108 protein-coding genes, 1 tRNA gene and 2 pseudogenes (2 of these 111 running past the window's edge) are annotated in these 111,714 nt (G+C 72.2%); 57 read left to right on the top strand and 54 right to left on the bottom strand.

Annotated elements, in window-relative coordinates:
• Positions 1–256 carry the 5' end (the start) of a cellulose binding domain-containing protein gene (locus tag ACFYO8_RS09140; protein ID WP_354874002.1) on the bottom strand. It extends 917 nt beyond the left edge of the window, so only the first 256 of its 1,173 coding nucleotides appear in the window; it begins with the start codon at positions 254–256; the stop codon falls past the left edge of the window.
• Between the two features lie 184 nt (positions 257–440).
• Here ACFYO8_RS09140 and ACFYO8_RS09145 point away from each other — a divergent pair, with 184 nt between their 5' ends.
• Together ACFYO8_RS09145 and fmdA are read left to right on the top strand one after the other, a co-directional pair.
• Entirely contained in the window at positions 441–719 is a 279-nt protein-coding gene (locus ACFYO8_RS09145; RefSeq protein ID WP_354874000.1) for an FmdB family zinc ribbon protein, read from the top strand.
• Positions 720–779: 60 nt separating this feature from the next.
• Complete coding sequence (gene fmdA / locus ACFYO8_RS09150) at positions 780–2,033, top strand: formamidase (RefSeq protein WP_354873998.1); 1,254 nt, start codon at positions 780–782, stop codon at positions 2,031–2,033.
• A gap of 39 nt (positions 2,034–2,072) precedes the next feature.
• On the opposite strand, the gene ACFYO8_RS09155 is transcribed toward fmdA, so the two are convergent.
• Positions 2,073–2,945: an AraC family transcriptional regulator gene (locus ACFYO8_RS09155; RefSeq protein WP_354873996.1), complete on the bottom strand. Its 873-nt coding sequence runs from the start codon at positions 2,943–2,945 to the stop codon at positions 2,073–2,075.
• Positions 2,946–3,050: 105 nt separating this feature from the next.
• Here ACFYO8_RS09155 and ACFYO8_RS09160 point away from each other — a divergent pair, with 105 nt between their 5' ends.
• The 6 genes from ACFYO8_RS09160 to ACFYO8_RS09185 all read left to right on the top strand — a co-directional run bounded on the left by ACFYO8_RS09160 (position 3,051) and on the right by ACFYO8_RS09185 (position 8,049).
• The gene (locus ACFYO8_RS09160; protein ID WP_354873994.1) at positions 3,051–4,052 is read left to right on the top strand and encodes an ABC transporter substrate-binding protein; all 1,002 of its coding nucleotides are present in this window, start codon (positions 3,051–3,053) and stop codon (positions 4,050–4,052) included.
• Complete coding sequence (locus tag ACFYO8_RS09165) at positions 4,049–4,864, top strand: siderophore-interacting protein (protein ID WP_354873993.1); 816 nt, start codon at positions 4,049–4,051, stop codon at positions 4,862–4,864. Before ACFYO8_RS09160 ends, ACFYO8_RS09165 begins: the two co-directional genes overlap by 4 nt.
• A complete protein-coding gene (locus ACFYO8_RS09170; protein WP_354873991.1) occupies positions 4,854–5,843 on the top strand; it encodes an iron chelate uptake ABC transporter family permease subunit in 990 nt (329 codons plus the stop codon). Before ACFYO8_RS09165 ends, ACFYO8_RS09170 begins: the two co-directional genes overlap by 11 nt.
• Positions 5,840–6,859, top strand: coding sequence for an iron chelate uptake ABC transporter family permease subunit (locus ACFYO8_RS09175; RefSeq protein ID WP_355015238.1), 1,020 nt, complete (start codon positions 5,840–5,842; stop codon positions 6,857–6,859). The genes ACFYO8_RS09170 and ACFYO8_RS09175 overlap by 4 nt, the downstream gene beginning before the upstream one ends.
• Complete coding sequence (locus ACFYO8_RS09180) at positions 6,856–7,632, top strand: ABC transporter ATP-binding protein (RefSeq protein WP_354873987.1); 777 nt, start codon at positions 6,856–6,858, stop codon at positions 7,630–7,632. The genes ACFYO8_RS09175 and ACFYO8_RS09180 overlap by 4 nt, the downstream gene beginning before the upstream one ends.
• A gap of 87 nt (positions 7,633–7,719) precedes the next feature.
• The gene (locus ACFYO8_RS09185; RefSeq protein ID WP_354873985.1) at positions 7,720–8,049 is read left to right on the top strand and encodes a cupin domain-containing protein; all 330 of its coding nucleotides are present in this window, start codon (positions 7,720–7,722) and stop codon (positions 8,047–8,049) included.
• A 21-nt stretch (positions 8,050–8,070) separates the two neighbouring features.
• On the opposite strand, the pseudogene ACFYO8_RS09190 reads toward ACFYO8_RS09185, so the two are convergent.
• Positions 8,071–8,286: pseudogene (locus ACFYO8_RS09190) on the bottom strand (phospho-N-acetylmuramoyl-pentapeptide-transferase); the annotation flags it as partial.
• Positions 8,287–8,561: 275 nt separating this feature from the next.
• On the opposite strand from ACFYO8_RS09190, the gene ACFYO8_RS09195 reads away from it, so the two are divergent.
• Positions 8,562–9,275 carry a hypothetical protein gene (locus tag ACFYO8_RS09195; RefSeq protein WP_387256909.1) on the top strand — a complete coding sequence of 238 codons (714 nt, stop codon included), beginning with the start codon at positions 8,562–8,564 and terminating at the stop codon, positions 9,273–9,275.
• A gap of 55 nt (positions 9,276–9,330) precedes the next feature.
• Here the strand turns inward: ACFYO8_RS09195 and ACFYO8_RS09200 are convergent, their stop codons facing one another.
• On the bottom strand, positions 9,331–10,551 hold the full coding sequence (locus ACFYO8_RS09200; protein ID WP_355094916.1) for an FAD-dependent monooxygenase: 1,221 nt from the start codon (positions 10,549–10,551) through the stop codon (positions 9,331–9,333).
• Positions 10,552–10,631: 80 nt separating this feature from the next.
• Here ACFYO8_RS09200 and ACFYO8_RS09205 point away from each other — a divergent pair, with 80 nt between their 5' ends.
• On the top strand, positions 10,632–11,210 hold the full coding sequence (locus tag ACFYO8_RS09205; protein ID WP_354873979.1) for a helix-turn-helix domain-containing protein: 579 nt from the start codon (positions 10,632–10,634) through the stop codon (positions 11,208–11,210).
• A 12-nt stretch (positions 11,211–11,222) separates the two neighbouring features.
• On the opposite strand, the gene ACFYO8_RS09210 is transcribed toward ACFYO8_RS09205, so the two are convergent.
• The 3 genes from ACFYO8_RS09210 to ACFYO8_RS09220 form a co-directional block, all read right to left on the bottom strand.
• Positions 11,223–11,819, bottom strand: a complete 597-nt coding sequence (locus ACFYO8_RS09210) for a DUF6368 family protein (protein WP_354873978.1) — start codon at positions 11,817–11,819, stop codon at positions 11,223–11,225.
• A 165-nt stretch (positions 11,820–11,984) separates the two neighbouring features.
• Entirely contained in the window at positions 11,985–12,734 is a 750-nt protein-coding gene (locus tag ACFYO8_RS09215) for an ATP-grasp domain-containing protein (protein ID WP_387256911.1), read from the bottom strand.
• A 193-nt stretch (positions 12,735–12,927) separates the two neighbouring features.
• A complete protein-coding gene (locus ACFYO8_RS09220) occupies positions 12,928–14,001 on the bottom strand; it encodes an XdhC family protein (RefSeq protein WP_354873974.1) in 1,074 nt (357 codons plus the stop codon).
• 116 nt (positions 14,002–14,117) lie between these two features.
• Here ACFYO8_RS09220 and ACFYO8_RS09225 point away from each other — a divergent pair, with 116 nt between their 5' ends.
• Genes ACFYO8_RS09225 through ACFYO8_RS09260 form a run of 8 tightly spaced genes read left to right on the top strand, consistent with a single transcriptional unit; the run spans position 14,118 to position 22,248 of the window.
• Positions 14,118–14,990 (top strand): xanthine dehydrogenase family protein subunit M, encoded by an 873-nt coding sequence (locus ACFYO8_RS09225; RefSeq protein ID WP_354873972.1) that lies wholly within the window; start codon positions 14,118–14,120, stop codon positions 14,988–14,990.
• A gap of 2 nt (positions 14,991–14,992) precedes the next feature.
• Positions 14,993–15,541 (top strand): (2Fe-2S)-binding protein, encoded by a 549-nt coding sequence (locus ACFYO8_RS09230; protein ID WP_354873970.1) that lies wholly within the window; start codon positions 14,993–14,995, stop codon positions 15,539–15,541.
• Entirely contained in the window at positions 15,538–17,928 is a 2,391-nt protein-coding gene (locus ACFYO8_RS09235) for an aerobic carbon-monoxide dehydrogenase large subunit (RefSeq protein WP_354873968.1), read from the top strand. The genes ACFYO8_RS09230 and ACFYO8_RS09235 overlap by 4 nt, the downstream gene beginning before the upstream one ends.
• A 10-nt stretch (positions 17,929–17,938) precedes the next feature.
• Entirely contained in the window at positions 17,939–18,805 is an 867-nt protein-coding gene (locus tag ACFYO8_RS09240; RefSeq protein ID WP_354873966.1) for an XdhC family protein, read from the top strand.
• 8 nt (positions 18,806–18,813) lie between these two features.
• Positions 18,814–19,386 (top strand): nucleotidyltransferase family protein, encoded by a 573-nt coding sequence (locus ACFYO8_RS09245; RefSeq protein WP_354873964.1) that lies wholly within the window; start codon positions 18,814–18,816, stop codon positions 19,384–19,386.
• Positions 19,383–20,252 (top strand): MoxR family ATPase, encoded by an 870-nt coding sequence (locus tag ACFYO8_RS09250; RefSeq protein WP_354873962.1) that lies wholly within the window; start codon positions 19,383–19,385, stop codon positions 20,250–20,252. The genes ACFYO8_RS09245 and ACFYO8_RS09250 overlap by 4 nt, the downstream gene beginning before the upstream one ends.
• Positions 20,249–21,016, top strand: coding sequence for an SRPBCC family protein (locus ACFYO8_RS09255; RefSeq protein ID WP_354873960.1), 768 nt, complete (start codon positions 20,249–20,251; stop codon positions 21,014–21,016). Before ACFYO8_RS09250 ends, ACFYO8_RS09255 begins: the two co-directional genes overlap by 4 nt.
• A complete protein-coding gene (locus ACFYO8_RS09260) occupies positions 21,013–22,248 on the top strand; it encodes a VWA domain-containing protein (RefSeq protein ID WP_354873958.1) in 1,236 nt (411 codons plus the stop codon). Before ACFYO8_RS09255 ends, ACFYO8_RS09260 begins: the two co-directional genes overlap by 4 nt.
• On the opposite strand, the gene ACFYO8_RS09265 is transcribed toward ACFYO8_RS09260, so the two are convergent.
• From ACFYO8_RS09265 to ACFYO8_RS09275, 3 genes are all read right to left on the bottom strand, one after another.
• Positions 22,173–23,129 (bottom strand): LysR family transcriptional regulator, encoded by a 957-nt coding sequence (locus ACFYO8_RS09265; protein ID WP_354873957.1) that lies wholly within the window; start codon positions 23,127–23,129, stop codon positions 22,173–22,175. The genes ACFYO8_RS09260 and ACFYO8_RS09265 overlap by 76 nt on opposite strands.
• Before the next feature lie 289 nt (positions 23,130–23,418).
• Positions 23,419–24,309: a hypothetical protein gene (locus ACFYO8_RS09270; protein ID WP_354873955.1), complete on the bottom strand. Its 891-nt coding sequence runs from the start codon at positions 24,307–24,309 to the stop codon at positions 23,419–23,421.
• Positions 24,306–24,689 (bottom strand): helix-turn-helix transcriptional regulator, encoded by a 384-nt coding sequence (locus ACFYO8_RS09275; protein ID WP_354873953.1) that lies wholly within the window; start codon positions 24,687–24,689, stop codon positions 24,306–24,308. Before ACFYO8_RS09275 ends, ACFYO8_RS09270 begins: the two co-directional genes overlap by 4 nt.
• 100 nt (positions 24,690–24,789) lie before the next feature.
• On the opposite strand from ACFYO8_RS09275, the gene ACFYO8_RS09280 reads away from it, so the two are divergent.
• On the top strand, positions 24,790–26,037 hold the full coding sequence (locus tag ACFYO8_RS09280; RefSeq protein WP_354873951.1) for an NAD(P)/FAD-dependent oxidoreductase: 1,248 nt from the start codon (positions 24,790–24,792) through the stop codon (positions 26,035–26,037).
• A gap of 8 nt (positions 26,038–26,045) precedes the next feature.
• Positions 26,046–26,534 carry a MarR family transcriptional regulator gene (locus tag ACFYO8_RS09285; RefSeq protein WP_354873949.1) on the top strand — a complete coding sequence of 163 codons (489 nt, stop codon included), beginning with the start codon at positions 26,046–26,048 and terminating at the stop codon, positions 26,532–26,534.
• A 25-nt stretch (positions 26,535–26,559) separates the two neighbouring features.
• Here the strand turns inward: ACFYO8_RS09285 and mraY are convergent, their stop codons facing one another.
• Positions 26,560–27,663, bottom strand: a complete 1,104-nt coding sequence (gene mraY / locus ACFYO8_RS09290; protein WP_354873947.1) for a phospho-N-acetylmuramoyl-pentapeptide-transferase — start codon at positions 27,661–27,663, stop codon at positions 26,560–26,562.
• 209 nt (positions 27,664–27,872) lie between these two features.
• On the opposite strand from mraY, the gene ACFYO8_RS09295 reads away from it, so the two are divergent.
• On the top strand, positions 27,873–28,082 hold the full coding sequence (locus ACFYO8_RS09295; RefSeq protein ID WP_354873945.1) for a hypothetical protein: 210 nt from the start codon (positions 27,873–27,875) through the stop codon (positions 28,080–28,082).
• Between the two features lie 89 nt (positions 28,083–28,171).
• A complete protein-coding gene (locus tag ACFYO8_RS09300; protein WP_355095602.1) occupies positions 28,172–28,978 on the top strand; it encodes an aminoglycoside adenylyltransferase domain-containing protein in 807 nt (268 codons plus the stop codon).
• Here ACFYO8_RS09300 and ACFYO8_RS09305 read toward each other — a convergent pair.
• Complete coding sequence (locus ACFYO8_RS09305) at positions 28,975–30,243, bottom strand: MFS transporter (protein ID WP_387256913.1); 1,269 nt, start codon at positions 30,241–30,243, stop codon at positions 28,975–28,977. The two genes, ACFYO8_RS09300 and ACFYO8_RS09305, sit on opposite strands and share 4 nt — an antisense overlap.
• Positions 30,244–30,290: 47 nt before the next feature.
• On the bottom strand, positions 30,291–31,145 hold the full coding sequence (locus ACFYO8_RS09310; protein ID WP_354874894.1) for an aldo/keto reductase: 855 nt from the start codon (positions 31,143–31,145) through the stop codon (positions 30,291–30,293).
• A gap of 96 nt (positions 31,146–31,241) precedes the next feature.
• Here ACFYO8_RS09310 and ACFYO8_RS09315 point away from each other — a divergent pair, with 96 nt between their 5' ends.
• Entirely contained in the window at positions 31,242–31,655 is a 414-nt protein-coding gene (locus ACFYO8_RS09315; RefSeq protein ID WP_354874892.1) for a nuclear transport factor 2 family protein, read from the top strand.
• A gap of 61 nt (positions 31,656–31,716) precedes the next feature.
• On the opposite strand, the gene ACFYO8_RS09320 is transcribed toward ACFYO8_RS09315, so the two are convergent.
• On the bottom strand, positions 31,717–32,694 hold the full coding sequence (locus ACFYO8_RS09320; protein WP_357707035.1) for an aminoglycoside phosphotransferase: 978 nt from the start codon (positions 32,692–32,694) through the stop codon (positions 31,717–31,719).
• 364 nt (positions 32,695–33,058) lie between these two features.
• Between ACFYO8_RS09320 and ACFYO8_RS09325 the strand changes: the two genes are divergently transcribed.
• A complete protein-coding gene (locus ACFYO8_RS09325) occupies positions 33,059–36,157 on the top strand; it encodes a hypothetical protein (RefSeq protein ID WP_354874888.1) in 3,099 nt (1,032 codons plus the stop codon).
• 127 nt (positions 36,158–36,284) lie between these two features.
• On the opposite strand, the gene ACFYO8_RS09330 is transcribed toward ACFYO8_RS09325, so the two are convergent.
• Both ACFYO8_RS09330 and ACFYO8_RS09335 read right to left on the bottom strand, forming a co-directional pair.
• On the bottom strand, positions 36,285–38,756 hold the full coding sequence (locus ACFYO8_RS09330) for an FtsX-like permease family protein (RefSeq protein WP_355095176.1): 2,472 nt from the start codon (positions 38,754–38,756) through the stop codon (positions 36,285–36,287).
• A complete protein-coding gene (locus ACFYO8_RS09335) occupies positions 38,753–39,502 on the bottom strand; it encodes an ABC transporter ATP-binding protein (protein ID WP_354874884.1) in 750 nt (249 codons plus the stop codon). Before ACFYO8_RS09335 ends, ACFYO8_RS09330 begins: the two co-directional genes overlap by 4 nt.
• 118 nt (positions 39,503–39,620) lie before the next feature.
• On the opposite strand from ACFYO8_RS09335, the gene ACFYO8_RS09340 reads away from it, so the two are divergent.
• Positions 39,621–40,022 carry an aldehyde dehydrogenase family protein gene (locus ACFYO8_RS09340; RefSeq protein ID WP_354874882.1) on the top strand — a complete coding sequence of 134 codons (402 nt, stop codon included), beginning with the start codon at positions 39,621–39,623 and terminating at the stop codon, positions 40,020–40,022.
• A 290-nt stretch (positions 40,023–40,312) separates the two neighbouring features.
• Here ACFYO8_RS09340 and ACFYO8_RS09345 read toward each other — a convergent pair whose 3' ends face one another.
• From ACFYO8_RS09345 to ACFYO8_RS09355, 3 genes are all read right to left on the bottom strand, one after another.
• The gene (locus ACFYO8_RS09345) at positions 40,313–40,660 is read right to left on the bottom strand and encodes a hypothetical protein (protein WP_355095178.1); all 348 of its coding nucleotides are present in this window, start codon (positions 40,658–40,660) and stop codon (positions 40,313–40,315) included.
• 333 nt (positions 40,661–40,993) lie between these two features.
• A complete protein-coding gene (locus ACFYO8_RS09350) occupies positions 40,994–41,149 on the bottom strand; it encodes a hypothetical protein (protein WP_355095181.1) in 156 nt (51 codons plus the stop codon).
• A 187-nt stretch (positions 41,150–41,336) separates the two neighbouring features.
• Positions 41,337–41,777, bottom strand: a complete 441-nt coding sequence (locus ACFYO8_RS09355; protein ID WP_355095183.1) for a class III extradiol ring-cleavage dioxygenase — start codon at positions 41,775–41,777, stop codon at positions 41,337–41,339.
• Between the two features lie 261 nt (positions 41,778–42,038).
• On the opposite strand from ACFYO8_RS09355, the gene ACFYO8_RS09360 reads away from it, so the two are divergent.
• A complete protein-coding gene (locus tag ACFYO8_RS09360; protein WP_354874869.1) occupies positions 42,039–43,127 on the top strand; it encodes an epoxide hydrolase family protein in 1,089 nt (362 codons plus the stop codon).
• Positions 43,128–43,395: 268 nt separating this feature from the next.
• Here ACFYO8_RS09360 and ACFYO8_RS09365 read toward each other — a convergent pair whose 3' ends face one another.
• Positions 43,396–43,758: a hypothetical protein gene (locus ACFYO8_RS09365; RefSeq protein WP_357707042.1), complete on the bottom strand. Its 363-nt coding sequence runs from the start codon at positions 43,756–43,758 to the stop codon at positions 43,396–43,398.
• Between the two features lie 481 nt (positions 43,759–44,239).
• On the opposite strand from ACFYO8_RS09365, the gene ACFYO8_RS09370 reads away from it, so the two are divergent.
• From ACFYO8_RS09370 to ACFYO8_RS09380, 3 genes are all read left to right on the top strand, one after another.
• Complete coding sequence (locus ACFYO8_RS09370) at positions 44,240–45,118, top strand: IS5 family transposase (protein ID WP_376700856.1); 879 nt, start codon at positions 44,240–44,242, stop codon at positions 45,116–45,118.
• 561 nt (positions 45,119–45,679) lie between these two features.
• Positions 45,680–46,741 (top strand): SMP-30/gluconolactonase/LRE family protein, encoded by a 1,062-nt coding sequence (locus ACFYO8_RS09375; RefSeq protein ID WP_354875060.1) that lies wholly within the window; start codon positions 45,680–45,682, stop codon positions 46,739–46,741.
• 27 nt (positions 46,742–46,768) lie between these two features.
• Positions 46,769–48,508: a PQQ-dependent sugar dehydrogenase gene (locus ACFYO8_RS09380; protein WP_354875058.1), complete on the top strand. Its 1,740-nt coding sequence runs from the start codon at positions 46,769–46,771 to the stop codon at positions 48,506–48,508.
• Positions 48,509–48,847: 339 nt separating this feature from the next.
• Here the strand turns inward: ACFYO8_RS09380 and ACFYO8_RS09385 are convergent, their stop codons facing one another.
• From ACFYO8_RS09385 to ACFYO8_RS09395, 3 genes are all read right to left on the bottom strand, one after another.
• Positions 48,848–49,756, bottom strand: a complete 909-nt coding sequence (locus tag ACFYO8_RS09385) for a zinc-binding dehydrogenase (protein ID WP_354875056.1) — start codon at positions 49,754–49,756, stop codon at positions 48,848–48,850.
• 355 nt (positions 49,757–50,111) lie between these two features.
• Complete coding sequence (locus ACFYO8_RS09390; RefSeq protein WP_387256916.1) at positions 50,112–51,398, bottom strand: IS256 family transposase; 1,287 nt, start codon at positions 51,396–51,398, stop codon at positions 50,112–50,114.
• A gap of 105 nt (positions 51,399–51,503) precedes the next feature.
• Complete coding sequence (locus ACFYO8_RS09395) at positions 51,504–52,820, bottom strand: ISL3 family transposase (RefSeq protein WP_354875003.1); 1,317 nt, start codon at positions 52,818–52,820, stop codon at positions 51,504–51,506.
• Between the two features lie 206 nt (positions 52,821–53,026).
• Between ACFYO8_RS09395 and ACFYO8_RS09400 the strand changes: the two genes are divergently transcribed.
• A complete protein-coding gene (locus ACFYO8_RS09400) occupies positions 53,027–53,611 on the top strand; it encodes a winged helix-turn-helix domain-containing protein (RefSeq protein WP_354875001.1) in 585 nt (194 codons plus the stop codon).
• 1 nt (position 53,612) lies between these two features.
• Entirely contained in the window at positions 53,613–54,869 is a 1,257-nt protein-coding gene (locus ACFYO8_RS09405) for an MFS transporter (protein WP_354874999.1), read from the top strand.
• Here the strand turns inward: ACFYO8_RS09405 and ACFYO8_RS09410 are convergent.
• On the bottom strand, positions 54,754–55,368 hold the full coding sequence (locus tag ACFYO8_RS09410; protein WP_354875005.1) for a DUF4365 domain-containing protein: 615 nt from the start codon (positions 55,366–55,368) through the stop codon (positions 54,754–54,756). The genes ACFYO8_RS09405 and ACFYO8_RS09410 overlap by 116 nt on opposite strands.
• Before the next feature lie 288 nt (positions 55,369–55,656).
• Here ACFYO8_RS09410 and ACFYO8_RS09415 point away from each other — a divergent pair, with 288 nt between their 5' ends.
• The 3 genes and pseudogenes from ACFYO8_RS09415 to ACFYO8_RS09425 all read left to right on the top strand — a co-directional run bounded on the left by ACFYO8_RS09415 (position 55,657) and on the right by ACFYO8_RS09425 (position 58,031).
• On the top strand, positions 55,657–56,016 hold the full coding sequence (locus ACFYO8_RS09415; protein WP_354874997.1) for a DUF4238 domain-containing protein: 360 nt from the start codon (positions 55,657–55,659) through the stop codon (positions 56,014–56,016).
• Positions 56,017–56,107: 91 nt separating this feature from the next.
• Positions 56,108–57,383, top strand: a pseudogene (locus ACFYO8_RS09420) (IS701 family transposase).
• Positions 57,384–57,635: 252 nt separating this feature from the next.
• The gene (locus ACFYO8_RS09425) at positions 57,636–58,031 is read left to right on the top strand and encodes a PfkB family carbohydrate kinase (RefSeq protein ID WP_387256925.1); all 396 of its coding nucleotides are present in this window, start codon (positions 57,636–57,638) and stop codon (positions 58,029–58,031) included.
• 338 nt (positions 58,032–58,369) lie between these two features.
• Here ACFYO8_RS09425 and ACFYO8_RS09430 read toward each other — a convergent pair.
• Both ACFYO8_RS09430 and ACFYO8_RS09435 read right to left on the bottom strand, forming a co-directional pair.
• Positions 58,370–58,444, bottom strand: a tRNA-Val gene (locus tag ACFYO8_RS09430).
• Positions 58,445–58,494: 50 nt separating this feature from the next.
• Positions 58,495–59,034, bottom strand: coding sequence for a TIGR02611 family protein (locus ACFYO8_RS09435; protein ID WP_355094862.1), 540 nt, complete (start codon positions 59,032–59,034; stop codon positions 58,495–58,497).
• A gap of 273 nt (positions 59,035–59,307) precedes the next feature.
• On the opposite strand from ACFYO8_RS09435, the gene ACFYO8_RS09440 reads away from it, so the two are divergent.
• A complete protein-coding gene (locus ACFYO8_RS09440; protein WP_007457244.1) occupies positions 59,308–59,739 on the top strand; it encodes an SsgA family sporulation/cell division regulator in 432 nt (143 codons plus the stop codon).
• Between the two features lie 73 nt (positions 59,740–59,812).
• On the opposite strand, the gene ACFYO8_RS09445 is transcribed toward ACFYO8_RS09440, so the two are convergent.
• Complete coding sequence (locus ACFYO8_RS09445; protein ID WP_354874751.1) at positions 59,813–60,589, bottom strand: glucose 1-dehydrogenase; 777 nt, start codon at positions 60,587–60,589, stop codon at positions 59,813–59,815.
• Positions 60,590–60,775: 186 nt separating this feature from the next.
• Here ACFYO8_RS09445 and ACFYO8_RS09450 point away from each other — a divergent pair, with 186 nt between their 5' ends.
• The gene (locus tag ACFYO8_RS09450) at positions 60,776–61,693 is read left to right on the top strand and encodes an AraC family transcriptional regulator (RefSeq protein ID WP_354874753.1); all 918 of its coding nucleotides are present in this window, start codon (positions 60,776–60,778) and stop codon (positions 61,691–61,693) included.
• A 7-nt stretch (positions 61,694–61,700) separates the two neighbouring features.
• On the top strand, positions 61,701–62,156 hold the full coding sequence (locus tag ACFYO8_RS09455; RefSeq protein WP_013284925.1) for an Rrf2 family transcriptional regulator: 456 nt from the start codon (positions 61,701–61,703) through the stop codon (positions 62,154–62,156).
• 1 nt (position 62,157) lies between these two features.
• Here ACFYO8_RS09455 and ACFYO8_RS09460 read toward each other — a convergent pair whose 3' ends face one another.
• The 7 genes from ACFYO8_RS09460 to ACFYO8_RS09490 all read right to left on the bottom strand — a co-directional run bounded on the left by ACFYO8_RS09460 (position 62,158) and on the right by ACFYO8_RS09490 (position 67,626).
• The gene (locus ACFYO8_RS09460) at positions 62,158–62,769 is read right to left on the bottom strand and encodes a malonic semialdehyde reductase (RefSeq protein ID WP_354874756.1); all 612 of its coding nucleotides are present in this window, start codon (positions 62,767–62,769) and stop codon (positions 62,158–62,160) included.
• Positions 62,766–63,329 carry a flavin reductase family protein gene (locus ACFYO8_RS09465; RefSeq protein WP_354874758.1) on the bottom strand — a complete coding sequence of 188 codons (564 nt, stop codon included), beginning with the start codon at positions 63,327–63,329 and terminating at the stop codon, positions 62,766–62,768. Before ACFYO8_RS09465 ends, ACFYO8_RS09460 begins: the two co-directional genes overlap by 4 nt.
• On the bottom strand, positions 63,326–64,660 hold the full coding sequence (locus ACFYO8_RS09470) for an LLM class flavin-dependent oxidoreductase (RefSeq protein WP_355094864.1): 1,335 nt from the start codon (positions 64,658–64,660) through the stop codon (positions 63,326–63,328). Before ACFYO8_RS09470 ends, ACFYO8_RS09465 begins: the two co-directional genes overlap by 4 nt.
• Before the next feature lie 11 nt (positions 64,661–64,671).
• Positions 64,672–65,520 (bottom strand): ABC transporter permease, encoded by an 849-nt coding sequence (locus ACFYO8_RS09475; protein WP_357711929.1) that lies wholly within the window; start codon positions 65,518–65,520, stop codon positions 64,672–64,674.
• A complete protein-coding gene (locus ACFYO8_RS09480; RefSeq protein WP_355097164.1) occupies positions 65,513–66,331 on the bottom strand; it encodes an ABC transporter ATP-binding protein in 819 nt (272 codons plus the stop codon). Before ACFYO8_RS09480 ends, ACFYO8_RS09475 begins: the two co-directional genes overlap by 8 nt.
• The gene (locus ACFYO8_RS09485) at positions 66,328–67,350 is read right to left on the bottom strand and encodes an ABC transporter substrate-binding protein (protein ID WP_354874766.1); all 1,023 of its coding nucleotides are present in this window, start codon (positions 67,348–67,350) and stop codon (positions 66,328–66,330) included. Before ACFYO8_RS09485 ends, ACFYO8_RS09480 begins: the two co-directional genes overlap by 4 nt.
• Positions 67,351–67,485: 135 nt before the next feature.
• On the bottom strand, positions 67,486–67,626 hold the full coding sequence (locus ACFYO8_RS09490; RefSeq protein WP_354874767.1) for a putative leader peptide: 141 nt from the start codon (positions 67,624–67,626) through the stop codon (positions 67,486–67,488).
• 200 nt (positions 67,627–67,826) lie between these two features.
• Between ACFYO8_RS09490 and ACFYO8_RS09495 the strand changes: the two genes are divergently transcribed.
• Both ACFYO8_RS09495 and ACFYO8_RS09500 read left to right on the top strand, forming a co-directional pair.
• The gene (locus ACFYO8_RS09495; protein ID WP_064498970.1) at positions 67,827–68,000 is read left to right on the top strand and encodes a DUF4236 domain-containing protein; all 174 of its coding nucleotides are present in this window, start codon (positions 67,827–67,829) and stop codon (positions 67,998–68,000) included.
• 116 nt (positions 68,001–68,116) lie between these two features.
• On the top strand, positions 68,117–68,635 hold the full coding sequence (locus ACFYO8_RS09500) for a potassium channel family protein (protein ID WP_357711606.1): 519 nt from the start codon (positions 68,117–68,119) through the stop codon (positions 68,633–68,635).
• Here ACFYO8_RS09500 and ACFYO8_RS09505 read toward each other — a convergent pair.
• Both ACFYO8_RS09505 and ACFYO8_RS09510 read right to left on the bottom strand, forming a co-directional pair.
• Positions 68,601–69,503, bottom strand: coding sequence for a hypothetical protein (locus ACFYO8_RS09505; protein WP_354874648.1), 903 nt, complete (start codon positions 69,501–69,503; stop codon positions 68,601–68,603). The genes ACFYO8_RS09500 and ACFYO8_RS09505 overlap by 35 nt on opposite strands.
• A 48-nt stretch (positions 69,504–69,551) precedes the next feature.
• Positions 69,552–70,073, bottom strand: a complete 522-nt coding sequence (locus tag ACFYO8_RS09510; protein WP_354874650.1) for a VOC family protein — start codon at positions 70,071–70,073, stop codon at positions 69,552–69,554.
• A 50-nt stretch (positions 70,074–70,123) separates the two neighbouring features.
• Here ACFYO8_RS09510 and ACFYO8_RS09515 point away from each other — a divergent pair, with 50 nt between their 5' ends.
• Together ACFYO8_RS09515 and ACFYO8_RS09520 are read left to right on the top strand one after the other, a co-directional pair.
• Positions 70,124–70,594: a MarR family transcriptional regulator gene (locus ACFYO8_RS09515; protein ID WP_354874652.1), complete on the top strand. Its 471-nt coding sequence runs from the start codon at positions 70,124–70,126 to the stop codon at positions 70,592–70,594.
• Positions 70,595–70,642: 48 nt separating this feature from the next.
• Positions 70,643–72,205, top strand: a complete 1,563-nt coding sequence (locus ACFYO8_RS09520) for a tetratricopeptide repeat protein (protein WP_354874654.1) — start codon at positions 70,643–70,645, stop codon at positions 72,203–72,205.
• A gap of 4 nt (positions 72,206–72,209) precedes the next feature.
• On the opposite strand, the gene ACFYO8_RS09525 is transcribed toward ACFYO8_RS09520, so the two are convergent.
• Entirely contained in the window at positions 72,210–73,613 is a 1,404-nt protein-coding gene (locus ACFYO8_RS09525; protein WP_354874656.1) for a HAMP domain-containing sensor histidine kinase, read from the bottom strand.
• Positions 73,610–74,266: a response regulator transcription factor gene (locus ACFYO8_RS09530; RefSeq protein ID WP_354874658.1), complete on the bottom strand. Its 657-nt coding sequence runs from the start codon at positions 74,264–74,266 to the stop codon at positions 73,610–73,612. The genes ACFYO8_RS09525 and ACFYO8_RS09530 overlap by 4 nt, the downstream gene beginning before the upstream one ends.
• Positions 74,267–74,361: 95 nt before the next feature.
• On the opposite strand from ACFYO8_RS09530, the gene ACFYO8_RS09535 reads away from it, so the two are divergent.
• On the top strand, positions 74,362–75,480 hold the full coding sequence (locus ACFYO8_RS09535) for a sigma-E factor regulatory protein RseB domain-containing protein (protein WP_354874660.1): 1,119 nt from the start codon (positions 74,362–74,364) through the stop codon (positions 75,478–75,480).
• Positions 75,481–75,721: 241 nt separating this feature from the next.
• A complete protein-coding gene (locus ACFYO8_RS09540; RefSeq protein WP_354874716.1) occupies positions 75,722–77,941 on the top strand; it encodes an AAA family ATPase in 2,220 nt (739 codons plus the stop codon).
• Positions 77,942–78,119: 178 nt separating this feature from the next.
• Here ACFYO8_RS09540 and ACFYO8_RS09545 read toward each other — a convergent pair whose 3' ends face one another.
• On the bottom strand, positions 78,120–78,542 hold the full coding sequence (locus ACFYO8_RS09545) for a hypothetical protein (RefSeq protein ID WP_175438907.1): 423 nt from the start codon (positions 78,540–78,542) through the stop codon (positions 78,120–78,122).
• Positions 78,543–78,805: 263 nt separating this feature from the next.
• On the opposite strand from ACFYO8_RS09545, the gene ACFYO8_RS09550 reads away from it, so the two are divergent.
• Positions 78,806–79,180 carry a hypothetical protein gene (locus ACFYO8_RS09550; RefSeq protein ID WP_354874662.1) on the top strand — a complete coding sequence of 125 codons (375 nt, stop codon included), beginning with the start codon at positions 78,806–78,808 and terminating at the stop codon, positions 79,178–79,180.
• Between the two features lie 61 nt (positions 79,181–79,241).
• On the opposite strand, the gene ACFYO8_RS09555 is transcribed toward ACFYO8_RS09550, so the two are convergent.
• The 3 genes from ACFYO8_RS09555 to ACFYO8_RS09565 all read right to left on the bottom strand — a co-directional run bounded on the left by ACFYO8_RS09555 (position 79,242) and on the right by ACFYO8_RS09565 (position 83,154).
• Positions 79,242–80,231, bottom strand: a complete 990-nt coding sequence (locus ACFYO8_RS09555; RefSeq protein ID WP_354874664.1) for a sporulation protein — start codon at positions 80,229–80,231, stop codon at positions 79,242–79,244.
• A 102-nt stretch (positions 80,232–80,333) separates the two neighbouring features.
• Positions 80,334–81,110 carry a DeoR/GlpR family DNA-binding transcription regulator gene (locus tag ACFYO8_RS09560; RefSeq protein ID WP_354874666.1) on the bottom strand — a complete coding sequence of 259 codons (777 nt, stop codon included), beginning with the start codon at positions 81,108–81,110 and terminating at the stop codon, positions 80,334–80,336.
• Between the two features lie 34 nt (positions 81,111–81,144).
• Entirely contained in the window at positions 81,145–83,154 is a 2,010-nt protein-coding gene (locus ACFYO8_RS09565) for a beta-galactosidase (protein WP_354874668.1), read from the bottom strand.
• A gap of 279 nt (positions 83,155–83,433) precedes the next feature.
• On the opposite strand from ACFYO8_RS09565, the gene ACFYO8_RS09570 reads away from it, so the two are divergent.
• The 4 genes from ACFYO8_RS09570 to ACFYO8_RS09585 are packed head-to-tail and all read left to right on the top strand — an operon-like array spanning position 83,434 to position 88,769.
• Positions 83,434–84,756, top strand: coding sequence for an ABC transporter substrate-binding protein (locus tag ACFYO8_RS09570; protein ID WP_354874670.1), 1,323 nt, complete (start codon positions 83,434–83,436; stop codon positions 84,754–84,756).
• Between the two features lie 22 nt (positions 84,757–84,778).
• Complete coding sequence (locus ACFYO8_RS09575) at positions 84,779–85,735, top strand: sugar ABC transporter permease (protein WP_354874672.1); 957 nt, start codon at positions 84,779–84,781, stop codon at positions 85,733–85,735.
• Positions 85,732–86,616 carry a carbohydrate ABC transporter permease gene (locus ACFYO8_RS09580; protein ID WP_354874674.1) on the top strand — a complete coding sequence of 295 codons (885 nt, stop codon included), beginning with the start codon at positions 85,732–85,734 and terminating at the stop codon, positions 86,614–86,616. The genes ACFYO8_RS09575 and ACFYO8_RS09580 overlap by 4 nt, the downstream gene beginning before the upstream one ends.
• Positions 86,613–88,769 carry an alpha-galactosidase gene (locus ACFYO8_RS09585; protein ID WP_354874676.1) on the top strand — a complete coding sequence of 719 codons (2,157 nt, stop codon included), beginning with the start codon at positions 86,613–86,615 and terminating at the stop codon, positions 88,767–88,769. The genes ACFYO8_RS09580 and ACFYO8_RS09585 overlap by 4 nt, the downstream gene beginning before the upstream one ends.
• A 71-nt stretch (positions 88,770–88,840) precedes the next feature.
• Here the strand turns inward: ACFYO8_RS09585 and ACFYO8_RS09590 are convergent, their stop codons facing one another.
• Both ACFYO8_RS09590 and ACFYO8_RS09595 read right to left on the bottom strand, forming a co-directional pair.
• Complete coding sequence (locus tag ACFYO8_RS09590; RefSeq protein WP_355094535.1) at positions 88,841–89,413, bottom strand: hypothetical protein; 573 nt, start codon at positions 89,411–89,413, stop codon at positions 88,841–88,843.
• 167 nt (positions 89,414–89,580) lie between these two features.
• Entirely contained in the window at positions 89,581–90,957 is a 1,377-nt protein-coding gene (locus tag ACFYO8_RS09595) for a cellulase family glycosylhydrolase (protein ID WP_387190758.1), read from the bottom strand.
• Between the two features lie 305 nt (positions 90,958–91,262).
• Here ACFYO8_RS09595 and ACFYO8_RS09600 point away from each other — a divergent pair, with 305 nt between their 5' ends.
• Complete coding sequence (locus ACFYO8_RS09600; RefSeq protein ID WP_354874682.1) at positions 91,263–92,225, top strand: TIGR03557 family F420-dependent LLM class oxidoreductase; 963 nt, start codon at positions 91,263–91,265, stop codon at positions 92,223–92,225.
• Complete coding sequence (locus tag ACFYO8_RS09605) at positions 92,222–92,920, top strand: alpha/beta fold hydrolase (RefSeq protein WP_354874684.1); 699 nt, start codon at positions 92,222–92,224, stop codon at positions 92,918–92,920. Before ACFYO8_RS09600 ends, ACFYO8_RS09605 begins: the two co-directional genes overlap by 4 nt.
• A 384-nt stretch (positions 92,921–93,304) precedes the next feature.
• Here ACFYO8_RS09605 and ACFYO8_RS09610 read toward each other — a convergent pair whose 3' ends face one another.
• The 7 genes from ACFYO8_RS09610 to ACFYO8_RS09640 form a co-directional block, all read right to left on the bottom strand.
• On the bottom strand, positions 93,305–94,102 hold the full coding sequence (locus ACFYO8_RS09610; protein ID WP_354874686.1) for an endonuclease/exonuclease/phosphatase family protein: 798 nt from the start codon (positions 94,100–94,102) through the stop codon (positions 93,305–93,307).
• A 4-nt stretch (positions 94,103–94,106) separates the two neighbouring features.
• Positions 94,107–95,597, bottom strand: coding sequence for a phosphatase PAP2 family protein (locus ACFYO8_RS09615; protein ID WP_354874688.1), 1,491 nt, complete (start codon positions 95,595–95,597; stop codon positions 94,107–94,109).
• Between the two features lie 99 nt (positions 95,598–95,696).
• Entirely contained in the window at positions 95,697–96,698 is a 1,002-nt protein-coding gene (locus ACFYO8_RS09620) for a YihY/virulence factor BrkB family protein (RefSeq protein WP_354874690.1), read from the bottom strand.
• Positions 96,691–97,698, bottom strand: a complete 1,008-nt coding sequence (locus ACFYO8_RS09625) for a diacylglycerol kinase family protein (RefSeq protein WP_354874692.1) — start codon at positions 97,696–97,698, stop codon at positions 96,691–96,693. Before ACFYO8_RS09625 ends, ACFYO8_RS09620 begins: the two co-directional genes overlap by 8 nt.
• 100 nt (positions 97,699–97,798) lie before the next feature.
• Entirely contained in the window at positions 97,799–97,942 is a 144-nt protein-coding gene (locus tag ACFYO8_RS09630) for a hypothetical protein (RefSeq protein WP_354874694.1), read from the bottom strand.
• A gap of 95 nt (positions 97,943–98,037) precedes the next feature.
• A complete protein-coding gene (locus ACFYO8_RS09635) occupies positions 98,038–98,613 on the bottom strand; it encodes a Clp protease N-terminal domain-containing protein (protein WP_355096326.1) in 576 nt (191 codons plus the stop codon).
• Complete coding sequence (locus tag ACFYO8_RS09640; RefSeq protein WP_354874698.1) at positions 98,613–98,849, bottom strand: HTH domain-containing protein; 237 nt, start codon at positions 98,847–98,849, stop codon at positions 98,613–98,615. Before ACFYO8_RS09640 ends, ACFYO8_RS09635 begins: the two co-directional genes overlap by 1 nt.
• 98 nt (positions 98,850–98,947) lie before the next feature.
• Here ACFYO8_RS09640 and ACFYO8_RS09645 point away from each other — a divergent pair, with 98 nt between their 5' ends.
• The 4 genes from ACFYO8_RS09645 to ACFYO8_RS09660 all read left to right on the top strand — a co-directional run bounded on the left by ACFYO8_RS09645 (position 98,948) and on the right by ACFYO8_RS09660 (position 103,957).
• Positions 98,948–99,748 (top strand): PP2C family protein-serine/threonine phosphatase, encoded by an 801-nt coding sequence (locus ACFYO8_RS09645; RefSeq protein ID WP_387256918.1) that lies wholly within the window; start codon positions 98,948–98,950, stop codon positions 99,746–99,748.
• 81 nt (positions 99,749–99,829) lie between these two features.
• Positions 99,830–100,636, top strand: coding sequence for a universal stress protein (locus ACFYO8_RS09650; RefSeq protein ID WP_354874702.1), 807 nt, complete (start codon positions 99,830–99,832; stop codon positions 100,634–100,636).
• A 79-nt stretch (positions 100,637–100,715) separates the two neighbouring features.
• Positions 100,716–103,094, top strand: a complete 2,379-nt coding sequence (locus ACFYO8_RS09655) for a phosphoketolase family protein (RefSeq protein WP_355015236.1) — start codon at positions 100,716–100,718, stop codon at positions 103,092–103,094.
• Positions 103,091–103,957, top strand: coding sequence for a universal stress protein (locus tag ACFYO8_RS09660; RefSeq protein WP_354874704.1), 867 nt, complete (start codon positions 103,091–103,093; stop codon positions 103,955–103,957). Before ACFYO8_RS09655 ends, ACFYO8_RS09660 begins: the two co-directional genes overlap by 4 nt.
• 1 nt (position 103,958) lies before the next feature.
• On the opposite strand, the gene ACFYO8_RS09665 is transcribed toward ACFYO8_RS09660, so the two are convergent.
• Entirely contained in the window at positions 103,959–106,307 is a 2,349-nt protein-coding gene (locus ACFYO8_RS09665; protein ID WP_354874706.1) for a heavy metal translocating P-type ATPase, read from the bottom strand.
• 119 nt (positions 106,308–106,426) lie between these two features.
• Between ACFYO8_RS09665 and ACFYO8_RS09670 the strand changes: the two genes are divergently transcribed.
• Positions 106,427–107,437, top strand: a complete 1,011-nt coding sequence (locus ACFYO8_RS09670; RefSeq protein ID WP_354874708.1) for an Acg family FMN-binding oxidoreductase — start codon at positions 106,427–106,429, stop codon at positions 107,435–107,437.
• Positions 107,438–107,530: 93 nt separating this feature from the next.
• Positions 107,531–109,198 carry a GAF domain-containing sensor histidine kinase gene (locus tag ACFYO8_RS09675; protein WP_387188893.1) on the top strand — a complete coding sequence of 556 codons (1,668 nt, stop codon included), beginning with the start codon at positions 107,531–107,533 and terminating at the stop codon, positions 109,196–109,198.
• A 7-nt stretch (positions 109,199–109,205) separates the two neighbouring features.
• Here ACFYO8_RS09675 and ACFYO8_RS09680 read toward each other — a convergent pair whose 3' ends face one another.
• Positions 109,206–109,844, bottom strand: a complete 639-nt coding sequence (locus ACFYO8_RS09680) for a response regulator transcription factor (protein WP_354874710.1) — start codon at positions 109,842–109,844, stop codon at positions 109,206–109,208.
• Positions 109,845–110,030: 186 nt separating this feature from the next.
• On the opposite strand from ACFYO8_RS09680, the gene ACFYO8_RS09685 reads away from it, so the two are divergent.
• Positions 110,031–111,005: an Acg family FMN-binding oxidoreductase gene (locus ACFYO8_RS09685; RefSeq protein WP_354874712.1), complete on the top strand. Its 975-nt coding sequence runs from the start codon at positions 110,031–110,033 to the stop codon at positions 111,003–111,005.
• A 91-nt stretch (positions 111,006–111,096) separates the two neighbouring features.
• Here ACFYO8_RS09685 and ACFYO8_RS09690 read toward each other — a convergent pair whose 3' ends face one another.
• Positions 111,097–111,714: the 3' portion of an NAD-dependent epimerase/dehydratase family protein gene (locus ACFYO8_RS09690; protein WP_357711587.1), read on the bottom strand. 384 nt of this gene lie beyond the right edge of the window; the window shows 618 of its 1,002 coding nt (coding positions 385–1,002); its start codon lies off the right edge, out of view; it ends in the stop codon at positions 111,097–111,099.

The raw sequence follows: 111,714 nt of genomic DNA on the forward strand, positions 1-111,714 counted from the left end.
GCGCGCTCGGCGGGAACGGCGTGGTGCTGGGTGGGTCGGGCGTCCTGGGCGTCGACGTCGGCGTCGCGGTCCCGGTCGGGTCCGCGACGGGCGCCGCGGCGACGCCGGGCGCCGGAGCGGCAGCGGGGTACGCGGTGCCGGCGCCGGCCGACGGGGCGGCGCTCAGGGTGGTGGCGAGCAACGCGGTGGACAGCGCGACGGCGGCCGGCAGACCCGGCCGCAGGCGGCGCAGAAGCGAGGACGGGGAGACGGCCATGGGTAGACAATGCTCGCCAGGCATCGATGATCGCCAACGTGTCCCACACCTCGGCCGCCGCAGCAACTCCGCCTCATTCGTCGTTTTGCGCCGTTTGTGTCAGAAATCAGCCACAATCGGGGAGACAGGGTGAGCCGCTGCGGAACGGCCACCGCACGCACGAAAGGCTGGACGGGAAGCGGCGATGGCCACCTTCGAGTACCGCTGCCCGCAGGACGGCAGGTTCGACGTCGTGATGCCGGTCGGCACCGCGAGCCCGTCGACGAGCTGCCCCCGGTGCGGGTCGCCGGCGACACGGGTGTTCTCCGCGCCCCGGCTCGCCCGCATGCCGGCGGCGCTGCGCGACGCCATGGACCGGACCGAGCGCAGCGCGGAACAGCCGGAGGTGGTCGGGCGCGTGCCCGGCGGCCGCCCGGCGCGCCACTCGACGAACCCGGCCCACGCCCGTCTGCCCCGCTGGTGACCGAGCTCGGGCAGTCCACCTGACCCGCCGCGGCGGGACGCACGAGAAGGGCTCAACACCGTGCCTGAACTGCTGTTTCCCCTCGACTCCACGAAGAGGTTCACCGACCAGGAGAAGGTCGGGCACAACCGCTGGCATCCCGACATCCCGCCGGTGGCGACGGTACGGCCCGGACAGTCGTTCCGCGTCCACTGCCGTGAGTGGTTCGACGGCGCGATCCACAACGACGACTCCGCCGAGGACATCCGGGACGCTCCGCTGACCCGGGTCCACGCTCTCAGCGGCCCCTTCGCCGTCGAGGGCGCCGAGCCGGGCGACCTGCTCATTGTCGACATCCTCGACATGGGTCCCATCCCGCAGGAGTCCGGTCCGCTGGCCGGTCAGGGCTGGGGCTACACGGGCATCTTCCCCACCGGCAACGGCGGCGGCTTCCTGACCGAGCAGTTCCCCGACGCCTACAAGGCGGTCTGGGACTTCACCGGCCGCAAGGCGACCTCCCGGCACATCCCCGGGGTCTCGTTCACCGGGATCGCCCACCCGGGGCTGATGGGCACCGCCCCGTCCGCGTCGCTGCTGGCCACCTGGAACCAGCGGGAGGGGGCGCTGATCGCCACCGCGCCCGACCGGGTGCCGCCCCTGGCCCTGCCCCCCGAGCCGCAGGACGCGATCCTCGGCCGCCTCACCGGCGCCGACTTCGACCGGGTGGCCGCGGAGGCGGCGCGGACCGCTCCGCCCCGGGAGAACGGCGGGAACCAGGACATCAAGAACTTCACCGTCGGCAGCCGGGTCTTCTACCCGGTGTTCGTGCCGGGCGCCAACCTGTCCCTCGGCGACCTGCACTTCTCCCAGGGCGACGGGGAGATCACCTTCTGCGGCGCCATCGAGATGGGCGGCTTCGCCGACCTGCACGTAGACCTGATCAAGAACGGCATGCAGACGTACGGCGTCGCCGAGAACACGATCTTCATTCCGGGTGACACCCCGCCGCAGTTCAGCCAGTGGCTGGCCTTCTCCGGGCTCTCGGTCACCCTCGACGGCGAACAGCGGTACCTCGACTCACAGCTCGCCTACCAGCGCGCCTGCCTGCACGCCATCGACTACCTGACCCGCTTCGGCTACCAGCCGGAACAGGCGTACCTATTGCTCGGTGCCGCACCCATCGAGGGACGGCTCTCCGGCGTGGTCGACATCCCCAACTCCTGCGCGACGGTCTACCTGCCCACCGAGATCTTCGACTTCGACATCCGCCCCTCGGCCGCCGGTCCGACCCGGATCGACCCGGGCAAGGGCGCCCCGAAGGCCACCATGAGCTGAGCAGGTGACCGCGCCACCGTTTCGGCAGGACCAAGCTGATCACGGGACGGGTGGGTGCCGGAGGCTCCTCGCCGCGCGGGGCGCGGGGATGTCGGCAGTACGCCGCATCGCGGCGGCGCGACCCGGCGTGTAGCCGTACTCCCGGACGAAGGCGGAGATGAACGCGGACGGGCTGGCGTACCCGACGCGGCGGGCGACCTCGCCGACCGGCCGGGTCTCCAGCAGCGCCAGCGACGCACGCAGGCGCAGCTTCGTGCGCCACTGCGAGTACGACATGCCGAACTCGCGGTCGAAGTCACGTTGCAGCGTCTTGACGCTGACGTGCAGGCGGTCCGCCCACTCGGCGAGCCCTGTCGTGTCACCCGGGTCTCGGGCCAGGGCCGTGGCGACCGCCAGCGCGACGCCCGTACCGCCGGCCTGCCGGTCGTCGGGGTCGGATCGGGGGGCGAGCCCGGCCATGATGCGGCTGCGGGCGGCGAGGGCGTCGCGTTCGTCGTAGCCGGCGGTGGTGAGCGCGAGGACGAGCCGAGCGGCCTCGGCGTCGATGGTGGCGACGCCGGCCCCCAGCCCGTCGAGGGCACCAGGCACCTCGCGCAGGCAGATCCGGTAGACCGTCTGCCGGTCCGCCGCGTGCACCTCGTGGGTCACGGCCCGGTGCACCCAGAAGACCTCGTCCGGCCCGAGGAAGGTGGTGTGCCGACCGTGGCGGGCGGAGAGCAGACCGTCGGGTGACCAGTAGAACTGGTGCAGGAAATCCTCCCGGTTCTCGGCGAACGCCAGCCGGGTCACCGACCGGTAGCGCAGGAGGAGGATGCCGTCGGGGCGGCCGAGGCCGTAGCCGAACTCCTCGCAGCTGACCGGATCCGCCGTGATCGGGCCGGTGACCATCACGCTCTGACCTCTCCCCGACATCGGTTGACCTCTCGGCGACATTCTGCCCACAGAAGTAAGGCTAGCCTAAGCTCTGCAGCCCAGTAGGGCTGCACCTCTGTGTTGAGACCCCGAAGGAACTGGCAGATGTCCGTACGACAGCACTGGCGCGTGATCGCCGCCGCCGCGGTGACGCTCACCGTGGTCACCGGTTGCGGATCCGACGGCGGCGACTCCGCCGCGAAGTCCGGCGACGCCGCGACGCGCGTCTTCGCCGCCGACAACGGCGAGATCACGATCCCGGCCGACCCCCAGCGGGTCGTCGCCACCGGCTATGCGGTGCCGGTCCTGATCGAGGCGGACGCCGCACTGGTGGGGATCTCGAGCTGGAAGCGCGGCCTGGCGCTGATGGCCGAGCAGGACCGGGCCACCTACGAACGGCTGCCGAAGGTCGCCGGCGAGGCGGCTGCCGAGACCAACTACGAGGCCGTCGCCGCCGCCAAGCCGGACCTCATCGTGATCGGGGTGCCGAAGCCGGCTCTCGGCAGCATCGACATGAAGCGGCTGGAGAGCATCGCGCCGGTCGTCGCGATCGGCCCCACCACGCCCGCCGCCTGGCGCGAGCTGTCCCGCCGGCAGTCCGACGCCGCCGGTCGCGGCACGAACTTCCAGGCGGCCAAGGAGGCGTACGAGAAGAGGGCCGCGGAACTGAAGGACAAGTACGGCGCCGCCCTCGCGGGCCTGAAGTTCGGGCACGTGGGGAGCTACGGCGAGATCGCCAAGGGCACCTTCCACCGGGAGTTCGCCGGCTCGTGGGGCACCAACATCGCCCAGGACGCGGGCGTGACCTACTACGGCGAGGTCAAGGAGAAGGGTGGCGGCGGGCTCGACGTCACCGAGTACCCAGCGATCGAGGAACTGCCGACGAGCCTCGGCGAGGCCGACGCCATCACGTACACGGTGCAGCCCGACGGCACCCCCGCCGAGGCGGTGAAGCAGGTGCTCGACTCCGCGCTGTGGAAGAACCTGCCCGCGGTCAAGGCCGGCCGGGTGTTCCCGTTGCAGTACACGGAGGCGGCGACGTACGAGTCGGCCCTCCGGACGCTCGACTCCGTCGACAAGGCATTCGCGCCGCTGCTGGCCCGATGACAGTCGACCGTCACGACCCGGCCGGCCGGGTCGCCGCCCACCACCGCGCGGGCAGTGGCACGGTCCGGATCGGCTACCCGATCGGCGTACGCGAGGTCCGGGTCGTCGCCCGGCGGCGGCTGACCCCGCGCATGGTGCGGCTGACCCTCGGCGGCCCGGCCCTCGCCGACTTCCACACCTACCAGGCGGACGACCACGTCAAGCTCGTCTTCCCGGATCCGGACGGCACCCGGCGCGATCCCGTCCCGGACGGGCGGGGCATGCTCGACTGGCCCCGCCCGCTGCCGACCACCCGCAAGTACACGGTGCGCCGCTACGATCCCGCCGCCTGCGAAATCGACCTGGACTTCGTGCTGCACGACGGCGGTGTCGCGTCGGCGTGGGCGGACGCGGCGGCGGTGGGCGACGGGGTGACGATCGCGGGCCCGCCCGGCGCGAAGGCGTTCCCGCACAGCTACGACCACTACGTCTTCGCCGTCGACGCCACCGCCCTGCCGGCCGTCGCCAGGTGGCTGCAGGAGTCCCCGGCCGACGTGTCGGCGCACGTGGTCGCCGAGGTCGACGACCCGGCCGAACAGGACTACCCGCTCACGCACCGCGACGGGGTGGCGGTGACGTGGCTGGTGCGCGCGGCCACCGGGTCCACGCTCGCGCAGCAGGTGGGGTCGCTGCGCCTGCCGGCCGGGCGGGCGTTCCTCTTCGCGGCCGGCGAGGCGAACGACATCAGGCCGCTACGCGCCTGGAGCGCCGGCCGCCTCGACTCACTGATCACCGGGTACTGGAAGCGCGGAGTCGCCGGGCTTGAAGACTGACCTGTCCCGCCGGGCGGCGTTCCTGCTCGTGTCCGCCGCGCTGCTCGTCGTCGCGGCGGGCGCGAGCATGGCCGTGGGCGCGCGACCGGTCGCGCCGGTCGAGGTGTGGCGCGCGCTCACCGACTTCGCGGCCACGACCGACCACCTCGTCGTACGCGACATCCGGCTGCCCCGCACGATCCTCGGCGTCTGCGTCGGCGCCGCCCTCGGCGCGGCCGGGGTGCTGATCCAGACGCTCACCCGCAACCCGCTGGCCGAGCCCGGCATCCTCGGCGTGACAGCCGGGGCCGGCTTCGCCATCAACCTGGGCGTGCTGGCGGGCGTCGCCGGGTCGCAGGCCGGGCAGCTCGTGCTCGCGGTGGCCGGCTCCGCGCTCGCCGCCGTCGCCGTCTACGCCGTCGGGCGGACCTCACCGCTGCGGCTGGTCCTCGCCGGAGTCGCGCTGAGCTGGGTGCTGATGGGCGTCTCGCTCGGGCTGCGGCTGGGCTTCCCGGACGTCTTCGACAGGTACCGGTTCTGGTCAGTCGGGGCGCTGGCCGGCGCCGAGCAGACGCCGCTGGTGCTGCCGGTGCTGGTGACAGTCGCCGCCCTGGCCGCCGCGATGGCCGCGACCCGGCCGTTGAACGCGCTCGCCCTCGGCGAGGACGTCGCCCACTCGCTCGGCGCCCACGTGACCCGGACCCGGGTCACCGTCCTGGTGCTCGTCACGCTGCTCACCGGCGTCGCCACCGCGGTCGCCGGCCCGATCGCGTTCGTCGGGCTGATGGTTCCGCACCTGGCGCGGCGGCTCGCAGTCGACTCGATCCCGTGGATCATGGCGTACTCGATGCTGCTCGGGCCGATCCTGCTGCTCGTCGCGGATGTCGGCTCGCGGGTCCTGCTGCCCACTGGCGAGGTCCCGGTGTCGATCGTCACCGCGTTCCTGGGCGCTCCGGTGCTGATCTGGGCGGTCCGCCGCTACGGGGCGGCGGCGCTGTGAGCACTGTGAGGCTGCGGGCGGGACGGCTCGCGATCGAGGTCGAACGGCGCTCGGCCGTCGCCGCGGCCGGGCTCGTCGCGGCCGCGGCGACCCTCGCGCTGCTGACGCTGAGCCACGGGCCGGAGTGGGCGACACCGGCCGAGGTGTTCGACGCCCTGTTCCGGGGCGGCGACGCGGCCTTCGTGATCCGGGAGTGGCGACTCCCCCGGGTGGCCGCCGCGCTGGTCTTCGGCGCCGCGCTGGGTCTGGCCGGGGCGGTCTTCCAGAACCTGACCCGCAACGCGCTGGGCAGCCCCGACGTGATCGGCCTCGACGCGGGCGCGTACACCGGCGCGCTTGTCGCGATCACCGTGCTGAACGGAACCGCCGGGCAGCTCGCGGCCGGGTCGGTGGCGGGCGGGCTGCTCGCCGCCGCGCTCATCTACCTGCTGTCGCTGGACTCCGGGCTCAGCGGCGTCCGGCTGGTCGTCATCGGCATCGCCGTCAACGCGATGCTGACCGCGCTCAACTCCTGGATCGTGCTGCGGGCCGAGATCGACGTGGCGCTCGCCGCGACCGGCTGGAACGCCGGCTCGCTCAACGGCGTCGACTGGGCCGAGGTGCGGCTCCCGTTCGCCGTCATCGGCCTGTTCGTCCTGCTGCTCGTCGTTATCTCGCACGCCATGCACCAGGCTGCACTGGGCGACGAGATCGCGCGCACCACTGGCGTACGCCTGGGCCGGCTCCGCCTGCTGCTGGTCCTGGCCGGCGTGGGCTGCACCGCGACAGTGACAGCGGTGGCCGGGCCGGTCGTGTTCATCGCGCTCGCCGCGCCCCAGATCGGCCGGCGGCTCGCGCGGGCCGCCGGCGTACCCCTGGTGCCGGCGGCGCTGACCGGCGCGGTGCTGCTGCTCGCCGCGGATCTCGTCGCGCAACTGCTGCTCGCGCCGGTCGCGCTGCCGGTCGGCGTGGTTACCACGGCGATCGGCGGCTGCTATCTCATCTGGCTGCTCGGCATGGAGGTGAAACGACGGTGACCAGCCGCCTGACCGCGGAGGACGTCACGCTCGGCTACAGCGACCGGGTGGTGTCGACGCGGGTGAGCCTGGCCGTGCCGGACGGCGCGTTCACGGCGATCGTCGGCCCCAACGCCTGCGGGAAGTCGACGCTGCTGAAGGCGTTCGTCCGGCTGCTCACACCGGCCTCGGGCGCGGTACGCCTCGACGGCCGGGACGTCGCCGAGCACCGGCCGAAGCCGTTCGCCCGCCAGGTCGGCTTCCTGCCCCAGGGCCTCGTCGCGCCGGAGAACATCATCGTGCGGCGGCTCGTCGCCCGGGGCCGCTACCCGCACCAGTCCCTGCTCGGCGCAGGCGGGGCCGCCGACGAGGAGGCCGTCCGGTCGGCCATGGCGGTTGCCGGCGTCACCGACCTGGCCGAGCGGCCCGTGGAGGAACTCTCCGGCGGGCAGCGGCAACGGGTCTGGATCGCCATGGTGCTGGCGCAGGAGACGCCGTACCTGCTGCTCGACGAGCCCACCACGTTCCTCGACATCACGCACCAGTACGAGCTGCTGGCACTGTTCGCGCGGCTGCGCGACGAGGGACGCACCGTCGTGGCCGTGCTGCACGACATCAACCAGGCCTGCCGGTTCGCCGATCACATCGTGGCGATGAAGGCCGGCCGGGTCGTCGCGCAGGGCCCGCCGGCCGACGTGGTGGACGCCGACCTCATGCGGGAGGTCTTCGGCCTGCCCAGCGTGGTGATGCCGAACCCGGTCACCGGCACCCCGATGGTGGTGCCGACCGTGTAGCAGGAAGCCCTCGTCGGTATGCCAGAGTCGACCTGAGCCGGTTGGGCGGCTCGGGAGCACCGTTACGACGAGAGGACGGGACACCTGATGCAGAAGTCATCCCTGACCGCGCTGGCCCGCGAGCAACTGGAGCGCGCACACACCTCCTCCAGCGGCCGCAGCAGCTCCACCGTCTACGGCGGTCACGAGCACAAGCTCCGCCAGACGGTGATCGCGCTGACCGCCGGCCAGATGCTCAGCGAACACGAGAACCCCGGCGAGGCCACCGTCCACGTCCTGCACGGCCGGGTCCGGCTCGGCGCCGGCGAGACGTCCTGGGACGGCGCACCCGGCGATCTGCTGATCGTGCCGGACCGCCGGCACACGCTGGAGGCGCTCGCAGACTCCGCCGTGCTGCTCACCGTCGTCAAGCGCTGACGACCCCGGCTCCCGGGACCCTCATCCGACGGCCGCCAGGAAGTCCGAGTAGAACAGGCCCAGGCCGGCCGCGACGCAGACGCCGGCCACGATCCAGAACCGCACCACGATGGTGGACTCGCTCCAACCGGCCAGCTCGAAGGGGTGGCGCAACGGCACCATCCGGAAGACACGCCGGCCGGTGGCCCGGTACGAGACGATCTGGATCACCCAGGTCGTGGTGATGATGACCTTCAGCGCGCTGAAGACGCGCACCGCCACCGGCGTGCCGAAAGGGAGATGACGAAGGCGACAGCGGCCGCGACGATGACCGCCCTCATCGGCGGACCCCGGGCTTCCGGACCTGCGCCTGACGTACCGACCCGGGCCCGCCGGGCGGGAGGCCCGTCGCGAAGTCATCGATCACGACACGTGAGCTTGCCATCCGGCGGCGCACGGAGCAGCCCCTGAACCTCACCGCGCCGTACTTCGCCGCCCGCCGAGGCTGGTGCGCACGCCGTAGCGCCGACGGCATGAGGACGGTTGTGGTGTCGCTCGCGGTGGCCCTGGTGGTGGTGTCCGCGCCGAACGGGACGCTGATGCCGTTCCGCTTCGTCGACGCGCTCATCGGCGGCGTGGTGGCACTGGGCGCCAGCCAGCTGATGGCCGCCCGTGACCCGCTGGCGCCACTGGTGGCGCAGGCCCGGCGCAGCTACACCGACCTGGCCGACCTGCTCGACCAGATCAACGCGGCGCTGCGCGGCTGCGACGAGGACGCCGCCCGCGCAGCGCTGGACCGGGCACGGCAGGTGGACGACTGCGTCGCCGAGATGCAGGCCGCGGTGCTCGCCACCGGTGAGACGCTGCGGCAGCTCGACTACGCCGCCCGCAACATCCGCGTGCTGGCCCGCGCCGGCGTGACCCTGACCCGCCGGCACACCGCCACCCCGCCGGAGCTGGCCGCCGCGATCGGCGCGCTGACCTCTGCCGTACGGTCGGCTGGTGAGGCCATGGCCCACGACCTCACCGGCGCCGACGCCGACCGGCACGCGCAGCGAGCGGACGCGGCGGCCCTGGAGGCGGTCCGGATCGCCGCGGGCCTGCTGCGGACCGACCCGCCGCTGCCGGTCACCATGATCGTCGGGCAGATCCGGGCGACCGCTATCGACCTGCTGCGCGGCGTCGGCCACGACGACGTGACGGTGCTGGACCGGGTGGACGAGGCCCTCGGCCTGAGCCAGGCCTGACCCCTGGTCGATCGACGCGGCACACCCGTTCCCGTTGTGCGCTGTTCGACACCGTTCAGCGCGACCGGTCGCTCCTCGCCGGCGGCTCGTCCAACCGGGCCGTCGGGTAGGTAGGGATCTCGATGGCGTTGGCGGCTCTGCGCAGGGGCGCCATCACGGCAACCATCATCCGGTCGCGGCCGGGCAGCCTGGACATCACCCCGAGCATCACCATCGACATCTTGACCTGGTTGGAGCTGCTCAGCACCATCCGCTTGACGTTGGCCGGGCCGAGCTTCTGGTTACGTTCGGCGAACGGACGCATCCGGCTCTCGTAGGCCGCGAACGCGGCCCGGTGGTCGGCGCCGGATGCGGCCAGCTCGCCGGCCAGCAGGTAGGCCCCGACCAGAGCCAGGCTGGTGCCCTGCCCGGAAGCCGGGGACGCGCAGTGCGCCGCGTCGCCGAGCAGCACGACCGGGCCGGCCGACCAGCTGTCCATCCGCACCTGGGCGAGCCGGTCGTAATAGAGGTCGGGCGCGTCGGCCACAGCGTCGAGCAGCCGGGGCACCTCCCAGCCCTGCCCCGCGAAGGCCTCCCGCAGCGCCCGGCGCGGATCGCTCTCGTCGGCCCCGTCCGGCGCGGTGAACAGGAACATCGCCTTGGCGCTGGTCTGGCCGGCGGTGCTGTAGACCAGCGTGGTGCGGCCGGGGCTGACATAGGTCAGCTCCTCGCGGTCGAGGCCCAGATGGTTTGGCACGGTGCAGATGGCGACGCGGTAGCCCATGTCGTGGACGAAGCCGGACTCCGGGCCGAAGGCCAGCTCCCGGGTGCGCGAGTGCACCCCGTCGGCGCCGACGATCAGGTCGAACGTCTCGGTGCGGCCGCTCTCGAAGGTGACCGACGTGCCGTCCAGCGCGGCGATCGCGTCACCGAAGCGATGGTCCACCTCGTCTCGGGTGAGGTCGAACAGCAGCCGGGTGAGGTCGCCACGCAAGATCTCCGCGTCGTGCTCCTCGCGGCCGCCGAAGGTGTCCCCGTTCATGCTGGCGACACGCTTGCCGGTGCGGTCGACCACGGTGCCGCCGCGCACGTCGGTGCGGAGCTGTCGGGCCTGCTCCAGGATCCCGGTGCGGCGCACGACCTCGAGGGCGGCGCCGCGGATGTCCACCTTGTACCCCCCGTCGCGCAGCTCCGCGCTCCGCTCGACGACAGTGGGGGTGAAGCCGTGGCGGCGCAGCCAGTGCGCCAGCGTGAGGCCGGCGATGCCGGCGCCGGAGATCAGGACCGTCTTAGTCATGCTTCGACGATACGCTTGTGTAAGACATTTGTTCAAGACATATGTATTAGTACGATGTCTCAGACGGTTAGGATCGCCCCATGGGAAATCGTGAGGCTCTCCTCGAAGGCGCGAAGCGCTGTCTCTACGAGAAGGGCTACGCCCGCACCACCGCCCGCGACATCGCCACCGCCGCCGGCACCAGCCTGGCCGCGATCGGCTATCACTACCGCTCCACCGAGGCCCTGCTCAACGCCGCCATGATTCAGGTCATGCGGGAGTGGGGTGATGAGATGTCCAGGGCGCTCGCCGCCGACGACCTGGCCGACGCGGGTCCGCTGGAGCGTTTCGAGGCCGTCTGGGTGCGGATCCTCGAATCGTTCCGGGCGAACCCCGGGCTGTGGGCGATGCAGCTTGAGATGGTCACCCAGAGCCAGCACCAGCCCGAGGTCCGTGAGCAGCTCGCCGCCGGACTGCCCGCGGCCCGGCTCGGCCTGGCCGAACTCTTCGACGCCTCGCCCACCACCGCCACGCCGGCCGAGGCGGCATCGTTCGGCGCCTTCCATCAGGCTCTGCTCACCGGCGTCATCACCCAGTGGCTGATCGACCCGGCCCACGCGCCCTCCGCCGCCGACCTCGTCGGGGCCCTGCGCCGGATGGCGGCATCGATCGCCGGCTGAGCCGGGAGCCCGTTACTTCACCATGCGAAAGTCCGGATGCGTCAACCAGGCGGCAAGGAGGTCGGGGTCGACGACGTGGTAGATGGCCGTGGTGCCGCGATCGGTGAGGTAGGGGATCTCCTGCCATGTCCCGCCAAGCATCCTGAGGGTCTCCCGGACCCTGGCCTGCCACTGTGCCATCCCGACCCCGGACTCGACGGCGTCGAGGGCGCGGACGCCGAGCGGAGGTGGCACCGGTAGTTGCCCGGTCAGGTCGATGAGTCCGCCGTAGCGACGGGCGGTCGCGACCGCGAGGTGAGCCAGGAACCGGTGGTCGTCCAGGCCGTTCGTCGCCGCGGCCAGGAGGACCTCGGTCGCGGGTCGGAACCCGACAGCGCGCACCAGGCACGCTTCCTCGTCCTGGTCCTCGGAGGCCCAGTCACCGGGCTCGACCAGCATCGGTCCGGTAGTCGGCGACACGACCTGCCAGCCCAACCGGTACGGCTCTCGCAGCAGCCACCAGTCACCGGTCTCCTTGGTGAGCGCCTGCGCCAACCAGACCCGGAACAGTTCGCCGTGCGACGGGGTCCACGAATCGGGCAGCAGGACGGCAGCACAGGGTCCGCTCACCGTCTGATCATGCGTGTTCGGGGGCGCTCCCACAGGAAGGACCGATGAATGTCGCGGTGAACGATCCACCCCGCGAGCAGGTGTAGAGCCGGGCGTATTCGTATTCCGCCATGTCGCCACCCCAACCACGCGATCACTGGGAGACCGGGCCCCGAGGCGGACCTGTCACAGCGCCGCCACGAACTCCGTGGCGGCGATGCTCGTGGGCCGGTCGCTGACCTGCCCGTCGCCGACCTCGACCACCCGCCAGACACCGTCGGCGCGGGCAACGAGGTCCACTGTCACGAACGGCAGGGCCAGCGCCGCCACCATCGGGGCGATCGTGTCCGGGTCGACCTGCGTCGACGGCCGGTCGTACGGGGTGTCCGGGTGTGGTCCGACCAGCACGCACCGGCCGTCCCGCCACCAGCTTCGCACCTCGCTCCCGGTGAACGACTCGAACTCGCGCAGCACGAATCCACCGGCGAAGTCGTCGTCCCGGAGTTCCCGCAGCCGGCTGGCGACCTTCCACGCCGCGTCACCGTCGGCCACGTCCGGGACGAACGCCGCCTCGGCCCAGTAGTGCTTCATCGACTTGACGTGGTCCCGCAGCACTGCCGGCCCCCGGCCGAAGGCGGACCGGGCGCTGTCGAAGTCCGCGCGGTCCGTTCCGACCGTCCACACCGACCGGGGGGTCACCGCCGCCAACGCCGGATACCAGCCGGGCAACTCGTGCGCTCGCCGATACTGCTCAGCCGTCGTCCGTAGCGCCACGTCCCGGGTCGCGAGCACGTCGGCGAAGCCGGCGTAGCGCCGGCTGCTCAGCATCCAGCCCCGGTACACGGCCACACCGCCACCGGCCGGCACCCGGGACACGGCCCGCTCGACGTCATCACCCCGGGCCAGGGCGTCGTGGTCCACCACGGCGACCGTCATGCCGGCTTCGCGTGCCGCTCGCGCCTCGGCCGCGAAGTGGTCGTCCGGCTGACGCGGGCGCAGGGATCGCCGGGAACCAGGAGCATCACCCCGGAGATGCTGCCCGACCACCGGACGAGCGCCAACCGGTTATCCCGACCTTGACACAGGCGGAACCACTGATCCGACGCGACCGAGGCACGCCGCCGTGCTGTCAGCTGCGGTGGATCGGGGTGTCCAGATCTCGCAGCCGGCGGCCGGAGCCTCCCGCGGCCAGGGCGACGAACTCTGCGGCGATCGCGACGGCGGTCTCCTCCGGCGTCCGTGCCCCCAGGTCGAGCCCGATCGGCGAGGAGAGCCGGGCGAGGGCAGCCTCGTCCACACCCGCCTCGCGCAGGCGGCGCAGCCGGTCGGCGTGGGTGCGGCGGCTGCCCATCGCGCCGATGTAGCGGGCCGGGGTGCGCAGAGCGACCTGGAGCAGCGGGACGTCGAACTTCGGGTCGTGGGTGAGGACGCAGAGCACCGTGCGCTCGTCGACTGCCGTCGACGCCAGGTACGTGTGCGGCCACTGGACGACGAGGTCGTCGGCCTCGGGAAAGCGCTTGCGGGTGGCGAACACCGGACGGGCGTCGCACACCGTGACGTGATAGCCGAGGAAGCGCCCGATCCGGGCCACCGCGACGGCGAAGTCGATCGCGCCGAACACGATCATCCGTGGTGGCGGCAGGTACGACTGGACGAAAACGGACACCTCGTCGTGCCGCTGCTGGCCGTGCGTACCGAGCTGGATGATTCCGGTGGTGCCGAGGGCGAGCATGCCCTCGGCCTGCTGCGTCACCGCGCGGTCCAGGTCGGCGTCGCCGAGGGTACCGGCCACCCGGTCTGGCCAGACCACCATCTGAGCCTTCCCCGCCGACGCCGTCGCCACCGGCGCACCTGCCCGGATCGCGGCGAGCACCGCGTCGGGCTCGGTCAGCACGACGTCCGGCTGGACCAGGACCTCGATCGTGCCACCGCAGGTCAGGCCCACCTCGAAGGCGTCGTCGTCGCCGACACCGTAGGTCTCGGTGCGCGCCTGGCCGGTCCGTATCGCCTCCCGGCAGAGCTCGTACACCGCGCCCTCTACGCATCCTCCCGAGATGCTGCCGACGACCTCGCCGTCGGCGCAGACCGCCATGGCCGCGCCCGGCGGTCTGGGCGCCGACCTCCAGGTCCGCACGACTGTCGCGACGGCGAACCGGACGCCGGCGGCACGCCACGCGGTCAACCCGTCGACGATGTCTCGCATGGCCGCACGATCCGTGAGCAGCCGCGGCACCGTCAACGCCGACCTAAGGACTTGCTTAGGTCGGCGTTGACTTCCGCAGGCGCCGGCACCACATTGACGACTTCCGGAGGTGCGATATGCAGGTGCCGGCCCCGTTCGAGTACGAGCGAGCCACCAGTGTGGACCATGCCATCAGCCTGATGGAACGGCTGGGCAGCACGTCACGGCTGATCGCCGGCGGGCACAGCCTGTTGCCGATGATGAAGCTGCGGCTGGCCAGTTTCGACTACCTCATCGACATCAACGATCTCCACGACGAGCTCGGCTACATCGAGGCGGGCCCCGGCGAGATGCGCATCGGTGCGTTGACCCGGCATCGGGAACTGCTCGAGTCCGCCACCCTGACGGCGACCTTCCCGATCTTCGCCGACGCCGAACGGGTGATCGCCGATCCGGTGGTGCGCAACCGGGGCACACTGGGCGGCTCCCTGTGCCAGGCGGACCCGTCGGAGGACCTGTCAGCGGTCTGCACCGCCCTGGACGCGAGCTGCGTGATCCGGGGGCCGGGCGGCGCCGAACGGGTGGTGTCCATGGAGGAGTTCCACGTCGGGCCGTACGAGACGGCCGTCGGCGACGGGGAGATCCTGGTCGAGATCCGGCTGCCGGTGCGGCCCGGCTGCGGCAGCGCCTACCAGAAGGTCGAACGCCGGGCCGGCGACTGGGCGGTGGTCTCGGCCGGTGCGGCGGTCTGGCTCGACGGCGACGTGATCTCCGACGCCCGGGTCGGGCTGGCCGCGGTGGGCCCCAACACCACGGGCATCCCGGAGATCTCCGCGGCGCTGCGCGGGCAGGAGCCCAGCGAGAGCCTCTTCGAGCAGGCCGGCGCGATCGCCGCGCGTAGCTGCGATCCGACCACCGACCAGCGGGGCAGCGCGGACTACAAGCGGCACCTGGCCGACGAGCTGACCAGACGGACCCTGCGCCGGGCCGTGGAACGGGCGAGGAGCTGAGCATGCAGGTCACCATGACCGTCAACGACGTCGAGGTCACCCGGGAGATCGAAGGTCGCCTGCTGCTGGTGCACTTCCTGCGCGACGTGCTGGACCTGACCGGCACGCACGCGGGCTGCGACACCAGCAACTGCGGCACCTGCGTCGTCTGGCTCGACGGCGAACCGGTGAAGTCGTGCACCGTGCTGGCCGCGATGGCCGGCGGCCACCAGGTCCGTACCGTCGAGGGCTTGGCGAAGGGCGCGGAGCTCGACCCGGTCCAGCAGGGCTTCATCCAGTGCCACGGCCTGCAGTGCGGCTTCTGCACCCCCGGCATGATGATGACGGCCCGCGCACTGCTCAACCGCAACCCGGACCCGACCGAGACGGAGATCCGGGAGGCGATCTCCGGTCAGATCTGCCGTTGTACGGGCTACGCCACCATCGTGCGCTCGGTGCGCTGGGCCGCCGTACACGAGGCGAACGCCGCCGCCGCGGTCACCGAGACCACCGAATCACGCGAAGCCGGCGAGATCGACAACGCCGGCCAGCCCGCCGGGAGCGTCGTATGACGACTGTGCACGAGCGCGTGGACACCTTCCACGACAACGACCAGAAGCCGGTGGGATACGGCCGCATGCTGCGGAAGGAGGATCCGCGATTCGTCCGCGGCCGGGGCCGGTTCGTCGACGACGTCCGGCTGCCCGGCATGCTGCACCTGGCCATCCTCCGCTCGCCGGTGGCCCACGCGCGGATCCTGAGCATCGACACGAGCGCCGCCGAGGCCTCACCCGGCGTCAAGGCGGTCGTGACCGGGGCCATGCTGGCCGAGCAGGGTCTGGCCTGGATGCCGACGCTCTCCAACGACGTGCAGGCCGTGCTCGCCACCGACAAGGTGCGCTTCCAGGGCCAGGAGGTGGCGTTCGTCGTCGCCGAGGACAAGTACGCGGCGCGGGACGCGCTGGAGCTGATCGACGTCGAGTACGACGTCCTCGATCCGGTCGTCGACGCCCGCCGCGCGCTCGAACCGGGCGCCCCGGTGATCCGCGACGACCTCGACGGCAAGACCGACAACCACTGCTTCGACTGGGAGACCGGTGACGAGGCGGCCACCGCCGCGGTGTTCGCCCGGGCGGACGTCGTGGTCAGCCAGGACCTGGTCTATCCGCGGGTGCACCCGGCGCCGATGGAGACCTGTGGGGCGCTCGCCGACTTCGACGCCGTCGACGGCAAGCTGCGCCTCTGGTCCACCACGCAGGCGCCGCACGCGCACCGCACCCTCTACGCCCTGGTGGCGGGCATCCCCGAGCACAAGATCCAGGTGATCTCGCCGGACATCGGCGGTGGCTTCGGCAACAAGGTGCCGATCTATCCGGGGTACGTCTGCGCGATCGTCGCGTCGATCGTCACCGGGAAGCCGGTGAAGTGGATGGAGGACCGCTTCGAGAACCTGATCAGCACCGGCTTCGCCCGCGACTACATCATGCGTGGTGAGATCGCGGCGACCCGCGACGGCCGGATCCTGGCCATCCGCACCAACGTCCTCGCCGACCACGGCGCCTTCAACGGCACCGCCGCGCCGGTGAAGTACCCGGCCGGCTTCTTCGGGGTCTTCACCGGCAGCTACGACATCGAGGCCGCGTACTGCAAGATGACGGCGGTCTTCACCAACAAGGCGCCGGGCGGTGTGGCGTACGCCTGTTCGTTCCGCATCACCGAGGCCGTCTACCTCGTCGAGCGGATCGTCGACTGCCTCGCCGACGAGTTGGGCATGGACCCGGCCGAGCTGCGGCTGAAGAACTTCATCCGGCCGGAGCAGTTCCCGTACACGACGAAGACCGGCTGGGTGTACGACTCCGGCGACTACGAGCCGACCATGCGGCTCGCGATGGAGATGGCCGGCTACGCCGACCTGCGGCGCGAGCAGCAGGAGAAGCGGGCCCGGGGCGAGTTGATGGGCATCGGCATCGCGTTCTTCACCGAGGCCGTCGGCGCCGGCCCGCGCAAGAACATGGACATCCTCGGCCTGGGCATGGCCGACGGCTGTGAGCTGCGCGTGCACCCGACCGGCAAGGCCGTGGTCCGGCTCAGCGTGCAGTCCCAGGGGCAGGGGCACGAGACGACGTTCGCACAGATCGTCGCCGAGGAGATCGGCATCCCGCCGGACGACATCGACGTGGTGCACGGCGACACCGACAACACGCCGTTCGGTCTCGGCACGTACGGCAGCCGGTCCACCCCCGTCTCTGGTGCCGCGGCGGCCCTGGTCGCCCGCAAGGTCCGCGACAAGGCCAAGATCATCGCGTCCGGCATGCTGGAGGTCTCGGTCGCCGACCTGGAGTGGGACAAGGGCTCCTTCCGGGTCAAGGGTGACCCGGGAAAGAGCGTGACCATCCAGGACATCGCCATGCGGGCACACGGCGCAGGCGACCTGCCCGAGGGCATCGAGGGCGGGTTGGAGGCGCAGATTTGCTACAACCCGTCGAACCTGACGTATCCGCACGGGGCGTACATCTGCGTGGTGGACATCGATCCCGGCACCGCGCAGGTCACGGTGCGGCGGTTCATCGCCGTCGACGACTGCGGCACCCGGATCAACCCGATGATCATCGAGGGGCAGGTACACGGCGGGCTGGCCGACGGGGTCGGCATGGCCCTCATGGAGATGATCGCGTTCGACGAGGACGGCAACTGTCTCGGCGCGTCGCTCATGGATTACCTGCTGCCGACCGCGCTCGAGGTGCCCGACTGGGAGACCGGCTTCACCGTCACCCCGTCCCCGCACCACCCGATCGGCGCGAAGGGCGTGGGCGAGTCGGCCACCGTCGGCTCCCCGCCAGCGATCGTCAACGCGATCGTCGACGCCCTCGAACCGTTCGGCGTACGGCATGCCGACATGCCGTTGACGCCGTCGCGCGTCTGGGACGCGATGCGCGGCAACGCCCGCCCGCCGGTCTAGGGAGGTGGCCATGACGACGACCGCCCGCCGTACGCGTGATCTGACCGTCGCGCGCGCGCCGTTCGTGCACGCCACTGTGGTCCGGGCCCAGGACCCGACGTCGGCCCGGCCCGGCGACGACGCGGTGATCCTGCCGGACGGCACCATCGAGGGGTTCGTCGGCGGGGTGTGCGCCGAGAACTCGGTGCGGGCCGCCGCCCTGGACGCCCTCCGGGACGGCAACGCGCTGCTGCTGCGGGTCCTGCCGGACGGCGCGCCCGCCTTCCCCGACACCCCGGGGGCGAAGGTCGTGGTCAACCCGTGCCACTCGGGCGGGGCGCTGGAGATCTTCCTGCGCCCGGTGCTGCCCGTACCCGTGCTGGGTCTGGTGGGCGACACGCCGATCAGCGCGGCGGTGGCCACCCTGGCCGCCTTCCTCGACTTCGAGGTGTCCACGTCCGGTGACCACTCCGGCGCGGCAGCGGTGGTGGTGGCCGGCCTCGGCAAGGGCGAACAGGACGCCATCCGCGCCGCGCTGGATGCCGGAGTGGGCCACATCGCGCTGGTGGCCAGCCGTACCCGCGGCGCGGCCGTGCTCGACGAGCTGGCGCTGACCGACGCCGAGCGCGCCCGCGTCCGGACCCCGGCCGGGTTGGAGATCGGGGCGCGTTCGCCGCAGGAGATCGCGCTGTCGATCATGGCCGAGGTGGTGCGGGCGCTCCGGCTGGACGGCCTCGCCTCCTCCCCCACGCCACCCGTCGCGCTCCCCCAGCAGGCCGTCGACCCGGTGTGCGGGATGACGGTCCTGGTCGGGCCGGACACCCCGCACGTGCGGATCGACGGCACTGATCACTGGTTCTGCTGCCCCGGCTGCCTCGACCGGCACGTGGCGGCGTAGCCGTGTTCGTGACCGGCCTGGTTCTGGCCGCCGGGGCCTCGGTGCGCCTCGGCGAGGCCAAACAACTGCTGCCGTACCGCGGCCGGACGCTGCTCGACGCCACCCTCGACCTGGCCCGCTCGTGCGCCTTCGACCAGGTGCTGGTGACCCTCGGCGGCGCCGCCGACCTGGTCCGCGAGCGGGTGGACCTGACCGGGGTCCAGGTCGTCGAGAACGCCGAGTTCAGCACGGGCTGCGGGTCGTCGATCCGCGCCGCGACGCGGGCGGTGGACCCGCGCGCCGACGGGCTCGTGCTCCTGCTCGGCGACCAGCCCGGCGTGCGGGCCGCCGACGTACGCCGGGTCGCGGCGGCGACCACCCCGCTCGCGGTGTGCCGGTACGCCGACGGCCTGGGTCACCCGTTCTGGTTCGCCAGTGACGTCCTTCCGCAGCTGCGTGTCCTGCACGGCGACAAGGCGGTGTGGAAGCTGCTGCACTCCGGCCGGCACCCCGTCACGGAGATTCCCGTGGACGGGCCGGTGCCGATCGATGTGGACACCCGCGCGGACTACCAGCGGCTGCTCTCGGGCGAGGCGCGGTGAAGGACCCCCTGGCCGTTCGGCGCCGGCTCGATGCCGTCGACTACCTGGCCGACGACGGCATGGCGATGGCCGTCTTCCTCGCGCTGAAGCTGGGCAAGCCGCTGCTGCTCGAGGGCGAGCCCGGCGTCGGTAAGACCGCGGCGGCGAAGGCGCTGGCGCGGGCGCTGGACACGACGCTGATCCGGTTGCAGTGCTACGAGGGCCTGACCCCCGGCGAGGCGCTGTACGAGTGGAACTACCAGCGGCAGTTGCTCGCCATCCGGCTGGCCGAGGCCCGGCACACCTCACTGACCGACGCCGACCTGTTCGCCGCGGAGTTCCTGCAGGAACGGCCGATCCTGCGGGCGGTACGCCACCCGGGACCGGTCCCGCCGGTGCTGCTGATCGACGAGATCGACCGGGCTGACGACGAGTTCGAGGCGCTGCTGTTCGAGTTCCTCGGCGAGTCCGGGATCACCATCCCCGAGCTGGGCACGTTCACCGCGACCACGCCGCCGGTCGTGGTGCTCACCTCCAACCGCAGCCGGGATCTGCACGACGCACTGCGCCGCCGCTGCCTGTACCACTGGATCGACTTCCCGGAGACGGGCCGCGCCACCGAGATCGTCCGACGGGCCGTGCCGGGCGCGACCGAGGGGCTGGTCCGCACGGCGACCGCCTTCGTCGGCGACGTACGCGCCCTCGGCCTGGACAAGGCACCCGGCATGGCCGAGGCCATCGACTGGGTCGCCGCACTGTCCGTGCTCGGCGCCGCCGACCTCGCCGCCGACGACGTCGTCCAGACCATCGGCACCATCGCCAAGACCCCCGACGACCGCGCCGCCGTCGCCGCCGCGCTCGGCGCACACCAGGAGAGGCCGGCATGAAGATCACCAACGAGTTCACCGTCGACATCCCGATCGCGCGGGCGTGGGCGATCCTCACGGACCTGGAGGGCATCGCACCGTGCCTGCCGGGCGCCCAGCTGACCGGCGTCGACGGCGACGTCCACCAGGGCACGGTGAAGGTCAAGGTCGGTCCGGTCGTCTCCGAGTTCGCCGGGACCGCACGTTTCGTCGAGAAGGACGACAGTCGCTATCGGGGGGTGATCGACGCGAAGGGCCGCGACCGGCGGTCGGCGGCCAACGCGTCCGCTCTGGTCACCGCCCAACTGCGGCCGGACGATCAGCGCACCGTCGTCAGCGTGGACACCGATCTGAAGATCTCGGGGCGCTTGGCCCAGTTCGGCAGCGGCATGATCAAGGAGGTGTCCGGCAAGCTGCTCGCCCAGTTCGTCGCCAACCTCGAGGCGAAGCTGGCGGCCGAGGAGACCGGCGACAGCACCCCGCCCCCGGCCACCGCGCCTGATGCATCCGAGCCCGCGACGGCCGTCGCCGCCGCGCCCTCCGCCGCGCCCGCCGGGCCCTCGTCCGCCATACCGCCTGGGACCATCCTGGCCGGCGCCCCCGTGGTCGCGTCGGCGTCCACCGGTCGACCGGCCGCCGGCGCACGCGCCGAACCGGCCGCCGAGGCGCAGACGCTGGACCTGCTCGACATCGCCGGTGGCGCCGTCGTCAAGCGCCTCGTGCCGGTGCTCGTCGGGATCGTCGTCGTCGGCGCGGTGATCGCCTGGCGGGTCGCACGCCGGTGAGCGCCGGTCTGCTGCGCGGCGTCGACCGCGCGGCGTTCGCGACGGCGTTCGCCGGCCGGTTGCGGCGGGCCGGCGTATCCGCCGGGCTCACCGAGGCCGGTGACTTCGTCCGTGCGCTCGGCGTGTGTACACCCGGGGAGACGACCGCGCTCTACTGGGCCGCCCGGATCAGCTTCGTGCGGCGGCACGCCGACCTCGCCGCCTTCGACCGTGTCTTCGCCGCTGTCTTCGTCGACGCGCCGCCGCTACCGCTCACCCGGTTCGCGGCCCCGCCGGGCGCCGGTGACGACGTGCACCTGCCGGTGCCCGCCGACACCGCCGACACCGCCGAGGGTGGTGGGCTGCCGTGGGCGACGTTGCCGGCGCCCGTCGCCGCGGAGGAGCCCTCCGATGCCGGGCTGCGGCTACCCGAGCGACGTCCCAGCGCCGTCGCCGGGCTCGCCGACCGGCCGTTCGAGGACCTCGACAGCACCCAGGTCGAACTGCTCGGCGACGCCCTGCGCGAGGCCGTCGCCCGCTGGCCGTCCCGGCGCACCAGACGGCACGCCGTCGGCCCGGCCGGACGGCGGGTCGCGCTGCGTCCGACGATCGCCCGCGCCCGTCGCACCGCGTGGGAGCCCGTCGAGGTCGTCCGCGAGCGACCGGTACGCCGACCGCGCCGGGTCGTGCTGCTGTGCGACGTCAGCGAGTCGATGCGGGCCCAGGCCCACGCGTACCTGCACCTGCTGCGGGCCTTCGCGGTGGTCGCCGACGCGGAGGTGTTCGCCTTCGCCACGACGCTCACCCGGCTCACCGTCGCGCTGCGGCACACGTCGGCGTCCGCGGCGATCACGCACGCCAGCGCCGCCGTGACCGACCGGTTCGGGGGTACGCGGATCGCGGCGAACCTGCGGGCGCTGCTCGCGTCCCCGCACGGCGAGGCGGTTCGCGGTGCGGTGGTGCTGATCGGCTCGGACGGCTGGGACAGCGACCCGCCGGCCGAGCTCGCCGCCGTGATGGCACGGCTGAGCCGCCGCGCCCACCGGATCGTCTGGCTGAACCCGCGGGCTGGCGCCCCCGGCTTCGCTCCCCTGGTGGCGGGCATGGCCGCGGCCCTGCCGTACTGTGACCGGCTCCTGCCGGCCGCGACGTTCCGGGACCTGCTGGACGCCGCCGATCAGCTCCAGAGCGTCACGTGCACCGAGGGCCGGAAACGGTTCACCGCGACGCCCACGCCGCGCATCATCGCCTGAATCGCCCGGGACGTCGACGCGAAGCGGCACAGCTCGGCTGCCGCGGACGGCGTGCCGGGGGTGACGAGTACCAGCGAATGCCACGTCGCCTCGGCCGTGGCGTGCGGCCCGGACAACGCCACGAGCTGGCCGCCGCGGACGTCCGGCGCGACGGTGAACGACAGCGCAGGTGCGATCCCCCGGCCACGCTGGGCCTCACCCAGCGCTGCCGCGTGGCTCTGGAAGATCTGCTGCCGCTCCTCGGGCACACCGAGCCGGCGCAGCATCGCCGGGACAGCGCCCAGGGCGTTGGTGGCCGACGGCCCGAGCAGCCACGTCTGGTCACGCAACTGCCCCGGTGACGCCGACACACCGGCCAGCGGATGATCCGGGCCGACGACCGTCACGAGCCGGTAGTTCATCATGGGACGGCAGGAGACCGCCGGATCGGCCACCGGCGGCAGCGGCCCCATCGCGATGTCCGCGGCCCGGGTCAGCAGCAGCGACTCGAAGGAGCCGGGGTCACAGACGCTCAGCTCGATGTCGAGGTCGGCGGCGCGTCTGGCGAACAGCTCGATCAGTCTCGGCGCGGCGAACTCGGCGAACTCGCTGGACGCGGCAACCCGCAGCATCCGGCGGCCGTGCGCCGCCGAACTGACCTCCAGGACCGTGCGGTCCTGCAGGCCCAGCATCTCGGCCGCGCGGCTGGCGAGCCGCAGCCCGCCGGGGGTGAAGGCCAGCCCCGCCGCCGTCCGCGTGAACAGCTGATCTCCGAACTCCCTGCGTAGCTGGCCGATCAGCAGCGAGACCGCCGGCTCGGAGACCTCCAGTTGCGCGGCGGCCTGCTTGACCGATCCCAGCCGGACGACAGCGACGTAGGCCCGTAGCTGCGTCGGAGTCATCGACGTCGACCGCCCTTCTGCTGCGCCGTGGGCTGCAGCCGGACAGCCCGCGGGTACTCCGAATCATTCCCCGCCGACTGCCCCCGCCGCCAGCGACAATGCGCATGGAGCGACCTGACCGCCGGGCCGTACGCGGGTCGGCGACTGGCTGACCGCCCTGCCCGACGGACCGACCGGCGGCTACGTCGACGCCGAGGGACTTCTCCCCTGGCAGGAGGAGGGGTGGCGAGCTGTTCCGTCGTCTCCCGCGCGGGCGGTCCGGCCGGGGACCGGACCGCCCGTCCGCCGGTCAGGCGCGGGTGCGCTGCCGCAGTCGGGTCGAGACGACCGCGACGACCGCCATGAGGACCGCGACGACCAGGGACGGCAGGGCGTCGGGCCGGCGCAGCAGTTCCTCCGTCAGCCCGGAGTTGTCGAGCTGGTGGAGCGTGCCCAGCAGGAGCGTGGGGACGACGGCGAGCAGCAGCCGCTGGTCGGCCGTCCCCACCCACAGGAAGGCGGCCACCCCGGCGACCACCATGCCGGCGGCGACGAGCCGCGCGACCGGGTCGACCAGGCGCAAGCCCTCCGCCGGGATCAGGTGCAGGGCCAGGATGCCGGCGGTGACCAGCACGGCGTTACCCCGGGGCGCCGCCGGCACGTCCGCCGGACGCCGCAGGCCCAGAATGATCAGGGGCGCGGCGACAACCGGCGCCCACCACTGCGGCAGGCCGTTGAGGAACAGATTCGGGGAGATCACGGTCGGCACCACCACGGCGGCCACCGAAAGGACGGCGGCGGTACGGGTGCGGCCCGCGGCGAGCGCCACCAGCGCCGCGCTCACCATGAGCGCGTGCACGCCATGGTTCCGCAGGACGTTCAGGGGGTCGGACAGTCCGCCGTACTGGAACGCCTCGACGATGTCGTCCAGGCCGATGAGCACACCCAGCGCCAGCACCGCCATGGCTCCCAGGTGGATGCCCTGCCAGAACAGCACGGCGGTGGGCCGGGCCGCGGTGCTGCCACCGTGCACCCGCAGCCCGCCCCGAATCAGCGAGGCCGCCTGCCTGATGCTGGGCCAGCGACGGGTGGTCGGCTCGTCGCCGATCAACGTGTCGATCAGTTCGTCGGCGCGTTCGCGGCGGTAGCCGGCCGGATAGGCCCGCAGCAGCATGCGGTAACGCTTCTCCAGAACACTCATGCTGGTCTGATCCTCGCGGTAGAAGGTTGACGGGCGCCTGCGTGCGGCGAGATCCCGCGCGGCAGGCGGTCCATGACCACCCGGGCGGCCCGGGCGAGCCGGTCGGCTTCCTCGGCGAGCACGCGGTGGCCCTCGTCGGTGAGCCGGTAGTAGCGGCGGGCACGCCCGTTGACGATCTCCTCACCGTCGGCGGCGACGAGTCCTTCGCCGAGCAGCCGGTCGATCACCGAGTACAGCGAGCCGGCGGCGAGGATCACCCGACCGTCGGACAACTCGGTCACCCGCTTGATCACGGCGTATCCGTGGAGCGGGCCACCGAGCAGAGCAGCAAGGACGAAGTACGAGGGTTCCCGCAGTGCGGGGCGCGAAGCCGATCCCATGAACTGAATATACAACTAGGACGAGTATCTAGCCAGGGTGACTGTGCACAGTGGCTGCCGGAAAGCTTGCCCAAATTATCTTAATGATTAAGGTAATTGGATGAGCAGATCGACCGACTTCTCCGTGGCGATCGCCGGAGCCGGCCTCTCCGGCCTGTGCCTCGCCCAGTACCTGACGCGTGCCGGCATCGACGTGCACGTCTACGAGCGCGACCCGGGCCCCTTCGTCCGGCGGCAGGGCTACCGGATCATCCTCGACCGGTACGGGCTGGCGGCGCTGCGCGAAAGCCTGCCCCGCCCGCTGTACCGGCTGGCGCTGACCACCGGCGACGAGCCCGGCGGGCAGCTGCGCTTCACCGACAGACGGCTGCGGGACGCCTTCACCGTCACCTTCAAGGACGACCCGCACGAGACCCGTCAGGTGGACCGGCTCACCCTGCGGTCGATCCTGCAGTCCGGGCTGGACGGCCGCATCCACTACGGCAAGGCAGCCGTCGCGGTGGACAGCGGCGACCCGGCCGCGCCGCGGCTGCGGTTCTCCGACGGCAGCGCCGTCGCGGCGACGGTCGTGGTGGGCGCGGACGGCGTCGGCTCGGCGCTACGCGCGCAGCTCATGCCGGACGCCGACCCGGCGGAGACCCCGATGGCGGGCATCTACGGCCGGTCACCGCTGTGGCGCGACGGCGCGAGCGTCATCCCGGACGCGCTGCGCACCAGCGGCGTCCTGGCCATCGCCGACCGGCCGGGCAACGCCTTCTTCTTCACCTCCATGCGGTTCGGCGAGAGCCCACGGGAGGCGTTCGCGCGCCTGGCACCGGGCAGCTACGCCCCCACCGGCGACGACTACGTCATGTGGGCGCTGCTGCTCCGGCGGGAGCAACTGCCCGCCGGCGTACGCGGGGATCTGCGGGCGCTGTGGGAGCTGGCGGCCCGGATGAGCGCGGACTTCCACCCGCTCGCCCGGAGGCTGGTCGACACGGCCGAACTGGACGCCACGGTGCTCAACCTCTTCGCCACCGGCCGGCGACCGGTCCGGTGGGCGGTCCCCCGGGCGACGATGACGGGCGACGCCGTGCACGTCATGCCGCCGTTCGGCGCGCACGGCGGCAACACCGCGCTCCGCGACGCCGCCCTGCTCGGACGGCGGCTGGTGGACGCCCGGACCAACGGCACACCCGTGGAGGAGGCGATCGCCGGATACCAGGACGAGATGGTGCCGTACGCCTTCCGCGCCGTCGACACCGCCGGCAAGCTGATGCACCGCCTCACCGGCGGCGCTGCCGCACCGCACTGGGTGCTGACCCGCGTGTTACCTCGGCTGCACCGGGTCACCGTGCCGGAGGCATGATTGCCCGCATGTCCCACGATCCGGCCCGCGCCTCCGCGATCGCCGACCTGATGCGCGCCGGGCGGGAGACGTCGCGGCTGTCCATGGTGTTCCGGTACGCCGTCGCGGAGCGGTTGGGCCTCACCGTGAGCGACCTGGAATGCCTCGACTACCTGGCCGACGTCGCATCCGCCACGGCGGGGCAGATCGCCGAACGGACCAACCTCACCACCGGGGCGGTCACCAGCATGCTCCGCCGGCTCCAGCGGGCCGGCTACGTGACCGCCGAGCGCGACCCGGCGGACCGGCGGCGAGTCGTCGTCACGGTGCGCCCGGAGCGAGTCGCCGACCTGGAGCGGCCGTACGAGCGTTTCGCCGAGCGGGCGGAACGGCTCGTCGAGGGCTACAGCGCCGAGGAGGTCAGGTTGCTGGTCCGGCACCACGACCGCCTCCAGGCGATGTACCTCGCGGAGTTGGACCACCTCCGCGACGGCGACACCGCGCAGTGGTCCGCCTGAGCCGGCGTCTCCTGTCGCTCCGCCGCTATCCCACGGCCGCCAGGAAGTCCGAGTAGAACAGGCCCAGGCCGGCCGCGACGCAGACGCCGGCCACGATCCAGAACCGCACCACGATGGTGGACTCGCTCCATCCGGCCAGCTCGAAGTGGTGGTGCAACGGCACCATCCGGAAGACACGTCGGCCGGTGGTCCGGTACGAGACGATCTGGATCACCCAAGTCGTGGTGATGAGGACGAAGAGCCCGCCGATCAGGATGGAGAGCAGCGTGGTGCGGGTCACCACCGCGAGCCCGCCGATCAGGCCACCCAGCCCGAGCGCGCCCACGTCCCCCATGAAGATCCGCGCCGGGGACGTGTTCCACCACAGGAAGCCCACGCAGGCACCGGCCGCCGCCGCCGCGATCATGGCGATCTCCAGGGGATCGCGGACCTGGTAGCAGTACTCGTTCACGCGGGCGTACCCGTCGTCGGCGCACCAGTGCCGGTACTGCCAGAAGCCGACCAGCGAGTACGCGCCGAGCACCAGGATCGACGCGCCGGTGGCCAGGCCGTCGAGGCCGTCGGTGAGGTTCACACCGTTGGACATCGCCGTGATCACGAAGACGAAGACCAGGACCGCGCCGACCTTGCCGACGTCCAGCCAGCTGATGTCGCGGATGAGCGAGATGTGCTCACTGGCCACGGTCTGGCCGTTCGTGCTCGGCACGTACAGCGCGGCCACCCCGAACCCGCCGCCGACGAGGGCCTGCCCGAGCAGCTTGCCCTTTGCGGACAGCCCGTCGGAGTTGCGCCGGCGCACCTTGAGGAAGTCGTCGAAGAAGCCGACCGCGCCGCAGAAGACGAACAACCCGAGCAGCACCAGGGCCGTCATGGTCGGCCCCTCCTGCGCGATCTGCCGTTCGGGCAGGGTGGTCAGGGCGAGATGCCCGGCGACGTACGCGAGGACCGTCGCCACGATGAAGACGACGCCGCCCATCGTGGGCGTGCCCACCTTGTTCTGGTTGCTGGCCAGCCCGATGGACCGGATCGGCTGACCTGCCCTCAGCGCGCTGAAGACGCGCACCGCCACCGGCGTGCCGAAAAGGGAGATGACGAAGGCGACAGCGGCCGCGACGATGACCGCCCTCACCGGCGGGCCTCCGCGAGATCCGGGTTCCGCACCGCGTCCCCACCACCCTTCCCGACCGGCGCGTGACGTGCCGACCTGAGCCGCCGGCGCGGGCGGCTCTTCGTGACATCATCGATCACGACACCTGAGCTTGCCATCCGGCGGCGGAGGGGGCAGCCCCCCGACCGCCAGCACGCCGAAGCCGGCGCGTATGCCGTAGCGTCGACGGCATGAGAACGATGCTGGTGTCGCTCGCGGTCGTCGTGGTGGCAATGCTGGCACTCGTCGTCTTCGTCGCCCGGCGCGACCGGACGAGGCGCCCGTCGGACGAGGATTCGGCTGCGGTCCGCCGGGCCGGCGCCGACCAGCACCGGCACGATGCACAGCGTCAGGCCGGGGCGGGCATCGCGGAGCGGCACCGCAATTCGCCGAGCGTGTAGGCGCGGCCCGCGGATGATCCGCGCGGCAAAGCGTGCCGGATCGGTTTACTCGGTGGCGGCGCCGGCGGCCCGTGGCACAGGATCGCCTGGTGGTCCCACCCGACATGGTTCTGGCCGACCTCCGCCAGGCGTGGTGCCGTGCGCTTGCCGACCGGCTGCGCGGCCTCTACCTGCACGGCTCGCTCGTGGCAGGGGACTTCGCCGCCGACCGCAGCGACCTCGACCTGCTCGCGGTACTCGCGAGCGACCCGGACGAGAAGCTCCTCGGCGTACTCGCCGGGCTGCACGCCGATCTCGACCGGCGGCACCCGCAGTGGGCGGGCCGGATCGAGGTGGAGTACGTGTCACTGGACGCGGTCCGCGACGTCGGCGGCCGGGACCACCTGATCGCCCGGATCAGCCCCGGGGAGTCGCTGCACCTGCTACCCGCCACCACCCACCGCGTCGTGACCTGGGCCGCCGTACACGACTACGGCCGTACGCTGCTGGGACCCCCTGCCGACGAACTGCTGCCCGCCGTCGAACCCGACCGCGTCCGCTCCGCCCTGCTGGACCACGTCCGCGACTGGCCCACCTGGGTGACCCAGATGACCACGCCCGGAGCCCAGGCGTACGCGGTACTCACCCTCTGCCGCGCCTACCAACGTCTGCGCAACGGCCGGCAACTGTCCAAACGGCAGGCCGCCGACCAGACCGCCACCGCCTGCCCCCGCTGGGCCGACCTCGCCGTCTGGGCCCGCGACTGGTGGTACGACTCCGGCCAGGACACCGACCCCGGCCGGGCCGACGACGTCCGGGACTTCGTGCACGAGGTCAGCGCCGCCATCCTGGCCCCGACCGATGGTGGGCAGTGGCGCGAGACGGACCGCGACGCAGCGCCGAAGCCGCCGGGCTAGCCGGCCACGACCGGGTCCGGACGCGTCCGTTCACCCCATCGGACGACCGCCGGGGCGACCAGACCGACCGCGACGAAGACGGCGCCCATCAGCAGCCAACCGGGGGCGCCCCAGGCGATGCAGAGCAGGCCCAGGACGGATGGGGCAGCGACGTTGGCCAGCCCCGCGCCGAGCCCGGCGACTCCCGTGTACTGCCCCTGCGCGTGTGCGGGCGCGAGGAGGAACTGCAACTCGAGCGAGCCCGCCGTGTGCCACAGCTCGCCCACCGTGTGCGCGGCGACTCCCAGCGTCATCAATGCCACGGCGAGCCATCCGGGCATCGTCGACGTGGCGGCGATCAGGGCCATCCCCACCAGGAACGCCAACCCGGAGCGACGGATGGCCCGCCCGGCCGCCGGACCGGTGTCGATCCCCCTGCTCGCCCTGACCTGGAGCGCCGCCACGAGAGCGGTGTTGACGAGCACGGCCGCCCCGACGAACCAGCGCGGCGCGTCGGTACGCGAGATGATCCACACCGGCAGCGCGAAGACCAGCACCTGGCCCTGAATTCCCATGACCGCGTCGAGCACGGTGACGGCCATGTACGGCTTGTCCTTCAGTGCGATCCAGCGTCCGGTCATGTGGGGTACCGCGATGGGCGGCAGTGAGGGCAGCCGGGTGATGACGGCGGCGCACGCCACGAAGCTGACGGCGTTGCCGACGACCAGGGTCAGGTAGGCGGCGCGGGTGTCCAGTTGCACCGCGGCGCCGGCGACGAGGGCACCGCAGGCTCCGGCGAGGTTGGCGACCGAACGGAGGTAGGCGCGGAACTGGGTCAGGTTCGCGCCGCCGAAGCCGCGCACCAGCGGGCCGCGTGACGCCCCGCCGGCTGACTGGGCGAGCTGGTTGAGGCAGACCAGGACGACGAACGGCCAGAACGTGTGGACGAAGACGAGGGCGGCCGTGGTGGCGGCCCGGACGACAAGCGTCAGCAGGTAGATCTCGCGCGGGCCCCGCCGATCGGCGAGATGCCTCGTCGGGATCCCGGCGAGCATCCCGACGAGCGCCGCGATGCCCATCCCCAGGGCCACCTGCGCGAGGGGAAGCCCGACGGCGCGGGTGAAGAAGAGCACGGCGCTCGTCATGAAGACGCCGATTCCGACCATGTTGACGAAGGTCGCGACGGCCAGGACGCGCCGAGGGCCGCGCTCGGGGACGAGACCTCGGGCCACCAGCCAGGAGCCGCGCGGCGGAGGAGTGGAGTGGGACGTGACCGCTGCCCGCACAGGGTGAGACCTTCCGTCGAAGGGCGTGGACTCCTGGCCGGGTGCCGCTAGTCGAGGCCGGCCAGTTCCCCCGGCGACAGGCGCAGCGCCCCGGCGGCCAGGTTCTCGACCAGATGGTCGGGGTCGCCCGTGCCGGGGATGGCCAGCATGTGGGGCCCGCGGCTGAGGGTCCAGGCGATCCGCACCTGCGCCGGCGTCGCCCCGTGGGCCCGGGCGACGGCCACCACCGCCTCGTTTGTGGCCACGCCGCCGGCCTCCCGTCCGTCGCCGGCGATCGCGAAGAACGGCACGAAGGCGACGCCCTGCTCCCCGCAGGTGCGCACGAACTGGTCGTGCACGCGCCGGGTGTCGACGCCGTACGGGTTCTGCACGCAGACCACCGGGGCGATCGCCTGTGCCTGCGCGAGGTGCTGCGGGCGGATGTTCGACAGGCCGAGATGCCGGATGAGGCCGGCGTCGCGCAGGTCGGCCAGCGCGCCGAAGTGCTCCGCGACCGACTCCAGCCCGTGCTGGCGCAGGTTGACGACATCGAGGTGGTCACGGCCGAGCTGGCGCAGGTTCTCCTCGACCTGTCCGCGCAGTTGGTCGGGCCGGGCCAGCGGCAGCCACTCTCCGGAGGGGTCGCGGCCCGGCCCGACCTTCGTGGTGATGACCAGTTCTTCGGCGTACGGCGAGAGCGCCGTGTTGATGATCTCGTTGGCCGATCGCAGCGGCGAGAAATAGAACGCCGCCGTGTCGATGTGGTTGACCCCGAGTTCGACCGCCCGGCGCAGCACGCCGATGACACGTTCGCGGTCGCTCGCCGCACCGCCCTTGCCGGTCAGGCGCATCGCGCCGAATCCGATCCGATTGACGGTCAGGTCGCCGAGCGTCCAGGTACCTGCGGACGCCGCAGTAATCATGTTGGGCACTGGGCGAAACTAGCCATCCCCGATGACCTGCACAGCCGGTCATCTGCCCGATACCGATTCCCGGAGATCGCTGTTAACTTACTTACAGTGAAGGACGATGGTTTTCCCGTTGGGAACGGCGACGCGGACAGCACCAGGGTCGAGGCGTTACGCGCCGCTGAACGGCGTCTTCAACGCGCCCAGCTGTCCTCCGACGTCGCGGCGTTGGATCGGTTGATCGACGACCGCCTCGTGTTCACCGGGCCTGACGGCCGTCTCTACTCCAAGCAGGACGACCTGCACGCGCACCGGTCCGGCCAGCAGACGATGGTCCGAGTGCACGAGGAGAATCTGGCGGCGCTCGTGGTCGGCGGCACCGGGGTGACATGGTTCCTCGGCACGCTGGAAGGCACCCTTGCCGGCGAGCCGTTCCTCGCCCGGGTCCGCTACACGCGCACATGGATCCTCGACGAGGACGAGGGGTGGCGCCTGCTCGCGGCACACGTCGGTCCGGCCGACTGAGCCGCCCTCGCGCACCGATGACCGGGCGGTGCGTCCCGGGTCCCGTGGTGCCGGGCCGCCGTCAGATCGCGGCGAGCGCCTTGGCGATGTTCCACTCGGCCAGGTCCAGCATCCACTTCCGGTCCGGAAAGTCGGTGTCCGCGACCCGCAGTGGCCCTTCGATCAAGGACAACGTCTGCGCGTACCGGTACAGCTCCAGCCGGTGGGGATCGAGATCGACCGGCCGCAGCGCCGAATATGTCTCGCCGAAGCGCATCTGCGGCCAGGCATGATCCCATTCGACATCGAAATACGTCAGTCCCTCGAAATCGATCATGACGGCCTCACCAGCCGGTGTGACGAGCACGTGATCCGGGCCGAGTTCACCGTGCACCAGCCCGTACTCCTTGCGTGCGGTGACCGCGCTCCTGAGGTGGCGTACGTGGGCGGCGACCCGGTGATGGGCATCGGCCAGCCGGGCGTCGCGGGCCGCGGCCGCGTCGAGGTGGCCGAGCGCGCGGTCGACGATCACGTCCTCCGCGCGTCGAGCCGGGGCCGCCTCACCTCGGGCGACGGCCGCGACCTTGCCGTAGCGCGGACCGAAGGCGGTGTGCATGCGGCGCAGGGCGTCACCGAGCGCGGACAGCGGCGTGGCGGCGGCGGCCGGGTCGTGCTCCAGCAACGCCTCCAGCCGCAGCGTGCCGGCGTCCTCGACGAGCGCGATGTCGGCGTCGAGGTGACGGCCGTTCCGGTCGATCATCAGCAGATGCGGGACGCGCACTCCTGCTGCGGTGAGCGCCGCGTGACCGACGGCGAAGAGATCCGCGCCCGACGCATCGGTGAACGGGTCGTCCGGGACGGCCGGTGACGGTGGCCAGTAGTTCTCGTCCGTGGACCACACGTACAGCATCACGGTTGTCCGGTCGTCCAGCCGGAGCCGGTAGACGCCCTTCTTGGTGCCGCCTGTGAGGCGGTCCAGGGCAGCGAGCCGCCGATCGGAGCCGAACTGTTCCGACACCAGGCAGTGCACGTCATCCGGCTGCAGGAATGTGCGCGTCATGGCCGCCTCTCGTCAGACCGAGGCGGCCAGGCTGCCAGGCCGGGCCGCGGCGCACAACCGAGTTGACGCACCGGACGCGGGGGTCCCCGGACCTCGCCGAACCGGCCACGGCGTCCGGGCAGTCAACCGGCACGCCGTCCCGGTCCACCAGGGGCGCCGGTCCCGGGCGAGGCGGGACGGCGGCACCCACCGGACGGCGGACGGGCGGCGTCCGGCAGGCGCGGGACATCCACCCCTGGCCGGCGGGACGCACGCGGCCACAGGCTGCGCTGTGCGTCCACCGCCCGGTGGCGTGGAGTGATCCGGAGGAATCCCAGTGGGTGTGATGGTGTGGACTCCCCGCCGTCGAGGGCGATGGAGAGCGTTGATCGCCGCGGTCGTGGCGGCGGTGGTGGTCGTGTCCCCGACGCCGGCGGTGGCGGCGGAGACGGTGGACTACGAGGCGGCGAAGTTCCACGACGGGGTGTTCGCCGCATACCTGCGGGCGCACAACGGCGGCGTGGCGGGCCTGAAGAACCTGGTGGTCACCGCGGAGCTGCTCGACTGGCGGGGACGTAACCCCGGCGCGTCCCGCGACGACGTGGTGCGGCATCTGGTCGCCACGCGGCAGGCGGTGAACGCGGCGGGCATCTCCGACACCACCGCCCGCACCACGTACGCCGCGATGATCAAACTGATCGATGCGCTCTCCGGCGTGCCCGGTGTCAGCATCGGAGCGCCGATGGTCAAAGGGCTGCTGGACGCCACAGTCGGCGGCACCATCACCGCCTCGGCCGAGGTCGAGGACGCGGTGACCAGCGCGTACCAGAACTACCGGTGGATGGATGCGCTCTACGCGCAGCAGGAACGCGCATGGGGCCAGCTCACCCGGGCGGCGGCGCAGGACGCCGACCTCGCGGCGGCCTGGGACGGAGAGATCGGCGCGCAGCTCAACCTGCGCTCCACCGCGACCACCGAACAGCTGCTCGCCGATCCGCTGCTCGCCTCCTACGTCAACACCGAGGCGATCCTGGAGCACCTGGGCAACGAGCAGGCATACCTCGCGGAGCTGCGCACCGAGCTGCGCGGCGCGCTGGAGAAGGTCGCCGACCAGAACGCGGAGATCATCAAGAAGCTGGTCGCCGCGGACCTGAAGTATCCGATCGGGCCCGGCCCGAAGCCGACGCCGCAGGACTACACGGCCGCGCTGGCCGAGGCCGCCGGCCGGCAGGTGGCGATCGACGCCGCCGAGTCGGCGGTGACCATCCTGGCCACGCTCGCCGGGTTCGCCGACGAGAAGGCCGGCAAGGAGGTGCTGGCGATCGGCAAGGCTGCGGTCGGCATCGCCACCGCCATCAACAAGTACCTGCCCACGGTGGCCGGTCTCAGCCTCAGCGACGCGATCGGGTCGCTGAGCACAGTGGTGCTGACCGGAAACGTGCTCGGCGCCGTGATGACCCTGCTGCCGATGTTCATGGGCTCCGGCCCGAGCGAGCACGAGCTGGTGATGCAGGAGATCGGCAAGCTGCGCGAGCAGGTCGGCGAGCTGCGTACCGAGATGCACGAGCGGTTCGACCGGGTCGAGGCGATGCTCTCGGCGATCTACGACGACATCATGTCGGTCCTGCTGCGGATGCGGGACGACCTGAGCGGCGTGATCCGCGACATCGACGCGATCAAGCAGCAGATCTACGGCCTGGAGACCAAGGTCGACCAGCTCAGCCTCTCCATGCAGGAGGCGCTGAAGAAGAGCGCGCTCAACGACACCGAGTTCGTCATCAACACCTACGTCGGCTACAAGGCGCGCACCGGGCGTCCCCTCTCCGTGGCCCAGTACGACGAGACGGAGGGCCGGCTGTTCACCACCGCGACCTCCACGGCCGCGGGGGCGCCCTTCGTCCTCACGCCGGCCGAATGGTCGCAGTCGACGGTCGATCCGGTACGGGTGCTCGACGAGAAGACCCCCTACGGCGCGATCGACTACCTGTCCTACCTGGCCCGCACCTGGGACCAGTCGTATCCGGCCACCACGAGGACCCCGCACGCCGGGGTCTGGACGATGTCGACCCGGCCCTTCACCGCCCTGGCGCTGGAGAACCCGGCGCTGGCCGGGGACATGACCGGCGACGACTCCTTCGCCGCCCGGATCGGCCGCTCCGGCCAGCAGATCCTGGACGCCGGCAGCCGGTTCAGCCGGCCCACCCCGGACGGGCACCGCAACGCGCTGTTCACCGGCCTTGTCGACAACTACAAGACGGCGGTCAACGCCCAGTCCGCCGAGCTGCGCAAGCTGCGCGACTCGGTCACCAAGGGTGGCTACAACCCGTGGTACGGGCCGGACCAGATGCCGCCGACCCGGTTGAGCAACACCCGCTCGTACTGGACCGGACAGCAGCCGCGTGCCTACAACGGGAACGGCACGATGGCCGGGTGTGCGCCGTTCAGCCCGCTGCCGGCCGTACGCATCCCCGCCAACGTGCGGCTCGCCGACCTGCCGAGCGCGTTCCAGCTGCTCGCCCACGGCACGAAGGAGCAGTTCGAGCCGCACTTCCGGATCTGCTACGACGCGGAACTCGTCAACCACCGGACCACCACCGGTCCACGCCTCGAGACCACCAGGGCGGACCTCCAGTTGACAGTGCACGCCCAGATGAGCGTCGACAAGGGCAACTTCTGGATGGACGTACGGACGTGGCGCAACACGAAGAGCGCCGGCATCGTCTGCTCGTGGAGCACCCGGGACGACCCGCCCACCGGATACTGCTACGACGAGGTCTACTACATGACCTACGACGACGAGTCGGTGCACCTGCCGGCGTTCGAGACGGGCGCCCGCTCGGCGGACAATCCCGAGCGGCTGACCATCGCCCGCCACCTGGCCGACCGGATGCTGTGGGGGAAGCAGAAGGAGTACTACCAGGTGGTCAACCGGAAGTTCGCGGATCCGACCTCGGATCTCCGCTCGGCCGCGAAGGACGTCACGAAGGCGTTCCGGCTGTTGCAGGCGTACACCAAGCTCGGTTTCCCGGTGGCGCTGGACTCCGACGCGTCGCTCAGCGCCTACCTGCTCGGCGGCAACCTGCTGCCGAGCGACTACCGCCACCCCGGCGCGCCGGTGGGACGGGAGCTGCCGGACACCCACATCAGCCGGGCGTACACCATCGCCGAGGCCGACTACGCCCCCTGCACGCAGGCGGCCCCCGGCGACCCCTGCCCCGACGCCATGTCGGAGATCGACCCCCGCGTCGGGCAGGCGTCCGTCTTCGGACCGTCGTGCTCGGGCGCGGACAGCCCCGGCTCCCCCAACGAGTACCTGGGCAACTGTATCCACGCGGTCGCCATCGAACGGGCCGGTGAGCTGGGGGCGATCTACGAGACCTACTCCCAGCGTCTCGCCGCGAACGTCTACCGCGAGCGGCTGCCCGAGGTCGCCGCGGTGATCGACCAGCTGAAGGTCAGCGGCAAGGCGGTCACGCAGAGCTGAACCCGGGTGGCGGGCCGGTCGGAGTCGACCGGCCCGCCACCCCGAGTCGCACATCCGCTCCGCAGCCGGCCAAGGGTGGCCTGGTGAGTCCGGCGCTGTGCGCTGGCCGACGGGCGGGGTGCCACACCTACTCCTTCAGACCGATGTTGTCGATCGGACGAGCGCTGAGCAGGCGCCGGACGGGCCACACGGTGCTCACCAACGCCAGCAGCGCCGTACCGCCGAGCACCGCCGCCCACCCGAGCGGCGGGACGTACGGGATCGGGCTGCCGGTCAGACCCCTGACGATCGCGCTCAGGGTCAGCGCGGCGATCGTCGCGCCGATCAGCACCGCGGTGCCGAGCAGCCCGGCCTGTTCGGCCTGGACCATGCCGCGAATCTGACGGCGGGTGACCCCGACGAGTTGCAGCAACGCCAGTTCCCGGCGGCGGGCCAGCGCCGCCATCACCATCGTCGTCGACGCCGCCAGCGCCGCGTACCCGACCATCACGCCGATCAGCAGCCGGTTCAACCAGGCGCCGAGCGCCAGATCGGCGCTGAGCAGGCGCGTACGGGTGGCGGCGTCGAGAACCTCGGCGCCGGGCCGCCCGGCTGCCCACGCGGTCAACGCGGCGTCGGCGTCCGGCCCGCCCCGGACCAGGACCTCGTCGACAGTGCTTCCCGCCGTGTGCCCGGCGACCGTCTCGGCAGCCAGGGTGACGTCGCCGAAACCGAGGCCACGGTCGTAGACGGCGACGACGTCCAACGTGACCGGGGTGCCGTCGCCCAGCCAGAGATCCGCCTTGTCGCCGACGTCCAAGCCGGACGAGGACGCCTGCGTCGCGGACAGGGCGACGGTGCCGGCGCGCAGGTCGGCCAGGTTGCCCTTGCGTACGCCGAGATCCACTGTCGACGTGACGCCCGCCGGGTCGACGGACTGCGCGGTGATCGGCTCGATGCCGTCGAGCGCCCGCACCATGACCTGGGTACGGCGTACCCCGGTGGCCGCCTGCACCCCGGTCAGCTCGCGGATGTCCCGCGCCGCGTTCGCGGGCAGTCCGCCGGGAGCGGTGAGCGCCCGCTCGGCGAGGGTTCCGGCGCTGCTCTGCATGGTGGTCTGCCGTTCCAGGTTGTTCTGCAGGAACCACACCGAGCCGCCGAATCCCACGGACAGCACGAGGGCGGTCAGCACGGTCGCCATGCCCTGCGCGTTGGCCCGCAGATTTGCGGCGGCCAGGTAACCGCCGGCCCGCCAGATCCGCGGCAGCACGGGGGTGAGCAGGCGTGCCGCGTACGCGTTGATGTTCGGTGCGAGCAGCGCCACCGCGATGACGAACAGGTAGAGCATGCCGACCGCGCCGGCCAGTGCCCCGGCCGACCCGGCGGCGCCGAGCGCGAACGCCCCGGAGCTGCCGGCCGCCATCAGCGTCAGCACGCCGGCGATCGGCCGTACCGGGCCGCCGCGTCGAGGTTCGACAGCGATCTCGCCGAGCGCCTCGACCGGCTTGATGGCGGTTACCCGGCGCGCGGCGAGCAGCGCGGCGAGGACCGCCACGAGGATCGCCGTACCGATCGCGGCCGGCACCGCGAACAGACCGGCCGCCATCGGGAAGCCGGTCGGCAGGAACCCCCGCCCGACCAGTTCGCCGTGCACCCAGCCGGCCGCCAGCAGGCCGGCCGGGCCGCCGATCGCGGAGCCGGCCAAGGCGAGCAACGCGGCCTCGGCGACCAGCATGCGGCGCACCTGTCCAGGGGTGGCGGCGACCGCGCGCAGCAACGCCAGGTCACGCCGGCGGTGCCGGACGGACAGTCCGATGGTGCCGGCCACCACGAACACGATCAGCAGGACGACGTACCCGCCGAAGGCCGACCCGGCACTGACCAGCAAGCTCTGGGCGGCCAGGTTCTCCGACTGCTCGGCGGTCCCGCGGTCCTTGCCGGCGTACGTCATGGCGCCGGCCGCCGACGCGATCTCGCGCACCGCGGCGAGGTCGGCGCCGGGCGCCATCCGCACGCCGATCGCGTCCACCCGGCCCGGGTGGGCGGACAACCGGGCGGCCTGCGCGTCGGTGAAGTACACCGCCGCCGAACCGGTCTCCGCGGTTCCGCTCACCCGGTACGACCGGCTGATCCCACCGACGACCAGGTCGATGCGGTCGCCGGGCGCCACGCCGAGCCGGGCGTCGACCACCACCTCGTCGTCGTTTCGTGGCAGGGCACCCGCGGCGATCGGACGACCGGTGAAGGCGTACGTCCTCCAGCCGTGGCCCACGGCGGCGGGCGAGCCGATCAGCACCGCGTCGTCGCCGGTGACGGCCGTGACGCCCGGCACCCGGCGGATCCGGTCCACCAGGCCGGCGTCCACCGTGCCACCCTCGGGAAGCGTCACGGTGCTCGTGGTGGTGTCGCCGTCGAACTCCCGGAACGTGTGGCTGATCGTGCGGTTGGCGACGACCGCGTCGGCGGTCGCCCAGAGCTGCGGCTCCGGTCGGAACCGCAGCCCGGACTCGACCAGCGTGCCCATCGCCACCAGGATCAGCACGCCGACGATCAGGGCAACCAGGGTCGCGGCGGCGGGTCCGGCGCGGTGCCGCAGCAGGCGGGCGGCGAGGCCGGTCATCGGAGGACCCGCCCGTCCAGCGATGCCAGGTGCTCGGCGATACGAACGGCGCCGATCTGCGGGAGGTCGGCGACCATCGCGCCGTCGGCCAGCACGAGCACCCGATCCGCGTACGACGCGGCGATCGGGTCGTGGGTCACCATCACCACCGTCTGCCCGTGTTCGTCCACGACCGCGCGCAGCAGCGTCAGCACCTCCCCCGCGGTCCGCGAGTCGAGGGCCCCGGTGGGCTCGTCCGAGAAGATCACCTCGGGACGGGTGGCCAGCGCCCGGGCGATCGCCACCCGCTGCTGCTGACCGCCGGACAGCGCCGCCGGCCGGTGGTGCAGCCGGTCGGCGAGGCCGACCCGCTCGACCACGTGGGTCAGCCAGGCCCGGTCCGGACGGACGCCGGCCAGACGCAGGGGCAGCACGATGTTCTCCTCGACGGTGAGCGCGCCGATCAGGTTGAACGCCTGGAAGACGAAGCCGATCCGGGTACGACGCAGCTCGGTCAGGCGCGTCTCGGACAGCCCGGACAGGTCGGTGCCGCCGATGACCACCCGGCCCTTCGTGGGGCGGTCGAGCCCGGCCGCGATCTGCAGCAGCGTGCTCTTGCCGGAGCCCGAAGGCCCCATCACCGCGGTGAAGGTTCCCCTGTCGAAGCCGACCTCGACGCCCGCGAGCGCGGTCACCTGGTTGCGGCCGGCGCCGTACACGCGGGTGAGTTGTTCGACGCGTACCGCCGGCTCGATGGTCTGTCCCATTCTGGTGGCCTCTCCTCGTGTCTTCGCACGAACTGCGCGCACCAGAAACGCTATTGAGCTGGGGGAACGGCGACCATCCAGCGGGCTGCCCGGTCCGGGTACAGCAGGCGCTACCCCCGTGGTCTTCGCCGACGCCGACCTGCAGCACGCGGCCCGCGGTGCCGCGGCCGGCTTCCTCGGCAACGCCGGCCAGGCCTGCGTGGCCGGCTCGCGGACGCCCGGGCAGCGGACCGGACTCACGCAGCGTCCGCAGCGCGGTGAGGCCGACCATCGGCAGCGCGGCAACCTCGGACAGGTCGACCTCGGGGGGCACCACCGCGACGCTGTCCAGGTCGAACACCGCGCGTTGGGCCCACGCGCCCGGCCCGAAGGCGAGCACCCGGTCTCCCACACGGGGACCAGGGCCACTCTCGGCGGCACGCAGCACCTCTCCGGCGGCATCGTGCCCGAGCACTCGTCCGGCCGGCCAGAGATCGGGCCTGTCAGATTCCGCGGTGTCCGCTTTCCAGTGCAGGAGTGACCGGCAGGTGACTGCGGCGTGACACGCCGTGTATACGCTGCCAACCAGGCCCCGGGTCCACCGACCCTTCTGGAGGCTGCCGACGAGGCGGCCCGGCCGCTGCGCGCCGTGTTGGAGGACGTCTGGCTGACCCTCGACACCGCGGTCGAGGGCGAGGGCCGCTGGTTGGAACTCTACGGCGGTGTACCGGCAGATCCGGTGTTCGTGTGCCTCGACGCGATGAGCAACGTCCTGCACGTCCGCTTCGACGGCGCCGATTCACTGACCGTCAGCTATCTGCCCGGCTGGTGCTACGAGGCCGCCACCGCGGCGCACGCCGACCGGCGGCCGGAGGCGTCCGCCGTCGTGGTGACCGACGTCGACGCCGCCCAACCGCTGGTCTTCGACCTGAAGGTCGAGCACCGGATCGCCGGTGCCGAGCGGAGCGTCGTGGTCGGCGCAGAGTCGATCGCGTACGCGCCGCTGCCGATGGGGTACGCGTTCACGCCCGCGCGCGCCTTCGAGATCGAGGAGGCGGACCCGAAGGCCACCCCGCTGGTGCACTGGAGCGCGATGCGGCTGCTGCTGGCCATGGCGCCGGGTGTGTCGTTCTCGGCGCGGCCACTGCTCGGCGGTCCGCTGCGGGCGGTCCCGCTCACCGAGCCCGACCTGGTGGCCGGGACCGTGGCGCTGGACGCGGCGGTCGAGGGGATCGGCGGCGGGCTGCTGCCGACGGCCGTCCAGCAGGCCCGGGCGGACGGACTCGACCTGGTGCTGATCCGCCCCGAGCAGGGCCGCCCGCCTCGCGGCCAGCCATGGTCCTGGCAGCCCGACTGGTTCGTCGCCGCCGCCTCGGTCCTCGACGACGTCGCCTTCACGCTGGCAAGGGACGTGTACGACACCTACATCGACTGGCTGGGCGGGACACCCGACAGCGCGCCGCTGCCGATCCACATCCGGGTCGACCCGGCCGGCGCCGAGGACCGCTTCGCCTACCGGCTGGATCTGCTGGACTCCGACGGCGAGCCGGTCGCCGGCCCGGCCACCACGACGCCCGACGGACCGGTGTGGCAGCTGACCGTGATCCGTACCGCCGGGGTGCGGGTGTTCCTCGACGACTCGGTCGGCGCCGCCGGGGTGAGCACCATCAAGGGAATCGTCCGCTACCGGGAGCGGGTGGCCACACACTTCGACGACGTACCCCTGGAGATCACCGACGAGGTGGTGCCGGTGCGGGATCTGCCGGACCGGCCGGCCACTCTGGAGGAGATCGTCCACGTGGTGGCGACGGTGGGCCAGTTCGTCCCCGTTCCCACGGTCCAAGCCATGTACGACCTACGTGATCTCGGTTCGGTCGCCGCGTACGTAGTCCATCGGCTTGTCGGCGTTGATGCTGAGCTGGACGACGGGAATCGACGCGTCCGGAAAGGCGTGCATCAGCACCGACCAGGTGCCGTGGTCGATGCCCCAGCTGTCGACGTCCGCCCCGACCCAGGTCGGATGGACGACGTCACTGACCTCCTCAGCCAGCTCGGGCAGCCCCGGCGCCGGGTACTGCACCTCGAACAACTCCTGGGGGAACCCGTAGAAGTCGTGAATGGTCCTCGGCCGGGGCATCGCGGTGACGGCCGTGGCGTTGATGTACCAATGGGCGCTGACCACCAGGATCGCGCGGGGACGCGGCACCGCGGCGCCGAACGCTTTCCACGCCGAGGTGTACCGGTTGACCTCGAGGGCGTTCATGGGGTTGCCGTGGCCCAGGAACGCCGCGGGCATCAAGACCTCCGAGCCCGGATGTACGTCTGAAGGCACGTGAACTTCCCTCCCTGGAGGACCGGTTCGCACGGCGCGGCCTGCCGGACCTGAGGGTCACGATAGTGCCACCTGGCAGCGGTTCCGGCCTGAATCACGCGCCTTGAGGGAGCGGTGATCGAGTCTCCCGGATCGTGGCTGCCGATCGAGTGCGGCCACACCGTGCCGGCAGCCTGCCCGTTCGGGCGGCTGCCGAGTGACTCCTGGCGATGGGATCATGATCGGATGACGCCCTTCCGCATCGATGTGCCCGAAGCCGTCCTGGACGACCTGCGGGCTCGGCTTTCGCGGACAAGGCTCGCGCCGGCCGCCCCGGGAGAGCCGTGGGCCGCCGGCACCGACCCTGGTTACCTGGCAGATCTGGTGCGTTACTGGCTCGATGGATTCGACTGGCGTGCGGTCGAGCGTGCCCTCAATCGGTACCCCCAGTTCGTCACCACGGTCCGGGGCACGCCGGTCCACTTCGTTCATGTTCGCTCGGCATCGCCCGACGCCACGGCGCTGATCCTGACCCATGGCTGGCCCGGCACGTACACGGAGATGCTGCCTCTGGTGCCCCGGCTCGCAGACTTCGACCTTGTCATACCGAGCCTGCCCGGCTTCGCCTTCTCCGGACCACTCGCCGAGGGCCCGACGACCGAGGCGGCCGTCGCGGACGTCTGGGCTGAGCTGATGACCCGTCTGGGCTACGCCCGCTTCGGCGCCTACGGCGGCGATATCGGGTCCGGCGTGACGACGTGGCTCGGCGCCCGCCACGCAGATCGGGTCATCGGGGTCTTCTCGCAGCACATCAAGTTCCCGCCGGCGGACCGCAGGGACGACCTCAGCGCGGCCGAGGAGGCGTTCATCGCCATGCTCGACGCGAAGGCCCAAGATGACTGGGGCTACGGAATCCTCCAGGAAACCCGGCCCGACACCCTTGCGGCCGCGCTGAGCGACTCGCCGTCCGGACTGGCCGCATGGATCATCGAGAAGTACCAGCGCTGGAGCGACTGCGGGGGCGACATCTCCCGCCGGTTCGACTTCGACGAGCTGCTGACCACCGTGATGCTGTACTGGGTCACCAATTGCATCGGCACGTCCTTCCGGCCCTACCGTGACGACCACCTTGCCCCGCATCTGCCGATGGTCGACGTGCCCGCCGGCATCACGGTCAGCGTGGAGGACCGCGGCCTGCCCCGGTCGTTCGCCGAACGCACCTACGCCAACCTCACCCACTGGCGCGAGCCCACCGTCGGCGGTCACTTCCTCGCCCAGGAAGAGCCCGACCTGCTCGCTGCCGACCTGCGCGCCTTCTTCAGCGCGCTGCGGTAATCCACACCGCCAGTTTGGCGCATACCTGAATCGTGCGATGGCTGCCCCGGATAATCTCGCCGGATCTTCCTGCCCATAAGGGTGTGCGCGTCGATTGTCCAACGACCGCGCAAACGGGCGGTAGGCCGCTGGGCCCACCGCCCGCGAAACGAGGGACTCGCTCCTCGGCTCAGAAATTCTTGCGCCGAGTTACGGATCGTCTCACGGCATTCGCCGAACCAATTCACATCCCCCGTGTCGTTACCGCGCGGATCAGTGTCGACCGACCCTAGTGATCACCGATCCACAACCAGTCGGTGCAGTCGTCGCCGCCACCCCCGGTGTTGCTCTCGCAGAGGCGGAACTTGTAGATCGTGTCAGGAGCCAGCGCGGACCCACAGCCGCTGCTGGCGCCGTTGGTGTCGCCGCGCACACCCGTAGAACCCGGGGGGTAGACGTACTCGACCCGGACGCCCCGGTTGTTGGACGCGGTGTCACAAGCGGTGGCGTTACTGTGGTTGGAGTTGACGGTGGCGTAGCCCCACGACCTACTGATGGTGTGGCTGCTGGCGGACGCCGGCATTTCCATACCGACGAGAGCCAAGGTTACTACGGCCCCTCCGACCAGCACTCCTTTGAGAGCCTTACGCATTGTTCTCCTTCAGTCGCTATTGGACGGATGGGGAACTCTAACATCGCGTCCCCGAAACTTCTGCCCGTAACCACTGACGCCTTGATAGGCGGCCGGAGCAGCGCCTGAAAGCTGCTTTCTCGCCATCCTGTCGGCCATCGACCCGCCCTCCGGGGAGCGGGCCGCCGCCCGGCCCGCCACGTCAAGCGGACCTTGGCGCCCGTACGGACGCTGGCGGGCCGGGCCGGTGGCCCGCTCGGCTTCCCCGGGTCGATGGCAGGCGGGATGGCCTAACCCCCACGGACAACGACCCGCCGGCGAAGCCCCAGCCATCCTGGGGCCGGAGCACCCCCGCCGGAGGCGCACTAAGGCGTGTTTCGTAACTCGGGGTTGGCCGGTTGAAGTCACGGCGTGGCGGTGATCGATAACTGAAGAGGTCTCCGGTACTTGGTACAACGACCAAGAAGCACCATGCACCGGAGACCTCGTGGCCACCTTAGCGGTGACGAGGCGGCATGACCTGACTGACGCGCAGTGGGCTGTCCTGGCCCCGTTGCTGCCTGCTGCGTCGTCTACCGGTCGGCCGCCGAAGTGGGAGAAACGGCAGCTCATCGACGGGATTCGGTGGCGGATCCGGATCGGTGCGCCGTGGCGAGACGTGCCAGCGGAGTACGCGCCCTGGCCGACGATCTACGGACTGTTCCGTCGGTGGCAGCGCGATGGCACGTGGGACCGAATCTTGTCAGCGTTGCAGGCGCAGGGCGACGCCCGGGGACGCATCGACTGGACGGTCAGCGTGGACTCGATGACCAGTCGCGCTCACCAGCACGCCGCAGGTGCCCGCACCGACGGTCATCTGCAGAAGGAACCACCCGGCGGGGTTCATGACGAGCCGGCCGATCACGGGCTGGGCCGCTCCCGTGGCGGGCTGACGACCAAGACGCATCTGGCCTGTGAGCAGGGCCAGAAAGTCTTGTCCCTGATCGTCACCGCCGGGCATCGCGGGGACAGCCCGCAGTTCATCCCGGTCCTGCGCCGCATCCGCGTGAACCGCCTCGGTGTCGGCCGGGCCAGGACCAGACCGATGCTGGTGCTGGCCGACAAGGCCTACACCAGCCGCGCCAACCGCAGATACCTGCGCTCTCGCGGGATCCGGGCGTGCATCCCGAGCAAGAAAGACCAGGACGCCCACCGCAAAGCCAAAGGCTCCCACGGCGGGCGCCCACCGGCGTTCGACCCGCAGCTCTACCGGCTACGCCACGCTGTCGAGAACGGCATCAACAGGCTCAAACGCCACCGCGGCGTCGCCACCCGCTATGACAAGTTGGCCGTCCGGTTCCACGCCGTCCTGACCATCACCATCATCACCGAATGGCTCTGACCGGCTTATGAAACACGCCTTAGCCGCAACCCCGCGACCGCCGCCAGCTCGCCGCCACGGCCGGCGTCCGCTCCCCACACCGCGCGGGCTCGCGGACACGTTGCCCGCCGCGTCACGGGCGGTCACCACGAAGGTGTACGGAGTGTCCGCGCTCACCCGGCCACCGGGCACGAGGTGCCGGTGGCGCTGCCCACTTCGCGGTACCGGCGGCGTTGACCCGGTGCACGTCGCACCCGGTCACGCCGGCGTCCTTCCACTTCTGAAGCGGCGCCACCATGGCGTACCGGGTGACCAGGTCTGAGAGCTCAGCGACCGACACGGCGGGCTGAGCGACTCGTGTACCGGGTCGGTGGGACCGGACCCACCGACCCGACCAGGTCATCGGGCGCCTTCGGGGCATCTGCCGAAGGTGATCATGGACAACTGATGCGGGGCGCCGCTTCCTCGCCTAAGCTGCGTCACATATACATCGATACTGATCAATAGTAGGTGTCGGCGGCGGCCGGGGCCGGCCCAGCCAACCACGGCCCCCGCATTCACCGACTCCGATTGGAGTACCCGATGACCTGGCGTCCAACCATCGCCGCACTCACCGGCCTGTGCCTGGCACTCACCACCGCACCAGGCCCCGCCGGTGCCGCACCCCCGGCACCTCGGGACGCCTCTGATGTGAACGTTCACACCTACCCGTTCACCGGCCCACCCGGCGCTCCACCCGGGGTCTGTCCGGAGGGCGCCGGGTACGGCCCACCCCTGCCGGCCGGTTCGGTGTCCGCGACGAAGATCCGGAGCGGGTTCTCGTTCCTCGAAGGACCGGTCTGGATCGCCGACGGCGGCTACCTGCTGATGTCCGACATGGCCGCGGGCACCGGGCCGAGCAACGTGCAGCCCTCCACGATCCGCCGGTTCACCCCGCCGGCGACCTTCGACACCTTCGTCGCCGACGCCGGCAGCAACGGCCTGGCACTCAGCCCCGACGCCCAGCAGATCATCGCCGCCACCCACGACCAGCGGAACGTCTCCGCATACCGGCTGAGCGACCAGGCCCGCAGCACCGTCGCCGCCGACTACCAGGGCCGGGCGTTCAACTCACCCAACGACGTCACGGTCCGTTCCGACGGCGTCGTCTACTTCACCGACCCCAGCTTCCAGCGCGGCAGCCGGCCCGACCAGATGAGCGGACGTACCAGTGTCTTCCGCGTCTCCGGCGGCCAGGTGTCGCTGGTGGACGACCGGCTGCGGCAACCCAACGGCATCGCGCTCTCCCCGGACGGCGGCACGCTCTACGTGGGGGCCTACTCCGAGAACAAGATCTACAAGTACGTCGTCCAGCCCGACGGCAGCACCGGCGCCCGCAGCGTCTTCGTGAACTACATCGGCGGTCCCGACGGGGTCACCATCGACTGCGCCGGCAACGTGTACTGGGCCTCCGGCTCGGACGGGCTGGTCCACGTCTACTCGCCCGCCGGCGCGCAGCTCGGCACGATCCGCTCCGGCGGCACCGGCACCACCAATGTGGCGTTCGGCGGACCCGACCGGCAGACCCTCTACATCACCTCCGGCCGAACGAACGACTCGGGCCTGTACAGCGTGCGGCTCAACGTCCCCGGCTACCCGTACTGACCAAGAAACCCGGGAAGGAAAGCACCCGTGCGGATCAATCCTCACCAGCTCCGACACCGCGTCCCGCTCGCCCTGCTGATCTGCGCCGGCACCATCCTGACCGGCGTACCCGCCAACGCCGCGCCGGCCGCACCGGCGACCGGGAGCCGGCCGGCGGCCCTGCTCGCCGCCGACACCAGCCCGCCCACCCGGCCGACCGGCCTGCGCCGCACTCGGCTGACCTGCCAGTCCGTCACGCTCGCCTGGTACGCCTCCCGGGACAACGTCGGCGTCGCCTTCTACGACATCTACCACGACGGCCAGCTCGTCACCTCGGTCTCGGGACGGACGCTGACCGCCACGCTCAGCGTCGTGCAGGGTGTCACCTGGGGCTGGTACGTCAACGCCCGAGACGCCGCCGGCAACGTCTCGCAGGCCAGCTCCACGCTCTCGGTCACCCCGCCGTTCTGCCAGCAGGACACGACTCCGCCCAGCACGCCGACCAACCTGGCCGCGACGGCCAACGGCACGGCGGTGACCCTCACCTGGTCGGCCTCCACCGACAACGTCGCGGTCACCGGCTACACCATCCTGCGCAACGGCACGGCGGTCGGCTCCACCACCGGCACCGCCGGCAACCCGCCGGCGACCACGTTCACCGACACCGGGCTGACGCCCGACACCGACTACCGGTACACCGTGACCGCCCGGGACGCCCAGGGCAATGTCTCGGGCGCGAGCACCGCGGTCACCGCGCACACCGGCTCGGGCTGCACGAGCCCGGTCTGCGGCGCCACGGCGATCACCACCGAGAAGGACCTGCCCTGGGGCCTGGTGCAACTGCCCGACGGCACGGTCCTCTACGGCCGGCGCGACCTGTTCGACATCGTCGCCATGAACCCGGACGGCACCGACAAGCACAGCATCGGCACCGTGCCGAACGTGGCCGGCACCAACGGCGAGGGCGGCGTGCTCGGGCTGGCCGTCTCGGCCGACTTCACCACCGACCACTGGCTGTACATCTACCACACCACCACGACCGACAACCGGATCGTGCGCATCCGCTACGACGGCACGCTGCAGACCAATACCGAGCAGGTGCTCGTCACGGGAATCCCGCGCAACAAGTACCACAACGGCGGCCGGCTGCGTTTCGGCCCCGACGGCAAGCTCTACGCCGCCGCCGGCGACGGACAGGACCCGGACGTGGCCCAGGACACCAACAACCTGGGCGGCAAGGTTCTGCGGCTCAACCCCGACGGCACCGTGCCGGCGGACAACCCCTTCGGCAACTACGTGTGGAGCTACGGCCACCGCAACCCGCAGGGACTCGCCTTCGACTCCCAGGGCCGGCTCTTCGAGCAGGAGTTCGGCAACAACGTCATGGACGAGACCAACATCATCGTCAAGGGCGGCAACTACGGCTGGCCCGCCTGCGAGGGCACCTCCGGCGACTGCGCCAACCCGAACTTCAGGGCCCCGATCCGGACGTACCCGGTGGCCGAGGCCTCGTGCAGCGGCATCGCGATCGTCCGGGACGTGCTCTACATCGCCTGCCTGCGCGGCAACCGGATGTACCGTGCGGAGATCAGCGGCAACACGCTCACCAACGTCCAGCAGTACTTCGTCGGGACGTACTTCCGGCTGCGTACCGTCGAACCGACCCTCGACGGCAACCTGTGGCTGACCACGAGCACCGGCGGGGACAAGGACAGCACCCCGAACAACAGCAACGAGAAGATCCTCAAGGTGACCCTCGGTGGGGCGGCGTCCGGCCCCACGAGCTGAGGGCGAGCCGGGAATCCGGCACCGCCAGCCCTCGGAGGGTGCTCGCGTCGCGCGGGCACCCTACGAGCGGTCCGGGCTGGTACTGCAACGGCAGAAGGCGAATCGACTTGAAGTGACCCCCTGACTTGGCATGCCGAGGAGGATCAACTCGATTCAGGGCCGGCCGGCCCGCTCTGAGCACCTGGGCTGATGACCGCTGCTTCGGGCGGTTCAGCGGGTGGGGGTACGCGAACGGCCCGAGCCGGGCGCGGTGCTGGTCGACCGCAAGGTCGGCGGGTCGACCTGGACCCGCTCCGGGCCGGGACCGATCCGCCGGACACTCACCGCTGCGCCTCACAGTCAGTCCAGATCGAGCAGGACCTTGCCCGGCACCCGTCGTTCCCGCAGCGCCTCGATAGCGACCCCGAGGCGACGCCACGAGCCGCGCCAGCCGATCGGCGCCCGCAGCACCCCCTGAGCCACGAGGTCCACCAGCAACGCCAGATCGGCGGCCGGGGCGGTGGTGTCGCCGAAGGACCGTAGCGTCCGGGATGCGCCCGGGACGAAGGTCGAGTTCACCGGAAAGACGGCCGGTTCACCGGAGGCCCAGCCGATGCTGTGCACCACCCCGCCCGGCGCGAGCAGGCCCCACGCGGCCACCAGCTGGGCGCCCCCCACGGTGTCCAGCACCACGTCAACCGGGTCGCCGACACCCTTCAGGCCAACCACCACCTCGTCGGCCCCCAGCGCCGCCAGCCCGTCGCCCCGGGACGCCGACCCGACCGCGGCGATCACGTACGCACCCCCGTGCCGAGCCAGCTGGACGGCAACCCGGCCCACTCCCCCGGACGCCCCGGTGATCAGTACGCGACGCCCGGGCAGCGGACCGGACTCACGCAGCATCCGCAGCGCGGTGAGGCCGACCATCGGCAGCGCGGCAACCTCGGACAGGTCGACCTCGGGGGGCACCACCGCGACGCTGTCCAGGTCGAACACCGCGCGTTGGGCCCACGCGCCCGGCCCGAAGGCGAGCACCCGGTCTCCCACACGGGGACCAGGGCCACTCTCGGCAGCACGCAGCACCTCTCCGGCGGCATCGTGCCCGAGCACCCGTCCGGCCGGCCAGAGATCGAGGTGACGGATCTCGCCGGCGTTGACGGCGGCGTGCCGCACCTCGACCAGCACCTGCCCCGGCCCGGATTCGGGCTCCGGAACATCGATCACCCGGAACCCGCCGATGGCGTCCGGAGCGGCGACGATCGCACGCATGCAACCTCCTAAGGTCCTCGCTAGGCTCCCGACAGGTGGCCCACAATGGCGACCCTGCCGCTCAGGCCGGAAGGAACGCCACGCGACAGAGCTGCGCGGCGACCCGCATCAGGTCGACGACCCGGCGGGAGGTGAACAGCCGAACAAGCAGCATGGGCCGATTTTCCTATCGAGGAAGTAGGATTTCAAGCCCTGGAGCCAGCCAGCATCGCGTGGCTCCGGACACGTTCGCCGGAATGACTGGCCAACTCCCTCCTGGAACCAGCGGAGAGCATCTGCGCCAGCCGACACAGCATCACGTCACGCAGCAGCAGAGCGGGGGCTGTTTCGCTAACGGTGTTTCCGGCGATCTTGGTTAGTAGGTTTCAGCGGCTGGGAAGCGGTCGCTGAAGGTGATGGCGAAGGCGTTCAACGCGGGTTTCCAGCGCATCGTCCATCGGGTCCTGCCGTCCCCGGTGGGGTCCAGAGACCGGGTCACCAGGTACAGACACTTCAACGCGGCCAGCTCGTTGGGGAAGTGGCCGCGGGCCTTCACGGCCCGCCGGTAGCGGGCGTTCAACGACTCGATCGCGTTGGTGGAGCAGATGACCGTGCGGATCTCCAGGTCGTAGTCGAGGAACGGGATGAACTCCGCCCACGCGTTGTCCCACAACCGGATCACCGCTGGATACCGGTCGCCCCACTTCTCCGTGAGGTCATCGAAGGCAGCCCGGGCGGCGTCGGCGTTGACAGCGGTGTAGATCGGCTTGATGTCCCGCTTGATCTCGTCCCAGTACTTGCGGGAGGTGAGGCGGAACGTGTTGCGGATCAGGTGGATCACGCAGGTCTGCACCACCGTCTGCGGCCACACGTTCGTCACGACCTCCGGCAGCCCCTTGAGGCCGTCGCAGACGCAGAAGAACACGTCCTTCACGCCCCGGTTGCGCAGGTCGGTCAGCACGCTCATCCAGAACTTCGCGCCCTCACCACCCGAGCCGGCCCATAGGCCGAGAATGTCCTTCTCGCCGTCGAGGGTGACCCCGATCGCGGCGTAGAACGGCCGGTTGGCGACCTGCCCGTCACGCACCTTGACCACGATGGCGTCGATGAACACCGCCGCGTAAATCTCGTCCAACGGTCGGTGCGCCCAGTCGGTCATCTCCTCGATGACCTTGTCGGTGATCCGCGAGATCGTCTCCTTCGACACCGACGCCCCGTAGATCTCCGCGAAGTGCGCGCAGATCTCCCCGGTCGTCAACCCTTTGGCATACAGCGACAACACGACCTCGTCGACCCCCGACAGACGGCGCTGCCGCTTACGGACGATCTGAGGCTCGAAGGTGCCGGCCCGGTCTCGCGGCACGTCGATCTGCACCGGCCCGGTGCTGTCGGTCAGCACCGTCTTCGCCCGGGTGCCGTTGCGGATGTTGCCCGACCCGGCGCCGGCCTGGTCGTGTTTTTCGTAGCCGAGGTGCTCGGTCATCTCCTCGTTCAACGCGGTCTCCAGGACCGTCTTGGTCAACTGCCTCAGCAGCCCGTCCGGGCCCGTCAACGACAGGCCCTGCTCCTTCGCGGCTCGGACCAACTCAGCGGCGGCCTTGGCCTCCGCCGACGGCTCCGCCCGCTTCTTCCGTCCGGTCTGGTCGTTCAGTGTCGCGGTCATCACGGCACCCTCCTCACCAGGCACAACGCCCGGCAGGTCAGGCCGGAAACACCCTTAAATCCACAGACCCCACCCTTAAATCCACAGAGACCCGGCTCTTCGAGGTTAAGCGGGGTTGAGGTGTCCGCGGTGGCGGCGGGTGGTGGCGGTGCGGGTGCGTAGGCGTTGGTTTTCGGGGTTGCGGAAGCCGTAGGCGTCGCGGGCGACGGTTTTGATGACTCGGTTGGTTCCTTCCGAGCCGGCGTTGGTGATCCCGGTGTGCAGGAATGCGTGGATCTGCGGCCACCAGGTCTCGATGGTGGTGGCGAGCCGGTGGAGTTCGGGCAGGTCGGTGGCGGCGCAGCGGGTGTAGAAGCGGTGCAGCAGTCGGTGGACGTGTTCCCGGTCGGGGTGGGTGCGGGCGGTCGCGAGCAGGTCGAGCAGGTCTTCCTTGGCGTTCCACGCGGCGAGGATCGGAGCACCGATCGCGGTGGGGAGGGCATCAAGGGTGTCGACGAGGCGGTCGACGTGCTTGCCGGGCATTCGCGCTGCCGAGCGGGTCAGCCGGTTACGCATCCGCCATTCCGGGTCGGTGCCGCGGCCGCGACGCCCGCGCTGGGTGAGTGTGACCCGGCGGCGGACCTCGGTGACGGCCCGGTTGGCCAACTGCACGACGTGGAAATGGTCGACGACCAGCAGCGCGTGCGGCAGCACCTGCCGGATCGCGGCCCTGAACACGGTGCACATGTCGATCGCCACCGCTTGGATCTGCTCGCGCCAGGCCGGTCGGCGGGCGGCGAGCCAGCCGGTGACCGCGGCGGTGGTGCGTCCTTCGACCTGGGCGAGCAGCCCCTGTCCGCCGGACAGATCGCAGAACCCGACGTGCCAGCGATCCGCCGTGACCGTCCAGGAGCCGGCTTCGGCGTCCCAGATCCAGTGCGGCTTTCCTCGCCGGACCTCGTCGATGCCGAGCACCGCGACCGGTTCCGGCTCGTCCGGCAGCACGCTGTTCGCGTGGGTGGTGAACGCGGCCGCGACGATCGGCCAGGAGATGCCGTGGTCGCGGGCGGACTGCACGATGGTGCGTCCGCCGTCGGCGACCGCCGCCCCGGCCGTCTGCCGCAGTCGTGTGGTCAGCCGTGAATGGGCCGGGACCTGGGCGACCTGCTCGGTGAACGACTGACGCGGACAGGCCGGCGTCGGACAGTACCAGCGTCGTTTGCGCCAGCGCAGCCGCACTGGTCGACCGGCGACCGGCAGGTCCCGCGGCCGGGTCGTGGCCCACTGCTTCACCCGCACTGCTCGCTGCCCGCACTGCGGGCAGCATCGTGCCTGCTCACAACCAGTGGACAGGCTCACCACCGGGACGCCCTCGGCGTTCAGCTCGACCCGTTCCACCACCAGGCTGTCCAGACCCAACAGCTGGGTTGCGTCGTTGACCATGCTCGCAGCTCTTCACATGTGACTATCCGAACTCGACGCTCAGATGATCACTAACGAGCTGCAGGTCTCGCCATCTGGGTCGACTCATAGCGGACCCTGCTCCGTTCTCGGAGATTCCGACGAGACGAGACCTATACGAAACACTCCTTGCGATTGCTGAGTGTGAAGGCGTATAAACGAAAGAAGTCTTTCGTTGAGGGGTGCCGATGGAGCAGCAGGAGCCGGAACGCCGGGTGCGGGTGCAGGACGCGACCATGCTGCGCGCGCTCGCGCATCCGCTGCGCCTGCGGCTGTTGCGCTACCTGCTGGCCGCCGGCCCGAGAACCGCCGCGCAGTGCGCCGAGGCTCTCGGCGACACCGGGTCGAACTGCAGCTACCACCTGCATCAACTCGGCCGTCACGGCCTTATCGAGCGGGTTCCCGCCGAGGGGGCCAACCGGCGTGATCGGCCCTGGCAGGCCGCCTCCGTCGGGTTCGAATTCCTGCCCGAGCCCGGTGATGTCGACGGGCAGCAGGTCAACGAGGCGCTGACCGCGCTCGAGCTTGAGGAAGTCTTCCGGGCGCTGCACCGCTACCAGCACCAGCAGCACAAGCTGACCGACGAGTGGCGGGAGAGCGCGACCTTCCACAACTACACGCTCTCGGTCACCCCCGAGGAGCTGCGGCACCTCACGCTGACCCTCGACGCCGTCATCCGGCCCTACCTGCGTCCGATACGCAACGCGCCCCCCGAGGAAGCACGGCCGGTCAGTCTCAGTCTGCAGGCATACCCCACTCCTGAGTTCATCTGAGATGTTCACGCTGCTGCGTCACCGTGAATTCGTGCTGCTCCTGGTTGCCGGGCTTTCCTCGAGCGTGGCGAGTTGGCTGCTGCTCACCGGGCTGCCGATCTACGTGTTCGGGGTGACCGGCTCGGCGTTCATCACCTCCGCGGTCTTCCTCGTCGAGCTGCTGTGCGGCATCACGCTGGGAACGTTCGCCGGCGCCTTGGCCGACCGCTTCGACAGATTCCGGCTCATGAGCTGCGTCGCCGTGCTGCAGGCGGTGGCGGTGATCCCCCTGCTGGGTCAACCTGAACACCATCTGTGGATCATCTCGCTGGTCGCCGGGGCCCAGGCAGTGCTGACCCAGACGTTCGACTCCGCCCGCAACGCCGCGTTGCCGGGCATCGTCGAGGCCGCGCACCTGGTGCGCGCCAACAGCATGGTGGCGCTCAACATGAGCGTGGGACGGCTCATCGGCAGCTCGCTCGGCGGGTTCGCGATCACCCGCGAAGGCACCCGTTACCTGGCGATCGGCGCCGCCGCGGCCTTCGTGGTCGCGGCGGCGCTGATCGCAGTCGCCCGCCGGGCCGCGCACCACGACGCCACCCAGCCGGAGGCGCCGGAACGTACGTCGTCGTTCTTCACCGCCTGGCGGTCCGGCCTCGCGGCGATGCTGCGCAACCGCAGCGTGCGCGTGACGTTCCTGAGCGTCGCGCTGGGCGGCATCGCGCAGGGCCTGTTCGTGGTGCTCTTCGTGGTCTTCGTCAGCCGCGCGCTGCACGCCGACGGCACACTCACCGGCGTGCTGCGGGGCGTGCAGGCGATCGGCGGCGTGGCGGGCGGGCTCATTGTCGGCATACTGGGCGCGCGGCTCAGTCCCCGGCTGCTGATGAGCCTCGGCGCCACCACGTTCGCCCTGATCAGCCTGGTCATCTGGAACGGACCGGCGGTCATCCGCCAGCCCGAGTGGTACATCCTGCTGTTCATCCTGGTCGGCGCACCCGGCATCGCCTACAACAGCGGAGCCTTCGCGCAAATCCAACAAAGCGTGCCCGACACCGACCTCGGCCGAGCCTTCGGCGGCTACTACGCCATCTACAACGCATCACAAGGACTAGGCATGGCGGCCGCCGGCCTGCTCGGCGACGCCCTCAGCGTCGTGCTCGTCCTCAACGTGCAGGCCGCGCTCTACCTCGCCTCCGGCGCGGTCGCCTACGTGGGCCTACGCTCCGCCCTACGGCAGTACTCAGCCCCGCGACCGCGCTCCACCGTCGACATCGGGTAGACCGTTCTCGATCAGAAACCGAACTCCACCGGCTCGCCACCACCCCACGCCACCGCAAACACCTCAACCCCTCCAAACTTCGAAGAACCTCGATACCGATGGCGATGGAGCCTCGGCCGAAGGTCTTGTTGATCCACTCCTCGAAGTCGACGACCAGTCGCAGGCCGTCGGTGAGCATCTGCATCCAGGGCCGGGCCAGGCGCAGTTCGCGTCGCCGAAGCTCGTACGGGTCGCCGTCGGCGGCTGCCCGCCAGACCGCAGCGGCGTCCGCGTTGATGATCTGCGACTCGGGTACGAGCAGCTTCCAGCCGCTGGTGCCCGCGGGCTGCAACGTCGAGTTGGTGACGAGCTGCCAGTAGCAGACCTTCTCCGCTGGGTGGTACAGAATCACCACGACGGGTAGCGAATGGCTCAGCCAGTACCGTACGTGATCGTCGTCAGGGCGATACCACCAGCCGCCGCTGGCGGGCTGCTTGAACCAGCTCTCCCCGCTCTTAATCTAGGCCGTCGGCGTCCAAGGCCGCGTCGTCGCGCAGGGCATCGAACGCCTCTACGGCTTGGTTCTCCAGGTCGACGAGAGCGTCGAGGTCGAGCGCTTCGGAGCACACCAGGATCTCAAATGCACCGTCGGCTTATCAGCACGGTAGGGATCGCGTCCCGACCGACCCGCAGCCAGCATCGGCGGTAAAGGCCCACTGCGTAGCCCGCCGCTTCCGTGCATATCGCACGGCAGCACCCCCACCTCGGCGCTCCAAATCCGCTGGCCAGCTGCCGTAGCCTTGAAGGCGTGGCAGGCAAGGACAAGTTGCGGCGCCGGCATCACATCGTGCCGCGGTTCTACCTTCAACGATTCGCTGACCAGCGAGGGCTACTCAGGCGCATCGTGCTCCCCGGCGACGTCCGCCACTCTGTTTCTGTCACGGACGCTACGGTGGCCAAAGACTTCTACCTCGTTGAGGAGGAGGACGGCAGCCGCAGCGACCGGGTGGAGGAGCTGCTCGGCGACGTCGAGACCGAGGCGGCAGAAGCGTTCCGCACGGTCGTCGACCGCCACGTGTGGCCAATCCCGGACGATGCGCGGCTAGTACGGCAGCCGCCGATCGGGATCTTGGTTCAGGCCGGTGGATGCAGAGCGGCCACCGCGTGATCGTCTGTGTGTTGTGGACAAACAGTCGGATCTTGCGGTGGCCGCGGGTCACAGCGTAGACGTTGCCGGATGGCGGGGTGTTCTCGACGGGGTGCTCGGCTGTTTCGCGGGCCGGTTCGGTCGGGTGGAACCGCGTCGGGCTGCGGCCGGGTTCGTGACCGGGCTGCTGGCCGAGCTGGAGATCAAGACATGCTGGCAGCTTGCTGAGCAGGCTGGGCATGCCCGGCCGGACGCGATGCAGCGGTTGCTGTATCGGGCGGTGTGGGACGCCGATGCTGTTCGTGATGATTTGCGGGCCCTGGTCGCCGGACGGCTCGGTGATCCGGACGCGGTGCTGGTCCCGGACGAGACTGGTGACCTGAAGAAGGGCATCCACACGGTCGGGGGTGCAGCGTCAGTACACCGGAACGGCAGGTCGGATCGAGAACGCCCAGGTCGCGGTGTTCATGACCTACGCTGGCCGGCACGGGCACACCCTGATCGACCGCCGCCTCTACCTACCGGTGTCATGGACCGATGACCCCGATCGGATGAGGGCCTCGGGCGTGCCTGACGACGTCGGGTTCGCGAAGCGCTGGGATTTGGCTGCGGACATGATCACCGCAGCGCTTCACGCCGCGGTTCCCGCCCGGTGGGTCGCAGCGGACGAGTCCTACGGCAACAGCGGCAGCTTCCGATCCCGGTTACGCGATCTCAACCTGGGCTACGTCCTGGCCGTCTCGTGCGATCACCTGGTTCCGCTCGACGGCGGCAAAGCCCGCTGCCGCGCCGACCAGATCGCCGCCGGGCTGCCCGCCACGGCCTGGCAACGCCGCTCAGCCGGCACCGGATCGAAAGGCCCTCGCCTCTACGACTGGGCCTGGCTCGACGAGGTCACTACCGACACCGACCCGGGCGACCACGGCAGGCACAGCCTGCTGATCCGCAAGAACTACACCACCGGTGAGCTGGCCTTCTACCGCTGCTGGAGTCCGCAACCAGTCAGCCTCGCCACGCTCGTGCGCGTCGCAGGGATCCGCTGGACCGTCGAAGAAGGCTTCCAAGCAGCGAAAAGTCAGGTCGGTCTCGACCGGCACCAAGTCCGGCACTGGAACTCCTGGCACCGCTTCACCACCCTCGCGCTGGCCGCTCTCGCCGTCCTGACGATCTGCGCCGCAGACAGCCACGACCGCGACGACGACCCGTCCCGACACGCCATGATCGAGCTAACAGTCAACGAGGTCCGACGCCTGATCAACACCATCATCATCGAACCGGTCCGCCACCTGACCCATCGATTGCACTGGTCAGGATGGCGGCGCCAGCACCAACTCCGCGCCCGCAGAGCCCATCACACCCGACGCCTCAACCTCGAACTCCAGCCATGATCCCAAACGGCGGCTGCCGTACTAGGCGGTCGATGGCGGCGAGCCAACCTCACCGGCTCGCCGCCGCTCTGCTGTGCGGGGCCGCGCGCCCGCCGGGCCACCATGATGATCAGCTACGACCCGAACTGCCGGCCCTCCCTGATGGGTGAGCGAAGCACTGTCCGGCGCCGCGCCGAGGATCTGGCGGCGATGAGCGACGTCGTGAAGGTCAGCCTGGATGACCTGGCCTGGTTGCACCCCCGGAACGCGCGCATGCCTCGGTGGGGCGGGAGTGGCTGGGTCTGGGTGCCACCCTCGTGGTCGTCACCTTGGGCGACGGCGGGGCCTGGGCGGTCACGTGGTGAGGCGCACGTGGACGCCCGACCAGGGCAGGTCGTGGACACCGTCGGGGCCGTTGACGCGTTCACGGCCGGACTGCTGGCCGCGCTCAGCGAGCGGGACCTGCTCAGCGCAGCGAACCGAGCAGCTCTCCGTGATGTCGACCGTGACGCCCTCACCGCTATCCTTCGGAAGGCCGCGCACGTCGCCGCCCTGACCTGCGAGATGCTCACCTGCACGGCGGATCGAGATCGACCGGCAGGCGTCATCGGGAAAGGTTTCCGTCAAGATCGTCTAGACAGCGCCCCGATTCTGGACGGCACAAGGTAGCGAGACGCCCGACACAACCCCTAGCACGGCCGTCGAAACAAGCGTCTCTGGGCGTCAACGCTGGCTTGGCCGTCGAACTCAAAGGTCGAGCAGGCCAGTTGTTAGAACTCCAGCTGCTGCGGGCGCGGGAGATGCGATCAAGCCGGTCGCAAGTGGAGTGCCAACCGACGGATCCGAGCCAGGGCACGCCGGTGAACGCCCGCCCGGGGCCATAGGGAATGCCAGCCGACCAAGGGCGGGAGCGCCATGCTCCCAATCTGCTCCCGATTTAAGGGGCAACTGCGCGAAAGCCCGTTACCGGCCGAACCGGTGACGGGCTTCCTACCTGCATATATCCGTGGTGGGCGATACTGGGATCGAACCAGTGACCTCTTCGGTGTGAACGAAGCGCTCTCCCGCTGAGCTAATCGCCCTCAGCGCGCATGACTCTACCCGATCACCCGCCCGGACCAAAAACCGGGCCTCAGTGCGTCGCGAGGTAGTGCAGCGCCTCCGCCACCACGTCGATGCCGAAGCTGTACTTGAGCGACAGCCACACCACCACCGACACGAACGCGAGCCCGATCGCCCCGAGCACGAACCGCACCGGCAGCGACCGCCTGGTCACCCAGCGCGTCCAGGAGTTGACGTGCCGGCGGGTGAAGGCGAGCAGCCGTCGCGCCCAGTGGAACTCGACCGCCCAGACGCCGAGGCCGGCGATGACCAGCAGCCAGCCTGGCCCGGGCAGCGGGATCAGCGCGATGCCGACGGTGACGACGATGGCACCGAGGATGCCGATGAAGATCTTCAGGGCGACGCGGCCGGTGGGGTTGGCGCGGATGAGGTCGAGCGTGGTGTGCAGGCGTCCCCGCCAGCCCCGTCGCCGCCGCGGCTGCTCCGTGAGAGTGGCTTGCGACCGCCCTTCCACCGGCACCTCGTACCCCCGACTTTCGGCTGCTCGGGCCGCACCTTTCGGCGGTTCGGCCGTGGTCCGCGACGTCACCGAGGAGGCCCTCGTGACCATTTCCACCCCCAGTGTCGCCCGGGACCGTCACCCCTGCTGACGACTGGACGTTACCGGAGTAAGTCGACGACTGAACCACCCGTTGCCGGGCGGGACGACGGAGTGGGCGGAACCGGAAAGTCTACTCGGGGCCGCGTGGTCCCGAGGGCTTTCGGAACCCCTTCCCACCACTGGGTGAAGTCAGCGTATGGCGGAGCGTAGCCAGGAGCAGCACCTGAGTATGGGAAAAGCGGGACACGCGCGTTCCGCAGCGGTGCCGGGGGGAGAACGTCCATGAGTGTCATTCGACCGACGACCGTAGAGGTCGAGACGTCGCTAAGGCTCGTCGCGCCTGACGCCACCGCCTTGCCGGTGCGTGCCAGTCTGCGTTACGACCCTGCTGACCCGTATGCGGTCCATGTCCTGTTCCACGCCGAGTCCGCCGGCGGCGAGGCGGTGAGCTGGTCGTTCGCACGCGAACTGCTGGTCACCGGGCTCGACGAGCCGGCCGGCATCGGTGATGTGCGGGTCTGGCCGTGGGCCACCCCGCGCGGCGACTTCGTCGCGCTGGCGCTGTCGTCGCCGGACGGCAACGCCCTGTTCGAGGTTCCGCGCAGCGTGCTGGTGCGTTTCCTGCGCCGGACCTACGTCGTCGTCCCGCGTGGCCGCGAGGCCGAGCACCTGGACGTCGACACCGCGGTGAACCGGCTGCTGGCCGGTCGCTGACACGGCGATACCCGGGGCCGCGCGGATCTGCCGAGTCCGCGCGGCCCCGGGCCGTCTGCAACCGGGGTACGCCTCAGCCGCGCGTGGTGATCCCGCCGTCGACCGGGATGACCGCTCCGGTCAGGTACGCGCCGGCCCGCGACGCCAGGTAGATCGCGGTGCCCGCCATGTCCTCGGGCCGGCCGATGCGGCCCAGCGGCACCTGCTGCTCGATGGCGGCGCGCGACTCGGGGTCGTCCAGCGCGAACGCCATCATCTTGCTCTCGAACGGTCCGGGCGCGATCGCGTTGACGGTGATCTGCTCGCCGGCGAGCTGGTGGGCGAGGCCACGGGTGAGCATGTGCACGGCCGCCTTGGTGGCCGAGTACGCGTACACCTCCATCCACGGGACCCGGATGCCGTCGATCGACCCGATGTTGATCACGCGGGCCGGGTCGTCGGCGCCCGCCGCGGCGCGCAGTTGCGGCAGCAGCGCGGTGGTGAGCCGGAAGACGGCCTTGACGTTGACCGCCCAGAGCTTGTCGAAGGCGCCCTCCGGGTACTCCTCCAGCGGCGCGCCCCAGGTGGCACCCGCGTTGTTCACCAGCACGTGCAGCCGGTCGTGGCGCTCCCGCACGGCCTCGGCGAGCGCCAGCGCGCCCGCGTCGCTGCCCAGGTCGGCGGGGATCGCCTCGCAGTGGCCCTCGGCGGAGAGTTCCTTGGCGACCGATTCGCACACGTCCGCCTTGCGCGACGAGATGATCACCTTGGCGCCGGCCTGTACGAAGCCCCGGGCGATCATCAGCCCGATCCCGCGTGAGCCGCCGGTCACCAGGACCGTCTTGCCGTCGACCGAGAACAGATCCGTCATGTTCGTCCCATCGCCGTCGCCGGGCCGCGGGCCGGTCGGCCGGGGCCGCGTGGCCGGTGCGCAAGGACGCCCGGCCCGGGTTTTACCGATCGGTAACCTAACCGCCGGGCTCCGGTGCCGACAAGAGCGGCCCGAGTGGGCGAAACCGTCGAGATGCAACGTGCGGGCGCTCCGGTTACCGTCGGGATGATGGTCACTACCGGTCAGCCCTCCCCGGCCACCCGCACCGGCCCGCCGCGGCTCCGCTCCGGCACCGACGAGATCGTCACCGGTGTGCTCGGCGACCTCGCCGCCGAGCCCGGCTGGCCCCGCCCGGTCCTGCTCGATCGTGATCTGCTGGTCCTGGTCACCCACGGCCACGGCTCCGCCGAGCTGGACTTCCGGCCGGTTCCCTGCCGTCCGGGCACGCTCCTGCGCGCGCATCCCGGGCAGGCGCTGCGGTGCGTCGGTGCTCAGCTCGACGCGACAGTGGTGGGCTGGCGGCCGGACGCGCTGCGCGGCCTCGACGTCGATCCGGACGCGGTGCCCGCCCACCGCCAGCTCGCCGGTGAGGACGAGGACGCGGTGATCAGCGAGGTGAGCCAGCTCGCCGTGGACGCCGACCGGCACGCGCTGGTGCCGGCCGCCGCGGCGCTGCTGCGCCACCAGCTCGCCGTCCTGCTGCTGCGGCTGAGCCTGCTGCCCCATCCGGGCCACGGCGCGACGCCCCGGGCCGAGACGGAGACGTTCCGGCGGCTGTGCCGGAAGGTGGAACGCCGCTACCGGCACACCCGCCGGGTCGAGGACTACGCCGCCGATCTCGGCTGTTCGGTGCGTACCCTGACCCGGGCCTGTCTGGCGGTGACCGGCCGCAGCGCCAAGCAGGTGATCGACGAGCGGGTCGCGTTGCAGGCACGCCGGCTGCTCGCCGCCACCGACGAGTCGATCGCCGCGATCGGCCGGGAGCTGGGTTTTCCGGAGCCGACGAACTTCGGCCGCTTCTTCACCCGGGAGGTGGGGGTGAGCCCGGGGACGTTCCGGGCCGAGCGCGAACGCCCGCTGCCCGTCCGGCTGGTGCGACCCCGGCCGCCCGCCGACTCCCCCGTGCCGGGCGGCCAGGCATGATGGCACTGTGCAGATCTCCGCGCGCGGTGACTACGCGGTCCGGGCAGCCCTGAGCCTGGCCACCGCGTACCCCACCCTGCTGTCCACCCAGGCCATCGCGGCGGAGCAGGACATGCCGCGCAAGTTCCTCGAGGCGGTCCTGGCCGACCTGCGCCGGGCCGGGGTCGTCCGGGCCCAGCGCGGCGCCGAGGGCGGCTACACGCTGGCCCGGCCGCCGCGTGAGATCACCATCGGGCACGTGTTGCGCGCCGTCGACGGTCCGCTGGCCGGGGTACGCGGGCTGCGCCCCGAGGAGACCCGGTACGAGGGGGCGGCGGAGAACCTGCCCCGCCTCTGGGTGGCGGTGCGTGCCTCGGTGCGCCGGGTGGTCGACGAGGTGAGCCTGGACGAGCTGGTCAGCGGCCGGTTGCCGGCGCACGTGCGCAAGCTGACCGCCCAGCCGGACGCGTGGGAGCCACGCTGACTCACAGCGTGCCGACCACCTCCTCGTAGGGCAGGCGCGGCAGCCGTTCCCGCCAGGCGTCCGGCGCCGGGCGGCCGATGTTCATCAGCAGCAGCACCCGGTGCCGCCCGCCGGGGAAGAACTCCCGTTCCACGCCGGCCGCGTCGAAGCCGGCCATCGGTCCGGCGGCCAGCCCGGCGGCGCGTACGCCGACCACCAGGTAGCCGATCTGGAGCGCGGCGTTGAACCGGGCCTGCGCCTCCCGGCCGGCCGGGTCGCCGGTGAACCAGTCGCGGGCGCCGGGCCGGTGCGGGAACAGTTCGGGCAGCCGGTCGTGCCAGTCCACGTCGGCGGCGAGCACGGCGGTCAGCGGAGCGCCCGCCGTCTTGTCGCGGTTGCCGGCGCTGACGTACGGCAGCAGCCGCGCCCGGGCCGCCGCGGAGCGCAGCAGCAGCACCCGCAGCGGCTGGGCGTTCATCGCTGTCGGGCCGTACCGGATGAGGTCGTGGATGGCGCGGACCTGCTCGTCGCCGACCGGCTCGTCGGTGAACGCGTTTGCCGTGCGGGCCGCCCGGAACAGCAGGTCCTGGGCGGCCCGGTCGAGCGCGATCAGCTCGTCGACGGCGACGGTCACCACGCCTCGGGCCAGTCGCCGAGCGTGGTGGTGTAGCGGCCGGAATGGTGCAGCAGCGGGTCGCCGTCCTCCCCCGCGCCGAGCGCGAGCGGTTCGCCGAGCAGGATGGTGTGGTCGCCCGCGTCGATCCGGCGCACCACCCGGCACAGCAGCACCGCGAGCGCGTCGCCGATCAGCGGCACGCCGAACGGCCCGGTGGTCCAGCCCGGGTGGGCGCTGAACCGGTCGATGCCGCTGGTGGCGAAGATCCGCGCGATCTCCTGCTGCCCGGAGGCGAGCAGGTGCACGGCGACGTGCTCGGCCTGCTCGACGGTGGGCCAGCTCGACGACGCGCGGCCGAGGCAGACCGAGACCAGCGGCGGGTCGAGCGACACCGAGGTGAACGAGGTGGCGGTGAAGCCGGCCGGCGGCAGGTCCGGCCGCATCCGGTTGCCGCGCAGGCCGGGCGTGGTGACCACGGTGACCGTGGACGCCTGGCGGCGCAGCAGACCGCGGAACGAGTCGACGTCGACCGGGCGCAGCTCGACGGTCCCGGCGTCGGGCCGGTCCACGGTGGTCACGACGCCACCAGCTCACGGGTCGCGTAGACGCTGGCCGGCCGGGGCAGGCCGTAGTGCTCGCGCAGGGTGCGCCCGGTGTACGCGGACCGGAACAGCCCGCGCCGGCGCAGCAGTGGTACGACGTGGTCCACGAAGTCCTCCAGTCCGTCGGGTAGCAGGGGTGGCATGACGTTGAAGCCGTCGGCGGCGCCCTGGGTGAACCAGAGCTCGATCTGGTCGGCGATCTGCTCCGGTGTGCCGACCACGACGCGGTGCCCGCGTCCGCCGCCGAGACGGCCGATGAGCTGCCGCAGGGTGAGGCGTTCCCGCCGGGCAAGTTCGACGACGAGCTGGTAGCGGCTCTGGTGGGACTGCACGGTGCCGGCGTCGGGCAGGTCCGGCAGCGGGCCGTCCAGTGGCAGCCCGCTCAGGTCGAGCCCGGTCATGCCGGAGAGCTGGGCGAGAGCGTGCTCGGGCACGATCAGGGCCTCCAACTCGTCGGCGAGGTCGCGGGCCTCCTTCTCCGTACCCCCGATGACCGGCGCGATACCGGGCAGCACCTTGACCAGTTCCGGATCACGGCCGGCGTCGGCGGTGGCTCGTTTCAGCGCGGCGTAGAACGCCTGGGCGTCGGCGAGCGTCTGCTGGGCGGTGAAGACCGCCTCGGCGTACCGGGCGGCGAAGGCGATCCCGTCGGCGGACGAGCCGGCCTGCACCAGCAGCGGCCGGCCCTGCGGCGGGCGGGGCGTGTTCAGCGGCCCGGTCACCCGGAACCGCTCGCCGGTGTGCGCGATCTCGTGCACCCGGCCGGTGTCGGCGAAGACGCCCGCCGTGGTGTCCAGGACCAGCGCGTCGTCCTCCCAGCTGTCCCAGAGCTTGATCGCCACGTCGACGTGCTCGGCGGCCCGCCGGTAGCGGTCGGCGTGCGCCGGGTGGTCGTCGAGGTTGAAGTTGCGGGCCTCCCGGCCCTGCGCCGAGGTGACGATGTTCCAGCCGGCCCGGCCGCCGCTGAGATGATCCAGCGAGGCGAACGCGCGGGCCAGGTTGAACGGTTCGGTGTACGTGGTGGAGGCGGTGGCGATCAGGCCGATGTGCTCGGTCGCGGTGGCGATCGCGGCGAGCAGCGTGATCGGTTCGAAGACGGCCTGGATGTTGTGGCGTACGGCCGGGCCGACGGCGAGCCCGTCGGCGAGGAACACCGAGTCGAGCGTGCCCCGCTCGGCGATGCGGGCCAGTTCCTGGAAGTGGCGTACGTCGGCCAGGCGGCTCGGGTCGGCGCGGGGGTGCCGCCAGGCCGCCTCGTGGTGGCCGACACCCATCAGGAAGGCGTTGAGGTGCAGGGTCCGGGACATGGCGGTTCCTCTCAGGCGGTGGTGACGTCGACGCGCCAGGTGGAGAAGCGGCGTTCCCCGGCGACGAGGAGCTGGTTGACCACCAGCCCGATGGCGGAGATGGTGATGATCCCGGCGTACATGTCGGGGATCGCGAAGTTGTACTGCGCGTAGTTCACGAGGTAGCCGAGCCCGGCCTTCGCACCGACCATCTCGGCGGCGACGAGCACCAGGATCGAGTACGCCCCGGCCAGCCGGACGCCGGTGAACACGGTCGGCACGGACGCCGGGAGGATCACCTTTTGGAACAGCCGCAGGTGGTTCAGCCCCATGGAACGGGCCGAGCGGATCAGCAGCGGGTCGACGCCCTTCACAGCGGCGATGGTGTTGAGCAGGATCGGCCACGAGCAGGCGTAGACCACCAGGGCGATCTTCGACGTCTCACCGAGTCCGAGGATGAGCACGAAGACCGGCAGCAGCGCCAGCGCGGCGGTGTTGCGGAACACCTCCAGCAGCGGGCTGAGCAGGTCCGCGAGCGGCCGGTACCAGCCGATCAGCAGGCCGAGCGGGATGGCGGTGACCACGGCGAGCGCCAGCCCGGTCAGCGAGCGGGTTCCGCTGGCGCCGACGTGGTCGGCGAGCTGCCCGGTGCGCAGCAGTTCCCACCAGGCGGCGAGCACCTCGGACAGCGGGGGCAGGAAGACCCGGTCGACCAGGCCGGCGCGGGGCGCCGTCTCCCAGATCGCCGCCAGCGCCAGCAGCGCGACACTGCGGTGCAGCGCCCGGCCGCCGAGGACGAGCAGGCGTCCGGGCCGGCGGAACGCGACGGCCGGGGCGGGCGGGGCCACCGGCCGGACGGGCGGTGCGGCGACGTCAACCAACGCGGGCCTCCTCGCGTACGGCGGACTGCGCGGCGCGTACCTCGTCGCGCAGCAGCGTCCAGATCTGGTGCCGGTGGTGGCGGAACGCGTCGGTGGACCGGACGTCCTCCTCGGCTTCCCGGTCCCCCAGCTCGATGTCGATGACCTGCTTGATCCGGCCGGGCCGCGAGGTCATCACGGCGACCCGCTGACCGAGGTGCACGGCTTCGTCGATGCCGTGCGTGATGAACACGACGGTCTTCGCGGTGGCCTGCCAGATCCGCACCAGCTCGTCCTGGAGCGAGTCGCGGGTCTGGGCGTCGAGCGCGGCGAACGGCTCGTCCATCAGCAGCACGTCCGGGTCGTACGCGAGGCTGCGGGCGATGGCGACGCGCTGCTTCATGCCGCCGGACAGCTCGTGCGGGTAGCGGTCGGCGAAGCCGGTCAGCCCGACCAGGTCGAGGTGGTACGCGACCAGGTCGGCGCGCTCTGCGCGGGGCATGCCCTTGGCCTCCAGTCCGAACGCGACGTTGCCGGCGGCGGTGCGCCAGGGCAGCAGCGCGTACTGCTGGAAGACGATGCCCCGGTCCAGGCCCGGCCCGGTGACCGGGCGGCCGTCGACGAGCACCTGCCCGGCGGTCGGGGTGGCCAGCCCGCCGAGCAGGTCGAGCAGCGTGGACTTGCCGCAGCCGCTGGGGCCGACGACGACGAGGAACTCGCCGGGGCGTACCCCGAGGGTGAGATCGTCGAGCGCGGCGACCGCGCCGCCGCCGCCACGCCGCCCCGGGAAGACCTTGCGCACCCGGTCGAAGAGGATCTTGTCGGTGCTCATGCGCCACCGCCGGCGGCCGCGTTGAACCGGTTGGTGTAGAGGTCGGACGGCTTCGGCCGTTCGCCCTTGAGTTCGCCGGAGTCGGCCAGCCAGTCGATCCAGGTGGCGAACTCCCGGTCGGTGATGACGCCGCCGGGTTCGGCGACGCCGCTGGACTTCCAGTACTCGACGAGCGTGCTGTCCTCGTTGCGCCCGCGCTCGGTGATGATCGCCTTGAGGCGGGCCACCACCGTCTCGCGCGGTTGGGTGCGCGCCCACTCGATCGCCTTTCCCACGCCGGTGACGAACGTCCGGACGGTGTCCGGGTTACGGGCGAGGAAGTCGTCGCGCAAGACGTAGCTGCCGGCGCTGAACGCCCCGAGGAGTTCGTAGTCGGTGAAGACGGTGCGGATGCCGCCGTTGGCGACCGCCTTGTCGCGGATCACGCCGCCGAGCACGGCGACGTCGATCTGCCGGGCGCGCAGCGACTGCTCGGTGTTCACCGGCGGCAGCGCGACCAGCTCGACCGTGCCGATCTCGGCGGCGGTGAGGCCGCCGCGGGCCAGCCAGGTACGCAGGACGGCCTCGGCGTGCGCGCCGAGCGTGTTCATGCCGACCCGCTTGCCGATCAGGTCGCGCGGGCCGCGGATCGGGCTGCCGTCGAGCACGTAGTAGCCCTGGAAGGTCTGCGCGTCGGAGCCGTAGTAGCTGACCACGGCGGTGATCGGGGCGTTGGCGGCCTGGAGCTTGACGATCGCGCCGTTGAACGCGCCACCGAAGTCGCTCTGGCCGGTGGCGGTGGCCTGGATGTCGGCGGGACCTCCGGTGACGTTGCCGATCCAGTTGAGCTTGACGTCGCCGAGGTAGCCGAGGTCGGCGGCGAGTTCGGGGAGGATCACCTGGCCGACCGAACCCTGGTAGCGCAGTTCCTTGGTCTGTGCGCCGCCGGCGGCGTCGGTGCCGCATGCGGTGGCGGTGGCGAGGGCGAGCAGGGCGACGGCGGCGGTGAGGGCACGCCGCGGCGATCGGGTCGAGGGCATGGCGGAGTCTCCTGATCTGTCCACGGTGCGGTGGAGGGGGCCCGCGTGGGGCGGGCGAGCACGCCGTACCGCGCCGGGCAACGGTGCGCCGGCGGCGGGAACGGACGGGCGGAGAGGGAACGACGAGCGCCAGGCTCAACAGAGCGCGCTCGCGTGCCGGACCAGGTCGACGTGCACGCGAGCGGTGAGGAGGAGCTCGTTCCGCTGCGACATGTCCTCATGCTGCCGACCGCTCTCCATGTCGGTCAATGCCCTTCCACTCAGTGAGACCTTCATCGCTGGCTTTGTTACGACACGCCTCCACCAGCATTTACGACTCCTTAACACCTACCCGATGGATAGAGATTCTGCCGGGCGCGAGTTCCACCGTCCAGAGCGGACCGGGCAGGGTTTCGCGAATCGTCGATCCGGGCATGTTCGATGCCGCGAAGGCAGGGAGACGGCTGCAGAGGCAGGGAGACGAAGGAGGCACCCCGATGGGCGTCCAGTTCCGCAAGCGCAAGAAGTACGGACCGTTGATCCTCCACTTCACCCAGAACGGCTTCTCGTCGTGGAGCATCAAGATCGGCCGCTGGTCCTGGAACTCGAACACCCGCGCCCACCGCGTGGACCTTCCGGGGCCGCTGTCGTGGAAGCAGGACAAGGCCTGACCTTCCCAGGCGACGAGCGGGGGCGCCGGCTGACAGCCGGCGCCCCCGCTCGTCGCCTGGGGGCCGGGTTCGCGGTTCCGCCGACCGGGACGCACCGGTGACCGGAGAATCGCGGCATGGCGGACGTGTCCCTGCGGCGGGTACCACGGCGGGCCGCGGCGGCCTGCCTGCTCATGCTCGTCGGCTACTTCCTGGTGCCGGTCGAGGCCGATCCGAACGGCCTGCGGCTGGTGCTGCGCTCGGCGGGCACCCTGGCCCTGGTGGCGGTGGTCGCGTTCCTGGTCACCGGTCAGGTCCGCCGCCAGCTCGTCCGGGACCAGCCGACCGGCCGGGACGAGGACCGGGCGCTGACCCGGCTCGCGGTCGCGTTGATCGCCGGGCTGCTGGTCTTCGCGCTCGGCGACTACGTGGTGGCGAACACCCGGCCCGGCGAGTTCACCGGCCTGCGGACCCGGGTCGACGCGCTCTACTTCGCGCTGGCGACGCTCACCACGGTCGGCTACGGCGACGTGCACGCCCAGGGCCAGATCGCCCGGGTGGCGGTGTGCGCGCAGATGGCGTTCAGCATCGGCGTGGTCGCCACCGGGGCGTCCGTCGTCGTCAAGCAGATGACCCGGCGTTCGGGCCGGCGCTGATCAGCACGTCCCCGCCGAGCCGGCCGTGCTCCGGGTCGCGGGTCACCGCGTCCGCGGCGACCAGCGAGGCCAGCGCCCGGCTGGCGTCGGCCGCCCGGTAGACGGTCGAGGTGGTGGCGAAGCGGCGGAGCTCGGTGACCGTACGCGGGCCGGAGCGGGACAGCTCGGCAAGCAGTTCCCGGCGCAGCGGGCCGGGATCGGGGTCGAGTGAGATGTCGAGCAGCCGGCCCTGCGGGTCGGCCGGGTCGCGGTAGCGCACGCCGGCGTACTCGTCGACCGCCCAGAGCGCCTCCTTGACCGTCTCCAGCCCTCGGTCGGAGCCGGTGCCGTAGCCGAGCAGCCGGGCTGGGCCGTCCCCGTCCGGCACCAGCTCGACCTCGGTGACGAGCGGGAACCCGGCGTCGGTGAGCGCCGGGCGCAGCGACCGGCCGGGCGCGGTCACCAGCAGCAGCTCGGCCGGACGCCCGGACGCGGCGGCAGCCAGCAGGGCCGGGTCCGGGCCGGCGCCGTCGGCCACGGTGAGCAGCGGCGCACCGGCCGCGCCGGCGGCCTTGAGCGCCACCGGCAGCCGGTCCGGGCCGCCGGGCACCAGGTGCACGGCGACGTCGGGCGGCAGCGCGGCCTCGGCCGCGCCGAGGCGTACCGGCAGGTCGGTGCCGTCGTCGGCCACCACCAGCACGGTCAGGCGCCGCCCGCGCAGCCGGTCGGCGAACTCGGCCACCACCCGCAGCGCCTCCTCCGCGCCGGTGGCGTCGCCCTCGGCGTACGCGAGCGCGAGCGTCGCCCGCCGCGCCCGGTGCAGTGCGGCGGGGAGCCAGTGGTCGAGCCGGCGGACGAGCAGCTCGCGCAGGACGGCGTCGGTGGACATGGTGCCGTTTCTACCGCACCGCGCGGCGGGCCCGGCCGGGAACCCCACTCAGACCGGTACGGAGATGCCCACGCCGCCGCGGGTCTGCCCACCGTAGCGCTGCCGCTCGCGGTCGAGGTCGAGCCGCCCGATCCGGGTCCGCGCGGCGAGCGCGGCGTCGTCGAGCAGGTCGGCCGGGACGATCCAGACGATCTCGAACTCCAGCCCGTCCGGGTCGCGGCCGTAGAGGCTCTTCGTGGTGCCGTGGTCGGACGCGCCGACCAGCGCACCGGCGCCGGCCAGCCGCTCGGCGGTCGCGGCCAGCTCGTCGAGCGTGTCCAGCTCCCAGGCCAGGTGGTAGAGGCCGACGGTGGCCCGGCCGGCCTGGGACGCCCCGGCGGCCGCGCCGACCTCGAACAGGCCGAGGTCGTGGTCGTTGGTGGAGTCGGGCGCCTGGAGGAAGGCGGCGCCGCGGAAGCCCTCGGGCGTCATCGGGACCCGGCGGAAGCCCAGCACGTCGCGGTAGAAGGCGACGCTGCGTTCCAGGTCACTGACGTAGAGGACGGCGTGGTTGAGTCGGTGGATGCCCATGTCACCGACCGTACCCCGGTTTTGTTGAGCGTTCAACTAAATCCGGTATGATGGGCCTCATGACCCGGTGGCTGGACCCCGACGAGCAGCGGACCTGGCGGGCGTACCTGACCGCGTCCCGGGCGTTGATGGAGACGCTCGACCGCGAGCTGCAACGCGACGCGGGCATGCCGCACGCGTACTACGAGATCCTGGTCCGCCTCTCCGAGGCCCCGGGCCGGCGGCTGCGGATGAGCGACCTGGCGGAGCTGACCGGCTCGTCGCGGAGCCGGCTGTCACACGCCGCCGCCCGGCTGGAGGCGTCCGGGTGGATCCGCCGGGAGGACTGCCCCACCGACCGGCGCGGGCAGGTCGCCGTGCTCACCGGCGAGGGCTTCGCCACCCTGGCCGCCGCCGCGCCCGGCCACGTCGAAGGGGTACGCCGGCACCTGTTCGACGCGCTCAGCCCGGCCCAGGTCGACCAGCTCCGCCGGATCAGCGAGACGCTCGCCGACCACCTGACGGATTCGGGACCAAACTGATCCACTCCGGGTCTTGTACATACCGTCGCCGGACGAGCACGATGGGGCGTGTCCTCCGGCTTCGCTGACCTGACCGTCCAGGCGCACCAACTGGTGTCCGAAGGCGACCTCGACGGCGCGCAACGGCTGCTCGCCGACGCGCTCAGCGACGCCGATCCGCGTCCCGGCAACGCATCCCCCGAGCTGGCCGAGGCGGCCGGGCTCCAGGCCCGGGTGCTCGTCGCGCTCGGCGAGCCGCACTCCGCGCGCGGCTGGGCCGCGTTCGCGTACGCGGCGTCCACCCGGCTGTTCGGCCGCTCCGACGAGCGCACCGTCACCGCGGCCGCGACGCTCGCCGCGGTGCTGCACCGGGTCGGCAGCGACGCCCGGGCCGCCCGGCTCTACTCCGACGTGATCATCGAGCTGACCGCCCGCGACGGCCCGGAGTCGCAGCAGGTGCTCGCCGCGCACGCCGACCTGGCCACCGTGGAGTACGCGCGCGGCCAGTGCGAGGTGGCCCGCGACCGGTTGCAGGACGCCTGGGAGCTGCACCGGGAGGTCTACGGCGACGGCCATCCCAGCGGCATCAAGATGCTGGCCAAGCTCGGCGCGATGGAGCGCGACTGCGGCCGGTACGCCGACTCGCACGAGCACCTGACGCTCGCCGAGGAGCTGTGCCGCCTGCACCTGGACACCGACGACCCACTCGCCGCCCAGGTGGCCGGGCTGGCCCGCGCCGCCGCCGACCCGGACCACGTCTGCCCCGCTCCGGCACCCGAGCCGCCGCCCGCCCGGACCGCGCCGGTGGTGCCCGCCGCCCGGGTCCCACCGGCCACCGAGGGGCCGCACGACCTGCCGCCGTACTCGCCACCGGCGCTCGACGACCCGGTCGAGGCGCCGCTCTACCACCCGCCGGGACGGGCCGCCGAGGTCGCGCACGTGCCGACGCCGCGTGCCGCGCCGGAGGCGGACGGCGACGCGTTCGACGACTATCCGTGGCCGCCCGACAGGCCGGCCGAGCAGCCGTGGCGCCCCGGCGCGGACCCGCTGCCGCCCGCCGTGGTCGGGCTCGCCGACGACGAGCCGGACGGCGTACGCCGGGTGCCGCCGCCGCCCGAGGCGCCGTCGCGCTACCTGCCGGTACACGTGCCCCGGCCGCCCGCCGCACCGCGCCGCGCCCGGCCCTGGCTGCCGCTCGTGGTCCTCGGCGTGGCGGTGGCGCTGCTGCTCGGCACCATCGCGGTGATCGCCGGGGTGTCCCGGGTGGACGACGGCCGCGGCACACCGCCACCGGCCTCCAGCGCACCGCAGCCGACCTCCGCCGGTCCCCCGCCGACCACACCGGCCGCCGCCGCGCCCGGCACGCCGCCCGGGAGGTTCACCCTCACCGACCGGCGCGACAGCATCGTGCTGAGCTGGACGTACCCGGCCGGCGCCGAAGGGCCGGTGGTGGTCGCCGGGGGCCGCGCCGGGCAGCCGCAGGGCACGTTCGCCACACTGCCCGCCGGCTCGGCCGACTACATCGCCTACGGGCTCGACCGCACCACCGACTACTGCTTCACGGTGGCGCTCGTCTGGTCCACCGACACGGTCGCCCGCACCGGCCCGGTCTGCACCACACGCCGCCGCTGACCGCTCACTCCGCGTCCGGCTCGGCCAGCGCGGGCAGCCGTACCGTCGCGCGCAGCCCCGGCGCGGCGGCGCCGGGCGTCGCGTCGCCCAGCTCCACGGTGCCGCCGGCCCGGCGCACCAGCTCGCGCACGATGGCCAGGCCCAGGCCCGCGCCGCCCGCGTCGCGGGCCCGAGCGTCGTCGAGACGGGTGAACCGGGCGAACACCCGCTCCCGGTCCGCCGCCGGGACGCCCGGCCCGTCGTCGGCCACCGTGATCAGGTGGTACGCGCTGTCCGGCCCGCTCACGGCCAGTTCCACAGCGGAGTACGCGTGCCGCAGCGCGTTGTCCACCAGGTTCACCAGCACCCGGCGCAGCTCCCCCGCGTCCCCCTCCACCCACAGCGGCCCGTCGGGGGGTGTCAGCCGCACCGGCGGCGACGGGTAGCGGGCGGCCACCGTCCACAACAGCTCGCCCAGCTCCACCGGCCCCACCGGCGACGGCCGCGCGTCCTGCTCGTCCAGGCGGGCCAGCAGCAGCAGGTCGTCGACCAGCCGGCTCAGCCGCTCGGTGTCGGCGAGCAGGTCGTCGGCGACCGCCGGCCAGTCGGTGTCGTCACCGAGACGCCGGGCCACCTCCAACTCGGTGCGCATGTTCGTCAGCGGGCTGCGCAGCTCGTGCGCGGCGTCGGCGACGAACGCCCGCTGCCGGTCCCGGGACGCGGCCAGCCGGTCCAGCATGTCGTTGAGCGTGACCGCGAGCCGGTGGATCTCGTCCTGCCCGGCCGGCACCGGGAGCCGCTCCGTACCGGCCCGCCCGGTGATCTCGGCGGCGCCGCTGCGCAACTGCTCGACCGGCCGGAGCGTCGCGCCCACCACCCGCCAGGCCACCACACCGAGCCCGGCCACCAGCACCGGAAATCCGACGAGCAGCAGGTTGCGGACCACGTGCAGGCTGTGCCGCACGTCGGTGAGCGACTTGGCCACCAGCACCGTACGCGGCTCCTGCGCCGTGCCGGCCGGCACCGTGACCACCCGGACCGGACCGGGCATGCCGGCGCGCCGACCGTCCACCACCAGCCGCTGCCGCTGCCCGGGACGCAGCTCGTCCGGGCCGAGCATCGGCACGAGGCGGTCCGCGTCGATCGAGGCGGCCCGGATGCGGCCCTGCGCGTCGACCACCTGTACCCGCAACTGCCCGCCGGCCACCGGCAGCGGATCCGGCAGCGCGTCCTCGGCGGCCAGCAGCGCCACCGCGTCGGCGGTCCGCGTCGCCTCCTCGTCGACCGAGCGTTGCAACGTCCAGCCCAGCGCGCCGAGCAGCAGCGCCGAGCCGAACGCGAACCCGACCACCAGCCCCAGCACACCGAGCGCGAGCAGCCGGGCCCGCAGGCCGAGGCGCGGCAGCGGGCCGCGTACCCACCGGCTCATGTGGCCAGCCGGTAGCCCGCGCCGCGCACCGTCTCCAGCCGCTCCCGGCCGATCTTGCGGCGCAGGTAGCCGACGTAGACCTCCACCGCGTTCGGGGCGGTGTCGACCGAGGCGTCCCAGACGTGGTCCAGCAGCTCGGTCTTCGACACCACCTCGCCGGGGCGGCGCATCAGGTAGTCCAGCAGCGCGTACTCGCGACTGGTGAGCACGACCTCGGCGTCGGCCCGGGTGACCCGGCGGCGGGCCGGGTCCAGGCGCAGGTCACCGACGGTGAGCACGGCCGGCCGCCGGGGCGCGCCGCGGCGCAGCAACGCCCGCAGCCGGGCCAGCAGCACCACGTACGAGAAGGGCTTGGTGAGGTAGTCGTCGGCGCCGCAGTCCAGGCCGTCGGCCTGGTCGTACTCGCCGTCCTTGGCCGACAGCATCAGCACCGGCAGCCAGCGCCGCTCGGCACGCAGCCGGCGCACCACCTCGTAGCCGGAGAGGCCGGGCAGCATCACGTCGAGGATCATCGCGTCGTACTCGCCGTGCCGGGCCGCGTCCAGCCCGTCCGGCCCGGTGGCCGCCACGTCCACCACGAAGCCCTCCGCCGACAGGCCCCGGCGCAGCGCCGCCGCGAGCCGCGTCTCGTCCTCCACCACCAGCAGTCGCACCGGTCCAGGGTGCCACCACGGGCTCACCCGTAGGGGATCTCCTCAGCGTGGTCACAGCGACCATCGCGCAGCATGGTGCGCAGGAGGTGCACACTATGTCTGTGATGAAGAACCGCGCCGTGCTGCGCTGGCTGGTCCCGGTGACCGCGGGGGTCGCCGTGATCGGCGGTGGCGCCGCCGTCGGCACGTTCGCCGCCGGCGCCGACCCGGCACTGCCGCCGCGCAGCGCCGCCCAGCTCCTGGAAGACCTGCGCACGTCCCGCCTGGACGGGCTCTCCGGCACCGTGGTGCAGCGCGCCGACCTCGGCCTGCCGCCGATCGCCGCGCTCGCCGGCCGGGCCACCGGCAACAACCTGGCCGGGCTGGTGTCCGGCACGCACACGCTGCGCGTCTGGTACGCCGGCGCGGACCGGCAGCGACTCGCCCTGGTCGACACGCTCGGCGAGCAGGACATCCTGCGCAACGGGCGCGACGTCTGGACCTGGAACAGCCGGGAGAACACCGCCACGCACCGGACGCTACCGGCCGACGCCCCGAACCGGGCCACAGTGCCGGCCACCCCGGCCGACGCCGCGGACCGGGCGCTGGAGGCGATCGACCCGACCACGGCGGTCACCGTCGGCCGCACCGCGACGGTGGCCGGGCGCGACGCGTACGAGCTGGTGCTCACCCCGCGCGACAAGGCGTCCCTGGTGCACCAGGTACGGATCGCGCTCGACGCGAAGGAGCACGTGCCGCTGCGCCTGCAGGTGCTCGCCGACGGTCAGGACGAGCCGGCGTTCCAGGTGGCGTTCACCCAGGTCGACTTCCGCACGCCGGAGGCTGACCAGTTCCGGTTCAACCCGCCGCCCGGCGTGAAGGTCACCGAGGCGACCGAGGGCGAGCGGCCCGGACCGGCGGGTAAGCGGTTCGAGAAGTTCGAGAAGAAGGACGCCGGGAAGCCGGACGTGCGTACCGTCGGCACCGGCTGGACCACCGTGGTGGTCGCCAAGATCGGCGACGCGGCGGCGGGCGGCGACGCGAAGCCCGGCGCGGACGCGCCGGACGCGCAGATGCTGGCCGGCGTGCTCGGTGACCTGCCCAAGGTCAGCGGCGACTGGGGCAGCGGCCGGCTGCTCAGCGGCAAGCTGTTCAGCGTGCTGCTGACCGACGACGGCCGGGTGATCGCCGGCCTGGTCACGCCGGAGCGGCTCTACGAGGCGGCCAAGGGCTGAGACATGCCGTGCCCGGGGCTCGGTCGGCTGACGTCGACCGGGCCCCGAGTTGTGTCCGGGCTTGGTCGGGTGGCGGCCGACGCGCTATCTTTCTCAGTTCAGGCACAAAAAAGGAATGGCTTTTGAATGCCATTCCTGCGGCAATTTTAGTCAATGAGGAGCCGGATTGTCAACGCACTCCGACGTGTCGGCTGACCTGCGCCAGGGCGTCGAGATCGGCCGGGAGCAGGAATACGTCTCGATGCTGTACGACCGGCTGGACGGCATGCGGGAACAGGCCGCCCGGCGGCTCGACGAGGAGTTGCGTCACACCGGTGGCACACAGCAGGCCCGGTCGCAGCGCGACTCGACGGTGGCGATGTACGCCGACCAGGTCGAGCAGTTCTCCGCGGTGGAGAGCGGCCTGTGCTTCGGCCGGCTCGACGGCGACGACGACTCGGTCCGCTACATCGGCCGGATCGGCATCTTCGACACCTCCGGCGACTACGACCCGCTGCTGATGGACTGGCGTGCCCCGGCCGCCCGCCCGTTCTACCTGGCCACCGCCGCCAACCCGCAGGGCGTACGCCGCCGCCGTCACCTGCGGACCCGCGACCGCAAGGTGACCGGGCTCAACGACGAGGTGCTGGACATCACCGCCGCCTCCCCCACCGCGCACGAGGAACTGACCGGTGAGGCGTCGCTGCTCGCCGCGCTGAACGCCGGGCGCACCGGGCGGATGCGCGACATCGTCGAGACCATCCAGGCCGAGCAGGACCGGATCATCCGCGCCGACCTGCCGGGCGTGATGGTGGTGCAGGGCGGGCCCGGCACCGGCAAGACGGCGGTGGCGCTGCACCGGGCCGCGTACCTGCTCTACACCCACCGCCAGCAGCTCTCCACCCGGGGCGTGCTGCTGGTCGGCCCGAACGCCACGTTCCTGCGCTACATCTCCCAGGTGCTGCCCACGCTGGCCGAGACCGGCGTGCTGCTGCGCACCCAGGCCGACCTGTTCCCCGGCGTGCACGCCCGGCGTGCGGAGCCCGCCACCACCGCCGCGCTCAAGGGCCGCGCGGTGCTGGCCGAGGTGCTCGCCGCGGCGGTACGCGACCGGCAGTGGGTGCCGGACGAGCCGGTCGCCATCGAGCTGCCGCAGCGGGAGGTGCTGACGCTCGACCCGGAGACCGTCCGGCAGGCCCGCGACCGGGTACGCCGCACCGGCCGCCCGCACAACCTGGCCCGCGCCCTGTTCGACGTGGAGATCGTGCACGCGCTCGCCGACCAGGTGGCCGAGCGGATCGGCGCCGACCCGCTGGGCGGGGAGAACCTGCTCTCCGAGGCCGACCGCGCGGAGATCCGCCGCGAGCTGCGCGAGGAACCGGAGATCCGGGCCGCGCTGGACGAGTTGTGGCCGGTGCTGACCCCGCAACGCCTGCTCGCCGACCTGTACGCCTCGCCGGAGCGGATCGCCACCGCCGCGCCGATGCTCACCGATGCCGAGCGGGCCGCGCTGCACCGCGAGCCGGGCGGCTGGACGCCCGCCGACGTGCCGCTGCTGGACGAGGCAGCCGAACTGCTCGGCGAGGACGAGCGCGCGGCGGTGGCCCGCCGGGAACGCATCCGGGCGCTGGAACGCGAGTACGCCGAGGGCGTGCTGGAGATCTGGCGCGGCTCCCGCTCCATCGACGTCGAGGACGAGGCCGACGGCGGTGAGATCCTCGGCGTCACCGACCTGATCGACGCCGACCGGCTCTCCGAGCGGCAGGAGGAGTCCGACCGGCTCACCACCGCCCAGCGGGCCGCCGCCGACCGCACCTGGGCGTTCGGGCACGTGATCGTGGACGAGGCGCAGGAGCTGTCGCCGATGGCGTGGCGGCTGCTGATGCGCCGCTGCCCGAGCCGGTCCATGACGATCGTCGGCGACGTGGCGCAGACCGGCGCGCTCGCCGGCACCCCGTCGTGGGGCGAGGCGCTGGCGCCGTACGTGGCGGACCGGTGGCGGCTGGAGGAGTTGACGGTCAGCTACCGCACCCCGGCCGAGATCATGGCGGTCGCCGCCGAGGTGCTGGCCGAGATCGACCCGGCGCTGCGGCCACCCCGCTCGGTACGCGCGACCGGCGTACCGCCCTGGGACCGGACCGTGCCGGCGGACCGGCTCGTCGCGGAGCTGGTCGAGGCGACCAGCCGGGAGGCCGCATCGCTCGGTGACGGGCGCCTCGGCGTGCTGGTGCCGACCGGGCGGGTGGACGAGCTGGGCGGCGCGGTGGTGGCGGCGCTGCCGGAGGCGACAGTGGGCGAGCAGCCCGAGCTGGCGAACCGGGTGGTGGTGCTGACCACCGAGCAGGCGAAGGGCTTGGAGTTCGACTCCGTGCTGGTGGTGGACCCGGCCCGCATGGTCTCCGAGTCCCCGAGGGGCAACAGTGACCTCTACGTGGCCCTGACAAGAGCCACCCAACGCCTGGGCATCCTCCGCACCCCATAACCCCCCACCCACCCCACCCACCCCACCCGCCCTCGCCCCGTCGATCATGAAGTTAGCGGCCATGTGGATCTCCAAAACCGCCGTCAACTTCATGATCGACGAGTCAAGTGCAGGATCGGCGAGCAGAGGCCAGTGGGGGGGCGGCATCGGTGCCGCCCCCTCCGTCGTTCTGCCTCGGTCAGCCTGGGTTGGGACGGTTGTTGGTGAAGTCGCCTACCTGGGCACCCGTGGCCGAGTTGTCGCTCGTGGAGCCGCCGGCCGGGGTGCTCATGCCACCCGTACCGGCGTCACCGGTCGTCGTGGGCGCCACCTTGCCCCGGTGCTTCTCCGGCTGGCGGGCCAGGCGGCGCACACTGGCCGGTCCCGCCGTACCACCGGTCGTGGTCACCGCGCCCTGACCCCGGGTCGGTCCGCCGTCGCGCAGCACCGTCGGGTCGACGGGTACGTCCGCCGGGTCGTCCGGGTCGAGTTCCTGACGCATCCGCTCCACGTCGGTCTGCGGCACCGTGACCTCGTCCAGCGCGCCCTCGCCGTACACGCCTCCGGCGACCCGCTGCTCGGCCCGCCGGGCGGCGTCCTGCCGCATGTCGTCCTCACGCACGTCAACCACCTCGCAGGTGTGTCGGGGTATCGGTCCGGCGTGCCCGAGGCTGGGTGGCTGAAACCGGAACCGGCGACGAGAGGTCCGGTACGTGCCCGGATGTCGGGCTTCAGAACACCATGCCGATCGGCGGTTACCTTGTCTCCGGCCTCGGGTAGACCCAGGTTGCCCCGCCACAGAGCGCGAACCGCGCCGTGGCCGACCTGCGGTAGCGGGGCGAGGGTGTACGAGGTAACGACTCATCAAATCCTGAGGAGGACCAGATGAGCACGCAGGCTGCATCCACCAGGCCGATGAACCGGCCGATGTCCGACGTCCAGAACCGGTCGAACATGCAGGACACGTCGACCCGAAACATGCCGTCGATGCACGACGGTCACCGGGAGCCGATGCCGTCCCCGGGCACGGAGACGAAGCAGGCGTTGCTGACCACCGAGTTCTGGGTGTACGCCGCAGCTGTCGCGCTCGTCGCGATCGCCGCGTTCTGGAAGGGCACCACCGCCAACGGCCTGAACATCAACAACCCGAACCAGGCCTGGTGGTACCTGACCGCGCTGACCGGCGCGTACCTGGTCAGCCGGGGCTTGTCGAAGGCGGGCAGCGCGCACCGCTCCGGCAAGGAGCGTCGCGGGCGTTGATTGCACGCCGCGTGAACGGCGACGCCCCCGGGATCCGTCCCGGGGGCGTCGTCGCGTGTGCTCACTCCCCGCCGAAGTCCCCGAAGTCCTCGTCGCCGCCGTCGAACGCCTCTTCGATCAGCTCACCGGCGACCAGGCCGCCGGCGACACCGAGCGCGGCGCCCGCGACCACGCCACCCATGCCCGGGCCGCGCCGACCGTGGCCGGCGTAGCCGTGCTGGCCCGGGTAGCCGTGCCCGCCGGGCGGCATGCCGAAGCCCTGGGCCCGCAGGTTGCCGTAGCGGCCGGTGATCTCCCGCAGCCAGCCGTCGACGACCTGCACCCAGTCGGTACGGGCGGCGTCACTGTGCGGAACCGAGTAGCGGCCGATCACGTCGTGTCCGGGGCGGAGGAAGCCGCCGCGCTTGTCGCACTCCAGGATCAGCTCGACGCCCTGCTGGCTGGTCACGAACGTCAGCTCGACCTCGGTGACCGTCTGCGCGTACTGCGGCGCGGCGAAGAACTCGATCTCCTGGTAGAACGGCAGCGTCTGCGGCACCCCGTAGATCTGGCCCCGCTCCAGGTCGGCGTGCTTGAACCGGAAGCCGAGCGCCTGGAACGCGTCGAGGATCCGCTCGTGGACCGGCAGCGGGTGCACCGACACCTGGTCCAGGTCGGACTTGTCGACAGCGCGCGCCACCGCCACCTCGGTACGCAGGCCCATGGTCATGCCGTGCAGGCGCTGGCCGTACACGTCGGTGATCGGGGTCTCCCACGGCACCGGCATCTGGAACGGGATGGAGAGCTGCTGCTTCGGAGCCAGCTCGAAGGCGCCGCTGACCGGCATCCGGTGGAACTCCATCACGCCCGCGTACTCGTGGTCGCCGCTCTCGATCTCGACCCGGGTCACCAGACCGATGGCGATCTGCTCGATGCGGGCCGGCGCGTCGCCGCCGACGAGGTTCACGCGCCCGTCCAGGGCCAGGCCCGGGCGGGTGTTCGGGTTGCTGAGCACCGTGTCGACGCTCGGGCCACCCACGCCGAACGCGCTCAACATCTTCTTGAAGACCATCGGTCACTCCCGTGCGACTGCGCTCCGACATGGACCGTCGGGCACTGGTCAGGGCACCCTAGACGGCGGGGCTGAGAAGTGGCTGTGAGGCACGCCGTGGTCTCAGTCCGCGCGGACGACCATCAGCTCGCCGACCTGCTCACCGAGTTGCCGGCGGGCGTCCGGCGGCAGGCCGCCGTCGGTGATCAGCACGTCGGCCTCCTCCAGCGGGGCGATGGTGGCGATGCCGATGGTCTCCCACTTGGTGTGGTCGGCGAGCACCACCAGCCGCCGCGCGGACCCGATCAGCCGCCGGTTCACCGCCGCCTCCAGCAGGTTCGGCGTGGTGAACCCGGTACGCGGGCTCATCCCGTGCACGCCGAGGAAGAGCAGGTCGACGTTGAGCGCGGCGATGGCCGCCTCGGCGACCGGGCCGGTCAGCGCGTCCGACGGGGTACGGATGCCGCCGGTCAGCACCACGGTCTGGTCGGCGCGCGGGTCCTGGTAGAGCGCGTCGGCCACCGGAATCGAGTTGGTGACCACCGTGAGCCCACGTACCTCGGCCAGCCGCGCCGCCAGCGCGGCGGTGGTGGTGCCGGCGGACAGAGCCACCGCCATACCCGGCTCGACCAGGCCGGCGGCGCGCTCCACGATGGCGCGCTTCTCGGCCTGCTGCCGGACCGACTTGGCGGCGAAGCCGGGCTCCTCGGTGGAGCCGGGCCCGGCCAGCGTCGCACCGCCGTGCACCTTGTCGATCAGGCCGCGATCGGCCAGCACCTCCAGGTCGCGGCGGATCGTCATGTCGGACACCCCGAAGCGGCTGACCAGGTGACTGACCCGGACGCCGCCACGCTGGCGGATCAACTCCAGGATGGCGCTCTGCCGTTGCTGGGCGAGCATGGGGACCTCCTCGGCGCGCACGGCAGGGTACCGGTCAGGCGGTCGCGGGCACCGGCGCGGGCTCCTCGCGGACCACCGCCACCTCGCCCGCGGGCACCTCCAGCTCACCGTCGCAGCGCACGCCGCCGAGCAGTTCGACGCCGGTGACCGCCAGCCGGGCCGGCCCGGTGGTGTGGTTGACCACGAACAGCCAGCTCCGGTCCGCCGAGCGGCGGCGGACCACCTCCACCCCGGCCGGCACGCTCACCGGCGGACGTACGCCGGTCTCGGCGAGCAGCCGCGCCACCAGCCGATCGGTGGCCTCGTCGTCGAGCCGGGTGCCGACGTACCAGGCGGCGCCCGCGCCGACCGCGTTCCGGGTCAGCGCCGGCACACCGGGCAGGGGCCCGTCGGCGTACGCGGCCAGCACCTCCGCGCCCTCGGCGTGCAGCCACTCGGTCCACACGTCGGCGCGGGCGCCGTCGTCGAGGCGTACCGTCTCGCCGTCCCGCAGCGGGAAGAACTCCTCGACGCGTACGCCGAGCAGGTCCCGGAACGCGCCGGGGTAGCCGCCGAGCCGGATGTGGTCGTGCTCGTCGACGATGCCGCTGAAGTAGGTGACCACTGCGGTGCCGCCGGCCTCCACGAACCGGCGCAGCGCGTCGGCGTCGGCGTCGCGGACGAGGTAGAGCGTGGGCGCCAGCACGAGCCGGTAGCGGGACAGGTCGGCGGACGGGTGGACCACGTCGGCGGTGACCCCGGCCCGCCAGAGCGCGCCGTGCAGCGCGGACAACCGGTCGGTGTAGGTGACGTCGACGCTCGGGTGGGAGTCCAGTTCGACGCCCCACCACGCCTCGTAGTCGAACAGGATCGCCACGTCGGCGTCGACGCGGCTGCCGCGTACCTCCGCCAGCGCGCGCAGGTCGGCGCCGAGCCGGCAGACCTCGCGGAACACCTTGGTGTCCGCGCCGGCGTGCGGGACCAGCGCGGAGTGGAACTTCTCCGCGCCGGCCCGGGAGGCGCGCCACTGGAAGAACAGCACCCCGTCGGCGCCGCGCGCGACGTGGGCGAGGCTGTTGCGGCGCATCTGACCCGGCGTCTTGGCCACGTTGCGGGGCTGCCAGTTGACGGCGCTGGTGGAGTGCTCCATCAGCAGCCACGGCGCGCCGCCGGCGACGCCCCGGGTGTGGTCGGCGGACAGCGCCAGGTCGACCTGCGGCTGCGGGTCGGCGGCGGTGAGGTAGTGGTCGTTGGCGACCACGTCCACGTCGGACGCCCAGGAGTGGTAGTCCAGGTACTTGATGCCGGTGCCGATCATGAAGTTCGTGGTGACCGGCTGCGGGACGAGCCGGTTCAGCAGTTCCCGCTCGGCGCGCAGCTGGGCGCGCTGCTCGTCGGAGGAGAACCGCAGGAAGTCCAGCTGCTGCGTCGGGTTGGCGAACGTCGGCGCGGTACGCGGCGGGTTGATCTCGGCCCAGTCGTGGTAGCGCTGGCTCCAGAACGCGGTGCCCCAGGCCGCGTTGAGCGAGTCCAGGTCGCCGTAGCGCTCGCGCAGCCAGCCGCGGAACGCCTCGGCGCTGACGTCGCAGTAGCAGTGCACGTTGTGGCAGCCGAGTTCGTTGCTGACGTGCCAGAGCACGACGGCGGGGTGCCGCGCGTACCGCCGGGCGACCGCCTCGACCAGGGCGAGCGAGTGGTCGCGGAACACCGGCGAGCTGGGGCAGTACGCCTGCCGGCCGCCGGGCCAGAGCACAGTGCCGTCGGCGCGGCGGGGCAGCGTCTCCGGGTGCCGGTGCGCCAGCCACGGTGGCGGGCTGGCGGTGGCGGTGGCCAGGTCGACGCTGATGCCGCCGTCGTGCAGCAGGTCGATCGCCCGGTCCAGCCAGTCGAAGACGTACCGACCGGGAGTGGGCTCCAGCAGCGCCCAGGAGAAGATGCCGACCGAGACCAGGTTGACCCCGGCCCGGCGCATGAGTGCGACGTCCTCGGCCCACGTCTGCTCGGGCCACTGCTCCGGGTTGTAGTCGGCGCCGTACCAGATGCCCTCGCCGTGCCAGTTCCGCATGACAGCAGAGGTTGCCCCCGAACAGCACCCAAGTCAACACTTTCCAACATCGACTGAGGTTCCAACGTTTACCGACGCTTTGCCCTGCCTCAGCGGCAGCAGCGCCGTCTTTTTGCCCTCTTGACAGCGCCGCGCCAAGGGGTAGCTTCAAGCGCCACCGGCTGTTTGTGTTCGGACGTGTGGATTCTCGGTGGATCTGCCCCGGCCGACACGAACACCGCCCACCGCCCACCGCCACGGTCCATGAGCGCAGCGCACCTCTTCCACGCAGGAGGCACCATGTCCCGTCCCCGCTCACAAGCCGAATACCTCGCCCGGCTCGTACCCCCGTCCGTCGCCGGCCTGAACCGGCGCTCGCTGCTCGCCGGCGCGGGGGCGCTGCTCGGCACCGGACTGCTCGCCGGCTGCGGCGACTCCGACTCCGGGTCGGGCGGGGACGCCAAGAGCGTCTCGCTCGGCTCGAACCAGTCGGACCCCAAGCCCAAGGACGTCGTCGCGAAGGTGATGGACGGCTTCAAGACGTCCTCCGGGGTGACCGTCAACATCAACACGGTCGACCACAACACCTTCCAGGAGAACATCAACAACTACCTGCAGGGCAAGCCGGACGACGTGTTCACCTGGTTCGCCGGCTACCGGATGCGGTTCTTCGCCGCAAAGGGCCTGGCCGGTGACCTCAGCGACGTGTGGGGCAAGCTCGACGGCTACTCCGACGCGTTCAAGAAGGCGTCCACAGGCGACGACGGCAAGCAGTACTTCGTGCCGGCGTCGTACTACCCGTGGGCGGTCTTCTACCGCAAGTCGGTGTGGCAGCAGCGCGGCTACGAGGTGCCGAAGACGCTCGACGACCTGAACACGCTCGGCGCGCGGATGAAGAAGGACGGGCTGAACCCGATCGCGTTCGCCGACAAGGACGGCTGGCCGGCGATGGGCACGTTCGACATCCTCAACCTGCGCATCAACGGCTACCAGTTCCACATCGACCTGATGGCCGGCAAGGAGGCGTGGACCTCCGACAAGGTGAAGAAGGTCTTCGACACCTGGGCCGGGCTACTCCCCCTGCACCAGCCGGACTCGCTCGGCCGCACCTGGCAGGAGGCCGCCCAGTCGCTGCAGCAGAAGAAGAGCGGCATGTACCTGCTCGGCCTGTTCGTCGGCCAGCAGTTCAGCGGCGCCGACCTGGAGGACCTGGACTTCTTCACGTTCCCCGAGGTCGACTCCACGATCGGCGCGAAGGCCCTGGACGCCCCGATCGACGGCTACATGATGGCCCGCAAGCCGAAGTCCAAGGACGCGGCGGAGAAGCTGCTGACGTACCTCGGCTCCAAGGAGGCGGCGGACATCACCGTGAAGAACGACCCGAGCACGCTGGTGGCCAACAGCGGCGCGGACACCGGCGCCTACACCGCGCTGCAGAAGAAGGCCGCCGATCTGGTCGGCTCCGCCACCGAGATCGCCCAGTTCCTCGATCGCGACACCCGGCCGGACTTCGCCTCCACCGTGATGATCCCGGCGTTGCAGCAGTTCATCAAGGACCCGAAGGACATCAGCGGGCTGCTCACCAGCATCGAGAACCAGAAGAAGTCGATCTTCACAAGCTGACGGCGGAAGGGGGAAGGACATCATGTCCGACCTGCCCCTGATCCAAGCGGATCGCGCCGTGCCGCCGCCGGCCGCGACCACCACGAAGGGTGGTCGCGGTCGCCGGCTACGGCTCCTGTCCCGCACCGACCGCGTGGTGATCACGCTCATGGTGCTGGTACCTCTGCTGCTCGTCGCCGGCCTGGTCTGGCTTCCCGCGGTGGCGACGGTGCTGCTCTCCGGCACGAACTGGGACGGCATCGGCCCGATCAGCGAGATCGAATGGGTCGGGGCGAAGAACTACGACGACGTGGTGACCATCTACCCGCCGTTCGTCCCCGCGGTGCAGAACAACCTGCTCTGGCTCGCCGCGCTGTTCGTGGTGGCCACCCCGTTCGGCATGTTCCTCGCCGTGCTGCTCGACAAGGAGATTCGCGGCAGCCGCTTCTACCAGACCGCGCTCTACCTGCCGGTGGTGCTGTCGCTGGCGCTCATCGGCTTCGTCTGGCAACTCATCTACAGCCGCGACCAGGGGCTGCTCAACGGCGTGTTCGGCGGCGAGACCGACTGGTACGGCGACCCGAACGTCAACATCTGGGCCGTGCTGGTGGCGGCCGGCTGGCGGCACGTCGGCTACATCATGCTGCTCTACCTGGCCGGCCTCAAGGGCGTCGACCCGTCGCTGCGGGAGGCCGCCGCGGTCGACGGCTCGTCGGAGACCAGCACGTTCTTCCGGGTCGTCTTCCCCGTGATGCGCCCGATCAACATCATCGTGCTGGTGGTGACGGTGATCGAGTCGCTGCGCGCGTTCGACCTGGTCTGGGTCATCAACAAGGGCCGCAACGGGCTGGAGCTGATCTCCGCGCTGGTCACCCAGAACGTGGTGGGCGAGGCCAGCCGGATCGGCTTCGGTTCCGCGCTGGCGACCATCATGCTCGCCGTCTCGCTGGTCTTCATCACCATCTACCTCTGGACCGTGATGCGGGAGGGCAAGCGATGACCGCCGCAGTCTCCACCGGCCGCCGCCGCCCCGTGCGGCCCGCCCGGATCGCCCTGCACCTGTTCCTGGGTACGGTCGCCGTGGGCTGGCTGTTCCCCATCCTCTGGGCGCTGCTCACCTCGTTCCGCTCCTACGAGTACACCGCCGCCAACGGCTACGTGTCGCTGGGCGGCTGGACGATCGACAACTACGTCACCGCCTGGCGTACCGCCGAGTTCGGCAAGCACTTCCTCAACTCGGCATACATCACCGTCCCGGCGGTGCTGCTCACGCTCTTCCTCGCCTCCTGCGTGGCGTTCGTGATCGCCCGGTTCAGCTGGAAGATCAACATCGCGCTGCTCGGCCTGTTCACGGCCGCGAACCTGCTGCCGCAACAGGCGCTGCTCATCCCGCTGTTCCGGATGTTCACCGAGATCCCGCTGCCGGCCTGGATGAGCGACTCGGAGCTGCTCTACGACAGCTACTGGGGACTGATCCTGGTGAACGTCGCGTTCCAGTGCGGCTTCTGCGTGTTCGTGCTCAGCAACTACATGAAGGCGCTGCCGCACGAGCTGTACGAGGCCGCGATGGTCGACGGGGCGAACGTGTGGCGGCAGTACTGGCAGGTGACGATGCCGCTGTGCCGTCCGGCGCTGGCCGCGCTGGCGACGCTGGAGGTCACCTGGATCTACAACGAGTTCTTCTGGGCCACTGTGCTCATGCGTACCGGGGACAAGTTCCCGGTCACCAGTTCGCTGAACAACCTGCGCGGCGAGTTCTTCACCGACAACAACCTGGTCTCGGCCGGTTCGGTGCTGGTCGCGATCCCCACCCTGGTGATCTTCTTCCTGCTCCAGAAGCAGTTCGTCCGGGGTCTGACGCTGGGAGCCTCCAAGGGATGACGATCGTCCACCTGCGCCGCGCGCGAACCAGCCTGGTGCTCGACGCACGCGGCCCGGGACTGCCCCGGGTCGTGCACTGGGGCGCCGACCTCGGCCCGCTGCCCGACGGGGACCTGCCCGCGCTCGTCGACGCCACGGTGCCACCGGTGGTGCCGAGCAGCTTCGACGCGCCAACTGTGCTGTCGCTGCTGCCCGAGGCGAGCGCCGGGTGGAGCGGGCGGCCCGGGCTGGCCGGTCACCGCGACGGCCGGGACTGGTCGACGGCGTTCCGCCTGGTCGACCTCGACGTACCCGATGAGGAGCGGGACCACGACGGGGCCGGTGCCGCACGGGTGACGGTGCGGGCGGCGGACCCGGGCGCGGGGTTGAGCCTGACCGTCGAGATCACGCTGGACCCGGCGGGGGTGCTGACGCTGCGGCACCGGCTGCGCAACGACGGCGACGGCCGGTACGAGGTGCGGGAGCTGACGCCGGTGCTGCCGGTGCCGGCGGTCGCCACCGAACTGCTCGACCTGACCGGCCGGTGGTGCCGGGAGCGCGCGCCGCAGCGGCATCCGTGGCCGATGGGCGCGTGGGTACGGGAAGGGCGGCACGGCCGCACCGGGCACGACGCCACGCTGTTGCTGGTCGCGGGCACGGCCGGGTTCGGTTTCCGGCACGGCGAGGTGTGGGCGGTGCACACCGCGTGGAGCGGCGACCACGTCACGGCCGCCGAACGCCGCCCGACCGGCGAGGCCACGCTCGGCGGCGGTGAGCTGCTCGCGCCGGGTGAGATCGTGCTCGGGCCGGGCGAGGAGTACGCCACTCCCCTGCTCTACGCGGCGCACTCCGCCGATGGGCTGGACGGGCTCAGCGAGGCGCTGCACACGCACCTGCGGGCCCGTCCGTCGCACCCGCGCACGCCACGGCCGGTCACGCTGAACGTGTGGGAGGCGGTCTACTTCGACCACGACCTGGACCGGCTGCGGGCGCTCGCCGACCGGGCCGCCGAGGTCGGTGTGGAGCGCTTCGTCCTCGACGACGGCTGGTTCCGCGGCCGGCGGCACGACCAGGCCGGGCTCGGCGACTGGTGGGTCGACGGCGAGGTGTGGCCGGACGGGTTGCAGCCGCTGATCGACCACGTACGCGGGCACGGCATGCAGTTCGGCCTCTGGGTCGAGCCGGAGATGGTCAACCCGGACTCCGACCTGTTCCGCGCCCACCCGGACTGGGTGCTCCAGGCGCCGGACCGGCTGCCGCCGCCCTGGCGGCACCAGCAGGTGCTCGACCTGGCCCACCCGGACGCGTACGCGTACCTGCTCGAACGGCTCGACGCGGTGCTGGGCGAGCACGACGGGCTCGCGTACCTGAAGTGGGACCACAACCGCGACCTGACCGAGGCCGGGCACGCCGGGCGGCCGGGTGTGCACGGGCAGACGCTCGCGGCCTACCGGCTGCTCGACGAGCTGCGCGCCCGGCACCCGGATGTCGAGATCGAGAGCTGCTCCTCCGGCGGCGCGCGGGTCGACCTGGAGATCCTGCGGCGTACCGACCGGGTCTGGGCCAGCGACTGCAACGACGCGCTGGAACGGCTGTCCATCCAGCGCTGGACCGGTCTGCTGCTGCCGCCGGAACTGATCGGCACGCACATCGGGCCGGCGCGCTCGCACACCACGCACCGCGTGCACGACCTGGGCTTCCGCGCGGTCACCGCGCTGTTCGGCCACCACGGCATCGAGTGGGACATCAGCGCGATCGACGCGACCGAGCGGGCCGAACTCACGGCGTGGGTGGCGCTGCACAAGCGGCTGCGCCCGCTGCTGCACGGCGGCCGGGTGGTCCGGGTCGACCACCCGGATCCGGCCGTGCAGGCCCACGGCGTGGTCGCCCACGACCGCTCACATGCGGTGTACGCGGTCAGCCGGCTGACCACCTCGGCGGCACAGGTGCCGGGCGCGGTACGGCTGCCGGGGCTGGACCCGCAGCGGCGCTACCGGGTCCGCCCGCCGGCCGGGGTGCCGGAGCCCGCGCTGCTGGAGATGGTCCCGCCGGGCTGGCTGGCCTGGCCCGGTGACGGGATCACAGTGAGCGGTTCGGTGCTGGGGTCGGTCGGCCTGCAACTACCGGCCCTGCACCCCGAACAGGCCCTGCTGCTGGAGGTTGTCGCGGCCTAGCGGAACAGGTGGGCGTGCCCGGCCGTCCAGTCGTCGAAGGTGCGGGGCGGGCGGCGAGGTCGTCCGCGCAGTCAGGCCGGGCGCTCCGCGCGGCGGACGGTGTCGCGCAGGGCCATGGCCACGGCGGCGAACAGGGCCGCGCCGCAGCCCACGCCGGAGATCAGCCCGACCGTGCCGGCACCGGCGCCCAGCGCGTGGGCGAGGAAGCCGGCCAGGCCGAGCGCTGTCATCGCGGCGCCGAGCCAGTGGTAGAGCGGCATCCGCCAGACGTGGGCCAGGCCGAAGAAGTGCACGCCGACGACCACCGCGACCCAGGCGACTCCCACGGCGGGCCGGTCCAGCACGTTGTTGATCACGAACAGGCCACCGAAGAGCGCGACGGCCTCCAGCGCCACCACGAGCCAGTAGCGGCGGTCCATGAACCCGGCGGCCTCCCGCTGCGGGCCGGGCGTCTCGACGCGGGCCACCCGGGACAGGGCGACCAGGAGCAGCGCGGCCACCAGCAGGCCGGCGACGCGCAGCACCAGCGGCCAGGGCGCGTCCAGGCCGCCGCTGTTGACCAGCACGAACACGGTGCCGAACGAGACGGCCACGAGCGAGCCGACCACCAGCCCCGACGGTCGCCCCCTGGTCCCCGCGCTCATGGTGTCTCCTCCCGACGGTCGCCCACCGGTCGATGCGGCGCGCGGCAGATCGTACGGCAGCCCGGCCGCCCCCGCCCTCGCCCTCCACGCCGGAACCGTGATCAAGGAGTTCGTGTCCCGATCGGACCTCGACGGCGACACAAACTCCTTGATCATCGGATCGGCGGTCAGGCGGGGGTGCAGGTCACCGCGGGGGTGGAGTTGGTGCCCTGCGAGGTGCCGATGAAGCCGAAGCTGGTGCTCGCGCCGGCGCCGAGGCGGCCGTTGTAGTCGACGTTGCGGGCGGTGTACGCCGAACCGCTGTTGCTGACGCTGGCGTTCCACGCCTGGGTGACGGACTGGCCGTTGGCGTACGTCCAGCGCACCGTCCAGCCGGTGATCGCCGCGGCTCCGGCGGTCACCTTGACCTCGCCCTGGAAGCCGCCCTGCCACGAGTTGCCGACGGTGTAGGTGGCGGTGCAGCCGCCCGAGGGCGGGGGCGTGGTGGCCGGCGGCGGGGTGGGGCTGACCGTCGGGCTGGCGGTGGGGCTGGTCGTCGGGCTGGCGGTCGGGGTGCTGCTGGCATAGACCGACGCCTCGCGGGACGTGGCGGCGATGCCGTTGGCGCCGTTGAAGATCCGCTGGCCCCAGCTGGTGAGCTGGGCCGGGTTGAACGCGGTGGTCATGTCCAGGTACTCCACGCCGCCGCCGTTGCCGCTCCACGACCAGCCCAGGTAGCCGATGCCGTTGGCCTGGCTGTACGCCATGATGGCGTCCTCGTCCGGGTTGCCGTCCGAGTGGTTGAAGCCGAACTCGCCGACCACGATCGGCAGCCCGGCTGCCCGGAACCGGCCCAGGTAGTCGCTGATCTCGGCGGCGGTGTCGAAGACGCCGTACATGTGGATGGAGAACACGGTGTTGCGCTGCGGGTCGGCGGCGAACACGGTGCCGGCGTTGTCGCGCATGGTGAACGACCAGTCCTGGCCCCAGTTCGGCGCGTCCACCATGATCGTGTGGGTCAGGCCGGCGGCGCGCAGCTGCTTGATCGCGTTCGAGGTGTCGGTGGTCCAGGCGCTGTAGCCCTGGTTGCCGAACGGCTCGTTGCCGATGTTGACGATGACGTACTTCTCCTGGCCCTTGAGCACGTCGGCGATGCTCAGCCAGTAGTCGGTGGCCTTGGCCAGCGTGGTGGCGGCGCCGTCCTCGCCGTACCCGGTGGTGTCGTGCACCTCCAGCACGCAGATCAGCCGGTTGGCCTTGCACAGCGAGATCACGTTCGCCACGTCGGCGGCGCTGTTCTTCGTCCAGCGGTCGCCGCTGGCCAGCACCACCCGGACGGTGTTCGCGCCGAGCGCCTTGATGTCGCGAAACGAGTTGGTCTGCTGCGGGTACCAGGTGTGCGCGTGGTTGACCCCGCGCATCACGAACTCGACGCCGTTGGCGTCGTAGAGCCGACCGTTGGAGACGGAGAACCCGGTGGCGGCTTGGGCCGGCTGCCCGAGGGCGAAGACGGCGGCGAGGGCCGTCAGCAGGGCGGCGCCCGCGACGGAGAGCAGTTTCTTCATGGCTGTCCTCAGGGGAAGTCTCCCCCGTGCCCGAGCGGGGGTGCGGTGACGGTGACGAGGTGGTGGCGACTGAGCCCGGTAGCCGCCGCCCGGTTCCCGAACGGACGCAGGCATCAGCGTAGGGCGATGGAAGGCGCGAAGCAACCGGTTAAGCGGGACGAGCCGGGAGGCGAGAGCGTTTGACGGGCCACACGCGCTGAACCGGTTAAGGAATCCGGGCGAAGACGAGCAGGGAAGTGGACAGCAGGGTTGACCCGCGCCGGGTGGGGTATCCCGGGACGATCCGCCCGGGAAGGAGACGTGCCATGGTCAACGTCGGTTACACCCTCATGTGCGAGCAGGCCGGCCCGAAGCAACTTGTCGACCACGCCGTACGCGCCGAGGCCGCCGGCTTCGACCATCTGGTCATGTCCGACCACTACTACCCCTGGCTGGAGTCCCAGGGCCACTCCCCGTACGCCTGGTCGGTGCTCGGCGCGGTCGCCCACGCCACCAGCCGGGCGGAGCTGATGTCGTTCGTGACCTGTCCGATCCGGCGGTACCACCCGGCGGTGGTGGCGCAGAAGGCCAGCACCATCGGTGTGCTCTCGGACGGGCGGTTCACGCTCGGCCTCGGCGCCGGGGAGAACCTCAACGAGCACGTGGTGGGCGGGTGGCCGCACGTGCAGCAGCGGCACGAGATGTTCGAGGAGGCGCTGCAGATCATCCGGCCGCTGCTCAACGGCGAGACGCTGACGTTCTCCGGCAACCACTTCGACGTGCCCGACGCGTACGTCTGGGACCGGCCGGAGCGGCCGGTGCCGATGGCGGTGGCCGCGTCCGGGCGGCAGTCGGCGACGCTCGCCGCCGAGTACGCCGACGCCATGATCGCCACCGACCCGCTGTCCCACCTGATCGACATGTACGAGGAGGCCGGCGGCGCGGGCCGCCCCCGCTACGGGCAGGTGGCCATCTGCTACGGGCCGGACGAGGACGAGTGCCGCAAGATCGTGCACGACCAGTTCCGCTGGTTCGGCCTGGGCTGGAAGGTCAACGCCGACCTGCCCGGCCCGGAGTCGTTCGACGCGGCCACCCAGTTCGTCCGGGAGGAGGACGTGGCCGAGGGCATCTCCTGCGGCCCGGACACCGACCGGCACGTCGAGGCGTTCAAGAAGTTCGTCGACGCGGGCTTCACCCACGTCGCGCTGATCCAGGTGGGCGGCGACACCCAGCCGATGTTCCTCGACTGGGCCCAGGAGGAGCTGCTGCCCCGGCTGCGCGAGCTGTGACGGTCCCGCCGTCCCCGCCGGGGCGCTTCGGCCCGGCCGACCTGCGCCTGGCGCTCGCCGCGCCCCGGCCGGCCGCCGGGTTGACGAGCGAGTTCCGGCAGGTCGCCGGGCTGCGGGCGCACACCCGCCGCTCCGGCGACCCGGGCGGGGACGGGCCGCCCGTGGTGCTGGTGCACGGCCTGGCCGTGTCGCACCGCTACCTCACCCCGCTGGCGGTCGCGCTGGCGCCGCGCCGGCAGGTGTACGTGCCGGACCTGCCCGGCTTCGGGCTGACCGAACGCCCCGCCGCCGCGTACGACGTGGACCGGCATGTGGCGTTCCTGGTCGACTGGCTCGCCGCGTACCGGTTGGGTCCGGTCTGTCTGCTCGGCCATTCCTTCGGCGCGGAGGTGGCCGCCTCGCTCGCCGCCCGCCACCCCGGCCTGGTGAACGCGCTGGTGCTGGCCGGCCCGACCTGCGACCCGGCCGCCCGGTCCCGGCACGCCCTGATCGGCCGGTGGCTGCGGGACACGCTGCGGGAGGCGACGTGGCAGGCGCCGATCCTGCTGCGCGACGTGACCGACGCCCGGCCCTGGCGGGTGTTCGCCACGCTGTCCCACTCCGTCCGCAACGCGGTCGAGGAGGACCTGGCCCGGATCACCGCACCCACGCTGGTGCTCACCGGCGCCCGCGACCCGGTCGCGCCGGCCGCCTAGCGGGAACAGGTCGCCCGGTTGGTGCCGGACGCCCGCACGGTGGCCGTCCCGGGCGCGGCGCACAACGTGGTCACCACCGCACCGGCCCAGGTCGCGGACGCCGTCCACGGCCTGCTCACCACCCCACTGAGGAGTTGACGCCATGCGTATCGGGAACACCGAGATCCGGCCCGCCGGGGGCGGGCTCGGCTGCCTGCTGATGATCCTCTTCTCGATCGTCGCCTCGGTGGTGCTCACCGTGCTGCTCAACCTCATCCTGTAGGACCGCGGCGGCGTGACCGTGCGCGGCATCGGGGTGGGCGGCAGCCAGGCACTCCTGGCCGGTCAGCGAGACGGCGGTCCTGATCTTCGCGGCCTTCGTGGTGGCCGACCTGGCGGGGTCGTTCAGCCGGCCGTGAGGTCCAGCTCGGCCAGCACCGGATAGTGGTCCGACGCCGTGTCCGCGTCGCCGTCACGGACCACCCGCACCGCGCGTACCCGATCGGCCAGCGCCGGGGTGGCGAGCAGGTAGTCCAGCCGCATCCCGGCGAACTCGGCGCCGCCGTGCCGGGTCGGCACGGTCAGGCCGCCGGGTTCGTCGCCGCCGGACCACGGCCACAGGTCGACCAGGCCTGCGTCGATCAGCCGGGCCACCGCGCGGGTGTCCACGGTACGGCCGTCGCGGCGCAGGTGCCGCCGCCGGTACGCGGTGGCCAGCCCGGCCAGCCGGGCGGTGTGGTCGACAGTGGGTTCCAGCGTGTTCAGGTCCCCGGCCAGCAGGGCCAGCTCTCCCCCGGTGCGGCGCATCGCCGTGGCCAGCCAGTCCGCCTCGATCCGCCGCCGCCCGCCCGAGTAGGGGTACAGGTGGGTGCTGACCACGGTGAGCGGCCCGGCGCCGGTGGCGACCCGCACCCGGGCGGCGGCGTGGTGGAACGGGCGGCGGACCCGGCCGGCGCGCAGCACCCGCAGCGGCGGGCGGACCAGCACCGCCACCGGCTGCCCGAAGCAGGACCGGGCCAGGTGCGCCGCCATTCCGAGCCGATCGGCCAGGCCGTCCAGCGTGGCGTCCATGCCGCGCAGTTCCTGCACCGCCAGCACGTCCGGACGCTGCGCGGTGACGACCGAGACGATCCGGTCCCGGCGGTCGGCGCTGCCTGAGTCCCGCCCGCCGGTCCGGATGTTCCAGGTCATCACCCGCAGCATCGGCTCAGCCCGGCCGCGCGGCCTTGGCCAGCTCGTCGTCCAGCTCGTCCACCTGTTCGGACTCGATCGCCGGCTGGTTGCCCTCGGCCACGTCGGCGTTGGGCCGGATCACCCAGTACAGCAGCGACAGCCAGAGCGCGCCGAGCAGGATCGCGCCCATGAAGTCGGTCGGGTGGTGCATGCCCCGGTACATCCGGGAGGTGGCCACGCCGACCGGCATCAGCACGGCCATGCCGACGAACAGCCACCGCCACCACCTGTCGGTACGCGGGAACACGATGATCGCCATGGCCACCCAGAGGCAGATGGTCGCCGCGATGTGCCCGGACGGGAACGACGAGGTGGGCATCTGCCCGTCCAGGTTCTCCACCGGCGGCCGGGGCCGGTCCACCACCCGGGCGCTGGCCAGGAACAGGCTCAGCTCGCCGAACATCGCCAGCACCACGTACAGCACCGGGCGCCAGCGCCGCCACAGGGCCAGCACGATCGGGCAGAACACCAGCGACACCAGCAGGATCGCGTGGGTGTCGCCGAACTTGCTCCACCACCAGCTCAGGTCGGTCAGCGCGTCGGTGTGCCGCTCGGCGAACCAGCGCGGCACCTCGGTGTCGAGGGTGTGGAAGAACGTGCCCTTGGCGTGGTAGCTGACGAACATGCCGAACGCGTAGAGCGCCCCGAAGACGAGCACCCAGCCGACCAGCAGCTCGGCCACCGCCGAGCGGGGGTGCTCCAGCACCTTCTCCTCGTCGGGTGCGAGCGCCAGCTCCTCGCCCGCCTCCGGCTCCAGACCCTCGCGCAGCGGCGGCACCGGCCGGCCGCGCTCGCGCCGCCACAGCCGGAAGGCGTACGCGGTGACGCCGAGCCAGGCCGCGCCGAGCAGCCAGCCGCCGATCACGTCCGACACGTAGTGCACGCCCAGCGCGATCCGGGTCAGCCCGACCAGGAAGATCAGCACACCGACGATGGCGATCGCGGGCTTGCGCCAGCGCTTCGACATGGCCGGCAGGAACACCAGCAGCAGCGCCCCGTACGCGACGAACGAGCCGAGCGCGTGGCCACTGGGAAAGCTGTTGCCCGGGGCGGCGGCGACCGGGACGTCCACCACCGGGCGCAGCCGTCCGACCAGCGCCTTGAGCGACGGGTCGAGGATCAGCCCGCCCACGCCGGTGACGATCAGGTAGACCGCCAGCCGCGACTGGCGGCGGATCAGCAGGCCCACCACCGCGATGGTGACCAGCCAGATCAGCACCGGCCGCCCGCCCAGGTCGGTGATCGCCTGGAGCACGGTGACCAGCGGACCGTGCGGGGCCACGAGGTCGTTGAACCACTCGGCCACCGCGTGGTCGGCGTCGCCCAGCGGGCTCCAGCGGAACCGGACCAGCATGAGCAGCACGCCGAACCCGACTCCCGCGCCGGCCACGGCGAGCAGGCCCGCGAGGCTCCGCTCGGCGAAATGGCTGAGCGGCCGGCTCCCGGCTTCCTTGACCGCGGTCACACCGCACCTCCCTCGTTCCTCTGCGAGGCGCGCTGTACCCGATCGGCGTGTCCCGTACACGCCCGACCGGCGCGGCGTACACGCCCGACCGGCGTGGCGTCAGAGCGAGGTCATCTCACCGGTGTCGAGCAGCTCCTCGCGTTGCGCCTCCGGCTCCCACAGGTCCGGCTGGGCGGGCTCCTCCACCCCGATGCGCATCGCTTCGAGCTGGGCGGCGAAGGCCAGCCCGCCGAACAGCGCGATCCCGGTCAGGTTGGCCCAGAGCAGCAGGGCCATCATGCCGGTCAGCGCGCCGTAGGTCTGGCCGAATCCGCCGCTGTACTTCACGTAGGCGGCGAGCAGCAGGCTGGCCAGCCACCACAGCGCGATCGCGATGGACGCGCCGAAGAACAGCCAGGACAGGCCGGGCTGGCGGCGCCGCGGGGCGTGCCGGAACAGCACCGCGACGGCGAGCACGGTCAGGCCGAGACTCAGGGGCCACCGGATCACGTCCCAGGTGGCCATGGCGACGTCGCCCCACTCGTAGTGCCGCCGTACCGACTCGCCCATCGCCCGGCCGCCGACCAGGATCAGGAAGCCGGCCAGCGCGGGTACGCCGGCGAGCACGGCGAGGATGGAGGCGCGCAGGTACTTCGGCAGCGCCGGGCGGTCCCGCTCGACGCCGTAGATCCGGTTCGCGCCCCGCTCGATCTGCGCCATCGTGGTGGTCAGCGCGACCAGTCCGGTGAGCAGACCGAGCGTCAGCGCCAATTCACCGGCGTCCTCGGTGCGCTCGCCGTCGGTCAGCAGGTCCTGCACCACGGCTTCGCTCTGACCGGGCGTGATGGCCAGCACCGTGTCGGCGACGACCTTGCCGCCCTCGTCCACGCCCAGGTCGGTGATCAGGCCGGTGAGCGCGATCAGGAACGGCACCACCGCCAGGCAGAGCTGGAAGCCCAGCGCCCGGGAGTGGCTGAAGCCGTCGCCGTAGCGGAACCGGACGAAGGCGTCCCGCAGCAGGCACCAGCCGCCGTGCCGGCGCAGTGTGTGCCAGGCGTCGTCGGCGGAGAGCTGGTCCTCGGCCATCAGCCGGGTCTCGGGGACCAGTTTCGTGCTACTCACGGCGGGCCTCCTCGACCAGGTGCTCGCCGCGCTCGCCGACCGCGTCGGCGTCCACCGCCAGGTCGGGGTCCTCCTCGGGGCGCGGTACGCAGAGCCAGAGCGACTCGGGCCGGATGGTGGCCTTGAGCGACCGGCCCGGCTCGATCAGGTCGCCGTCGAGTTGCCGGGGCTGCGCCCGGGTGCTGGTGATCTCGATTGAGCGGGCCCGGAACACCTCCATCCGGGGCACGCTGTCGCGGCGGCGCAGCACCGCCCAGCCCATCGCGAGCCAGTGGCGCAGCCGGCGCGGCGTCAGCACCGCCACGTCGAGCCAGCCGTCGTCCGGTTCGGCCTCGGTGAGCAGGCGTACCCCGCCCTGCAGGCGCCCGACGTTCGCCACCAGGACCGAGCGGGCCCGGCGGCGCAGCGGCGGCTTGCCGTCGATGCGCACCGAGACCCGCATCGGCCGGTCGCGCAGGTGACGAGCCGCGCCCACCACGTACGCCGGCCAGCCGATCCGCTTCTTCGTGGTCTCCGAGGTGGAGTCGAGCATCTGGGCGTCGAAGCCCATCCCGGCCATCACCGCGAAGCACCTGTCACCGACCACGCCGACGTCGAGGCGGCGCATCCCGCGGTCGACGGCGACCTGGAGCCCGGCGGCCAGGTCGTTCGACAGGCCGAGGTTGGCGGCCAGCAGGTTGCCGGTGCCCTGGGGCAGCACGGCCAGCGCCACGTCGGTGCCGGCCAGCGCGGTCACGCAGGCCATCACCGTGCCGTCGCCGCCGCAGGCGAAGACGACCTCGGCGCCCGCCTTGACGGCCTGTTCCGCCTGCCCTCGGCCCGGGTCCTCGACTGTCGTCTCGTACCAGGTCGGAGCCGGCCACCCGGCGGCGTCGAGCGCGCCGTCCACGGTGCGGCGGAACTCGTCCAGGTCGGCCACCTTCACCGGGTTGACCACCACTGCCGAGCGCGGCGTGCGGTTATCCGCGTTCACCGGGCGCTTGTCGTCTGCACCGTCCACGGCGTCAGTGTGCAGGACACGGGGCGTGACGGCGACCCGGCGCAGCGGGACGTTGCGAGGACCGCAATCAGGTTTGAGAACCGGATGCGCCCGGCCGCCGTCAGGCCGTCGCGCCGCCGGTCGCCTGACCTGGCACGGCCGGCCGGTACGTGAGCGGAAAGCGGGTCTGCGTGAGTTCCTCCGAGACCTGCCAGAGCCGTCCGGCCGCATCGAGGTCCTTCGCTCCGGCGGACGGCTCGGTCACCGCTGCGGGTCCGCGGACCCACCGAAGCGGCTCGGGCCGACGAAACCGCCGGCGGGGACGTCGCCGACCGCCGCCCGCGTCCTGGCGGTGACGCGTCAGGCCGCCTCGCGCAGCGCCGCGTCGACGCGCCGCCGCAGGTCGTCGATGTCCACCCCGGCCTCGGTGAGCACCACGGCAGCCAGGCCGTCGCCCTCGCGCAGCAGGCCGAGCAGGATGTGTTCGGTGCCGATGTGCCGGTGGCGCAGCCGCAGCGCCTCGCGCAGCGACAGCTCCAGCACCTTCTTTGCCCGGGGCGAGAACGTGCCGTGGTGCGTCCCGCGACGCCACCACCGGCGCGGGCTCGGGGTCGCCTCGCGCAGCGCGTCGGGGCCGAAGGACTCCTCGATCCGGGCCACTATCGCGGCGAGGTCGATGCCGATCTCGCGCAGCGCCGCGGCGTCCGCCGCGCCGAGCCCGTCGACGCCCTGCTCGGTGTGGCGGGCCACCGCGGCGCGCAGCGCGTCGGCCTCCACGCCACCGGCCGCGAGCAGCCGTACCGCCAGGTTGTCGCGGTCGGCGAGCACGCCCAGCAGCAGGTGCTCGGTGCCGACCGGCCGCCGCCCCTCGCTGCGGGCCTCGTCGAGGGCATGGTGCACCACGGTCCGGGCCCGGTTGGTGAATCGTTCGAACATCACGCCTCCCAGCTCTGACGCACCGCCGGCCGTCCGGCGTGCTTCTTGTGGACCGCCTGCCGGCTGACCTCCAGGGCGTCGGCGATCTCCTGCCACGACCAGCCCTGCCGCCGGGCGTTGTCGACCTGGATCACCTCGAGCCGTTCGAGCAGCCGGCGCAGGGCGAGCACGGCGCGCAGGCCGACCTTGGGGTCGGTGCTGCCGGCCGCCGCCGCGAGTTCCGTCGCTTGACTCATGCTGTCAATGTAGGTTGACAGCATGAGGCCTGTCAACCCTGGTTGACACGCGACCCGGCCTTCCGCTGCCCGGCCCGCAGCGGTGTTACGGTCCGCTGGTGTTCCGCCGCCGTCCGCCGGACCGGCCGGTCGAGTCCGCGCGCCGGCTCACCGTCGGCCGCCTCAGCCTGGAGATCGCCGGGGGCAGCGTGGTCGGGCACCGCTACCCGGAGAACTACGACGTGCTGCACGTCGACCCCGAACTGCCGCTCGCGGTGCTCTGCGACGGGATGGGCGACGGCGAGGGCAGCCGGGTGGCCGGCACGACAGCGGCCGAGACGTTCACCGCGCGGGTCCGCGCCGGCTGGCCCGCCGTCGGCGCCGCCACGCTGCGCGCCGCCGTCGCCGAGACCCAACGGCGGGTACGCCAGGCCGGCGCCGCGCAGGCCGGCCTGACCGGGTGCACGCTCACCGCGTTCGTGGCCGAACCGGACGGCGGCCAGGGCTGGCTGGTCCAGCTCGGCGACTCGCGGGCGTACCGGCTGCGCGACGGGCTGCTGGAACTGGTCACCGTCGACCACACCATGGCCTGGCTCGGCCTGCTGCACGGCTGGTGGCCGGCGGACTCGCCGGAGGCGGCGCGGGCGCGCTACCAGTTGCTGCGCTACGTCGGCCACCCGGACCGGCCCGAGCCGGACCTGCTCGCCGTGCCGCTGCGCCGGAGCGACACCTGGCTGCTGTGCACCGACGGCATCAGCGACCAGCTCGGCTACCACCGGCTACGCGACCTGCTGGCCGCGCGGCGGGACCCGGCGCGCACCACCGAGGCCCTGCTCGCCGCCAGCCTGGACGAGGGCGGCGAGGACAACGCCACAGCAGTCGTGCTGCGCGTACACCCGGCGTTGCCCGCCCCGCGCTGACCGCCAGTTCCGCCGACCCGCTCCGGCGCACCCGGTCCCGCGACTACGGTGGGTGAAAAGCAGGGTCGGGAGGTGAGCCGGGTGGCCGCACCCAGCCACGGCGCGGTGGTGGTCGGCGTCGGCCGCGCCGAGGCCGACCTGACGGTGGTCCGCACGGCCGCCGCCGAGGCCGCCGCCCACGACCGTCCGCTGCACCTGCTGCACGCGTTCAACTGGGCCGGCGGCACCCGCACCGACGCGGAGAACGTGCTGGAGAACGCCGGACGGGTGGCTGCCGAGTGCGCGCCGCGGGTGCCGGTCAGCGGCCGGATCGTCGAGGGCTCCCCGGTCGAGGCGCTGCTGCGGGTCGCCGACACCGCGTTCCTGATCGCGCTCGGTGACGGGGGCAGCTCGGCGCACCCGGCCCGCGTACCGGCCGACACGCCCGCCGTGGACGTGGCCGCCCGGGCCACCTGCCCGGTGCTGGTCGGCCGCACCGAGCCGGCCCCGCCCGGGCCGCTGCTGGTCGGCTTCGACGGCTCGGCCAGCTCGCGGGCCGCCCTCGGGTATGCCTTCGACTGCGCGCAACACCGCGGCGCGCGCCTGCTCGCCGTCCGGGTGATCGAGCCGGACTCCGGCGACCGCGACGACGGGCGGCTGGAGGAGGCGGTCACCCGGGAGGCCCGGCGGCACCCGCGGGTCACCGCCGACTGCGAGACCGTCCACGGTGAGCCCGGACCCGTCCTGCTCGACCGGTCCCACGCGGCGCAGCTCGCGGTGGTGGCCGCCTGGGGTGACGGGCCGCTCGGGTCCACCCTGGGCGCGGTCAGCCAGTCCTTGCTGTACCACTCGCCGGCCCCACTGATCGTCGTACGGGGACTACCCGCGGACGCCGGGGACGGGTCGTGACGCCCGCGCGGGGCGGGACCTACGGCCCTGACCGGCACCCTTTGCCGAGGTCGAGGCTGGACGTGCCGAGGAGGAAGATGTGACCCTGACCGAAGACGAGGTACGCCGGCTGGACGCGTACTGGCGCGCGGCGAACTATCTGACCGTCGGCCAGATCTACCTGCTCGACAACCCGCTGCTGCGTGAACCGCTCAGGCCCGAGCACGTCAAGCCGCGCCTGCTGGGCCACTGGGGCACCAGCCCCGGGCTCAACTTGCTCTACACGCACCTCAACCGGGTCATCGTCGAGCGGGACCTGTCCGCCATCTTCGTCACCGGCCCCGGCCACGGCGGCCCCGCGCTGGTGGCCAACACCTGGCTGGAGGGCACCTACAGCGAGCTGTACCACCACATCCCCCGGGACGCGACCGGCATGCAGCGCCTGTTCCGGCAGTTCTCCTTCCCCGGCGGCATCCCGAGCCATGTGGCGCCGGAGGTGCCGGGTTCGATCCACGAGGGCGGCGAGCTGGGGTACGCGCTGAGCCACGCGTACGGCGCCGCGTTCGACAACCCGGACCTGCTGGTGGCCTGCGTGATCGGCGACGGCGAGGCCGAGACCGGCCCGCTGGCCGGGAGCTGGCTGTCGAACGTGTTCCTGAACCCGGCCCGCGACGGGGCGGTGCTGCCGGTCCTGCACCTCAACGGCTACAAGATCGCCAACCCGACGGTGCTGGACCGGATCCCCGGCGAGGACCTGCGGGACATGATGCGCGGCTTCGGCTACGAGCCGTACCTGGTCGAGGGCGACGACCCGGCGGCCGTGCACCGGCTGCTGGCCGGCACGCTCGACCGGGCGGTCGACGAGATCGCCGCGATCCAGCGCCGGGCCCGCTCCGGTGAGCGCGTCGAGCGCCCCCGCTGGCCGATGATCGTCCTGCGGACGCCGAAGGGCTGGACCGGGCCGTCCCGGGTCGACGGCAAGCAGGTCGAGGGCACGTTCCGCGCCCACCAGGTGCCGATCTCCGGCGTCCGGGACAACCCGGAGCACCTGGCCGAGTTGGAGCGGTGGATGCGCGGCTACCGGCCGGAGGAGCTGTTCGACGCCACCGGCGGTCCGGTCGCCGAGGTGACCGAGCTGCCACCCACCGGTGACCGCCGGATGAGCGCCAACCCGGTCGCCAACGGCGGCAGGCTGCTGCGCAACCTGGAGCTGCCGGACTTCCGCGACTACGCGGTCGACGTACCGACGCCCGGTGAGCCGATGGCCGGCGCGACGGGTGTGCTCGGCCCCTGGGTACGCGACGTGATCGTGCGCAATCCCGAGACGTTCCGCCTGTTCGGCCCGGACGAGGTCGCCTCGAACCGGCTCGGCGCGGCGTTCGAGGTCACCGACCGCGCGTTCGTCGGCACCGAGGTGCCCGGCGACGACCACCTCTCCCCGGACGGCCGGGTGATGGAGGTGCTCTCCGAGCACCTGTGCCAGGGCTGGCTGGAGGGCTACCTGCTGACCGGCCGGCACGGCATCTTCACCAGCTACGAGGCGTTCATCCACATCGTCGACTCGATGGTCAACCAGCACGCCAAGTGGCTGAAGGTGACCCGGGACATCCCCTGGCGGGAGCCCGTCGCGTCGCTGAACTACCTGCTGTCCAGCCACGTGTGGCGCCAGGACCACAACGGCTTCTCCCACCAGGACCCGGGCTTCATCGACCACGTGGTGAACAAGAAGGCCGAGGTGGTCCGCGTCTACCTACCGCCGGACGGCAACACGCTGCTGTCCACGATGGACCACTGCCTGCGCAGCCGGCAGTACATCAACGTGGTGGTGGCCGGCAAGCAGCCCGCGCCGAACTGGCTGACCATGGGCGAGGCGATCCAGCACTGCCGCCGCGGCCTGGGCATCTGGGACTGGGCGAGCAGCGACGAGGGCGCCGAGCCGGACGTGGTGCTCGCCTGCGCCGGCGACGTGCCGACGCTGGAGACGCTCGCCGCCGCGGACCTGCTGCGCCGGCACCTGCCGGACCTGAAGGTGCGGGTGGTCAACGTCGTCGACCTGATGCGCCTGCAACCGCCGTCGGAGCACCCGCACGGCCTGCCGGACAACGAGTTCGACACCATCTTCACCACCGACAAGCCGGTCATCTTCGCCTACCACGGCTACCCCTGGCTGATCCACCGGCTCACCTACCGCCGCACCAACCACGAGAACCTGCACGTACGCGGCTACAAGGAGGAGGGCACCACCACGACGCCGTTCGACATGGTGATGCTCAACGACCTGGACCGCTTCCACCTGGTCATCGACGTGATCGACCGGGTGCCCGGGCTGCGGTCGCGCGCCGCCCACCTGCGCCAGGACATGGTGGACACCCGCCGGTCCTGCCGTGACCACACCCGCCGCTACGGTGAGGACGACCCGCGGGTCGCCGAGTGGCGCTGGATCCGCGAGAACGACCCGGCCGTGAGGAGTGACGAATGAGTGACGACGAGATCCTGGTCGGCTACGACGGCTCCGCCGACGCGGCGGTAGCCCTGAACTGGGCGCTGGACGAGGCGGGCCGCTCGGGGCGGCCGGTACGCCTGGCGTACGTCTTCGAGTGGTTGACGGTGACCGGCTGGGTCGGACCCGCAGTGGCGCCGGGGGTGTGGCCGGACGAGACCGCCCGGCAGCAGGTCGAGGAACTGGTGCGCAAGGCGGCGGCGGACGCCGCCGCCGAACGGCCGGGCCTGACCGTGCACGGTGAGGTGTTCGACGGACCGCCCGCGCTCGTGCTCCAGGAGCGGTCCGCCGGGGCGGGAATGCTGGTGCTCGGCAGCCGGGGCCACGGCGGCTTCGGCGGGCTGCTCGCCGGCTCCACGGCGGTCTCGGTCACCGCGCACGCCCACTGCCCGGTGGTGGTGGTCCGCGACGGCCAGGCCGCCACGTCCGGACCGGTGGTGGTCGGCTCGGACGGCTCGGAGTCCGCGCTACGGGCACTCGGCTTCGCCGTCGAGCGGGCCGCGCAGCGGGACGTGCCGCTGCGGGTGCTGCGCGCCTGGGAGCCGCCGGGTGAGCGGTGGGTGCCGCCGGACTTCGACCCGGAGCGGGTCGCCGCCAGCGAACGGGCCGCCGCCGAGGCGGAGCTGGCGCCGTGGCGGGCGAGCTTCCCCGACGTGCCGGTCGGGATCGAGGCGGTGCCCGGCAGCGCGTCGGCGCTGCTGGTGGAGGCCAGCCGGTCGGCACAACTGGTGGTGGTCGGCAGCCGGGGCCGGGGCGGCCTGCGCGGCATGCTGCTCGGCTCGGTCAGCCAGCAGCTCATCCAGCACTCGCACTGCCCGGTCGCCGTGGTACGCGAGCGCTGACTCAGCGGCCGGACGCGGTGGAGCCCTCGTCGGGGTTGAGCGAGAAGTAGTCCTCCTCCTCCTGGGCCAGGTGCAGGCGCAGCACCGCGTCCAGGCCGTAGAGCGCGGCCAGCAGATCGGGTATCTCGTCACGGCGCAGCCGGCCGTCCGGCTGCGCCGTGAGGTGCCCGCCGATCCGCTCCACCAGCCGCACGATCTCCACGTGCGCCCGGCTCATCGTGGAGGTCGCCTCCGCGCTGCCCAGCGGGCCGGCCAACGCCGGGTAGAGCTGCCGGTCCTCGGCCGCCTCGTGCGGCAGCACCTCGTCGACCAGCCGCCGGTGCACCTCGCGCAGCGCCGGCAGGCACGCCGGGTCGTCCGGGCGGGTCGCCACCAGGTCGGCGGTGTCGCGCAGCCGGGCCAGCACGTCGCGGACGCCGCCGTGCTCGCCCGCGTACCGGTCCAGCAGCTCGCGGGTGTGCGCGGGCAGGTCACGCCGCCGCAGGCCGCCGCCGAGCGCGCGCAGCGCGTTGAGGATCACCAGGACGTCGATGCCCTCCTGGAGGAACGCGCCGGCCACCGGGGGCAGCCGGCCCGCGGCGGCCACCAGCATCGCCAGCACCGCCAGGCCCATCCCGACGGTGGCGCTCTGCACCGCGATGCGGCGGGCGTACCGGGCGATCTCGACCGCGTCGGCGAGCCGGTCCAGCCGGTCCACGGTGAGCACCGCGTCGGCCACGTCCGCCGAGGCGGTCGCCCCGGTCGCGCCCATCGCCACCCCGACGTGTGCCTCGGCCAGCGCGGGCGCGTCGTTCACGCCGTCACCGACCATCACCGTCACCGCGCGCGCCGACTCCTGGCGTACCCGCTCGGCCTTCTCCTGGGGCGAGCACCGCGCGATCACGTCGTCCACGCCCACGATCTGCGCCACCTGCCGGGCCGTGCCGGGACGGTCGCCGGTCACCATGACCAGCCGGTCGAGGCCCGCCTCGCGCAGCCGACGCACGGTCCGCCGGGCGTCCGGGCGGACCGGGTCCTCCAGCAGGATCGCGCCCAGCGGCCCGCTGTCGTCGCTGACCCAGACCGCGGAGCGCCCGGCCCGTTCGGCACGCTCACCGACGCGGCCCGCCCACTCCGGCGGTTCGCCGCCGAGCTGCCCGACGTGCACCATCCGCCCGTCGACGCGCCCGCTCACCCCGTGCCCCGGCTCCTCGGTGACCTGCGTCGGCTCGGCCAACGCCAGCCCGCGCTCGCGGGCCTGCCGGACCAGCGCGGCGGCCAGCACGTGCGGGGAGAGCTGCTCGACCGAGGCGGCCAGCCGCAGCACCTCGTCCCGGTCGCCGCCCGGCGCCACCACCACCTCGGACGCCCGGGGCCGGCCCGCGGTGAGCGTGCCGGTCTTGTCCAGCAGCAGGGTACGGGCGCGGCCGAGCTGTTCCAGCGACCCGCCGTCGCGGACCAGCACGCCGCGCCGGGCCACCCGGGACAGGCCGGAGACCACAGCGATCGGGGTGGCCAGCAGCAACGGGCACGGGGTGGCCACCACGAGCACCGCCACCGCCCGGGTGAAGTCGCCGGACAGCAGCCACGCCAGCCCGGCCAGCACCAGCGTGAACGGCACGAACGCGGCGGCGTAGCGGTCGGCCAGCCGTACCATCGGGGCCTTGCGGGCGGTGGCCTCGCCGGCCAGGCGGACGATGCCCGCGTAGGTGCTCTCCGCCGCGTTGCGGCGGGCCCGCAGCCCGAAGCCCGCGCCCGCGTTCACCACGCCGCTGGCCACCTCCTCCCCCGCCGCGCGGGTGACCAGTTGCGACTCGCCGGTCACCACCGACTCGTCGAGCGTGGCCGGCTCCTCGACCACGCCGTCGACGGGAACCACGTCGCCCGGTCCCACCACGAGCCGGTCCCCCACCGCGACGCGGTCCAGCGGCACCACCTCGATGCCGCCGTCCGGGGTACGCCGGCGGGCCTGCCTCGGCGCGCGTTCCAGCAGCGCCCGCAGGTCGCGGGTGGCCCGGCGCTGGGCGTACTCCTCCAGCGCCCGCCCGGTGGCCACCATCACCGCGATCACGGCGCCGGCCAGGTACTCCCGCACCAGCAACGCGCCGAGCAGCGCCAGCACCGCGATGACGTCCACGCCGAACTGCCGCAGCCAGAGCTGGCGCAGCGTCGTCCAGGCCGCCGGCACCAGGGCCACCACGGTGACCGCCGCCCAGATCAGCCGGGCGGCGTCGTGCGCACCGGCGAACCACAGCGCCGCCCCGGCCAGCACGGCCACTGTGAGCAGCACCAGCGGCGCCCACTCGATCCAGGCCCGCCGCGGGGCGCGGGACGGCTGCTCGGGTACGCACTCGCCCGGTTCGGTTCCCACGTGGGGATCGTCTCAGCCCGGACGTGGGACGGGCGGGGCGATGCGGGTAATCCGGGGGATGGAACGGCGTCCCCACCCGCGCGTGGGGCACGATGGGGAAAACAGGAAAGGTCGTGACGATGAGCCACGAGACGCCGGCTGCCGATCGCCCGTTGACCACCGCGCTCGCGGAGGCCGCCGGAATGGCCGGCCACGCCCCCTCGGTGCACAACACGCAGCCGTGGCACTGGACTGTCCTGCCCGACGCGCTGGAGCTGCGGGTGGTCCGCGAACGGCACCTCAGCGCGATGGACCCGGAAGGGCACCTGCTGGTGGTGAGCTGCGGCGCCGCGCTGCACCACGCCCGGGTGGCGCTGGCCGCCGAGGGCTGGACCCCGGTGGTGGAGCGGCTGCCCGACGCGAAGGAACCCGACCTGCTGGCCCGGATCACCGGCCTGAAGCACACCGGCGCCGACCCCGACGCCATGCACCTCGTGCAGTGCATGCGGGTCCGGCACACCGACCGGCGGCCGGTCAGCGACGAGCAGATCCCCACCGCCGCGCTCGCTGACATCGACCGGGCCGCCACGCTGGAGGGCGTCAACCTGCAACTGCTCGACGACACTCAGAAGATCCAGCTCGCCAGCGCCGCCCAGCAGGCCGCCGCCGTCGAGGCGGACAGCCCCGAGCTGCGCGAGGAGCTGGCGTACTGGACCAGCCGGGCCGGCACCGGCACCGGGCTGCCGCCGGAGGTGCTGCCCGAGCAGGCCCCGCAGACGACCGTTCCGGCCCGCGACTTCGGCCGCGCCGGCTCGCTGCCGGTCGGGCCCGGCCACGACAAGACCGCCGTGTACGGGATCCTCTGGGGCTCCGACGACGAGACGCTGAGCTGGCTGCGCGCCGGTGAGGCGCTCTCCGCCGCCTGGCTCGCCGCGACCCGGCACGGGGTGTCGCTGGTGCCGCTGTCCGGTGTGGTGGAGGTCGAGGGCACCCGTGAGGTGCTGCGGCAGATGCTCGCCGGCCTGGGGTTCCCGTACCTCAGCATGCGGCTCGGCGTGGCCGACCCGGTGCACGCCGGCCCGCCGCACACCCCCCGGTTGGACGTCGCGCAGACAGTCGACACCTCGGCGGTCCGCGACCAGCTCTCCTGACCGGTCTCGATCACGGCGGTCACCGGGCGATACCATCGCCGGGTGGCCGCCGAACCCCAGCCCTCGCACGAGCACGTCGCGCCGTCGCTCGGGCTGACCCCGCTGTCCCGCGTCCGCCTGGACGAACTGCTCCAGGAGATGCTCGACCGGGTCGGCGAGGTGGTGACCAGCCGCGAGCGGCTACGGGCGCTGCTGGACGCCGTCGTCGGCATCGGTTCCAACCTCGACCTGCGCAGCACGTTGCAGCGGATCGTGCAGTCCGCGTGTGAGCTGGCCGGCGCCCGCTACGGCGCGCTCGGCGTGATCGGCCCGGACCGCATGCTGCACGACTTCATCGTCCACGGCATCGACCCCGAGCTGCACGCGAAGATAGGCGAGCTGCCGCACGGCCGGGGCGTGCTGGGTCTGCTCATCGACGACCCGAAGCCGCTGCGCATGCCGGACATCACCAAGCACCCCGACTCGTACGGCTTCCCGCCGAACCACCCCCCGATGCACAGCTTCCTCGGCGTGCCGGTCCGCATCCGCGACCACGTCTGGGGCAACCTCTACCTGGCCGAGAAGCAGGGCGCGACCGAGTTCACCGAGGACGACGAGGAGATCGTGGTGGCGCTCGCCGCCGCGGCCGGCGTGGCGATCGAGAACGCCCGCCTCTACGCGCTGGCGCACCGGCGGGAACGCTGGCTGGCCGCCGCCGCGGAGATCACCTCGGTGCTGCTCGGCGAGGTGCGCCGTACCGACGCGCTGAGCCTGGTGGCCCGCCGCGCCCGCGAGGTCGCCGAGGCCGAACTGGCCTTGGTGCTGCTCTACGACGAGGACGAGGCGCAGTTCACCGTCGAGGTGGTCGACGGCCCCGACCCGGTCACCCGGGAACTGGTGGGCGCGGTGCTGCCCGCCGCCGAGACCAGTTTCGCGGCGTCCGCCACGTCGGGCCGGCACGACCAGGTGGAGAACCTCGCCGCCGCGGCGCCCTGGCCCCGGCCGGTGGTCGCCGGGCCGGCCGTGCTCTCCCCGCTGACCGCCGCGGACACGCTGCACGGCGTGCTGGTGATCGGCTACCGGCCCGACCACGGTCCCGCCGCCGACGACGACCTCACCCTGCTCGCCAGCTTCGCCGGGCAGGCCGCGCTGGCCATGGAGCGGGCCCGCGGGCAGGAGGAGCGGGAACTGCTGGTGGTCCTGGAGGACCGCGAACGCATCGCCCGTGACCTGCACGACGTGGTGATCCAGCGGCTGTTCGCCACCGGCCTGCAACTGCAGAGCGGCGCGATGAACGCCCGCCCCGAGGCGGCCAGGCGGATCAACCAGGCCGTCGACGACCTGGACGCCACCATCCGCGACATCCGCCGCACCATCTTCGAGCTGCGCACCCCGATGAGCGCGGCGCTGCGCACCGAGATCCGCGAGGCCATCGAGGTGGCCACCGAGTTGCTCGGCTACCGTCCCGAGCTGGAACTGGTCGGCCCGATCGACAGCGCCGTCCCGGACGACCTGCGCCCCGAACTCACCGCAGTGCTGCGCGAGGCGCTGTCGAACGCGGTACGCCACGCCCGGGCCGGCCGGGTGTCGGTGCGCGTACGCGTCGGCTCCGGCCGGGTCGAGGTCACCGTCACCGACGACGGCGTCGGCTGCGACCCGGAGGCGGCCCGCAGCGGCCTGATCAACCTGCGCGAGCGGGCCGAGCGGCTCGGCGGCGAGTTCTCGCTGCGCCGGGCCGAGCCGCGCGGCACCGAGGTGCGCTGGAGTGCCCCGCTCGACTGAGCGCCGGTCAGGTGTTCTTGCCGAGCAGCCGGGTGGCCAGCACCGCCGCCTGGGTACGCCGCTCCAGGCCGAGCTTGGCCAGCACGCTGGAGACGTAGTTCTTCACCGTCTTCTCGGCCAGGAACATCTTCCCGGCGATCTCCCGGTTGGTGAGCCCCTCCGCCACGTACTCCAGGATCCGCCGCTCCTGCTCGGTGAGCGACTTCAGCTCCCGGGGCTGCTCCACGCCGCTGCGGATGCGCTCCAGCACGCGAGTGGTGATCGCCGGGTCGAGCAGCGACTGCCCGGCCGCCACCCGGCGGACCGCGTCCACCAGGTCGGTGCCGCGGATCTGCTTGAGCACGTAGCCGGCGGCGCCCGCCATGATCGCCGCGAACAGCGCCTCGTCGTCCTCGTACGAGGTGAGGATCAAGCCCTTGATCGAGGAGTCCACGGCGCGGACGTCCCGGCACACGTCGATGCCGTTGCCGTCGGGCAGCCGGGCGTCGAGGATCGCCACGTCGGGACGCAGCGCCGGGATGCGGCGGGCCGCCTCCTGGGCCAGGCCGGACTCGCCGACCACCTCGATGTCGCCGCTGCTCTGGAGCAGTTCGGCAAGGCCACGACGGACGACCTCGTGGTCGTCGAGCAGGAACACCCGGATCATCAGTCCTTTCTACCCGCTTTCCCGGCCCGTTAGCACGGGTCGAAAGTCCCGTTCTGCCCGCGCCGGCCGGGACCGACGGCCGGGCCCAGGTGGGGACCTCCGGCCCTGCTCACCGCGCCGCACGCTGACGCACCGTAGTGGTGTACCCGGCCGGGGAGCCGGCTCCGCACGAGAGGGAGCACCACCATGACGACCGAATACACCGGCGAGCAGCTGCGGGCCGCGGTCGCCGACGCGGTCCGGGCGCCGTCGCTGCACAACACCCAGCCGTGGCGGTTCCGGCTCGTCGACGGCGGCATCGAGGTGGCCGTCGACCCGCTGCGCGGCCTGCCCGCCACCGACCCGAGCGGCTGGGGCTCACGGATCGCCGCCGGAGCGGCCCTGTTCAACCTGCGGCTGGCACTCGCCGTCGCGGGCACCCCGGCCACCGTCCGGCTGCGCCCGTACCCAGCCGACCCGGACGTCGTGGCCCGGCTGGTGCCGGACGTACCGCGCCGTCCCACCCCGGTCGAGCAGAGCCTGTACGGGGCGATCCCCCACCGGTTCAGCAACCGCGCGCCGTTCTGGCCCGACCCGGTGCCCGCCGAGGCCCGCTGGCGGCTCGGCGAGGCGGCCCGCGCCGAGCAGTGCTGGTTGGAGCTGGTGATCGGCACGAGCGCCGTCAACGCCGTCGCCGAGGTCGCCCGCAGCGCCCACCGCGTGCTGGAACGCGACCCCGCGTACGTGGCCGAACGGGCCGAGTGGATCCGCTCCGAGCCGGCCCCGGACGGCGTGCCGACGGGTGCCGGCGGACCGCAGAGCGAGCCGCAGGACCTGCTGCCCCAGCGCGGCTTCGGCGGCCGCAACCGCGCCCCCGGCCGCGACTTCGAGCCGGAGCCGCTGGTCGCGGTGATCGGCTCGGCCGGCAACACCTCGGCCGACCAGATCCTGGCCGGGCAGGCGCTGCAACGGGTGCTGCTCACCGCCACCGACGCCGGGCTGAGCGTGTCGATGCTGTCCCAGCCGATCGAGGTGCCGGCCGCACGTGAGGCGCTGCGAATGTCGCTCGGCCGGTTCGGCACCCCGCAGATGGTGATGCGGATCGGGTACGGCCAGCCGGGCCGCGCCACCCCCCGCCGCCGGGTCGAGGAGGTGCTCGACCTGCCGGTCGTGTCGGCCTGACCCGTACCCCTCCGCGGGTCGGGCCGGCCGCGCGGCCCCCGCCCGTGCGGCGTGGTGCTGCCGTGCGGGCCCGGCTGGAGCCGCGCGGGCCTCAGGCCGGGAGCGTGGCCAGCAGGGCGGCCTCCCGCTCCGGCGCCAGGCCGACCGGGGCGCGCGCCGGCCGCCCCGCCCGGTCCGGCACGCGCCCCACCTCGCGCAGCCACCGCCAGGTGTCGGCGACCGTCTCGGTCACCGGCCGGCAGACCAGCCCTGCCGCGTAGGCGCGCTCGACGTCCCGCTCCTGCAGCCAGCGGTACTCGTGTCCGCGCGGGATCCACACCGGCAGGTCGTTCCAGGGCTCCACCCCGGCGGCCAGGACCGGCTCCGGCGCGGTCCACCGCAGCGTCGCGTCCGACCCGGTCGCCGCCACCGCCGCGTCGAGCAGGTCACCCATCGTCGCGTGCCCGGTGCGACTCACCACGTTGTACGCCCCGCCGACGCCCTCGGCGCCCCGGTCCAGCAGCCAGGTCGCCAGGTCCCGGACGTCCACGTACTGGATCGGCAGGTCACGCGGCCCGGGCGCCAGCACGTCGCCGCCCCGGGCGATCCGGTGCAGCCACCAGGGCAGCCGCCCGATGTCCTCCCCCGGCCCCAGGATCAGCCCGGCGCGCGCCAGCAGCGCCCGGTCACCGAACACCCGCGTCGCGGCGAGTTCCCCGCCGGCCTTGTT

It is taken from the genome of Micromonospora sp. NPDC005257 (assembly GCF_042872445.1).
GTDB lineage: Bacteria > Actinomycetota > Actinomycetes > Mycobacteriales > Micromonosporaceae > Micromonospora.

Coding starts and splice junctions, on each gene's coding strand:
- ACFYO8_RS09585 (WP_354874676.1), top strand. CDS start 86,613: ATGACGATCGTCCACCTGCGCCGCGCGCGAACCAGCCTGGTGCTCGAC.
- ACFYO8_RS09540 (WP_354874716.1), top strand. CDS start 75,722: ATGCTGTACGACCGGCTGGACGGCATGCGGGAACAGGCCGCCCGGCGG.
- ACFYO8_RS09445 (WP_354874751.1), bottom strand. CDS start 60,589: ATGACGGATCTGTTCTCGGTCGACGGCAAGACGGTCCTGGTGACCGGC.
- ACFYO8_RS09215 (WP_387256911.1), bottom strand. CDS start 12,734: ATGACGGTCGCCGTGGTGGACCACGACGCCCTGGCCCGGGGTGATGAC.
- ACFYO8_RS09425 (WP_387256925.1), top strand. CDS start 57,636: ATGCCTCGGTGGGGCGGGAGTGGCTGGGTCTGGGTGCCACCCTCGTGG.
- ACFYO8_RS09295 (WP_354873945.1), top strand. CDS start 27,873: ATGAGAACGATGCTGGTGTCGCTCGCGGTCGTCGTGGTGGCAATGCTG.
- ACFYO8_RS09560 (WP_354874666.1), bottom strand. CDS start 81,110: ATGCTCGCCCAGCAACGGCAGAGCGCCATCCTGGAGTTGATCCGCCAG.
- ACFYO8_RS09680 (WP_354874710.1), bottom strand. CDS start 109,844: ATGATCCGGGTGTTCCTGCTCGACGACCACGAGGTCGTCCGTCGTGGC.
- ACFYO8_RS09600 (WP_354874682.1), top strand. CDS start 91,263: ATGGTCAACGTCGGTTACACCCTCATGTGCGAGCAGGCCGGCCCGAAG.
- ACFYO8_RS09490 (WP_354874767.1), bottom strand. CDS start 67,626: ATGAAGGTCTCACTGAGTGGAAGGGCATTGACCGACATGGAGAGCGGT.
- ACFYO8_RS09240 (WP_354873966.1), top strand. CDS start 17,939: ATGACGACGACCGCCCGCCGTACGCGTGATCTGACCGTCGCGCGCGCG.
- ACFYO8_RS09160 (WP_354873994.1), top strand. CDS start 3,051: ATGTCCGTACGACAGCACTGGCGCGTGATCGCCGCCGCCGCGGTGACG.
- ACFYO8_RS09550 (WP_354874662.1), top strand. CDS start 78,806: ATGAGCACGCAGGCTGCATCCACCAGGCCGATGAACCGGCCGATGTCC.
- ACFYO8_RS09390 (WP_387256916.1), bottom strand. CDS start 51,398: ATGACCGCGACACTGAACGACCAGACCGGACGGAAGAAGCGGGCGGAG.
- ACFYO8_RS09335 (WP_354874884.1), bottom strand. CDS start 39,502: ATGGGACAGACCATCGAGCCGGCGGTACGCGTCGAACAACTCACCCGC.
- ACFYO8_RS09575 (WP_354874672.1), top strand. CDS start 84,779: ATGTCCGACCTGCCCCTGATCCAAGCGGATCGCGCCGTGCCGCCGCCG.
- ACFYO8_RS09440 (WP_007457244.1), top strand. CDS start 59,308: ATGAGTGTCATTCGACCGACGACCGTAGAGGTCGAGACGTCGCTAAGG.
- ACFYO8_RS09405 (WP_354874999.1), top strand. CDS start 53,613: ATGTTCACGCTGCTGCGTCACCGTGAATTCGTGCTGCTCCTGGTTGCC.
- ACFYO8_RS09220 (WP_354873974.1), bottom strand. CDS start 14,001: ATGCGAGACATCGTCGACGGGTTGACCGCGTGGCGTGCCGCCGGCGTC.
- ACFYO8_RS09495 (WP_064498970.1), top strand. CDS start 67,827: ATGGGCGTCCAGTTCCGCAAGCGCAAGAAGTACGGACCGTTGATCCTC.
- ACFYO8_RS09535 (WP_354874660.1), top strand. CDS start 74,362: ATGTCTGTGATGAAGAACCGCGCCGTGCTGCGCTGGCTGGTCCCGGTG.
- ACFYO8_RS09395 (WP_354875003.1), bottom strand. CDS start 52,820: ATGGTCAACGACGCAACCCAGCTGTTGGGTCTGGACAGCCTGGTGGTG.
- ACFYO8_RS09510 (WP_354874650.1), bottom strand. CDS start 70,073: ATGGGCATCCACCGACTCAACCACGCCGTCCTCTACGTCAGTGACCTG.
- ACFYO8_RS09350 (WP_355095181.1), bottom strand. CDS start 41,149: ATGGTGCTCACCCCGGCGGCGCCGACCGAGTCGTCGAGGAACACCCGC.
- ACFYO8_RS09360 (WP_354874869.1), top strand. CDS start 42,039: ATGACGCCCTTCCGCATCGATGTGCCCGAAGCCGTCCTGGACGACCTG.
- ACFYO8_RS09590 (WP_355094535.1), bottom strand. CDS start 89,413: ATGAGCGCGGGGACCAGGGGGCGACCGTCGGGGCTGGTGGTCGGCTCG.
- ACFYO8_RS09195 (WP_387256909.1), top strand. CDS start 8,562: ATGAGGACGGTTGTGGTGTCGCTCGCGGTGGCCCTGGTGGTGGTGTCC.
- ACFYO8_RS09515 (WP_354874652.1), top strand. CDS start 70,124: ATGGGCCTCATGACCCGGTGGCTGGACCCCGACGAGCAGCGGACCTGG.
- ACFYO8_RS09155 (WP_354873996.1), bottom strand. CDS start 2,945: ATGTCGGGGAGAGGTCAGAGCGTGATGGTCACCGGCCCGATCACGGCG.
- ACFYO8_RS09275 (WP_354873953.1), bottom strand. CDS start 24,689: ATGGGATCGGCTTCGCGCCCCGCACTGCGGGAACCCTCGTACTTCGTC.
- ACFYO8_RS09660 (WP_354874704.1), top strand. CDS start 103,091: ATGAGTGACGACGAGATCCTGGTCGGCTACGACGGCTCCGCCGACGCG.
- ACFYO8_RS09200 (WP_355094916.1), bottom strand. CDS start 10,551: ATGACTAAGACGGTCCTGATCTCCGGCGCCGGCATCGCCGGCCTCACG.
- ACFYO8_RS09595 (WP_387190758.1), bottom strand. CDS start 90,957: ATGAAGAAACTGCTCTCCGTCGCGGGCGCCGCCCTGCTGACGGCCCTC.
- ACFYO8_RS09235 (WP_354873968.1), top strand. CDS start 15,538: ATGACGACTGTGCACGAGCGCGTGGACACCTTCCACGACAACGACCAG.
- ACFYO8_RS09435 (WP_355094862.1), bottom strand. CDS start 59,034: ATGGTCACGAGGGCCTCCTCGGTGACGTCGCGGACCACGGCCGAACCG.
- ACFYO8_RS09525 (WP_354874656.1), bottom strand. CDS start 73,613: ATGAGCCGGTGGGTACGCGGCCCGCTGCCGCGCCTCGGCCTGCGGGCC.
- ACFYO8_RS09270 (WP_354873955.1), bottom strand. CDS start 24,309: ATGAGTGTTCTGGAGAAGCGTTACCGCATGCTGCTGCGGGCCTATCCG.
- ACFYO8_RS09265 (WP_354873957.1), bottom strand. CDS start 23,129: ATGACTCCGACGCAGCTACGGGCCTACGTCGCTGTCGTCCGGCTGGGA.
- ACFYO8_RS09640 (WP_354874698.1), bottom strand. CDS start 98,849: ATGAGTCAAGCGACGGAACTCGCGGCGGCGGCCGGCAGCACCGACCCC.
- ACFYO8_RS09165 (WP_354873993.1), top strand. CDS start 4,049: ATGACAGTCGACCGTCACGACCCGGCCGGCCGGGTCGCCGCCCACCAC.
- ACFYO8_RS09310 (WP_354874894.1), bottom strand. CDS start 31,145: ATGATTACTGCGGCGTCCGCAGGTACCTGGACGCTCGGCGACCTGACC.
- ACFYO8_RS09580 (WP_354874674.1), top strand. CDS start 85,732: ATGACCGCCGCAGTCTCCACCGGCCGCCGCCGCCCCGTGCGGCCCGCC.
- ACFYO8_RS09320 (WP_357707035.1), bottom strand. CDS start 32,694: ATGACGCGCACATTCCTGCAGCCGGATGACGTGCACTGCCTGGTGTCG.
- ACFYO8_RS09570 (WP_354874670.1), top strand. CDS start 83,434: ATGTCCCGTCCCCGCTCACAAGCCGAATACCTCGCCCGGCTCGTACCC.
- ACFYO8_RS09230 (WP_354873970.1), top strand. CDS start 14,993: ATGCAGGTCACCATGACCGTCAACGACGTCGAGGTCACCCGGGAGATC.
- ACFYO8_RS09670 (WP_354874708.1), top strand. CDS start 106,427: ATGAGCCACGAGACGCCGGCTGCCGATCGCCCGTTGACCACCGCGCTC.
- ACFYO8_RS09365 (WP_357707042.1), bottom strand. CDS start 43,758: ATGCGTAAGGCTCTCAAAGGAGTGCTGGTCGGAGGGGCCGTAGTAACC.
- ACFYO8_RS09470 (WP_355094864.1), bottom strand. CDS start 64,660: ATGTCCCGGACCCTGCACCTCAACGCCTTCCTGATGGGTGTCGGCCAC.
- ACFYO8_RS09385 (WP_354875056.1), bottom strand. CDS start 49,756: ATGCGTGCGATCGTCGCCGCTCCGGACGCCATCGGCGGGTTCCGGGTG.
- ACFYO8_RS09285 (WP_354873949.1), top strand. CDS start 26,046: ATGTCCCACGATCCGGCCCGCGCCTCCGCGATCGCCGACCTGATGCGC.
- ACFYO8_RS09205 (WP_354873979.1), top strand. CDS start 10,632: ATGGGAAATCGTGAGGCTCTCCTCGAAGGCGCGAAGCGCTGTCTCTAC.
- ACFYO8_RS09555 (WP_354874664.1), bottom strand. CDS start 80,231: ATGGTCTTCAAGAAGATGTTGAGCGCGTTCGGCGTGGGTGGCCCGAGC.
- ACFYO8_RS09355 (WP_355095183.1), bottom strand. CDS start 41,777: ATGCCCGCGGCGTTCCTGGGCCACGGCAACCCCATGAACGCCCTCGAG.
- ACFYO8_RS09185 (WP_354873985.1), top strand. CDS start 7,720: ATGCAGAAGTCATCCCTGACCGCGCTGGCCCGCGAGCAACTGGAGCGC.
- ACFYO8_RS09685 (WP_354874712.1), top strand. CDS start 110,031: ATGACGACCGAATACACCGGCGAGCAGCTGCGGGCCGCGGTCGCCGAC.
- ACFYO8_RS09225 (WP_354873972.1), top strand. CDS start 14,118: ATGCAGGTGCCGGCCCCGTTCGAGTACGAGCGAGCCACCAGTGTGGAC.
- ACFYO8_RS09610 (WP_354874686.1), bottom strand. CDS start 94,102: ATGCTGCGGGTGATGACCTGGAACATCCGGACCGGCGGGCGGGACTCA.
- ACFYO8_RS09635 (WP_355096326.1), bottom strand. CDS start 98,613: ATGTTCGAACGATTCACCAACCGGGCCCGGACCGTGGTGCACCATGCC.
- ACFYO8_RS09280 (WP_354873951.1), top strand. CDS start 24,790: ATGAGCAGATCGACCGACTTCTCCGTGGCGATCGCCGGAGCCGGCCTC.
- ACFYO8_RS09450 (WP_354874753.1), top strand. CDS start 60,776: ATGATGGTCACTACCGGTCAGCCCTCCCCGGCCACCCGCACCGGCCCG.
- ACFYO8_RS09565 (WP_354874668.1), bottom strand. CDS start 83,154: ATGCGGAACTGGCACGGCGAGGGCATCTGGTACGGCGCCGACTACAAC.
- ACFYO8_RS09255 (WP_354873960.1), top strand. CDS start 20,249: ATGAAGATCACCAACGAGTTCACCGTCGACATCCCGATCGCGCGGGCG.
- ACFYO8_RS09485 (WP_354874766.1), bottom strand. CDS start 67,350: ATGCCCTCGACCCGATCGCCGCGGCGTGCCCTCACCGCCGCCGTCGCC.
- ACFYO8_RS09400 (WP_354875001.1), top strand. CDS start 53,027: ATGGAGCAGCAGGAGCCGGAACGCCGGGTGCGGGTGCAGGACGCGACC.
- ACFYO8_RS09375 (WP_354875060.1), top strand. CDS start 45,680: ATGACCTGGCGTCCAACCATCGCCGCACTCACCGGCCTGTGCCTGGCA.
- ACFYO8_RS09505 (WP_354874648.1), bottom strand. CDS start 69,503: ATGTCCACCGACGCCGTCCTGCGCGAGCTGCTCGTCCGCCGGCTCGAC.
- ACFYO8_RS09145 (WP_354874000.1), top strand. CDS start 441: ATGGCCACCTTCGAGTACCGCTGCCCGCAGGACGGCAGGTTCGACGTC.
- ACFYO8_RS09480 (WP_355097164.1), bottom strand. CDS start 66,331: ATGAGCACCGACAAGATCCTCTTCGACCGGGTGCGCAAGGTCTTCCCG.
- ACFYO8_RS09330 (WP_355095176.1), bottom strand. CDS start 38,756: ATGACCGGCCTCGCCGCCCGCCTGCTGCGGCACCGCGCCGGACCCGCC.
- ACFYO8_RS09500 (WP_357711606.1), top strand. CDS start 68,117: ATGGCGGACGTGTCCCTGCGGCGGGTACCACGGCGGGCCGCGGCGGCC.